We start from the raw sequence: 113,963 nt of genomic DNA, 5'->3' as shown, positions 1-113,963 counted from the left end.
CGATGTGCCGGTGTTCGTCCGCGGACATGCTGCCTTCGCACAGGGTGTCGGCGAGCAACTGACCCCGGTCGACCCCGCCGAACCCTGGTATGTCGTGCTGGTGCCGCAAGTGTCTGTCAGCACAGCGGAAATTTTTTCGCATCCAGAGTTGACACGTGATTCCCTCCCCCTTAAGATGCGCCCCGTTCCCGAGGGAAACAGTCGAAATGACTGCCAACCGGTAGTAGAGCAACGGTATCCTGAAGTTCGCAATGCGCTGATTTCACTGGGTAAATTCACTGAAGCTCGAATGACCGGCACTGGAAGTTGTGTGTTTGGGGCCTTCCCAAGCAAAGCCGAAGCTGATAGAGTTCTGGCCCTTCTTTCAGAGACCCAAACAGGGTTTGTGGCGAAAGGAAGCAATATTTCGATGTTGCATCGCAAGCTGCAAAGTCTGATCAAGAAGTCGAGTTCATAAGAATTCGCAGCAACAGATACAGGGGCGTCGCCAAGCGGTAAGGCAGCAGGTTTTGATCCTGCCATGCGTTGGTTCGAATCCAGCCGCCCCTGCCATTTCTTATACTCATCCAGGTTACCCTCAGCCTTCAGGTACTGCGCGTGTCCAAGATGATGGTCTTCACGGGGAATGCAAACCCCGATCTGGCTCGGCGTGTCGTACGTCAGCTGCATATTCCACTGGGTGATGTTTCTGTCGGTAAGTTCTCCGACGGCGAAATCAGTGCTGAAATCAACGAAAATGTCCGCGGTAAAGACGTCTTCATCATTCAGCCCACCTGTGCCCCTACCAACGACAATCTGATGGAACTGGTAGTGATGGCCGATGCCTTCCGCCGCTCCTCAGCGTCGCGAATCACTGCCGTGATTCCTTACTTCGGATACGCCCGCCAGGATCGCCGTCCGCGTTCGGCACGTGTAGCCATCAGCGCCAAAGTCGTCGCTGACATGCTCACTGTCGTGGGTATCGACCGTGTACTCACCGTCGACCTTCACGCTGACCAGATCCAGGGTTTCTTCGATATCCCCGTCGACAACATCTACGGCTCGCCCGTACTGGTCGACGACATCGAAGACCAGCGTTTCGAGAACCTGATGATCGTCTCCCCGGACATCGGTGGTGTGGTGCGTGCTCGCGCCGTCGCCAAGTCCCTGGGCGTCGATCTCGGGATCATCGACAAGCGCCGCGAAAAGGCTAACCACTCCGAGGTTATGCACATCATCGGCGACGTCGAAGGACGCACCTGCATCCTGGTAGACGACATGGTCGACACCGCCGGCACCCTGTGCCACGCGGCCAAGGCCCTGAAAGAACACGGCGCTGCCAAGGTTTACGCCTACTGCACGCACCCTGTCCTGTCGGGCCGCGCGATCGAGAACATCGAGAAGTCGGTACTGGACGAGCTGGTGGTGACCAACACCGTTCCGCTGTCCGCCGCTGCTCAAGCCTGTGACCGTATCCGCCAGCTGGATATCGCACCGGTTGTCGCTGAAGCGGTACGCCGCATCAGCAACGAAGAATCGATCAGCGCGATGTTCCGCTAAGCGGAACACGTGTTGGTATGAAGCGCCCCGCCCCAGCATTCGTTGGGGCGGGGCTTTTTTGCCATCCCCGTTGGCGCTGGTCGCAAACGCCCTCGGGGGGCTATTTTGGAGAAGCAAAATGACTGATTTCATCCTGAACGCCCAAGCGCGTACTGACCTGGGGAAAGGTGCGAGCCGCCGCCTGCGTCACTCCGCCAACATCCCTGCCGTTGTCTACGGTGGCGATAAAGAAGCCCAATCCCTGACCATCGTGGCCAAGGAAATCGCCAAGCTGTTCGAAAACGAAGCTGCCTTCAGCCACGTTATCGAACTGAATGTCGACGGCGCCAAGCAGAACGTCGTGGTCAAGGCCATGCAGCGTCACCCGGCCAAAGGCTTCATCATGCACGCCGACTTCGTTCGCGTCGTTGCTGGCCAGAAGCTGACCGCCAAGGTCCCGGTTCACTTCGTCGGCGAAGAAGCCCCGATCAAGAAAGGCGGCGAGATCTCGCACGTTGTTTCCGAGATCGAAGTTTCCTGCGAAGCCAAAGACCTGCCTGAGTTCATCGAAGTCGACCTAGCCAACGCCGAAGTCGGCACCATCATCCACCTGTCGGACCTGAAAGCTCCGAAAGGCGTAGAGTTCGTTGCTCTGGCCCACGGTGATGACAAAGCTGTTGCCAACGTCCACGCCCCGCGCGTTGCTGCTGAAGCTGCTGAAGGCGCTGCCGAGTAATCCACTCGCACGCCGGCGTTGATCGGGTTACAGTGCCGCGCGCACCGTAACCCACCAACTCCAAGGAAGAGCCCCTGACGTGACCGCCATCCAGTTGATCGTCGGCCTGGGTAACCCCGGCCCCGAATACGAACAGACCCGGCATAACGCAGGGGCTCTTTTCGTTGAACGCCTCGCCAGCGCCCAGCGCGTCTCGCTGTCCGCTGACAAGAAGTATTTCGGCCTGACGGCTAAGTTCAGCCATCAAGGCAACGATGTTCGTTTGCTGATCCCCACCACCTACATGAACCGTAGCGGCCAGTCCGTGGCGGCTCTGGCCAATTTCTTCCGCATCAAGCCGGAAGCGATCCTGGTGGCGCACGACGAACTCGACCTGCCCCCCGGCGTCGCCAAGCTCAAGAGAGGCGGCGGCCATGGTGGGCACAACGGCCTGCGCGACATCATCGCGCAGCTCGGCAACCAGAACGACTTCCACCGCCTGCGGCTTGGCATCGGCCACCCGGGTGACGCCAAACTGGTCTCCAACTTCGTCCTGGGCCGCGCGCCGCGCGCCGAGCAGGAGAAGCTCGACGCCAGCATCGATTTTGCCCTCGGCGTGATGCCCGACGTGCTTGCCGGCGACTTCGCCAAGGCGATGCGCGAACTGCACAGCCAGAAGGCCTGACACTTTTAGATAGGGGAATACCCATGGGTTTCAATTGCGGCATCGTCGGCCTGCCCAACGTCGGCAAGTCCACCCTGTTCAACGCCCTGACCAAGTCCGGCATCGCGGCGGAGAACTTCCCCTTCTGCACCATCGAGCCGAACAGCGGCATCGTGCCGATGCCCGACGCACGCCTGGCCGCGCTGGCCGAGATCGTCAAGCCGAACCGCATCCTGCCGACCACCATGGAATTCGTCGACATCGCCGGCCTGGTCGCTGGCGCCTCGAAAGGTGAAGGCCTGGGCAACAAGTTCCTCGCCAACATCCGCGAGACCGACGCCATCGCCCACGTGGTGCGCTGCTTCGAAGACGAGAACGTGATCCACGTTTCCAACAGCGTCGACCCCAAGCGCGACATCGAGATCATCGACCTCGAACTGATCTTTGCCGACCTCGACAGCTGCGAGAAGCAACTGCAGAAGGTCGCCCGCAACGCCAAGGGCGGCGACAAGGATGCCCTGGCACAGAAGGCCATCCTGGAAAAACTGATCCCGCACTTCACCGAAGGCAAGCCGGCACGCAGCCTGATGAAGAACATGGCTGACGACGAGAAGGCCGTCATCCGCGGTTTCCACCTGCTGACCAGCAAGCCGGTGATGTACATCGCCAACGTTGCCGAAGATGGCTTCGACAACAACCCGCACCTGGACGTGGTCAAGGCCATCGCCGAGGAAGAAGGCGCGGTCGTGGTACCGGTGTGCAACAAGATCGAAGCCGAGATCGCCGAACTCGACGACGGTGAGGAGAAGGACATGTTCCTCGAGGCCCTGGGCCTGGAAGAGCCTGGCCTGAACCGCGTGATCCGCGCCGGCTACGAGCTGCTCAACCTGCAGACCTACTTCACTGCAGGCGTGCAGGAAGTGCGTGCCTGGACCGTGCGCGTGGGCGCCACCGCGCCGCAGGCGGCCGGCGTGATCCACACCGACTTCGAGAAAGGCTTCATCCGCGCCGAAGTGGTGGCCTATGACGACTTCATCCAGTTCAAGGGTGAGAGCGGCGCCAAGGAAGCCGGTAAATGGCGCCTTGAGGGCAAGGACTACATCGTCAAGGATGGCGACGTGATGCACTTCCGCTTCAACGTCTGAGTACCGCTCGGCGCCCTCCCATCGCGGGGCAAGCCCGTTCCCACGTAGTCTGCACTGGACGCGTGGGAGCGGGCTTGCCCCGCGATGCATTTGTGCAGGGAAAAAATGAGTGTCAACGCGACTGACTGCCAGCACCTGTAGGCCGACGTGCTTCACTCACTTCCTGCAACCGGCTACACTCCCCCTTGCTTGAACCGGGATAACCGAAGCACTGCCTCGAAACCCGATGGACCTGACCCTTGCCGGTCAACCGTCGGGACAAATGGGTCCGGACCTTGGCCGGCCTGTTTATCGGAGGCAACACAATGAGCCCGCGTATCTGGCTGCTGGCCCTGGCGACATTCGTCACGGGCATGGCAGAAAACATCACGGTCGGCATCCTGCCGGCCCTGGCCGATGGCCTGCAAGTCCCGCTCGGTATCGCCGGGCAGCTGACCACGGTGTTCTCCCTGAGCTTCGCCCTCGCCGCGCCCTTCTCTCCCCTGCTGACCACACGCCTGCCCTTGCGCCGCCTGCTGTGCGCCACCCTGGCGATCTTTGCCCTGTGCAACCTGGCAGCAGCCCTGGCGCCTGGCTATACCGCGTTGCTGGTGGCGCGCATAGGCATGGCCGCGACCAGCGCCCTGACCTGCCTGACTTGCACCCTGATGGCCACGCGCATGGTGCCCGAGGCCCTGCGTGGCCGCGCCATCGGGGTGATCTTCATGGGCATCTGCAGCTCGCTGGTGCTGGGGGTGCCGGCCGGAATGCTGCTGTGCGACGTGCTGGGCTGGCGTGGCGTCTTCACCGGGCTGAGCGTGCTGGCAATGGCAGTGCTGCTGATGGCCTGGCAAGGGTTGCCGCAGTTGCAGAGCAGCGAACGCATCGCCCTGCACAGCTATGTCCGCCATCTGCGCGACAGCCGCCTGATGGCAGCCCAGGGCGTGTCGTTGCTGATGATTGCCGGGCACTTCACGGTCTTTGCCTACCTGGCCCCCTATGCCCACCAGGTCGCCGCCATTCCACTGCAATGGCTGGCGGCAGTGTTCGCCGCCTTCGGCATCGCCGGTGTTTCGGGCGGCTATTTCGGCGGCTGGATGGCGGACCGGCTCGGCGCAGGCCGCTCCATCGCGCTGGCGCCGCTGCTCTATCTCGCCAGCTTGCTGGTACTGCCGTTGAGCGTGGGCACGCCATGGTTGTTCCTGGCGACCATGATGCTCTGGGGCGGGCTGAGCTGGACCACCTCACCGGTGGTGCAGAGCTACCTGGCGACCCGTGGCCCGGATACCTTCCCGGCCGGCATGAGCCTGAACATGTCGGCCATGCACCTGGGCGTCGGGCTGGGTTCGGCCATCGGCGGCGTGGTGATCACCGGGGCGACGCTGGCGGCCACCCCCTGGGCCGGCGCCGCGCTGACCGCCTTGGCGGCGGGCCTGGCGTTCTGGTCGGCCCGCCCTCCTGCCGAGCCAGGCTTCAGCGAGCGCGAACCGGCGTAGCGGCCTGCTGCTCCTGCTCGAAGGCGTCGGCCAGGTAGTCGATCAGCTTGCGCACCGCGGGCATCAACCCTCGCCGGGAGGGGAACAGCGCCACCACCTCCCCTTCCCGTGGCGCCCAGTCGTCGAGAACATGCACCAGCCGCCCGTCAGCCAGGTCGGCGCGCACCGCCTCCTCGGGCAGCAGCACCGCGCCCACACCGGCCAGGGCGGCCTCGCGCAGTACCGCGAGGTCGTCCGACACCACACGGGGGCGATGGCGCACGGCAGCCTCGGCGCCAGCAGGCCCGATCAGCATCCAGCTGGCGTCCTGCACATTGGCGCCCCAGTTCAGGCTCGGCAGAAGCTGGAGCCCTTCCGGCGACACGGGCCGCCCGTGTTCGGCCAGCAGGCCCGGCGCAGCTATCAGGCACTGACGGCTCGGGGCCAGGCGACGCATCACCAGCTCGCTGCTTTCCAGTGGCTGGTGCTGCACGCTCAGCACCAGGTCAAAGCCCTCGCCGATCACATCCACCCGGCGGTTGTAGCTCTTGACCAACAGCTCGACCACCGGGCATTGCGCCATGAAGCGCGCCAGCATCGGCGCCAGGCGCGAATCGAGCAGCGCGGTGCTGCTGGCCAGGCGCACGATGCCACGGGGCTCGGCGCGGTTGCGCTCGACGGCATCCTCGGCGGCGACGGCCTGCTCGAGCATGCCCAGGCAATGGCGGTAATACTCCAGGCCTACCTCGGTCACCTGGAACTGCCGCGTGGAGCGCTGGATCAGGCGCACGCCCAGGCGCTCCTCGAGCTTGGCAACACGCCGGCTGAGGCGTGACTTGGGCAGGCCAAGGATGCGCCCGGCGGGCGCGAAGCCGCCGTGCTCCACCACCTTGGCATAGAGATAAAGGTCGTTCAGGTCGAACATCGGCAACACTCGTCCACGGCTCACCGCTGCATCATCCGCCATTCTCCAGGGATCGTCACAGGGGCCGTGGGCGTCACCAGGCCCGGGCCCCGGCAACGGGGCCCGGGCTGGCGGTCACTTGGCCAGCTTGCTGTAGCTGGTCATCAGGTTGCGGTAGTCGGGAATGTGGTTGGAGAACAGCGTGCCCAGCCCTTCGATGTCGTTGCGCCAGTCACGGTGCAGCTCGCAGGCCACGCCGAACCAGGTCATCAGCTGGGCGCCGGCGGCTTCCATGCGGCGCCAGGCCGAGTCGCGGGTCAGTTCGTTGAAGGTGCCGGAAGCGTCGGTGACCACGAACACCTCGAAGCCCTCCTCCAGCGCCGACAGCGCCGGGAAGGCCACGCACACCTCGGTGACCACGCCGGCGATGATCAGTTGCTTCTTGCCGGTGGCCTTCACCGCCTTGACGAAGTCCTCGTTGTCCCAGGCGTTGATGTTGCCGGGGCGGGCGACGTAGGGCGCCTCGGGGAACTGCTCCTTGAGCTCGGGTACCAGCGGGCCGTTGGGGCCGGTCTCGAAGCTGGTGGTGAGGATGGTCGGCAACTTGAAGTACTTGGCCAGGTCGGCCAGCGCCAGCACGTTGTTCTTGAACCGGTCCGGGTCGATGTCGCGCACCAGCGACAGCAGCCCGGTCTGGTGATCGACCAGCAGTACCGCGGCGTTGTTCTTGTCCAGACGCTTGTATTGGAATGCCATGGTGGATCTCCTTGCTTGGATGGGAAACAGCCAGGTTCAGTTGCGTTGCGAGTCCAGTTGCTCATGGCCGGTGACGACGGCCTGGGCCTTGGCGTAGCTCTCGATCAACAGTTGATAGTGCGGGAACACCGCGCTGTAGGCCTCGGCCCACTGCGCGGCATCCGGGCGGTTCCAGGTGCGCTGCACCTCGGAGCAGACGGCGGCGGTGTCCATCGGCACCACGCCGGCCTGGACCACCCGCGCCAAGGTCACTTCCTGGGCCATCTTGGAGTAGGTGCCTGACGCGTCGATGACCGCGAACACCTGGTAGCCGGCGGCCACCGCGCTGATGCTGGGGAAGGCCATGCACACGCTGGTGATGGTGCCGGCGATGATCAGTTGCTTGCGCCCAGTGGCCTTCACCGCAGCGACGAACTCGGGGTTGTCCCAGGCGTTGATCTCACCTTTGCGGGCCACGTATTGCGCGTGTGGCGCAGCCTCGTGGATTTCCGGGATCAACGGGCCGTTGGGACCCTGGGGTACCGAGGCGGTGGTGATGACCGGGATCTTCGCCAGACTGGCGACCTTGGCCAGGGTGATGGCGTTGGCCCGCAGTTCGGTCATGGGCATGTCCTTGACCGTCTGGAACAGGCCACTCTGGTGGTCGATCAGCAGCATCGTGGCGTTGTCGGGGTCGATGCGTGGCACTTGGCCTTCGAAGTTGGCGGCTTGCGAGAAATTGCTCATCGTTCTCTCCTCTTGGTGTGAGAACAGGCCATCCTGGCCGCTGCGGTCGGACCGCGCCCCACACATCCACAGTGGGGACTATGAGAGTAGGCAACGCAGGCTGAACGAAGCGACCGTCAGTCGGCGGGCCGTGGCAAATGCCCGTGCGGCCTGTGGCCAGGCGGGCGGCAGGGCTAACGGTAGAGAGGCGAGATGCGACCCGGTAGGCCCATGGGTGAACCCTCAGAGTTGCGCTGGGAGAACGATGATGAAATGCCAGCGCGCAATCACCGATCCGATGGATCGGCAATTTTCAGCAGCGCTTGGTCGATAACTTGGTCGGTTACTTGGTCGGTCAGCCCATTGGTTCACGATTTCCTGAACTGATTATTTGTCCACAGCGATTTTTCCCCCCGCCTGCCCCCACCAGAATCGCTTCACCAACAATCACAATAAACCGTGAGGCCACTCCCGTGGACCAGACACTCCAGGTACGGCAGGCCGCCGCCGACCTCGTCGCCGCCTTCGCCAGCAACGACACCGCCCGCTACTTCGCCTGCTTCAGCGAAGACGCCACCTTCCTCTTCCACACCTTGCCGCAACCGCTGCTGTCGCGCCGTGCCTATGAAGATCTCTGGGCCAGCTGGCAGGCGGACGGTTTCGCCGTGCTCGGCTGCGAGTCGAGCAATGCCCAGGTGAGCCTGCAGGGCGACGTGGCGATCTTCATGCACGACGTGGCCACGCGCCTGCGCGTCGCCGGCGAGACCCTCGACCTGAACGAGCGCGAGACCATCGTCTTGCGTCTGCACGGCGACCGCTGGTTGGCCTGTCACGAGCACCTGTCGGTCGTCTCGCCGGCCTGATCCCCTTTCAAGCGGCCCTGCCGCACTGCCATCGCACCCACAACAAGGCCGCCCGACGGCCGACAACATTCGCGCTGGAGCATCACCATGAGTCACTCGACCGGTATCGAGACCAATGGCGTCGAACAGATCCCCGACGATCAACGCGACGCCGCCCCGCTGGACCTGTTCCGCCTGATCTTCGGCGGTGCCAATACCTTCGCCACCGCCGTGCTGGGCAGCTTCCCGGTGCTGTTCGGGCTGTCGTTCCAGGCCGGGGCCTGGGCGATCCTGCTCGGCGTCGGCGTGGGCGCGCTGATCCTCGCGCCGATGGGCCTGTTCGGCGCGCTCAACGGCACCAACAACGCGGTATCGTCCGGTGCGCACTTCGGTGTGCACGGGCGTATCGTCGGCTCGTTCCTGTCACTGCTGACCGCCGTCGCGTTCTTCTCGCTATCGGTATGGAGCTCCGGCGATGCCCTGGTCGGCGGCGCCAAGCGCCTGGTCGGCCTGCCGGAAACCGACCTGACCCTCGGCCTGGCCTATGGCCTGTTCGCGATACTGGTGCTGGTGGTGTGCATCTTTGGTTTTCGCTTCATGCTGTGGGTCAACAAGATTGCGGTGTGGGCCTCGAGCCTGCTGTTCCTGCTGGGCATCTTCGCTTTCGCCGGGCCCTTCGATGCGGGCTACGCCGGCAGCGTCAACCTCGGCCAGGCCGGCTTCTGGGCGGCGTTCGTCGGCGCGGCGATCCTGGCCATGAGCAACCCGGTGTCGTTCGGCGCCTTCCTCGGCGACTGGTCGCGCTACATCCCGCGGCAAACGCCCAAGTCGCGCATCATGCTGGCGGTGATCCTCGCCCAGGCCGCCACGCTGATCCCGTTCCTGTTCGGCCTGTGCACCGCCACCCTGGTGGCCAGCCAGGCACCGGACTACATCGCCGCCAACAACTACGTCGGCGGCCTGCTGGCGATCTCGCCGGGCTGGTTCTTCCTGCCGGTGTGCCTGATCGCGGTGATCGGCGGCATGTCCACCGGCACCACGGCGCTGTACGGCACCGGCCTGGACATGTCCAGCGTGTTCCCGCGCCTGCTCAGCCGCGCCGCCGCTACCCTGTTGATCGGCGTGCTGGCCATCGGCTTCATCTTCGTCGGCCGTTTCACCTTCAACCTTGTGCAGAGCGTGTCGACCTTCGCCGTGCTGATCATCACCTGCACCAGCCCGTGGATGGTGATCATGATCCTCGGCCTGATCACCCGCCGCGGCTTCTACCATGCCGACGACCTGCAAGTGTTCACCCGTGGCCAGCAAGGCGGTCACTACTGGTTCGACCACGGCTGGAACTGGCGCGGCATGGGCGCGTGGATCCCCAGCGCGGTGGTTGGCCTGTGCTTCGTCAACCTGCCTGGGCAGTTCGTCGGCCCGCTGGGCGAGCTCGCCGGCGGCATCGACCTGAGCCTGCCGGTGACCCTCGGCATCGCCGCCGTGCTGTACCTGATCCTGCTCAACCTGTTCCCTGAACCTGCTGGCGTGTATGGCCCCCTGGGCCCGCGCTGGGTGCGTTGCAAAAGCACGCCGGTAACGCCCGTGACCACTGCCGAAATGGCCTGACTGGAATCCGACCATGACCACTCCTCACTACATCGACGGCCGCTGGGTCGAAGGCCAGGGCAGCGACTGTATCGTTGTCCACAACCCGTCCGACGGCCAGGCGTTCGCCGAACTGATGGCCGCCAGCAGCGCCCAGGTCGACCAAGCCGTTGCCGCCGCGCGCCGGGCCCTGGCGGCCTGGAAGACGGTCAGCGCCACCGAGCGTGCCAACTACCTGCGCGGCTTCGCCGAACAGCTGGGCCAGCGCCGCGACGAATTGATCGCCCTGCAGATGCGCAACAACGGCAAGCCGCGCCACGAGGCCGAGATCGATCTCGACGACGCCATCGCCACCTTCGCCTACTACGCCGACCTGGCCGAGCAGTTACCGGCGAAGAACCGCGACGTACCCCTGGCCGCGCCGGGCTTCACCGCCCGCACCCGCCTGGAGCCGGTGGGCGTGGTCGGCCTGATCGTGCCGTGGAACTTCCCGCTGGTGACCAGCGCCTGGAAGCTCGCCCCGGCCCTCGCGGCCGGCTGCACCGTGGTGCTCAAGCCCTCCGAAATCACCCCGCTGATCGAGCAGGCCTACGGCCAGATCGCCGAGGTGCTTGGCCTGCCGGCCGGCGTGCTGAACATCGTGGGCGGCAAGGCCGAGACCGGCGCTGCGCTGAGCGGCCACAACGGCCTGGACAAGCTGTCATTCACCGGCAGCAACGGCGTCGGCAGCCAGGTGATGCGCGCCGCCGCGGCCCAGTGCCGGCCGGTAACGCTGGAGCTGGGCGGCAAGTCGGCCATCGTGGTGTTCGACGATTGCGATGTCGACCAGGCGGTGGAGTGGATCGTCGCCGGCATCACCTGGAACGCCGGGCAGATGTGCTCGGCCACTTCGCGCCTGCTGGTGCAGGACGGCATCGCCGATGCCCTGCTGCCGCGCTTGCAGGCGGCGCTGGCGGCGTTGCGCGTGGGCAACCCGCTCACTGAAGAAGTGGACATGGGGCCGCTGACCAGCCAGGCGCAGTGGCTCAAGGTCGCCGGCTATTTCGCCACAGCCCGCGAAGAAGGCCTGAAGTGCCTGACCGGCGGCACCGCACTGGACCGCGACGGCTGGTTCGTCAGCCCGACGTTGTATGTGGATGTACCGGTAAGCAGTCGCCTGTGGGGCGAAGAAATCTTCGGCCCGGTGCTGTGCGCGCGGCGCTTCGGCAGCGAGGCCGAGGCCATCGCCCAAGCCAACGACAGCCGCTTCGGGTTGGTCGCCACCGTGTGCTCCGCCGACCTGGAGCGCGCCGAGCGCGTGGCCGATGCGCTGGAGGTGGGGCATGTATGGATCAACTCTGTGCAGGCGGTGTTTGTCGAAACTTCGTGGGGCGGCACCAAGGGCAGCGGGATCGGGCGTGAGCTCGGGCCTTGGGGGCTTTCGGGGTATCAGTCGGTGAAGCATGTGACGCGGTGCTTGGGGTGACTTTTAGGCGTCCCATTTAAGGGAATGGGTAGGCTGGCAGGTGTTCTGCGAGTTTTTCAGCGCCAATCGGCGAACACCTGCCCACCTTCACGCAATTGCATACAGAACCCCATCGCGGGGCAAGCCCGCTCCCACGCCGACATGTGCAAGCGGTAGGAGCGCGCTGGCCCCGCGATTGGCCTTATGCCGGTTCGTCGGCCTGGCGCCCGTTCTCCTGCACCAGCACCATGCTCGCCGGCGACGACAGGGCGATGCCTTCCTCACGCAAGTGCCCGAGGATAGTGAACAACAGGTCGCTGCGCGTGCCCGATACCTGTCGAGGCGAAGCGACATAGCCGCTCACCCCGATGACCATGCCACTGCTGGTCAGATCCTTGAAGGTCACCGAGGTGGCCGGCGCGTCGAGGATCGACTCATGCTCCTTGTACGCCGCCAGCAGTACCTCGCGCACTTTCGCAGGATCGGTCTCCAGCGGCAGCGTCAGGGTGATGCCCACCACCCCCAGGGCATTGGCCATGGTCACGTTGCGCACGTTCTGCGAAATGAACTGCGAATTGGGCACGATCACCGTCGAGCGGTCGGACATCTGGATTTCCGTGGCGCGCACGTTGATCCGGCGAATATCACCCTCGACACCGGCCAGGCTCACCCAGTCTCCCACTTTCACCGGGCGCTCGGTGAGCAGGATCAGGCCGGAGATGAAGTTCTGCACGATCTGCTGCAGGCCGAAACCGATACCCACCGACAGCGCACTGACTACCCAGGTCAGGCTGGTCAGGTTGATGTGCAGGGTGGACATCACCAGCATGGCCAGGAACAGGAAGCCCAGGTAGCCCACCAAGGTCACCAGCGAGGCGCGCATGCCGGCGTCCATGTCGGTTTCCGGCAGCAGGCGTTCGCTCAGCCAGCGCTTGACCACGCGAATGGCGAACCAGCCACCGAGGAAGATCGCCACGGCCAGGAAGATGTCCTGGGGCACGATGTTCAAGTTGCCCAGCACCTTGCCACCGGTGCCGTCCCAGTCCGCCAGGCTCAGCAGCAGCTCGCCCGGGCTGGTGCCCGATGGCATGAATATCAGCAACGCGGCGGCAAACAGCAGCAGTGTGCGGCCGATGCCCGCCAGCACCGTGCTGGCCTGGGCCTGGTGGCGTTGCTGCAGGCCGAGCGCCGAGGCCAGCGCCAGGCCACCTGGCTGACGCGGCGACAGCAAGGTTTCGCACAGGTCGCCGAACACGGTCACCAGCAGGTAGGCGCAGGTCACCACCACGCTGACCCACAGCAGCTTGGCGGTGAGGAAGTAGGCCAACGTCAGGTAGCCGGCGAGCAGGGTCAGCAGGATAGCCGCCACCCAGACCACGATCACGAACGGGATCAACCCGGCCAGGCCCTTGGGACGCTCAAGGTCGTGCAAGCGATGGGCACGGCGATAGCGCAGCAGGGCCACGACGAACAGCAGCGACACCACCAGCGCGGTCAGGCCATTGGTGGCCAGGGTCAGCGCCAGGCTGGTGCCGATCACGCTGTTGATGCGTTCCTGGGTCAGCAGCACCATCAGCGCCAGGGCCAGCACTTTGGGGAACCAGCCCAAGGCGCTGGCCACCTCGTCGGCGATCGGCGGCAGGCGCCAGGACGGGCGCTGCAGCATCAGCATGGCGCGGCCCAGCCCCGAGATGAAGGCACTGAAGATCACCAGCGCAAGAATATGGTTAGTCAGGCTGGCCAGGTCGGCGCCAAGCTCCGCGCTGCTCTCCAGGCCCCAGCGCAGCAACGACACGGAGCCGGAGATAGTGCCCAGCGTAGCCAGGCTGACGCTCAGGGCCAGGGCGCTGCGGCGCAGACGGCCTTCGGGCAGCCAGCGGATCATGGCATCGGCCAGCAGGCGCTCCAGCAGCCGCCGCACCAGGGTCCAGACCAGCACCGCCGCCACCAGCGCGGTGATGAACAACCAGCGGTGTTCGGCACTGAAGGCGCTGGCCATGGCGTCCGACACCTCGCCGCGCAGGTCGCGCAGGCGCGCCACGTCGTCATCGGTGGGGCGGATCAGGCTCGACCAGAACGCCGGGCTCAACGGGCTGGCGGCGCGGCTGGTGATCTGCGAGTTGAACAGGCTGCGGCGCAGGTTGACGATCTGCGTGGACAGGTCACGGGCCGACTGCGTCAGCGTGGTGGCGTCCTTCTGCTCGGCGACCACCTTGTTCTTTTCGTCAGTGAGCTGCTTGCGCTGGCGGGTCAGGCTCTCGGCCTCCTCGGCCATGGGTGGGCCGAGCACGTTGAGCTGGTCGTCCAGGCGCTGCACGTCAGCGGTGCGCTGGGTGGCCAGCACATCGGCCTGGCGCTGCACCTGCAGGGCCGACTGGCGCAACTGCGCGAGCAGATCGTCGTTGGCGTTGCTGGTAACGCCCTGGCGGATCTGGTCGAGCCGCTCGCTCAACTCGTCCAGGCTGGCGTTCTCGTCCAGCACTTGCTGCTCGGCCACAGCCAGGCGCGATGCCGGCGTGGCCGGGGCAGCCCAGGCCGGGACGGCCAGGCATAACAACAGGGCGAAAATCCCCGCACAGAATCGGTCAAGGCTGACACGCCTCATCGAATGTTCCTCTACGCAACTCGACAGGGCGTGAATTCTACTCGGTCCGCGCGCTCAGGAGAGTGCCGTCTCTCGGTCCAGCAGTTGGCGCTTGCGCTCGATACCCCAGCGGTAGCCACTGAGGTCTCCGTCACGGCGCACCACCCGGTGGCAAGGAATCGCCACGGCGATCGCGTTGGCCGCGCAGGCCTGGGCCACCGCCCGCACCGCCTTGGGCGCGCCGATGCGCTCGGCGATGTCGGTGTAGCTGATCGTGGTCCCGGGCGGCACCTCGCGCAGCGCTTGCCAGACCCGCTCCTGGAACGCCGTGCCCTGCACATCCAGGGGCAACGCCAGGCCCAGCGCCGGCGCCTCGACAAAGCCGATCACCTCGGCCACCAGCCGCTCGAAAGTGTCATCGCCGCCGATCAGCCGGGCCTTGGGGAACTTGTCCTGCAGGCCCTTGAGCAAGGGCTCGGGCTCGTCACCCAGCAGGATCGCGCAAATGCCCCGCTCGCTCTGGGCGACCAGGATCGCCCCCAGCGAGCACTGGGCCACGGCAAAGTGGATGGTGGCACCCTGGCCGCCGGCACGGTACTCCCTCGGGCGCATGCCCAGCCGTTCGGCGGCGCTCTCGTAGAAGCGGCTATTGGAGTTGTAACCCGCGTCGTAGATGGCCTCGGTGACGCTGTCGGCGGCATCCAGGCGCTCGCGTAGACGCTGGGCGCGAAAGGCCGAGGCGTAGGCCTTGGGGGTCAGGCCGGTCTCGGCCTTGAACAGCCGATGCAGATGGAAGGGGCTGACGTTCAGCTCGCTGCCGAGCTGGTCGAGGTTGGGCGCGGTTTCACTGGCCTCGATCAGGCGGCAGGCGCGGGCTACCAGGTCGGTGCGCCGACTGCCCTGCGCGGCCTTGCAGCGTTTGCAGGCGCGGTAGCCAGCTGCCTCGGCCTGGCCGGGGTCGGCAAAGAACTCGACATTCTCGCGCTTGGCCAGGCGCGACTTGCAGGCGGGCTGGCAGTAGACGCCGGTGGTGCGCACGGCATAGACGAAATGGCCGGTCGCGGCGGTGTCGCGGGACTGCACGGCGTGCCAGCGTTCAGCGTCGGTGGTGTAGGTGGTCGGGGCGTGATTCATGGCGCCTCTCCTTGGTTCGATGCGCTGAGCTTGGCGGCTTGGCCGACAGTGAACACTCCGAATCTTGCGTTATCTTCAACGAACCCGCGATAGGGCCGTGCAGGCGGATGACACTTCAAGCCCGCCACAGGTACCAGGCCGCCACGGTCCGGTACGGGCTCCACGCCCCGCCCAAAACCCGCATCTGCGCGGGCGTCGGCGCCTTGTCCAGCCCCTTCATGCGCCGATACCCCTCGCGCACGCCGAAGTCGTCCACCGGCAGGATATCCGATCGCTCCAGGCTATAGATCAACAGCATCTCCACCGTCCAACGCCCGACTCCTCGCAGCGCCACCAGGCGTTCGACCAGTGCGGCATCCGACATATGCAGCGCCTCTTCCCGGCTGGGCACCACACCCTCCACACGCGCTTGGGCAATCCCGTGAACCGTGGCGATCTTGCTCGCGGATAGCCCACAGGCGCGCATCGCCTCCGGCGTCAACGCCAGCAACTGTTTGGGCGAGGGAAACGCTCCATCCGGGAACAGCGCCAGCAGTCGCCCGAGGATCGCCTCGGCCGCCCGCGCATGCAACTGCTGGTAGGCGATGGCCCGCACCAGCGCCTCGTACGGCTCGCGCCCGGGGGTGGCCCGATGCAGGCAGGGCCCGACGGCGGCAATATGCCGCGCCCAGTGCGCATCCTGCCCGGCCAGCCAGGCAGAGGCATGGTCAAAGGCCTGCGGGGAAAGGTCTGCAAGGATCATCTTCGGCGTTCGCATGGATACGATCTCCGAGCCTAGCCCAACCGTTCATCGGTGAAACGCTCAATCTTGCTTATCTAATCGCTGGCATACCATTGATCCGCCAGTAGCGCCGCGCATAGAATTGAGAACCATTAACAATCACATTATCCGGGCAGGCTCTCCAGACGATGCAGATCGAAGACACGCTGAAACCGGCCGAGGTCGATCTGCTCTATCAGGCCCATCATCGCTGGCTGCGCGGCTGGCTCGGCGCCCGGGTGGGTTGCCGGGAGAACGCCGCGGACCTGGCCCAGGACACCTTCGTGCGCCTGCTCAAGGCGCGCCAGGCCTCGCCACTCAAAGAGCCACGCGCCTACCTGAGCAGCATCGCCCGTGGCCTGATGATCGACCAGTTCCGCCGTCGCGCCCTGGAAAAGGCCTACCTGGAAAGCCTGGCCAACCTGCCGGAACAAGAGGTACCCAGCGAGGAGCAACGCCTGTTGATCCTCGATACCCTCGAACGCCTCGACCTTGCCCTGCAACGCCTCAAGCCCCGGGCCCGCCAAGCCTTCCTGCTGGCCCAGCTCGACGGCCTCAGCCTGGCACAGATCGCCCAGCGCCTGGACGTTTCCCGGGCCACCGTGGAACGCGACCTGGCCAAGGCCCTGGGCGTCTGCTACCGGATGCGCTATGCCGACGCCTGACCAGACACCGACCCAGGCCCAGGTCGACCAGGCCATCGAATGGCTGGTCAAACTGCGCTACGACAGCCCCGGCCCACGTACCGAACAGCAGTTCCAGCGCTGGCTGGCCAGCCACCCGCAGCATGCCCAGGCCTGGCAGCGGGTCAGCAGCCTCGGTGACGAACTGGCCAGCCTGCCAGCCGAGCTGAGTCGGCAGACCCTCGCCGGTACCGAGCGCCGACGCATGAGCCGGCGCGACCATCTCAAGCTGCTGTCGGTATTGGCACTGGGCGGCGCCGCTGGCTGGGCGGCGCGTGAACCGCTGGGCCTGTCCGGCTGGATGGCCGACAGCCGCACCGCCACCGGCGAGCGCCGTGAACTGCTCGGCAGCGACGGCAGCCTGATCCGCCTGAACACCGCCAGTGCCATCGACCTGCGCTACAGCGCCGACCAACGCCGGCTGACCCTGCTGCGCGGCGAAATCAGCCTGGACAGCAACGTCAATGACAACCGTCCGTTCAGCATCGACACCCCGGTTGGCACCCTCGGCACCCAAGGCGGCCAGCTGCTGCTGCGCGAGAACGACCAGGGCCTGCTGGTGGCCGTGCGCCGAGGCGAGGTGACGTTGTTCCCCGCCTCCAGCGCCGCACATTCGGTCAAGCCTGGCGAGGTGCTGCAGGTGTTCGCCCAGGGCGACTATCGGCCCGCCACCGTGCATGGCGACCCCTGGGGCTGGACCGACGGCGTACTGAGCGTGCAGCAGATGCCCCTGGGCGAGTTCATCGACGAGCTGTCGCGCTACCGCCCCGGCTTATTGCGCTGTGCGCCGGAGGTGGCCGGGCTGAAGGTTTCCGGCACCTACCAGCTGGCCGACACCGATCAGGTCCTGCTGCTGGTCGCCCACAGCCTGCCGGTGCGCGTCGACTACCGCACACGCTATTGGGTAAGCATCGGCGCCGCCTGAACAATTGATGAAAATAAATGAGGTGGAATCTCATTCTCGTCCGGCCTGAAGGAAAACAAGCCCGAACAGTGGTCTGACAACCTTCAGGAGCGCTTCATGATTCGCCCGTGTTCCCCTCGCAATGCCACCCTGCGCCATGCCATCCACGCTGCCGCCCTCGGCCTGGGCATGGCCTGCGCAGGCGTGCTGCCGACAGTCGCCGTCGCCGCGCCCGCCAGCCAGAGCCAGCAGCGCGACTGGAACATCCCGGCCGGCCCGTTGGCTGCCGCGCTGGACCAGATGGCGCGCCAGGGTGGGCTGAACCTGTCGTTCGACGCCGGCAGCCTGCAGGGCAAGGCCACTCAAGGCGTGCAGGGCCGGCATGACAGTGCGCAGGCATTGCAGATTCTGCTGCAGGGCAGCGATGTGCAAGTCCAGCAGGAAAGCGATAAGAGCTTCCTGCTGATACCCGCCCTGGAGGTGGGCGATGCCCTGCAACTGGGCGCCACCAGCATCTCCAGCAACCGCCTGGGCGAGACCACCGAGCACAGCGGCTCCTACACCACCGGTGCGGTGACCATCGGCAAGACGCCGCAGAGCATCCGCCACACCCCGCAATCGGTGACCGTGGTCACCCGCCAGCGCATCGACGACCAGAACATCACCAACCTCACCAACCTGCTCGAGCAGACCCCTGGCGTGGTGGTCAACCTGACCGACAGCGAGCGGGTGCAGTACTACTCACGCGGCTACCAGATCGACGCCATCCAGTACGACGGCGCCACCGTGGTGCAGAGCAGCGGCGGTGGTTCGTTCATCCAGAGCGATTCGGCGATCCTCGACCGCGCCGAGGTGTTGCGCGGCGCCACCGGCATGCTGCGCGGCGCCGGCAACCCCTCCGGCACCGTCAACCTGGTGCGCAAGCGCCCCACCTATGAGTTCCAGGGCGAAGGCAGCGTCACCCTCGGCACCTGGGACGCCCAGCGCTACGTCGCCGACCTTTCCGGGCCGTTGACCGAGACCGGCAACGTGCGTGGCCGGGTGATCGCGGTGCATGACGAGAAAGACCACTTCCAGCAATCGCGCGAGGAGCGCAAGGATGTGCTGTACGGGGTCATGGCCTTCGATCTCGACGACAGCACCACCCTGACCACTGGCCTTGAGTGGACCCAGCTCGACGCCACCGGCGCCTGGGGCAACCTGCCAGCCGACTATGACGGCTCGCCATTGCCGTTCGGCCGCAGCACCTACCTGGGCGCCGACTGGAACCGCTGGAACCGCAGCAACCTGCAGACCTTCGCCGAGCTCGAGCACCGTTTCGACAATGACTGGACGCTCAAGCTGATGGCCCAGCGCACTCACTTCGAGCTGGACGACAACGGTTTCAAGCAGACCTACTTCAGCCGCGCCACCGGCACCGCCAACCCGACCCGCAACCCTTACCTGATGAGCTACCAGGTCACCGAAGGCGATGGCGGCGAGAGCCTGCAGAACAACCTCAGCGCCACCCTCAACGGCCCGTTCGATTTGCTCGGCCGCAGCCACGAGCTGATGCTGGGTGTCGAGCGCATCCGCAACGACTCCTATGCATCGGCCACCAACAATGTGCAATCGGGCGTGTTCGACATCCGCATCTGGGACCCGAAGACCAGCCTGGCCAACCCGAGCATCGACATCACCGCCCACCCGGTGCGCACCCGCACCACCCAGGAAGGCGCCTACGCCACCTGGCGCATCTCCCTGGCCGACCCGCTGACCGCGATCATCGGCGCACGCGCCAACTGGTACGACTACGAGCAGGAGAACAACACCAAGGCCAGCGGCAAGTTCAGCGTCGACAACGAGATCGTGCCGTACGCCGCGCTGATCTACGACCTGAACGAGAACTTCAGCACCTACGCCAGCTACACCGAGATCTTCAACCCGCAGACCAACACCGATGCCGCCGGCTCCGTGCTCGAGCCGGTCACCGGCGAAGCCTACGAGACCGGGATCAAGGGCGAGTTCTACGAGGGCCGGCTGAACACCTCGCTGGCGTTCTTCCGCATCTACCAGGTCGGCAACGCGCTGGACGACCTCAGCGGGCCGAACCCGTGCCTGCCCAACTACACCAGCGGCTATTGCAAGGTCGCCGCGGGCAAGAACCGCAGCCAGGGCTTCGAGCTGGAGATTTCCGGCGAAGTGCTGCCGGGCTGGAACATGACCGGCGGCTACACCTACAACACCACCGAATACCTAAAGGACACCACCGGCAACAACGGCAACCCGATCCGCACCACCGACCCCAAGCGCATGCTGCGTCTGTTCACCAGCTATCGCCTGCCGGGCGAGCTGCAGGCCTGGACCGTGGGCGGCGGCGTGCAGGCGCAGAGCGCCATCTACAACCGCAGCGGCACAGCCGAAGCTTCGCAGTCGGGGTATGCGGTGTACAACGCGATGGTGAACTACCGCTTCAACGACAACTATTCGTTGCAGTTGAACGCCAACAACCTGTTCGACAAGAAGTACTACCGCCAGGTGGCGCCAACGCCGACCGGGTACTACTGGGGCGACCCGCGCAATGTGTCGGTGACCTTGCGCGGAACGTTCTGAGCTGACCATGGCCATCGCGGGCCTGCCCCGCGATGGCTGGGGATCAGTCCGCCACTGCCTGAAGCTTGCCTGCCCGGCGATAGGCCTGGCGGGCGAAGCACACGAACAGTCCCGCCATCAGCGCCAACGCCATGGGCAAGCCATGGGGCGCCACGTCCATCGCCGCGCCGCTGACCAGCGGCCCGACCAGGCTGCCGACGCCCCACAACAGGCCGACACTGGCATTGGCGGTCACCAGGTCCTGTCCCCGGAAACGCTGACCGATCAACACCAGGGCCAGGGTGTAGATGCCCCCCGCCACCGCGCCGAGCACCACCAGCAGCGGCCATAGCAGCCAGGTCATCTGCAGCAGCCACGGCAAGGCGATGCCGATACTCATCGCCACCAGCCCGCACACCAGGTGCAGCCCGGTACGCTCAACCCGGTCGGCGAGCCAGCCCAGCGGCAGCTGGAAGAGCATGTCGCCGGCGAACACCACGGTCACCATCAGCGCCGCCACGCCCACGGCGAAACCATGGCTGGTGGCGTACACCGGCAGCAGCGACAGCACCACGGCATCGAAGAACGAGAAGAACAGCACCGCCACGCACAGGGCCGGGGCCACACGGAAGAAACCGGCCAGGCCGAAGCTCTTGGCGTCTTCCTCATGCTCGACATGATCGTTGGGCACGGTGAACAGGATGCACAGCAAGGCCAGGCCATAACAGAGGGTGACCACGCCGGTCAGCCATGGGCTATTGGCGCCCAGCAGCGCCAGCAACGCTGGGCCAAGTACCTGGAAGCCGGTGAAGCTGGTGGCATACAGCGCCATGATCTTGCCGCGGTTGTGCTCCGGGCACAGCTCGTTGACCCACGACTCGCCAAGGATGATCGCGATGCCCATGCCGATGCCCAGCCCAAGGCGCAGCAGCGCCAACCACAGCATCGAGTCGAAGGCCCACTCGAGCAAGGCGATGCTCAGGGTGCACAGGCTGAAGCTGAGCAGGTAGATGACGCGGCGGGTCAGGTACTTGCAGCAGGCATCGACCATGAACGCCGAAAGCATCATGCCCGCCGCCGGGATCGCCGAGATGATGCCGATCTCCAGCGTCCCCGCCCCCGCCTCGTGCAGGCGCAACGACACCAGCGGCAGGCTCGCCCCGAGGCTGAAACCCACCACCGACACGGCGAACAACAGGCCCGCCAGCAAACGCATGTTCATGTACCACTCCTTGCAAGCCGGCGAACAGGGGCTCTGGCCCTGGCCGACTGGAAAATCCGCTGAAAGATGTTCGAACGCAGACGCCCGCCGTCACGCCGGGAAGGCGCGCTACGCAGGGGCGCGGATCAGTTCAGGGCAAGGTGTGGCGAGAAGGTGAAGGCGAACAGCACGCTGCGTCGACGCTTGAGCACCGTGTCGCTCGGCCACGCGCGGCGCGCTGTCGGGGCGACAGGCTGGCGGTGTGGACGGGGAGTACGGGTACGGCGCATTGCATCGGCTACGCAGGAGTTGAGGAGGCGGCACTCTAGGCCAAGGTGATCCAGACCGTCAATCGCCACAGTGGCTTCGCCCTCTCTGTAGACGCCGCCGCGCTACAACGCCCGCTGAAAGTCGTAAGCGGAGAAGTGGTGATTTTTTAAGACTTTCCCCATTCCCTGTAGTCCATTTCCCAAACATACTCCCAAGCCCTTTCAAGCCATTGCGGTGCTCTGGGTTGGCCTCTAGTCTCGGGCGGTCGCTGCAAAATCAGCGACCGGCTTTGACAGGCCGACTTAGGTTTATTCCCGTGGCTTAGCCTTATATGGCGGCTGTGCGTGGGGCACTTTTGTGCGCCGGGTTTTGGGATACCTACCGGTCTGTCAACCCATGTACAGCTGCCACCTTCTTGTTTGACAGCAGGCGTGTGGTGGCCCTATCCAGGTGCCCCAAAATGCTTAAGATTGTCCCCGATCCACCCCACAACCCTCACTCCCTCGAAGACACCCTCATCCAGGCCACCGAGTACGCCCTGTGCGCGTTGACCGTGGCCCATCATGCCGTGCAGCTCAAGCCCAGGTCGCCGGCCGCCGTGTTGATGACGGCGTCGATGCATGAAATGGAGTCGCTGCGTGTGTTGCTCGAAGCGGCGTTGATCCAGGTGCAGATGCCGGCACAGGCGCCGACGCTGCATTAGGCACCGACCATTTCAGGGAGAACAACCATGACCACAGACGACATCCACACCACCGTCGGCAAGACCAAGTTCTACCAGGGCGAAGGCATGACCGAACCGCTGTTCTGCATCGAGCCCGGCATCCCTTGCCAGCACGCCCGCGATCAGGCCTCGGAGTTGATGGGCTGCGTGCGCGACCTGACCATCACCGGGATCATGGAAGAAAAGCCCCAGCTGCTCTGGGCGTCGTATTACCTGAGCGCGTTGGCCAAGGCGCTGATGGATGATGCCGAGCTAGGCATGAAGCGCTGACACCTCAAAAGCATCGCGCAGGCAAAACGCCTGAGCACAAACGTCCGGGCGCCGGCTTGTCGCGGCGGCGAAAGGGGCGCACAGCGCCCCTACCCTCTCAGCGCTTGCCGGTGGAAGGCAAGAACACCGCCAGCAACCCAAACAACGGCAGGAACGAGCAAACCCCGTACACATACTCGATCCCACGCAGGTCGGCCACATACCCCAGCAGCGCCGCGCCGATCCCGCCAAACCCGAACATCAGCCCGAAGAAGATCCCGGCGATCATCCCGACATTACCCGGTACCAGCTCCTGGGCATACACCACGATGGCCGAGAACGCCGAAGCCAGGACGAAACCGATCACCACGCTGAGCACGGTGGTCCAGAACAGGTCGGCATAGGGCAGCGCCAGGGTGAACGGTGCCACGCCGAGGATCGAGAACCAGATCACCGCCTTGCGCCCGATGCGGTCACCAATGGGCCCGCCAAAGAAGGTGCCCGCCGCCACCGCGCCTAGGAACAGGAACAGGTGCAGCTGCGAACTGGCCACCGACAGCTGGAACTTCTCGATCAGGTAGAAGGTGAAGTAGCTGGTGAAGCTGGCCATGTAGAAGTACTTGGAAAACACCAGCAGGCCCAGCACCACCAAGGCCATCATCACCCGCTGCCGCGAGATGCCGTGGGTGGCCTGCACCGCCTTGCGCGCCTTGGCCTGGTTCAGGTGCTCCTTGTACCAGCGGCGCAGCATCAGGGTCACGGCAAAGAAGAACAGCCCGGCCACGCCGAACCAGGCCACGTGGGTCTGGCCAAAGGGAATGACGATTGCCGCCGCCAACAACGGGCCAAGGGCGGAGCCGGCGTTGCCGCCAACCTGGAAACTCGACTGGGCCAGGCCGAAGCGCCCGCCCGAGGCCAGCCGGGCAATGCGCGAGGTCTCCGGGTGGAAGGTCGAGGAGCCGATGCCCACCAGCGCCGAGGCCAGCAGGATCATCGGGAAGCTGCCAACGAAGGCCAGCATCACGATTCCCACCAGGGTGCACAGGGTGCCCAGCGGCAACAGGTTCGGCGTGGGCCGCTTGTCGGTGAAGAAGCCCACCCACGGCTGCAATAACGAGGCAGTGATCTGGAAGGTCAGGGTTATCAGGCCGATCTGGGCGAAGCTCAGGTTGTAGTTGGCCTTGAGCATCGGGTAGATCGCCGGCAGAACCGCCTGGATCAGGTCGTTGATCAGGTGCGCCAGGGCGCAGAAACCAATGATGCTCATCACCAGCGGCGTGGCCGGGTTTGCCGGGCTACTCGCGCTGGAAGTCGGTGTGCTGCTGATGGCCATGGGCTGGATGTCCGTCTGCGGGTCGGGATCCGATTATCGTGAAACAAATAGATACGAAGCTACCTTTTTATTTACGCGAGCCTTCCATCCGACACGTACTTGTAAATAATTCTCAATATATTTAGCATCCTTTCTCCTCTTCCCTGTGAACGCTGGGCGAAACCGCCCGCCCTCTGCGAGCAGACCGATCCCATGAGCCCGATGCCCGCCTTGCAGCCCACGCCCGACCCCGAGCAGGAAGCCCTGGACTGGTTCTCACGCCTGCGCCAACCCGGCTGTGACGAGACCCTGCGTCAGGCGTTCGCCAGCTGGTGCCAGGACCCGCTCAACGCCAGGGCGTATGCCCAGCTCGAAGCTTACTGGCAACAGTTGCAGGTGCCGGCAGCCCGGCCACGACCACGGGTCGCCAAGGTGCGCCGCAGCCGTGCCGGGCTGTGCCTGGCGCTGCTGTTCCTGATGCTGGTGGCGGCACTCGCCTGGATTTACTGGCCGCTGATGCAGCGTCTGGGCAGCGAATTGCACACCGACAGCGGCGAACGCCGCAGCGTGCGCCTGGCCGACGGCTCGACCCTGCACCTGGACAGCGCCAGCGCGATGAATGTCGACCTGCGTGGCCGCACCCGCCAGTTGCATCTGGTACAGGGCCAGGTCTACCTGGAGGTGAGACTCGATGGCCGGGCCATGGAGGTGCAGGTCGATGACACCCGGATCCAGGTGTTCGGCACTCGCCTGCAGATCGCCCGCCATGCCGAGTACGACGAACTGGTGGTGCTCAGCGGCAAGGCCGCGGTCCTGCAGGGCGGTGACCAGCGCATGGTCAGCGCCGGCGAACGGGTGACGTTCAGTGAATCCCGCATCAATTCCGTCGAGAAGATCGACGCCAAGCTGGTCGATGCCTGGCGCAACGGTCAGTTGAAGGCCCGGAACCTGCCGCTGGGCGAAATATTGGAGCGCCTGGCCAACTACCGTGGCCAGCGTGTCTGGATGATGAACGAGCCAACGGCCTACCAGCGGGTCAGCGGTGATTTCGACCTCGACCACCCGGCGCAGAGCCTCGAGCGCCTGGCCGCCGATCAGCAATTGCGGCTGCACAACCTGTTTGGCCACTGGCTGATCGTGCGCTGAAGCGCCCCTTCTCGGCTAAGCGTTTGAAAGGTTGGAAAATTTTTTTGAAAACGTTGTTGACAGGATCGCGATTCGAGCTAATAATGCGCGCCAAGTTGGCTACATAGCTCAGTTGGTTAGAGCATAGCATTCATAATGCTGGGGTCCGGGGTTCAAGTCCCTGTGTAGCCACCACCTTCTAAAAGGGCTTATCGAAAGATAAGCCCTTTTTCTTTGCCCGCGAAAACGTTACTTCACTCCCGCCACCACCACGGCCAGCCCCAGGCCGATCAAGGCCACCCCGATTACCCGGTCAACCGTGCGCTGGCGCTCGATCATCGCCGCACGCAATCGCGCACTGGAGAAGAACACCGCCACCAGGCTGAACCAGGCCCAATGGGCGAACGACATGAACGCACCATAGGCGAAGTCCAGCGCCAGCGGGCTGCCCGGCCGCACTACCTGGGTATAGGCGCTGACCACGAACAGCATGGTCTTGGGGTTCAAGGCGTTGGTCAGAAAGCCCGTGCGCAACGCGCTCGCCACGCTGGACGCACCTTGCGACAGGCCGTCTAGCTCAATGCGCGTGGTATTGGTCAGCGACTTGTAGCCCAGGTAGAGCAGGTAGCCCGCCCCTACCACCTTCATGGCCAGGAACAGTGTGGGGGTTTGGCTGATGATCACGGCAATGCCAAGCACGGTGTACAGCACATGCACCTGCACACCCAGGGCGATGCCCGCCGCAGCGGCGAGACCGGCCGTGCGGCCTTGCGCGTAACTGCTGCGGGTAACCATGGCGAAGTCGGCACCAGGACTGATGACGGCCAGGATGGTGAACAGGGCAACGGCGATGAGTTCGTTCACAAACAGGGATCCTCGATGAAAATTCACGGAAGATGGGATTATCCTGTTACCTGGAACGAGTAAAAATCGATTTATAGTCTGGCTAATCTGCTAGTTTTACTCACCTATCTGCATTGAATCGACTGGCCTATCGCGGGGCAAGCCCGCTCCCACGCGTGGGAGTGGGCTCGCCCCGCGATAAAGCCAGAACAGGCCAGCCCATGAAACAGCCTCCCCTTACCGCCTTTCGCTACTTCGACATCGCCGCCCGCACTGAAAGCTTCGTGCGCGCCGCCGAGCACCTGCATGTCACCCACGGCGCCGTCAGTCGCCAAGTGCGCCTGCTCGAGGAAAGCCTCGGCGTGGCTTTGTTCGAACGGCGCAACCGGGCAATCTTTCTCACCCCCGCCGGTCGCGAGCTGCACAGCACCACCCAGTCGATCTTCGAGCAATTGGAGGGCGCCGTGCAGCGCCTGCAACAGCAGGCTGAAGACAACGTGCTGGTGGTCTCCTGCGAGCCGACCATCGCCATGCGCTGGCTGATCCCGCGCCTGCCGCGCTTTCACGCTGCACACCCCGACCTGCAACTGCACCTGGTGGCGGCCGGCGGGCCGGTGGACTTCGCCCGTGGCGGCATCGACCTGGCACTGCGCCGGGACGACTTCCACTGGGATCGTCAACTGCACAGCCTGAAAATCTGCGATGAGTGGATCGGGCCGGTAGCAAGGCCAGACCTCAACGGCCAACGCCTGCTCCATAGCAGCACTCGCCCCGATGCCTGGGCGACGTGGCTGCGCCTGAGCGGCCAGCACCTCCCGCACAGGACACGCAGCGACTTCGAGCACTTCTACCTGTCGCTGCAGGCCGCCAGCGCCGGCATGGGGATGGCCATCGCCTCGGCACTGATGGTGTGCGATGAGCTGAGCAACGGCCAGATGGAGGCCCCTTTCGGCTTTTTGCGCGACGGCTCCAGCTATCACCTGCTCAGCCCGCTACCACTGGACGACGGCAGCAAGCGCCAGCGCTTCGCCCAGTGGGTGGGTCAAGAATGCCGTATCTGCCTCGCTCACCTGGGCTTGCTGCAGAACGACGAACCGGCCCCGCCATCGCCGCCCCAGGTGCGATAGCCGGCCGTGTCGATATGGATGCGCCCCGAGGGGTAACGGCCAAGCCCCATGTTCCAGGCCCGGCCGTGCTGCTGCCAGAAACGACACAGCGGGTTCGGGTCGGCCCAGGGCGGCAGCAGCAGGTCGACGGCGAAGGCGCGCATGTGCGCGCTGCTCGGCGCGCCGCCGGCACAGGCATTGAGCCGGGGATCGCGGTAGGCCGACACCACTTCGAACTGACGCAGGACACCCTGCTGGTCCAGGGTCTGGATCAAGGCCAGCGTCGAGCGCACCGCCGGCCAATGGCTCGCCGGCGGCACCGCAAAGGGTGAAGCCTGGCACAGGCGCCAGTCCGAGGCCGAGCGCAGCAACTGATGGATCGGCACCACGCCATACAGCCGGGCGTCCACCAGCATTTCACGAAACCGGCGGTTCTCGTGGTCCCCGGCCCACTGGGCGAACATCCACACATCGCGTTCATCGGCCTGGACCGTACCCAGCCCGACCAGCGCGCTAGCCAATAGCCATATCCTGGCGCTTTTCATTCCCCCACCTCTTCATCCACCATGGGCGGTCCGCCGTCCTGGCGGCCACTGACAAGGAGTTAAGCATGCACAAGATTGCTGTATCGGGCTTGGCCGCCCTCGCCTTCAGCGGCCTGGCCATGGCCGACGCGCAGATCGACCTGGGCGATGCCCAGCGGGTCACCCGGTTGTTCGCCTACCCCAACAACTGCAACGTGATCTGCTACCGCGACTGGTCACTGGAGAAGACCGTCGAGCACTACCTCACCCAGAGCGTGCAGCGCGACGGCTATGCCAATGCCAAGGTCACGGTGAACCGCGACAACGACAAGCTGCACGCCAGCATCACCGACGTACCGGCGAGCTACGCCGAACCCTTGCGCAAGCTGCTCGACAGCGGCGAGCTGGCCTACCAGGGCGCCACCCGCCTCAACCAGAAAGGCGGCTGGGACTATAGCTGGTACCTGTTCCTGCCCTTGGGCATGGCCCTGGAGAATCGCCGCAGCATCGAGTTGCTGCACTTCCCGCCGGACTATTCGCTGACCCGCTACCAGGACTACCTCAAGTCCAACACCACCGACCGCTGGGCGGAGCTTCTGACCTTCAATGGTGTCGAGGCTACCCAGACCCCGGCCTACCAGACCATCGTCGACATCGCCCCGATCGCCGCGCCGGCCAGCGCCGGCAAGGACCTGGAAGGGGTCTACAGCTACTTCAACGACTACCAGGTGCGCATGGTCAAGGAAGTGGCCCTGACCCACGATGGCAAAGGCGCCTTGCCGATGGTCGCGTTCGGCGCGCCGGTACGGGCCTGGATCCAGCAACAGTATGGGCCGAAGGTGAACGTGCTCGGCCTGGTGAGCATCAGCCCCGAGGCCAACAGCGCCAAGGTGCCCGTGCTCGGCGCCAACCACCCGAGCGCGATCTGGTACGCCGCCGACCCGAAAAGCTACGACGGCGACCAGGACAAGGCCGACGCGGCCGGTTTGAAGATGATGGGCCAGGACCTCTCCGCAGCCTGCTGGCAGGCCGGCATGGGGCGCAACCCCCAGGCCGATGCCAAGCTCACCCTGGATGCCTGCACCAGCAAGTGGCAGGTCACCCAGAAGAAGCAGACCTGCGAACTGTTCTACCGCACCATTCGCGAGATGACCCCGGAGCAGGCGGCGGCCAAGTGCAATACCGGGGCGGTGACGCGCAGCTTGCGAGATCTGCGTAAACCAATCGAAGTGCAGCACCCAGAGATCTGAATCACTTGCACAAGGGGCCGCGATGCGGCCCTATCGCCGGCAAGCCGGCGCCCTCACCGGGCGCCTGACGCCATCTTTGTGCGGGCTTGCCAGCGATGGGCGCGTAGCGGCCCCACTACAAGACAGCTCGCGAAATCAATCTTCGAGCAGCGTACAGGCCATCACCAGCGCATCTTCCCGCCCACCCGCCATCGGATAGTAGTCACGGCGCCGACCGACTTCATTGAAGCCATAGCGCTCGTACAAGCGATACGCCGACTGGTTGCTGGCGCGCACTTCCAGGAAACACTCACGACCATTGAGCTGGTAGGCCCGCGCCATCAGGTGTTCGAGCAGGCGCAGGCCCAGGCCACAGCCCTGGTTTTCCGGCTTGACGGTAATGTTGAGCAGGTGCGCCTCATCGATGATCACGTTGATCACGCCGTGGCCGACCTGCTGCTGGCCGTCGAACATCAGCCACACTTCGTAGGACTTCAGTGCATCTTGAAAGATGCCGCGGGTCCAGGGATGGCTGAAGGCGGCATATTCGATCTTCAGCAGGGTATCCAGATCCGCCTCGGTCGCCGGGCGGAAACTGATCGAGTCACTCATTCAACACATTTCCAGCGCGCCATCAGCTGGCGCATGGCTTTCCAGACGTCCGCCTTGCGCTGCGGCTCGTCCATCAACAGTTCAAGGCCGGGCAAGGCCCAGGCATCGCCAAGCAGGTCGACCTTGAGTTCTCGGTAATAGGCTTCGTCGTCGGCCTGGCCGGCGAAGCGAATGGCCGGCAGGCCGATCAGCCACAGGCAGGCGCACGGCGCCTCTTCCAGGCGCGCGGCGATAAAGCCCTGGACAAAGTCCCGGGCGGCGTCCGGGCCCTGGTCCATGTTGCCGCGCATCAGCAACGGCCAGCGTACTGGCTCGCCAATGATCTGCGGGGCGTCCGGCAGGCCGGCGGCGCGTAGCATGTCCTTGAGCAGCAGGTAGGACGGGTCGCGACTCTGGAACGGCTGGCCGGTGGCCAGCTCCACCAGCAACAGGCAGTCGCCGGCACGCAGCAACTGCAGGGCGAAGCGTGGTGGTGGCACGGGCGCCGGACGCGACGCGGGAGGCTCTGCCTCGGCTTCGACCGGCTTGGCGGCGGGTTTCGGCGCACTGCCCGGGCGCGGGATCTCGATCTTCGGCCTCTCGGCACGCGCCTGAGGGGCTGCCGGGGTGGCGCTCGGCGCAGCTGCAGGAGCGGCCGGTCTCACCTCGAAGTCAACCTCATCGACCGGCGCCACCGGTAACAGCAGCTCTGGCCGCGACGGCGCGGCGAACGGCAGTTCGGCGCGCGGCAGCCAGTGCACCACTTGCATGGCGGACAGGTAGGCGCGGCGGCGGGACTCGATCAGCAAGGCGCGGGTATCCGGTGGATAGTCGAAACAGTCGGGCATTCTAACGCTGTTGACCTGGATGCGCCGCAACAGATTGTCGGCCATCGCGGGGCAAGCCCGCTCCCACGCCTGCCTTAGGACGTGGGAGCGGCTTGCCCCGCGATGAGGCCGGTGAATCCCCAAAAGGATCAGGGTTATCCCCATAACAGACCAAGGGGTGAAATCCTCCCCCCCGGATGCAGTACAATCGCCGCTTTTATTTGGCAACGAGTCGACCCGCCAATGATCGAACCCAAGCGCGTCCTGCGCGCCCTAGCCGAACACTGGGCCTTGATCGAGCCGCTGTGCGAGCGCTTCGACCAGGGCACCCTGAGCCTGGTCGAGCTGCGCCAGCAACTGGCCCGCCAGCAGGTGGAAAGCACCCCGCAGGACATCACCCAGCTGCTTGACGTGTGGATCCGCCTGGACATCCTGGTCCCGGTGGCCAAAAGCCCCAACCGTTTCGAGCTCAACGCGCAGATCCACGACTTCCTCGCCTACCTGCGCCGCGAGCACCGGCTGGGCCTGTGCCTGGAGATCGAGGCCTACCTGCGCCACCTGGAGCGCCTGGCCGGGCATATCCAGGACGCCTTCGACAACCGCGACAGCGACGACCTGGCGCGCCAGTTGCGCCTGCTCGACATGCGCGTGCGCGATGTACTGAAGAAGCTCGACAACGACGAGCAGGCGCTGGTGGCCGTGGCCGAGCGGGCCAAGACCAGCAACCGCCAGATCCCTCTGCGCCAGCGCTACGCCGAAGTGCTGGCGACCTGGGACGAATACGTCGAGCCGATGATCCAGCTGGTCAACGCCGATGGCGCCTTCGAGCAGGGCGTGCGCAAGGTCGAGACCGTGCTGCTGCGGCTGCTGGGCGAGCAGGCGCGCCTGGGGCATCTGGTCGACGACGACATGCTGCTGCGTACCCACGCGCGCATCCTCGAGATGCAGACCAGCGCCCAGCTGACCTTGCGCCACGCCCGCGAGCTGCTGCTGCCGCTGCGTGAGGAGGCGCGCCGGCACAACGCCGTGACCCGCGGCGCCGCCCTGGCCCTGTCGGTGATCCGCAAGAAGGGCATCGACGCCGTGCCGCAGGCGGCCATGCCGATGTTCACCCGCCCGCAGAGCACCTTCCTCGGCAGCGCCAGCCAGGTCGAGGCCTACGTCTACGCCCTGGCCCGCTTCGAGCCCAAGCCCGCGCGCTTCCCCAAGGCGCACAAGACGCAAAAGGGCCCGCTGCCCCGCGCCCCGCGCACGGTCAAGGAAATGCTCGAACGTTGCGAAGACGCCCTGCCGCTACCGGACCTGATGGTCTGGCTGCTGGAACAGGAGCCTGAAGGCGCCACCGACGAACTGCTGTACTGGTTCTCGCGTCTGTCGCGCGAGAAACGCTTCAGCCGCGAGCGCCTCGATCGCCAGCAATACCTCACCCGCGAACACCTGGTCAGCCTGCACTCCTACGCCCTGACCTCCAGCCGCGACAAGCCGGCGACCACGACCGAATCCACCGCGAGCCCCACCCATGCATCTTGATCTTTCCGAACTGTCCCAGCTCGCGCCGATCTTCCGCGAGCTGTTCAAGGGCTTCCACGTCAGCCGCCGCGACCCGGAGCTGTACGCCCAGCTGTCGAACTTCCAGGACCAGTACCGCACCCTGTTCAAGGCCCTGGGCTTCGAGCTGGTGTGCGATACCCGCGGTTTCTACTACTTCGTCCCCGAGCAGGCCGCCGCGCAGGTCAACAAGACCGCCCAGCGCCTGTCGCTGTTCACCTTCATCCTGGTCGAGCACCTCGCCGACCAGGGGCGCGACCCGATGGCCGTGCTCGACGGTGGCAGCATCGGCCGTGACGAACTGCCGTCACTGCTGGACAAGTACCGCGACCTGTTCCTGCAGGCCGAAGTGCAGACCGTCGACGAGCTCGAAGAAAAGATCATGCGCCGCATGAGCCAGCTCGGCTTTGCCCATGAGGAAGGCGGCATCTACCGCTTCCTGCCGCCGATGCACCGTTTCCTCGACGTCTGCCTGTCGGTCCAGCAGGACCGCGACCTGGCCGCCACCCTGCACAGCGACCTGCCACTGCCGGTACCCGTGCTGGTGGTGGAAGAGACGCCCGAAGAACTCAACCGCACCGACGACCCGCTCGACCTCACCCCGTTCGACGGCGAGGAAAGCGAAGAGGATGCCCTGGCCCGGGCGATCCGCGAAGAGCAACAGGAGATTGACGCATGAGCCAGGAACGCTACGGCATCCGCCGCTTCGCACTGCTCAACACCGCCGGCTACAGCCTCGGCCTGTTCCCCCTGGAACACCCGCTGTCGGTCTATGGCGCCAACAACCTGGGTAAATCGGCGTCGATCAACGCCCTGCAGTTCCCGATCCTGGCGCGCATGTCCGACATGAGCTTTGGCAAGTACAGCCTGGAGCAGTCGCGGCGCTTCTACTTCGCCAGCGACACCAGCTACATCCTCACCGAACTGAACCTGCCCCACGGCCCGCACGTGATCGGCGTGGTCGGCCGCGGGCCGGGTGGCGGCTTCGGCCACCAGTTCTTCGCCTACCAGGGCGAACTGGACCTGGCCCACTACCAGAAAGACGATACCTGCCTGCGCCAGAAAGAGCTGTTCACCAACCTCGAGCGCCATGGCCTGAAGGCCTACGAGCTCAAGCCGGACGAACTGCGCCGGCTGCTGGTCGGCGGCCACACCTCGGTGCCGCTGGACCTGACACTGATCCCGCTGCGCTCGACCAGCGAACAGAGCCTGAAGACCTTCCGCGCGCTGTTCATCAACCTGCTGCACATGCGCGAAATCACCGCCGCCAAGCTCAAGCAGCTGTTCCTCGACGCCTTCGAACACAGCCTGCGTTCAGGTAGCGTCGACTACATCGCCGCCTGTGAAGAGGCGTTCCGCGACGTGCGCCGCATGGAGGGCGACTACAACGCCCTGGTGGCTGCCGGCCCGCTGGTCGAGGCCCTGGCCGGCGGCGTGGCCCAGCGCGACATCCTGCGCGGCAAGCTGCACCGCATCTCGCCGCTGCTCGACAACCTGCTGGGCACCTGGCAGGAATACGCCATGGCGCGCAAGGAAGAGCTGGTAATCCAATCCGAGCACTACCGTGGCGAGCAGGACCGCCTGCAGAACGACCAGCGCGGCGGCACCCAGGAGCTGATGCGCCTGGAGCGCGAGATCACCGGTATCCAGCGCTGGCTGGGCGAGCTGTCGGTGCTCAAGCACCGCTTCGCCCTGGTCACCGACGTCAAGGTACTGGAGCAGCAGCTGCTGGCCGCCAAGGACGCCCACGATGAACTGGCCGGCGCCCTGGCCCAATCGCGGCAGTTCTCCGCCGAGGACCTCGACGAGCGCGTGCGCGACCTGGAAAAACGCGTCAAGGCGGTCAAGCAGCAGCTCGACCACGCCGACAACAACAGCTACGCCCGCCTGCGCGAAGAGTTCTCGCAGCAGGACGTGGACCGCCTGATGCGCCTGTTCAACGGCGCGCTGTTCAGCCTGCCGATGGGTGACCGCGGCATCGAGCTGGACGACAGCGACGTGTGGGTGAAAACCCTGGAAGGCGTGCTCGACCGCTTCAAGGGCGAGCGCTTCGAAGTGCCAGGCCTGTCCATCGACATCTCGCACATTGACCCACCCGCGTTGCAGGCCTTGGCCGACCGCGCCGCCCTGCGCGACCAGAAGGAACGCCTGGAGAAAGAGCTCAAGCAGCTCAAGACCCAGCAAGCCGTGGCCCTCGACCGCGCCGCCAGCAAGGCGCAGACCGAGGCGCTGTACCAACAGGTGCTGGACGCGCAGAAGGCCCTGGAGGACTTCCGCCGCACCGAAACCCTGGCCGCCGAAGAGCCGGAAAAAATGGAGCAGTTGGGCCAGCTGGAAGCGGCCCAGGACGAGCTCAAGCGCTCCAGCGACGCCTTCACCGAGCGCGTCCAGCAGCTGTCGGCCAAGTTGCAACTGGTGGGCCGACAGATCGCCGACCTGGAAGCCAAGCAGCGCACCCTGGAAGACGCCCTGCGCCGTCGCCAACTGCTGCCGGCCGACCTGCCGTTCGGCACGCCGTTCATGGAGGCGATCGACGACTCCATGGACAACCTGCTGCCGCTGCTCAACGACTACCAGGACAGCTGGCAGGCCCTGCAGCGCGTGGACAACCAGATCGAGGCGCTGTACGCCCAGGTGCGCCTGAAGGGCGTGGCCAAGTTCGACAGCGAAGACGACATGGAACGCCGCCTGCAGCTGCTGATCAACGCCTACTCGCACCGCACCGAGGAAGCGCTGACCCTGGCCAAGGCCCGCCGCGCCGCGGTCACCGACATTGCCCGGACCCTGCGCAACATCCGCAGCGACTACGACAGCCTCGAGCACCAGCTGGCGCTGTTCAACCGCGAGATCAACAAGCGCCAGGTGTCGAACCTGGAGAGCTTCCGCGTGGTGCTGGCACCGAACAAGGAAGCGCTCAAGCACATCGACCAGATCATCCACAGCGCCGGCCAGTACGAGGAAGGCGAGACCCTGTCGGTGTTCGACCTGACCCAGAGCGCCGAGCAGGATCACAAGAACGAAGAGGCCAAGGAGTACCTGGCGCGGCTGGTGGCGGCCAACCACAACCAGCTGGGCCTGAAGGACCTGTTCGAACTGGCCTTCGAGATCACCAAGATCAACAGCCAGCCGGTGATCCACGCCGACATCGATGGCGCCGCGTCCAACGGCACCACCATGACCATCAAGGCGCTGACCAACATGTATCTGTTGCTGCACCTGATGGACCGCGACCTGGCCGGGCGCATTCGCCTGCCGTACTACCTCGACGAGGCGGCGGACATCGACGAACGCAACCAGGCCGCGTTGCTGGAGACCAGCCAGCAGCTGGGCTTCGTGCCGATCCTGGCGAGCGTGAAGCCGCAGGTGTCGGCGCGGGTGGCGATCGACCTGGAAGGTGGTAGCGGGCCGAACGGCATCTACATCGACGAGGCGGACTGGAAGTACATCAGCCGTCGCGACGAGGTGAAGGCGATCGTGCGTGAGGATGAGGCCGAAGAGCTGGCCTGATCAGGAGTATTGGGGCCGCTTTGCGGCCCATCGCGGATGAATCCGCTCCTACAGACAGCGCAATGTCTGTAGGAGCGGATTCATCCGCGATGGGAGGCCGAAGGCCTCCCCAAATTCAGGAGTTCACTGCTGTGCCCAAGGCACGATCGGAATCGCCGTCACCGCATTCTGCGGGCTGCCTTCGATCACGCGGTCGCTGTACACCAGGTACACCAACGTGTTGCGCTTCTTATCGAGGAAACGCACCACCTGCATGGTCTTGAATACCAGCGAGGTGCGTTCCTTGAACACCTCCTCGCCATCCTTGAGCTCACCCTTGAACTGGATCGGCCCAACCTGACGGCAGGCAATCGACGCCTCGGCACGGTCCTCGGCCAGACCCAACCCACCTTTCAGGCCACCGGTCTTGGCTCGCGAGAGATAGCAGGTCACGCCATCGACCTTCGGGTCGTCGAACGCCTCGACCACGATGCGGTCATTCGGCCCGACGAACTTGAACACGGTGGACACCTGGCCGATTTCCTCGGCCCCGGCCAGCAGCGGCAGCGCCAGCGCGGCGGCAGCAATCAATCCTTTAAGCACTTGCATCTCCTTCAGACCAACACCAGGTTGTCGCGGTGCACCAGCTCAGGCTCGGCGCTGTAGCCCAGCAGGCTCTCGATGGCATCCGACGGCTGGCCGATGATCTTCTGCGCCTCCAGGGCGCTGTAGTTGGCCAGGCCACGGGCCACTTCCAGGCCGTCGGGACCGACGCAGACCACCATCTCGCCACGGCGGAAACTGCCCTGCACGGTCTTCACGCCAACCGGCAGCAGGCTCTTGTTCGATTCGCGCAGCGCCTTCACGGCACCGTTGTCGAGCACCAAGGTGCCACGAGTCTGCAGGTGGCCGGCCAGCCACTGCTTGCGCGCGGCGAGCATGCCACGCTCGGGCGACAGCAGGGTGCCCAGGCGCTCGCCGGCCTTCAGGCGGTCGAGCACGCGCTCGATACGACCACCGATGATGATGGTGTGCGCACCGGAACGGGCGGCCAGGCGCGCGGCGCGCAGCTTGGTCTGCATGCCGCCACGGCCCAGGGCGCCGCCGGTGCCGCCGGCCACGGCGTCCAGCGACGGGTCGTCGGCGCGGGCTTCGTAGATCAGCTGGGCTTCGGGGTTGTTACGCGGATCGGCGTCGAACATGCCGTCACGGTCAGTGAGGATCACCAGCAGGTCGGCTTCAACCAGGTTGGCCACCAGCGCCGCCAGGGTGTCGTTGTCGCCAAAGCGGATTTCGTCGGTGACCACGGTATCGTTCTCGTTGATCACCGGCACCACGCCCAGGTCGACCAGGGTACGCAGGGTGCTGCGGGCGTTGAGGTAACGCTTGCGGTCGGAAAGGTCGTCGTGGGTCAGCAGGATCTGCGCGGTGTGCTTGCCGTGCTCGCCGAAGCTCGACTCCCAGGCCTGCACCAGGCGCATCTGGCCGAGCGAGGCGGCGGCCTGCAGCTCGTTCATCGCGCTCGGTCGCGTGGTCCAGCCCAGCTGGCTCATGCCCGCCGCCACGGCCCCGGAGGAGACCAGCACCAGTTCCACGCCCGCTTCACGCAGGGCCACCATCTGCTCGACCCAAACCGCCATGGCGCCCCGGTCGAGGCCCTTGCCGTCGGCGGTCAGCAGCGCGCTGCCGATCTTCACGACCCAGCGCTTGGCGCCAGTCACCTTGCTTCGCATCTTCTCTTCCAACCTATGTCGAATCTGTAGATACCTTGGATACAAAAACGCCGCTCCAGAGAGCGGCGTTTAGTGTACTGCAACCGATCAGTCGCGCACGTAAATGATTTCCGGGCCGTCTTCGTCGTCCTCGAAATCATCCCAGTCGTCATCATCACCGATGTCGTGCACGCTCTTGACGCCGGTGCGACGCAGGGTGCGGGCGTCGTCCAGGGCCTGCAGCTGGGCACGGGCTTCGTCTTCGATACGCTGGTCGAGCTCGGCCAGCTCTGCGGCGTAGGCCGGGTCGTTGGCCAGGCGGTCGGCGCGGTCTTCGAGATAGCGCATCAGGTCATGGCTGAGCTTCTCGGTGCCCTGCTTGGCGATAGCCGAGATCACGTACACCGGGCCATCCCAGTTCAGGCGCTCGACCACTTCCTTGACGCGCTCGTCACGCTCGTCGTCCATGATCATGTCGGCCTTGTTCAGCACCAGCCAGCGCTCACGGTCGACCAGCGCCGGGCTGAACTGCGCCAGCTCGTTGATGATCACCTCGGCGGCGTCGGCCGGGCTGCTGCCATCCAGCGGCGCCAGGTCGACCAGGTGCAGCAGCACGCGAGTACGGGCCAGGTGCTTGAGGAAGCGGATACCCAGGCCCGCGCCTTCGGAGGCGCCTTCGATCAGGCCGGGGATGTCGGCGATAACGAAGCTCTTCCAACGATCGACGCTGACCACGCCCAGGTTCGGCACCAAGGTGGTGAACGGGTAGTCGGCGACCTTCGGCTTGGCAGCCGAGACCGAGCGGATGAAGGTGCTCTTGCCGGCGTTCGGCAGGCCCAGCAGACCGACGTCGGCCAGGACTTTCATTTCCATCTTCAGGTCGCGCTGGTCGCCCGGCTTGCCTGGAGTGGTCTGGCGCGGCGCACGGTTGGTGCTCGACTTGAAACGGGTGTTGCCCAGGCCGTGCCAGCCGCCTTGGGCGACCATCAGCTTCTGGCCCGGGGTGACCAGGTCACCGATCACTTCCTGGGTGGAGGCGTCGATCACGGTGGTGCCGACCGGCACGCGCAGGAACAGGTCCTCGCCTTTCTTGCCGGTGCAATCGGTGCTGCCGCCGTTCTGGCCGCGCTGGGCCTCGTGGTGGCGGGTATAGCGGTAGTCGACGAGGGTGTTGAGGTTCTCGTCGGCCACCATGTAGACCGAGCCGCCGTCACCGCCGTCGCCGCCGTTGGGGCCACCGTTCTCGATGAATTTCTCGCGGCGGAAGCTCATGCAACCGTTGCCGCCGTCACCGGCTTTTACTCGGATCGATACTTCGTCTACAAACTTCATTCAAAACCGCCTCTCGTCGGACGACGAGTCGAAAACCAGAAAACCATGAGGCTCTTGCAAAAATGAGCGCGGCGGCCCCGTACGAACCAGAAACCAACGCCGGCAGCCCAGACAAACAGCTTTGCAAGAGGCTCACCACAAACGAAAAAGCCCCGTCGCATGACGGGGCTTCTGGAGCGACGTCGCGATTAAGCGGCGACGATGCTCACGTAACGGCGCATGAACTCGCCTTTCTTCTCGAACTTGATCACGCCTTCGATCTTGGCGAACAGGGTGTGATCCTTGCCCATGCCAACGCCGTAGCCAGCGTGGAATTCGGTGCCGCGCTGACGGACGATGATGTTGCCAGGCTTGATGACCTGACCGCCATACATCTTCACGCCAAGGCGTTTCGATTCTGAGTCGCGACCGTTACGAGTACTACCACCAGCCTTCTTGTGAGCCATGGTTCAATTCTCCAATAAATTCAGGGGATCGGGGCGATTAAGCCTGGATACCGGTGATTTTGATTTCGGTGAACCACTGGCGGTGGCCCATGCGCTTCATGTGGTGCTTACGACGACGGAACTTGATGATGCGAACCTTGTCGTGGCGGCCTTGCGAAACGACTTCGGCCACTACTTTAGCACCAGCAACAACTGGAGCACCGATGGTGACTTCTTCACCGTTGGCGACCAGCAGAACGCGATCGAAGGTCACGGATTCGCCAGTAGCGACTTCCAGTTTCTCGATCTTGAGGAATTCACCTTCAGCGACTTTGTACTGCTTGCCGCCGGTAACGATTACTGCGTAAGACATGGTATTTCTCCGATAATCCTGCTCACCCAGCGCTTTATATGATGAGTATTGGCTGGCATGGCTGCACAGGGCTGGAACGGCCCGGTGCAATTGCGTAAGGCAGGTGCTGCCCAGGAAGTTAGGGTGCGCGATTGTACGCAACCCCATAAATGCTTGCAAGTACCGGCCCGGGGCCACGGCCACCGCGCCTTGACACACCGGTACCTGCGACCTAGCATGCCGCGCAACCTCAATGGAGCAGCCGATGCAACCCCAAACCTTCTACCGCGCGGTAGCTGATGACTTCAGCGCCGTCGACGAGATCATCAAGAAGCAGCTGACCTCGCGCGTGCCGCTGGTATCGAAGATCGGCGACTATATCACGTCCGCCGGCGGCAAACGCCTGCGCCCCCTGCTGGTGCTGCTGTGCGGCAAGGCCCTGGGCCGCGAGGGCGACGACCTGCGCCTGCTGGCGGCGACCATCGAGTTCCTGCACACCGCCACCCTGCTGCACGACGACGTGGTCGACATGTCCGGCATGCGCCGTGGCCGCTCCACCGCCAATGCCCTGTGGGGCAACGCGCCGAGCGTGCTGGTGGGCGACTTCCTCTATTCGCGCTCGTTCGAGATGATGGTCGAGCTGGGCTCGATGCCGGTCATGCAGATCCTCTCCAAGGCCACCCGGGTGATCGCCGAAGGTGAAGTACTGCAGCTGTCGCGCGTGCGCGACGCCAGCACTACCGAGGAAATCTACATGGACGTCATCCGCGGCAAGACCGCGATGCTGTTCGAAGCCTCGACCCACAGCGCCGCGGCCCTGGCCGGCGCCACGGACGCGCAGCGCGAAGCCCTGCGCACCTTCGGCGACCACCTGGGGGTGGCCTTCCAGCTGGTCGACGACCTGCTCGACTACAAGGGCGACTCCGAGACCCTGGGCAAGAACGTCGGTGACGACCTAGCCGAAGGCAAGCCGACCCTGCCGCTGATCTACACCATGCGCGAAGGCACCGCGGAGCAAGCCGCGCTGGTGCGCCAGGCGATCCAGAAGGGTGGCCTGGAGGACCTGGAGCAGATCCGCATCGCCGTCGAGGCGTCCGGCGCCCTGGACTACACCGCGCAGATGGCCCGCGACTACGTCGCCCGCGCCATTGCCTGCCTGGAAGTGCTGCCGGCCAGCGAGTACCGGGATGCACTGGTAGAGCTGAGCGAGTTTGCAGTAGCGCGTACGCACTGATACATCGCATCACCCCTATCGCGGGGCAAGCCCGCTCCCACGCCAGCACATCATGGCGTGGGAGCGGGCTTGCCCCGCGATGCTTTTGTGCAGGAAATCACTAAACCCTATACAATGTGCGCCTTTACCCGCCTGTACTTGAAAGGAAAAGCCGTGAGCACTCTGCCACCCTGCCCCCAATGCAACTCCGAATACACCTATGAGGATGGCACCCAACTGATCTGCCCCGAATGCGCCCACGAGTGGTCGGCCAACGGCGAAGCCGAAGCCGCCAGCGACGACGTGGTGAAAAAGGATTCGGTCGGCAACGTCCTGCAGGACGGCGACACCGTTACCGTGATCAAGGATCTCAAGGTCAAGGGTTCGTCCCTGGTGGTCAAGGTCGGCACCAAGGTCAAGAACATCCGTCTGTGCGACGGCGACCACGACATCGATTGCAAGATCGACGGTATCGGCGCGATGAAACTCAAGTCCGAGTTCGTGCGCAAGGTCTGATCGCCTGCCTTCGGGGCTGCCCAACGGGCGGCCCTGACAGATCCTGCAACAGGATCGCCGGGACCATTCGGAAGAATTCTTCCAATAGTCTCTTGCTATTTTGATAATAAGAATTATTCTCATTGGAACCGCTATCCAAGGAGAGTAGCCATGACCTATCTGATCGACGCCTGGCTCGACCGCCCCCACCCTTACCTGCGTATCCTGCATCGCGAGACTGGCGAAGTCTGCGCCGTGCTCGAGGAAGACGCGCTCGATGAACTGCGCGACCAGGGCGACCTGGACCTCATGGGGCTGAATTCGAGTGAGCCAGGAGTGCTCAAGGAGCTGGTGAGGAACCTGTTCCTGTTTTGCTATGCGCGGGCATTGCGCCCGGGGGGAACGGATTGGAACTGAATTTAGCAGGCCTGCCCCCATCGCCGGCAAGCCGGCTCCCACACTGATCGCAACGACCTAAGGTCTTGTGCTGTTCCTGTGGGAGCGGGCTTGCCCGCGAATGGGCCGCAGAGCGGCCCCGAAGGTATTACAGAACGTCGAGCAGCTCGACGTCGAACACCAGGGTGCTGTGCGGCGGGATGCTGCCGACGCCCTGGGCGCCGTAGGCCAGCTCGCTCGGCACGTACAGGCGCCATTTGCTGCCGGCATTCATCAGTTGCAGGGCCTCGGTCCAGCCGGCAATCACACCGCCAACCGGGAATTCGGCAGGCTGGCCACGATCGTAGGAGCTGTCGAACACGGTGCCGTCGATCAGGGTGCCGTGGTAGTGAGTACGCACGTTGTCTTCGCGGGACGGCTTGGCGCCGTCGCCTGCGGTCAGCACTTCGTACTGCAGGCCCGAGGCCAGGGTGACGATGCCTTCACGCTTGGCATTGTCAGCCAGGAATTCCTTGCCGGCGGCAGCGGCGGCTTCGGCCTTGGCAGCAGCTTCGGCCTGCATCACTTCACGGATGACCTTGAAGGCCGCCGACAGGTCTTCTTCGCTGACGCGGCTGTCGGCGCCGTTGAAGGCGTCGGTCAGGCCGGCGACGATGGCGTCCAGGTTGACGCCCGGTGGCGGGTTGTCGCGCAGCTGGCCACCCAGCTGACGGCCGATGCCGTAGCTGACGCGGGATTCGTCGGTGGACAGGATGAGTTCGGACATTGGCGTGCTCCGCTTGAGGGCGCACTGCATCCGCGCCCTGATGAAAAGGGCGAGCAGCCTAGCACACTGGCGCCGCGCGAAGCAGCTACCAGGCCGAACGCTGGGAAATCGGGACTTTGAGGTCTTCTTCCGGGTGCGTGCCCATGCCGCACATCTCGTCCTGCACGGACCAGTGCACCAGGTTCAGCGACAGCAGGGGGATCGATTGCAGAAGCAGGCGCGCATCCTCGACCGAATGCACGCGCAAGCGTTGACCACGCGGGTCGTCGAGTGGTTGGGCACGTCCCTTGACCCGGGCCTCGAGCAGGTAATCACCGCCTTCGATGGCGATCAGGTTGAGTTCGTCGACATGGCCAGCCCTGGCCTCGGTATTGAGCTGATGCAGGTTCATGGGCGCACCTCGCTGCGGGAACCACGCATGAGTGCTCATTTTTTGTACAGACCTGCTAAAAGTACAAGCCACCATCCGTCAGGAGCTGAAAAGCATCGCGGGACTAGCCCGCGATGAGAGCAGACGATCAGTGCTTGGTGATGCGATCCAGGTAACCCATGACGAATGCCGAAATGACGAAGGTCATGTGGATGATCACATACCACATCAGGTAGTCGGTGGAGATGTTCTGCGCATCCATGAACACCCGCAGCAGGTGGATCGAGGAAATGGCGACAATCGACGCGGCGACCTTCATCTTCAACGACGAGGAATCCATCTTGCCCAGCCAGTTGAGCTTTTCCTTGCTCTCGTCAATGTCCAGCTGCGAGACGAAGTTCTCATAGCCGGAGATCATCACCATTACCAGCAGGCCGCCAACCAGCGACATGTCGATCAGTGACAGGATCACCAGGATCAGGTCGGCTTCGGCGAGGGTGAAGACATTGGGCAGGACATGGATGATTTCCTGGAAGAACTTCAAGGCCAGTGCCAGCAGGCCCAGCGAGAGGCCGAAGTAGATCGGGGCGAGCAGCCAGCGCGAGGCATACATCGCGTTTTCGAGGATACGTTCCATGGACAGTAGGGGACTCGTGAGGTGACTGGAAAAGCGAGCGCGAGTATATCCAGCCACCTGTGACAGCAAAAGCCTGCGGTCAGTTGCCGCAGGCCCGATACATCCTCGATACCCTATCGCCGGCAAGCCGGCTCACACAGGTCAAGTGTGTGGCAGCTTGCGGGCAATGAGATCATTGGATCAGGTTTCGGGATGGAACTGATAATCCCCAAGGTTCCGGCAACGTTCACCATTGATCCGACGCAACTGCGCCTGCAGGTGCAGGCACCAGATCTGCGGATCTTCAGCGACCTGATAGCCATGAAGGGTAAGGCTGTCGACGATGGCGTTCATCACCGATTCGGCCACCATCGGCCCATGGAAAGGGCCCTGGGCCTTGATCGCCGAGGGTTGTTCACCGGCCATGCCGGCGGCGAACAGCAAGGTCCACATGCCATTGTCCCCGGCCAGCGGACGGATGCTGCATTCGATGCGGGTCACCAGGCCCAGGCACTGGCGGGTGAGGCTGAGGTTGCGCATGGCGGCGTCCCCTCTGTAAAGCCCTGTTCAGCCTGAAACCATCAGGCTGTTTCCATCCTGAACCCTGACAACGTCCTTAAGTTCCACTGTAGCCGAGCCGAGGCGAAAGTTGGAAAACTGGCGCTGAACGGTAGCACTTCGCCTCCAGCGCCAGTTTATTGACTTAAGCGGGCTTGGCCTGGGCGATAACCTCCTCCAGGCGCTCTTTCTCGGCTTCCTTGATTTCTTCTTCGCTGATCATTTCGGCAATCACCCGCAGGCGCTCGACCACTCGGGCGTTGACACTGCCCTCGGCGAACTCGCCCTTGTCATCCATCTCACCAGCCTCCTCGCCAACCAGCAGGCTCAAGGCTTCGTCGGCCTGGCTTACGGCATAGACATGGAAGCGACCGGCCTCGACCGCCTGCACCACCCGCTCATCGAGCATCAGCGTGGCGACGTTGGCACGCGGGATGATCACCCCTTGCTCACCGGTCAGGCCACGGGCTTCGCAAAGACGGAAGAAGCCTTCGATCTTCTCGTTGACCCCACCGACCGCCTGCACCTCGCCAAACTGGTTGATCGAACCGGTAATGGCGAAACACTGCTTGAGCGGGGTGCGCGACAACGCCGAGATCAGCGTGCACGCCTCCCCCAGCGAGGCGCTGTCACCATCGACGTAGCCGTAGGATTGCTCCAACGCGATGCTCGCAGAGATCGCCAGGGGGAATTCCTGGGCATAGCGGCTGCCCAGGTAGCCGGTGAGGATCATCACACCCTTGGAGTGGATCGGCTGCCCCAGGTTGACCTCGCGCTCGATGTCGACGATGCCGCTGCCGCCCGGGTAGACGGTGGCAGAGATGCGCGCCGGCATGCCGAACGCCGAATCTCCGACCTCGAGCACGGTCAAGCCGTTGCACTTGCCGATTGCCGCACCTTCGGTATCGATCAGGATGATCCCGGCGAGCATGTCGTCGAGCACCCGCTGCGACACCCGTCCGGTGCGCTGGGCCTTGGCCTTGAGCGCCCGCTCGATGTGGCCGGCGTCGGTCATGCTCTCGCTGGCCAGCTGGCGGATGAAGTCGGCCTCGCTGACCAACTGGAACAGGTCGCCAATACGCGCCGACAAGCGCGACTGGTTCTCGGCCAGGCGAGCACTGTAGGTGGCCAGGCGCGCCACCGCATCGCTGGTCAGCGGCGCCATGCCTTCCTCGTTGGTGCGGGTGCGCAGCAACTGGGCGAACTGCTCCAGGTTCTCGTCGACCATGGGCATGTCTTCATCGAAGTCCACCAGCACCCGGAACATCTCCTGGAAATCCGGGTCATGGTCCTGCAGCGCGTAGTACAGCTGGCGCGAGCCGATGATCACCAGCTTGACGCTGAGCGGGATCACCTGCGGCGTCAGGCTCACGGTGGCGACACGGCCCAGTTCACCCAGCGGCGACTCCATCTTCAGTTTGCGCGACTGCAAGGCACGCTTGAGCGCATCCCAGACAAAGGGCTCGCCGAGCATCTTCTCGGCTTCAAGAATCAGGAAGCCGCCATTGGCGCGGTGCAACGCACCGGCGCGAAGCTGGCGATAGGAGGTGTACAGCGCCCCCTGGTCGGTGCTGTATTCGATGCGACCGAACAGGTTGTCGTAGGTCGGATGCGGCTCGAACACCACCGGAGCTCCACCTTTGCCCGGGTGGCCGACCACCAGGTTGGGCGCGTACTGCTCCTCTAGCATCTTGCGCGCCACCGCGTCGGTCTTGCTGTCATCGACCAGTTGCTCGACCACGGTGCGCAGCAGGTTCAATTGCAGCGATTGCAGGTAGGCGCACACCGCGGCGTTTTCCGCGTACTTTTCCGACAGCGGCGCCAGCAGCGGCTGCAGGGCGAGGGTGATGGTCTCCTCGTTAAGCTGGCGCAACTGGTTGTTCGATTCACGTTTCCATTGCGGCAGGCTGGAGAGCTCCTCGTTCAGGCGCTCCTCGAGCTCGGCAATGTCTTCGTGGAAGCGCTCGCGCAACTCCTCAGGCAGTTGGGCGAATTCGGCTTCGTCCAGCGCCTTGCCATCGGCCATGGGGGTAAAGGCGACATTGCTGCTGTCGCGGTACAGCGCCACGTCCTTCTCCAGCGAGGCACGCTCGATCACGTCCAGCGCCCGGTCATAGCGCTGGTTGAAGGCGCGGTCGATGGCGCTCTTCTTCTGCTGGTAGGAAGGGTGCTCGAACACCGCCGGGAACGTGGCCAACAGGTTGTCGATCAGGCCGTTCATGTCGGCGAGGAACGCCTGGGCGCTGCCAGCCGGAAGTTCCAGCGCGCGTGGCTCGCGGGAGTCCTCGAAGTTGTTGACGTACAGCCAGTCAGCCGGGGTGTGCTGGCGCTTGCCCTCGGCCTTGAGGTAACGCTTGACGAAGGAGAACCGGCCTGTGCCGGGCTCGCCCATCACATACACGTTGTAACCGGGGCGCGGCATCGCCACGCCGAACTGCAGGGCCTCGACGGCACGCTCCTGGCCCAGCACACCACGAAACGGCTCCAGATCGTCGGTATTGGAAAAAGCAAACTGTTCAGCGGAGAAACGCCGGGTCAGGGCTTCTGGCGCGAGACGCAGGCGCGAGGCGACAGGATCGGGCATTGGGTTTCCTTACTTCGGCGGGGCGGATGAAAGGCATTCTGGCGCTGCCAGCGCGCAGCGGCAAGGCTCCGTGGGACTTTATGTCACAGCCCAAGCCAGGCAATCACGCAAGCAATTTTTCGCAATAAACAACGCAACCTTTGGATCGTGCCTAAACTCCAAGCTGCGCAGGGGGATGGAAATCCTCCCGCCCTGGCAACCGCGTTGCCAGAACCCTGACCATTGGTACGTCACTTGAGAAAGAGAACAACGCTATGAAACGGATTCTTCTGGGTACTCTGTTCGCCGCTGTCTCGATCAACGCCATGGCCGAAGCGCCAGGCGGCCCGAACTGCGGCTGGGGCAACCTGCTGTTCGAGGGCCAGCGCGGCACACCGGCCCACTTCCTGGCCTCCACCACCAACGGCACCTCCGGCAACGCAACCTTCGGCATGACCTCGGGCACCAACGGCTGCTCGACCAAGGCCGCACTCACCTATGGCGGCAAATCCTGGTTCGCCATGAACGGCATGATGAACGAGCTCTCCGAAGACATGGCCCAGGGCCAGGGCGAAGCCCTGACTACCTACGCCGTGGTCCTCGGTGTGGCGCCTGAAGACCGCGCGCATTTTGCCGCCGTCACCCACGAGCACTTCCAGCAGATCTTCAGCAGCGCCGACGTGACTGCCGAGACTGTCCACTCCAACACCCTGGCGGTGCTCAAGAGCGATCCGCAACTGGCCAAGTACGCCACCGAGGCCTGAGTACCACGCCTCCCGCCCCGGTACCGGGGCGGGTTTGGCGCTTCACCTTCGGCATCATCAGGATGTAGTTGCCCGACATGCTCAAACGCCTCGCTTCCCTGGCGCTGATTGTCAGCGCACCGCTTCATGCCACCCCACAGCTTGACCCGGCCCGCGTCCAGCAGTTGGCGGCCACGCCATACTGGATCGCCATCGGACACTACGAGACTGCCAAGCTTGGTGGTTGGCGCAGCTATGTGGACGACCCGCGCTTCTTTCTCGCCGAGGATGGCGCGCACCACCCGGATCAGGAGCTGCAGGCCACGGTCGCCGCGCTGTATGCCCCGGCCAGCCTGGGCGACAAGCACGCCCAGTGCGTGTTCCCCGCGCGGACCCGCTGGCTGCGCGAACAACTGGCCCTCACCGATCTGCCGAGCCCGGCCTGCCAGGAATTCGATACCTGGTACAAGTCGATCGACCCGCACAGCGCGGCGCTGATCTTCCCGGCGGCCTATCTCAACAGCCCGTCGTCGATGTTCGGCCATACGCTGCTGCGCATCGACCAGTCCAATACCCGGCGTGACGACACCACGCTGCTGAGCTACGCGATCAACTTCGGCGCCTACATCGAGGGCAGCGACAACAGCATCCTCTATGCCTGGAAAGGCCTGATGGGCGGCTATCCCGGGCTGTTCGCGATGATGCCCTACCAGGAAAAGCTGTCCGAGTACCGCAGCCTGGAAAACCGCGACCTGTGGGAGTACCAGCTGGACCTGACGCCCGAAGAGACCGGGCGCATGGTCGAGCATGTGTGGGAGCTCAAGCAGATCAAGTTCGACTATTTCTTCTTCGACGAGAACTGCTCCTATCGCCTGCTGGAGCTGTTGCAGGTGGCACGCCCCAGCCTGGACCTGACCTCGCAGTTCCCGCTGACCGCCATCCCTACCGACACCGTGAAGGCGGTGAAACAGTCCGGGCTGGTGGCGGACGTGCGCTACCGCCCGTCCCGCGAGCGTGAACTGCTGGCCCGTGCCGAGCCGCTGGACCATGAGGAAAAGCAGCAGGTGCTGGCCATCAGCGCCGACACCGCGCAGTTGCAAAGCCCCTCTTTCACCGCCCTGCCCCGCGACCGCCAGGCGCTGGTGCAGGATGCCGCCTATCGCCTGGAACGCTACCGCGCCAATGGCCAGGAACGTGATCCGGCCCAGGCCGGCCGCAGCTATGAACTGCTCAGGGCGATCAACCGCAACCCGCCGCCGCCATTGCAGATCGAGCGGCCCGGCCTGCCGGAGGACGGCCACCAGTCGCGCACCTGGCAACTGGGGGTGGGTACCCGCGAGGACCGCGCCTACGCCGAGTATGGCCTGCGCATGGCGTACCACGACCTCAACGACAACATGGACAGTTTCCCCCTCGGCGCGCAGATCGAGATCCTGCAACTCAAGCTGCGCCAATACGAGGGCAACGACTGGCAGGTACAACGCCTGGACCTGGCCACCATCCGCTCGCTGACACCGCGCAACGAACTGCTCAAGCCCTGGTCGTGGCAGGTCGCCGGTGGCCTGGAACGCGTGCCGGGCAAGCATGACGACGAGGTGCTGGTCAGCCATGTCAACGGCGGCGCCGGCGGCACCTGGCAACTGGGTGACGACTTGCTGGGCTTTGCCCTGGGCACGGTGCGGGTCGAGCATCACAACGACTTCGCCGAATTCATCTCGCCCGCCGCCGGGTTCAACGGCGGGCTGTTGTGGCGCAACCCGCTGGGCAACCTGACGCTTGAGGCAAAGGGTGACTTTTTCACCAACGGCGAAGTGCGGCGCAGCGTGAGCCTGAACCAGCAGTGGGAGATCAGCCGCGACCTGGGCTTGCGGTTGAGTGCCTCGCGACAGTTCAGCCACCTGGCCACGGCGCAGAACGAGGTGATGCTGGAGTTGAAGTGGTATCAGTACTGAGCACCTGGGCCGCTTTGCGGTCCCAGTCCCGGTGCAATCCTTCGACAGCGTTTTGACATCGTGCCAACAATTCCCGACCTAGACTTTGCGGTATCAATCCGAGGGTCCTGTGGTCATGTCGCGGTACTGGTTAGGCTTGTGCTTCTTGCTGCTGGCGGGTTGCGAAACCACCCATGAACAGATGGTCAACCAGGGCTACCCGCCCGCCTACGCCGACGGCTTTCAGGACGGTTGCAGCAGCGGTCGCCAGGCCGCCGGGCTGATGGCCGGGGACTTTCGCAAGGATGTCCCGCGCTACCTGCACAACCGCCAGTACGAAAGCGGCTGGGACGACGGCTTTCGCCAGTGCCACGCCATGCAGTCCAACGAAGACCTGCGCGAGTATCGCGAACGCTATTGGGACGAGCGTGACCGCGACTGGCAGCAAGAGAAGGATCAAGGCGCCGCACGCGCCTATCGCCGCAATTGACGTCGCAAACGGACAACTATTGAAACCCGCAGCCTGCCACCATGGTCTCCAGCACAAGGAGGCCAACCATGAGCCGAGCATTCGTCAATGAAGACCAGGCCGCCGCCCAGGCCAGCCAGCCGGTCGAGCGCCTGGTCAGCGATCAGCCCAACTACGTCACCGCCAACGGCCTGGCACAGTTGCAGCAGCGAGTGGCCGCGCTCAATGCATTGCACGCCGAGCTGCAGGCCGAGGGCGATACCGACAAGCAGCGGCTGGCCGATACCGAGCGTGACCTGCGCTATTTCACCGCCCGGGTACAGAGCGCGCAGGTGGTACCTGCTGCAACGTCCACAGAGAAAGTGCAGATCGGCAGCCTGGTGCGGTTCGTCGATGAGCATGACCAGGAGCATCAGGTGCAACTGGTGGGCGAGGATCAGGCCGATGCCGCCCAGGGGTTGGTCAACTGGGGCTCGCCGCTGGGGCGGGCGCTTCTGGGGGCCGGGCCTGGAGATGAAGTGTTGTGGCGACGGCCGGCGGGGGACCAGATGATCGAGGTGCTGGCCATTCTGGGTGAGTGCTGAAATCACCGCAGCCGCTTCGCGCCCCTTTCGGCGCGAAGCGGCCCCAAGTTATCGAATCAGACCACGCCCTGGGCCAGCATCGCGTCAGCTACCTTGACGAAGCCGGCGATGTTGGCGCCCTTGACGTAGTTGATGCTGCCATCGGCCTCTTCGCCATAGTGCACGCAGGCATGGTGAATCGACTGCATGATGTGGTGCAGCTTGCTGTCCACCTCCCCGGCCGTCCACAGCAGGCGCATGGCGTTCTGCGACATCTCCAGGCCAGACACGGCCACGCCGCCGGCATTGGACGCCTTGCCCGGCGCGTAGAGAATGCCGGCCTCGATGAAGATATCCACAGCCTCCAGGGTGGTCGGCATGTTGGCCCCTTCGGCTACGCAGATGCAGCCATTGCGCAACAGGGTACGGGCGTCTTCGGCGCCCAGTTCGTTCTGCGTCGCGCACGGCAGGGCGATATCGCATGCCAGGCTCCAGGGTGTCTGGCCTTTGCGGAACTCCAGGCCGAACTGCTCGGCCAGCTCGCTGATGCGGCCGCGCTTGACGTTCTTCAGCTCCATCACGGCCTCCCACTGGGCGTCGGTCAGGCCGGCTTCGGCGTACAGCGTGCCTTCGGAATCGGACAGCGAGATCACCTTGCCGCCCAGGTCCATGACCTTGCGCGCTGCGTACTGGGCGACGTTACCGGAACCTGAGATCGCCACGCGACGACCGTCGATGCGCTGGTCGCGGCGCTTGAGCATCTCTTCGGCGAAGTACACGCAGCCGTAGCCGGTGGCCTCCGGGCGGATCAGGCTGCCGCCATAGGTCATGCCCTTGCCGGTCAGCACCGAAGTGAACTGGTTGGCCAGGCGCTTGTACTGGCCGAACAGGAAGCCGATCTCGCGGGCACCGACGCCGATGTCACCCGCTGGCACATCCAGGTCGGCGCCAATGTGGCGGTACAGCTCGCTCATGAACGCCTGGCAGAAGCGCATCACTTCGGCGTCGCTCTTGCCCTTCGGGTCGAAGTCCGAGCCGCCTTTGCCGCCGCCCATGGGCAGCGAGGTCAGCGAGTTCTTGAACACCTGCTCGAAGGCCAGGAACTTGAGCACGCCCAGGTTGACCGACGGGTGGAAGCGCAGGCCGCCCTTGTACGGGCCGATGGCGCTGCTCATCTGGATACGGTAGCCGCGGTTGACCTGGACCTTGCCCTGGTCGTCGACCCACGACACACGGAACAGCACGGCGCGCTCGGGTTCGACCATGCGTTCGAGAATGCCTGCCTGCAGGTAGTGAGGGTTGGCTTCTAGGAAAGGCCACAGGCTGCGCAGCACCTCCTCCACGGCCTGGTGGAATTCGGGCTGGGCCGGGTCGCGTTGTTGCAGTCGGGCCAGGAAATCGTCGACAGATTCGATCATGGTAGACATCTCACCAAGAGAGGGATTGTTTTTGGTTTTTTCGGGAATGTACCAAGAACCAATCGCACTGGAACAGGGCGCAATGTCGTTTTTATGAAATTAATTGGTGCGTTTTCTATAACTGTATACAAGTTTTCCGCTGTACTCGTGAACGCGCACTTGCTCCCTGCTTTCCTGTAACGCAGCAACCGCGGGGCAAGCCCGCTCCCACGCCAGCCATCCCAGTGTCTGTACGCCGGGCACAAAAATGGGGCCCCTGAGGGCCCCATCGTTGTGCAGCGAAAACCGGCTTACTGGGCCAGTTTCTTGTGACGCACGCGGTGCGGCTGGGCAGCAGCATCGCCCAGGCGCTTCTTGCGATCGGCTTCGTACTCGGTGTAGTTGCCTTCGAAGAACACCACGCTGGAGTCATCTTCGTACGCCAGGATGTGAGTGGCCACACGGTCCAGGAACCAACGGTCGTGGGAAATCACGATGGCGGCGCCCGGGAAGTCCAGCAGGGCTTCCTCCAGCGAACGCAGGGTTTCGACGTCGAGGTCGTTGGACGGTTCGTCGAGCAGCAGGACGTTACCGCCCTCCTTCAGGGTCAGGGCCAGGTGCAGGCGGCCACGCTCACCACCGGAGAGGTCCTTGACGAACTTCTGCTGGTCGCCGCCCTTGAAGTTGAAGCGGCCGACGTAGGTGCGCGACGGGATCTCGTAGCTGCCGATGCGGATCTGGTCGGAGCCGTCGGAGATCTGCTGGAACACGGTCTTGCTGCCGTCCAGGTCCTCGCGGCTCTGGTCGACGCAGGCCAGCTGCACGGTTTCACCGATCTCGATGCTGCCCGAGTCCGGCTGCTCCTTGCCCATCAGCATGCGGAACAGGGTCGATTTACCGGCACCGTTACCACCGATCACGCCAACGATGGCGCCCTTGGGCATGGCGAACGACAGGTTGTCGATCAGCACGCGATCACCGTAGCCCTTGGTGACGTTCTTGAACTCGATGACCTTGTCGCCCAGGCGCGGACCTGCCGGGATGTAGATCTCGTTGGTCTCGCTGCGCTTCTGGAATTCCTGCGACTGCATCTCTTCGAAGCGCTGCAGACGGGCCTTTGACTTGGACTGGCGGGCCTTGGCGCCTTTGCGCACCCACTCCAGTTCCTCTTTCATGGCCTTCTCGTGGGCGCTCTGCTGCTTGGATTCCTGCGCCAGACGGTCCGACTTGGCTTCCAGCCAGCCCGAATAGTTGCCTTCGTACGGGATGCCGGCGCCGCGGTCCAGCTCGAGGATCCAGCCGGCGACGTTGTCGAGGAAGTAACGGTCGTGGGTGATCGCCACCACGGTGCCGGGGAAGTCGTGCAGGAAGCGCTCCAGCCAGGCTACCGAGTCAGCATCCAGGTGGTTGGTCGGTTCGTCCAGCAGCAGCATGTCGGGGGCCGACAGCAGCAGGCGGCACAGGGCCACGCGGCGCTTCTCGCCACCGGACAGGTGCTCGATCTTCGCCTCCCAGGCCGGCAGGCGCAGGGCATCGGCGGCGACGTCCAGCTGGCGCTCGAGGTTGTGGCCGTCGGCGGCCTGCAGGATGGCCTCGAGCTTGGCCTGTTCGGCGGCCAGCTTGTCGAAGTCGGCATCCGGGTCGGCGTAGGCGGCGTAGACCTCGTCCAGGCGAGCCTGGGCGTCCTTGATCACGCTGACCGCTTCCTCGACCACTTCACGCACGGTCTTGCTCGGGTCCAGCTGCGGCTCCTGGGGCAGGTAGCCGACGTTGATGTCGGGCATCGGACGGGCTTCGCCGTCGAATTCCTTGTCGACGCCCGCCATGATCCGCAGCAGGGTCGATTTACCCGCGCCGTTCAGGCCCAGCACGCCGATCTTGGCGCCCGGGAAGAACGACAGGGAAATGTTCTTGAGAATTTCCCGCTTCGGCGGCACGACCTTGCTCAGCCGATGCATGGTGTAGACGTATTGAGCCAAAACCAAGCCCTCTATCAGATAGGTAAAGACACGCGCCCCGGCATTGGCCAGGGGATGTGATTACGGGGTCATTGAACAAAGTGGGCCATTCTACGCCAAGTCGCGGCGTTGCACAGATGAGGTAGATGGCGGGACCGCTCGGCGGCCTTCGCGGGGCAAGCCCGCGCCCACGCCGGCACGGGTGGGGCGGGCTTGGCGCGGGCTCAGACGTGCGACTGCCTGGCCTTGCCACGTGGCAGGCGGCAACGGTCCGACTGCTCGGCCAGGCGCGCGGCCCAGGCGGACTTGACGCTGAAGCCGCCACTGCGGGCAGGTTTGCCAGCCGGCTTGCTCACGGCCTTGGCAGGCGCGGCAGTGGGCTTGGCAGTGGGTTGAGCGGCAACCTGTGCGACCGGCTCGGCGGCAGCCTTGGCCGATTTGCGCAACTCGGCCAGCGACGGCGTCTTGTTGGCACTGGCGGCAGCCGCATCCGGCTTGGCCAGCGAGCGCTGGCAGGTCTTGCAGGATACGTCCTCGGCCACGGCAGTGCTGACCAGCGTCTCACTGCTACGCCCGCAGGCGGAATCGAGGCCATTGGTGGAATAGTGGGTAACCAAAACCGTACATCTCCGATGCGTTGACTATGAAGCGGGCGGCATTCTCGCACAGGTTGCAGGGACTTGCCGAACCGGCATGACCAACTGCCGCCCGGCATCGGACATGCGGACTGGCACTTTGCCATATTTGAAGGCATGCTAGTCGGCTTCCCGCATGCGTCTTATAGTGCGCCCAGCAACCACGGCACGGGCCGTGCATGCCGCGAGAATGCAACCCCTGCCATCGTCAGCCCAATCGCAGGACCCAACGCTTGACCAATCTCACGCAACCGTCATCCCTGCGTCCTGCCGATTCCACGGCCGGCACACACCTGCGTGGCTCGCTCAAGGGGGCTTTGGCCCTGCTCGCCCTGGTTCTGCTGGGTCTGCTGCTATGGCAACTGTTCGCCCAGTTCCGCCATACCCAGGACGACCTGCGCCAGCAAAGCCTGGCCACCAGCGCCGAACTGGCCGACCACCTGAGCCTGAACATGGCGCTGAAGGCCCAGCAATCGTTGAACCTGGTCCAGCCCTACGTCAATCCTCCGGCGCCTGCCGCCCTGCCAAGCCTGCTCGCCACCTTGCAGGCCCGCCTGCCGGCCCTGCGCGACCTGGCCTGGCTTGACGCCACCGGGCAGGTGCGCAGTGACACCCTCGCTGGCTCACCCGACCGTCAGCTGATTGACGACCTGCTGCAACTGAACCAGGGCCGTGCATTTTTCTATGGCAACGATGCCGACAATCAGCGGGTCTACCTGCTGCTGCGCCAGCCGACCGAGCAAGACCGCGGCTACTGGTTGCTGCGCCTGAGCCCCGACTACTACCAGGAGCTGACCCGTCATCTTGACGGCCCCACCCATCCTTTGTGGCTGCTGGAAAACAGCCGCAGCGGCGCGGTCATCGAGCGCCATGGGGACCGGCAGACCAGCGAAGAGCCTCTGCAAAGCGTGATGCTTGCCTTCATCGACAACAGCACCTGGCAACTGCGTGGCCTGTTCGATGCCGGCCTGGCCCGCGACAGGCTGCTGCCGGCGCTGCTCGGCAAATGCGTGCTGGTGCTGTTCTGCGCACTGCTGCCGGTGCTGGCGCTGATCAACATGCGCCGCCGCCAACGCGCCTTGCAGGAAGACCGCCGGCGTTACCAGGAAATTTTCGAGGGCACCGGCGTGGCCCTGTGCGTGCTCGATCTTTCGAGCCTGCCGGGGCAACTCGACCGCTACCACCTGCGCAACCGCGCCGCGCTCAAGCAGAGCCTGGCCCTGGACACCAAGCTGCGCCGCTCGCTGCTCACGGAGCTGAAGATCACCGAGATCAACCAGGTGGCCCGCCAACTGCTCAACGTCGACTGCCACGAAGGCGCCTGGCAGCGCCTGATCGATGGCAGTGGCGACGGCCGCGACAGTGTCGGCATGCAGTTGATCGACGCGTTGATCGAAGAGCGCCCGCAGCTCGAGCTGGAGGTGCGCCTGCCGGCCCCGCTGGGCGGCGAACTGCACTTGTGGCTGATGGCCCGCCTGCCACAGCAGCGTCGCGACTACCAGGCAGTAATCCTGAGCATCAGCGACATCACCAGCCGCAAGCAGGTGGAGCTGTCGCTGCTCGAACGCGAGGGCTTCTGGTCGGACGTGGTACGCACCGTGCCCGACCAACTCTACGTGCAGGACGTTGACAGCCAGCGGATGATCTTCAGCAACCGCCACCTTGGCCAGACCCTGGGTTACGACCGCGCGGAACTGGCGCAGATGGGCGACCGCTTCTGGGAGATGCTCCTGCATCCCGGCGACGCCGAGCACTACCGCGACCTGCGCCAGCAGCAGCGTGACACCGGCTACGGCCAGTCACTGCACTGCCAGCTGCGCTTCCGCCACCGCGATGGCGGCTGGCGTTGCTACGACATCCGCGAGCAGGTGCTGACCCGCGACAGTGAAGGCCTGGTCACGCGCATCATCGGCGTGGGCAAGGATGTCACCGTGCAGATCGAGGCCAGCGAGTCCCTGCGCGACAGCGAACAGCGCTACCGCATGCTCGCCGAGAGCATCAGCGACGTGATCTTCTCCACCGACAGCCAGTTGCAGCTCAACTATGTCAGCCCTTCGGTGCAGGCGGTGCTTGGCTACCAGGCCGACTGGATCTTCGCCAACGGCTGGCAGTCGATCATTGCCAACCCGGCCCAGCTCAGCGGTGTCTACAACCTGCTCGAGCGCGTCAGCCAGGTGCTGGACGACAGCACGCAATTGGCCCAGTTACGCAGCACCCTGCCCACGCAGTTGTTCCTGTTCGACTGTCTGCGCGCCGACGGCCGCAAGATCCCCATCGAGCTGCGCCTGGTGCTGGTGTGGGACGAACACGAGCGCTTCGAGGGGGTGCTCGGCGTGGGCCGCGACATCAGCCAGCAACGCCGGGCCGAAAAAGACCTGCGCATGGCCGCGACCGTGTTCGAGCACTCCACTTCGGCGATCCTCATCACCGACCCGGCCGGCTATATCGTCCAGGCTAACGAAGCGTTCACCCGCGTCAGCGGCTATGCCGTGGCCGAGGTGCTCGACCAGCTCCCCGGCATGCTCACCGTCGAGCAGCAACAGAACGCCCAGCAAGGCTACGTGCTCAAGCAACTGAGCCAGCGCGGCAGCTGGGAAGGCGAGGTCTGGCTGAAGCGGCGCAACGGCGAGCACTATCCGGCGTGGGTAGGCATCACTGCGGTGCTCGACGATGAAGGCGACCTGGCCAGCTATGTGTGCTTCTTCACCGACATCAGCGAACGCAAGGCCAGCGAGCAGCGCATCCACCGCCTGGCCTACTACGACGCCCTCACCCACCTGCCCAACCGCACGTTGTTCCAGGACCGCCTGTACACGGCCCTGCAACAGGCCGAGCGGCAGAAGGCCTGGGTAGTGCTGATGTTCCTCGACCTCGACCGCTTCAAGCCGATCAACGACTCCCTTGGCCATGCGGCGGGCGATCGCATGCTCAAGGACATGGCCGAGCGCCTGCTGGCCTGCGTCGACGACGACGACACCGTGGCGCGCATGGGCGGCGACGAATTCACCCTGCTGCTGCAGCCCAAGGCCAGCCGCGAGCAGGCGCTCAACCGCGCCATCCATGTCGCCGAGCACATCCTCGACGGGCTGGTCACTCCGTTCGTCCTGGAAAACCGCGAATTCTTCGTCACCGCCAGTATCGGCATCGCCCTGAGCCCCCAGGATGGCAGCGAGCTCAGCCAGCTGATGAAGAACGCCGACACGGCCATGTACCACGCCAAGGAGCGCGGCAAGAACAACTTCCAGTTCTATCAGGCGGACATGAACGCCAGCGCCCTGGAGCGCCTGGAGCTGGAGAGCGACCTGCGCCATGCCCTGGAGCAGAACGAGTTCATCCTCTATTACCAGCCGCAGTTCAGCGGCGACGGCAAACGCCTGACCGGTGCCGAGGCGCTGCTGCGCTGGCGTCACCCAACCCGCGGTCTGGTGCCGCCGGGCGACTTCATCCCGGTGATCGAGGAACTGGGCCTGGTGGTCGACGTCGGTGACTGGGTGCTGCGCGAGGCCTCCCGCCAGCTCAAGGCCTGGCACCAGCAGAAAGTGCGGGTACCCAAGGTGTCGGTGAACATTTCCGCCCGGCAGTTCTCCGACGGCCAGCTGGGCACGCGCATCGCCACCATCCTCGATGAAACCGGGCTGCCGCCGGCGTGCCTGGAGCTGGAACTGACCGAAAGCATCCTGATGCGCGAGGTCAACGAGGCCATGCAGATCCTCGACAGCCTGAAGAACCTGGGCCTGAGCATCGCGGTCGACGACTTCGGCACCGGCTACTCGTCGCTCAACTACCTCAAGCAGTTCCCCATCGACGTACTGAAGATCGACCGTACCTTCGTCGATGGCCTGCCCGAAGGCGAGCAGGACGCGCAGATCGCCCGAGCGATCATTGCCATGGCCCACAGCCTCAATCTTGCGGTAATCGCCGAAGGGGTTGAGACCCACGAGCAGCTGGAGTTTCTGCGCGAGCACGGTTGCGACGAGGTGCAGGGCTATCTGTTCGGCCGGCCGATGCCGGCCAACCAGTTCGAGGCACAGTTCAGCAACGAGACGTTGTTCATGTTCCAGTAGTCGCTGCGCGGACCCTTCGCCCCCACGCAGGCCTCTTAAGAGCCTGGAAAAAACCGGACCTAGAAGTCAACTCCAGCCCAGTCGCCACGCGGCCTGCAACATGAAGCCCATTGGTCCGCGACTTGATGCCACTTCATATGCCAGCGGCGAATCAATCGGTTAGAATGCTCCCCCAATTCTGCCCGATCCTTGAGGACCGCCATGTTCAGCCGTGATTTGACCATTGCCAAGTACGACGCCGAGCTCTTCGAAGCCATGCAGCAAGAAGCCCTGCGCCAGGAAGAGCATATCGAGCTGATCGCTTCGGAAAACTACACCAGCCCGGCGGTCATGGAGGCCCAGGGTTCGGTTCTGACCAACAAGTACGCCGAAGGCTACCCAGGCAAGCGCTACTACGGTGGTTGCGAGTACGTCGACGTCGTCGAGCAGCTGGCCATCGACCGCGCCAAGGAGCTGTTCGGCGCCGACTACGCCAACGTCCAGCCGCACGCCGGTTCCCAGGCCAACGCCGCTGTCTACCTGGCCCTGCTGTCGGCCGGTGACACCATCCTGGGCATGAGCCTGGCCCACGGCGGCCACCTGACCCACGGTGCCAGCGTTTCCTCCTCGGGCAAGCTGTACAACGCCATCCAGTACGGCATCGACGCCAACGGCCTGATCGACTACGACGAAGTCGAGCGCCTGGCTGTCGAGCACAAGCCGAAGATGATCGTTGCCGGCTTCTCCGCCTACTCGCAAGTGCTGGATTTCCCACGCTTCCGCGAAATCGCCGACAAGGTCGGTGCCTACCTGTTCGTCGACATGGCCCACGTCGCCGGCCTGGTCGCCGCTGGCGTGTACCCGAACCCTGTGCCGTTCGCCGATGTGGTCACCACCACCACCCACAAGACCCTGCGCGGTCCACGTGGCGGCCTGATCCTGGCCCGCGCCAACGCCGACATCGAGAAGAAGCTGAACTCCGCCGTCTTCCCAGGCGCCCAGGGCGGCCCGCTGGAGCACGTCATCGCTGCCAAGGCGATCTGCTTCAAGGAAGCCCTGCAGCCTGAGTTCAAGGCCTACCAGCAACAAGTCGTGAAAAACGCCCAGGCCATGGCCAGCGTGTTCATCGAGCGTGGCTTCGACGTCGTCTCCGGCGGCACCGAGAACCACCTGTTCCTGCTGTCGCTGATCAAGCAGGAAATCTCCGGTAAGGACGCCGACGCCGCCCTGGGCAAGGCCTTCATCACCGTCAACAAGAACTCGGTGCCGAACGACCCACGTTCGCCGTTCGTCACTTCGGGCCTGCGTTTCGGCACCCCAGCCGTCACCACCCGTGGCTTCAAGGAAGCCGAGTGCCGCGAACTGGCCGGCTGGATCTGCGACATCCTGGCCGATCTGAACAACGAAGCGGTGATCGACGCCGTGCGTGAAAAGGTCAAGGCCATCTGCAAGAAGCTGCCGGTGTACGGCAACTGATTGGCAGACGCCTGAAATGAAGAAGCCCGGCCTTGTGCCGGGCTTTTTCATGTTTGTGCTTCATCGGGCTGGTGCGACATCCGGTACGAGACGTATTTCCACGCGCTGCCCCAAGGCCCTGGCTGCGCTGGCCAGTGTTGCCAAGGTCATGCCAGCGTCAGTCTGATCCAAGGCTCGATCGACCGCCGCCCGGCTGGTGTGCATACGCTCGGCCAAGGCCTTCTTGCTGATCTTTTGCTGCTTCATCGCCTGCGTCAGTTGCCAGGCGATCACCCGTTTCAGCGCAGCCGCCGTGACCTCTTCGAGGATGCCCTCTTCGGCGAGAAAATCATCGAAGTTCGAACCGATATGCGGGTTCATGTAGAGACCTCCGTAAGCTGGCCTTGCGTTGCCTGGCCAGAGCCAGATCGGCTGAAGGCGTTTTCTGGCTTTTCTTGATGAATCCATGGAGCATGAACATCACGCCATCCATGATCGTGAACAGTACACGGGCAACGACATGCCCCATGTCGATACGGATTTCCCAAAGCCCGTGCTCCAGCTTTCTGACCAAGGGCATGCCAAGTGGCCATCCCAACTGAACGGTCTTGACTTCCATGCCAATCAGATAGCGTTCTTCACGTGCCAAGCTCTTTAGCCACTCCCTCACGGGCTCATTACCCAACGCACTACGGAAGAACTGCACATTTAGTTTTAGATCCGACGCGGCCAAGTGTACCAAAAAAAGTACCCCTGCAAGCGGCCACCTCGACTGGCCTGATCGTTGAAACGAGGCCAAAAAAATGCCGCCTTACGGCGGCATCGAACAGTCGGCTGTATCTCAATCAGGCGTGGCTCAAAGCTTCGAAACCAGCCCGAATCCTTTCCTCCGGCCGCTCATCGGCATTGAACACCATCACGCTTTCCCGCAGCTCACCTTCCTTCCACTAGGTGTCCCAGTCGAGCCGGCTCGACTCGCGCCAGCCCCTGAACGCCATTGTTTCTTGCAGGCTGAATATTCTTGATAAATTGCATCAATAGCCAAATTAGGCGCTGCTTGAAAAAAATGCCGCCATAAGGCGGCATGAGCAAATCAGATACTTCTGCCCCCTTTAACTCAAGGCCTCAAACCCTGCCCGAATCTTTTCCTCCGGCAGTTCATCGCCGATGAACACCATGACACTTTCCCGCGGCTCGCCTTCCTTCCACTCGGCGTCCCAGTCGAAGCCGTACAGCTTGAGCACTCCCTGGAACACCAAACGGCGATCTTCACCTGCGATATTCAACACGCCCTTGTAGCGCAACAGCTGCTTGCCGTGCTGCTCCAGCAACTCGTTCATGAAGTCGCTGAGCCGATCGATATCCAACGGCGTTTCGGTGCGCAGCACCAGCGTCGAAATGCGATCCGGGGTGGCGGGTTTGAGGACCGGGCGCAAGCTGGGCCCGGGGCTGATGCCCAGGTCCGGGTTGAGGTTGAACCCCCGCACATCGAGCAGCTCGGCCAAGTCGATACGCCCATGCTCGACCACGCGGATCGCCGCCCGGCCATTGATGCGCGCCAGGCGCTCGCGCAGGGCGTCGACCACCTGCGGCTCGACCAGATCGGTCTTGCTCAGCAGCAGGCGGTCGGCAAAGCCGACCTGGGCCTGGGCGATGGCCTGGGTCAGGTGCAGTTCGGCGTGGGCGGTGTCGACCAGGGTGATGATGCCATCGAGGATATAGCGCTCGCGCAGCTCTTCGTCGATGAAGAAGGTCTGTGCCACGGGTGCAGGGTCGGCGAGACCCGTGCACTCGATCACCAGGCGATCGAAGGCGATCTCGCCGGCGTCCAGGCGTTCGAGCAGCAGGTACAGGGCACGGGTCAGGTCGCCATGGATGCTGCAGCACACACAGCCGTTGGCCAGGGTCATCACCTGCACCGGTTCATCGCCCAGCAGTTGGCTGTCGATGCCTGCCTCGCTGAACTCGTTCTCGATCACGGCGAGCCTCAGGCCGTGCTCGGCCTTGAGCATATGTTTGAGCAGGGTGGTCTTGCCGGCGCCGAGAAAGCCGGTCAGCACGGTAACGGGAATCGGCGTTTGCACGCGGTTGTCTCCTGCAGCTGAAAATGAAAGTGGGAGCCCGGTTGCCCGGGCTCCCACTGGTTCATGCGTGTCGCGGGTTCAACAGCACTTGGGCCCGGACTTGCCACCATAACGCGCTTCCTGGCGCTCGCGGAAGAACGCCTCGTAGCTCATCACCGGCTTGTCCGGGTGCTTGGTCTGCATGTGCTCGACATAGTTGTCGTAATCGGGCATGCCGACCATCAGGCGGGCGGCCTGCCCCAGATACTTGCCCAGTCGACCCAGGTCGTTGAACATCGCGGCATTCCTCTCAAGCGTCAGGCAAAGCCTGGAACGGGGTTTCCTTGTCGCTGCGCTCCTTGCGGCCCCAGGCGGCATAACCGACCTTGAGGGCGAAGAACAGGATGCTGAATACCACCACCAGGAACAGGATCGTCAGGCCGGCGTTGGTGTAGGCGTTGAAGATCACATGCTGCATCTGGCCGATGTCCTTGGCAGGCGCCAGCACCTGGCCGGCGTCCAGCGCGGTGCTGTACTTCTTGGCCAGGGCCAGGAAGCCCACAGCCGGGTTCGGGTCGAACAACTTGATCAGGCCTGCGGCGGTGGTGCAGATCAGCAGCCATACCGCAGGTACCAGGGTGACCCAGATGTAGCGTTGACGCTTCATCTTGATCAGTACCACGGTGCCAAGCATCAGGGCGATACCGGCCAGCATCTGGTTGGAGATACCGAACAGCGGCCACAAGGTGTTGATCCCCCCCAGCGGATCGATCACGCCCTGGTACAGCAGGTAGCCCCACATCGCCACGCAACCGGCGGTCGCGAGCAGGTTGGCCCCCCACGACTCGGTGCGCTTGAGCGCCGGGACGAAGCTGCCCAGCAGGTCCTGTAGCATGAAGCGCCCGGCACGGGTACCGGCGTCCACGGCGGTGAGGATGAACAGTGCCTCGAACAGAATGGCGAAGTGGTACCAGAACGCCATGGTGTTCTCACCCGGCAGCACCTGGTGAAGGATTTGCGCGATACCGACCGCCAGTGTTGGCGCACCACCGGCACGAGCCAGGATGGTGTGCTCACCGATGTCACGGGCGACCGCCTCCAGTTGCTCGGGGGTAATCAGGAAGCCCCAGCTGCTGACGGTCTGCGCCACCGAGGCGACGTCGGCACCGACCACTGCGGCCGGGCTGTTCATGGCGAAGTACACGCCAGGCTCGATCACCGAGGCGGCAACCATGGCCATGATGGCGACGAACGACTCCATCAGCATGCCGCCGTAGCCGATGTAACGGGCGTTGGTTTCGTTGTCCAGCAGCTTGGGCGTGGTCCCCGAGGAGATCAGCGCGTGGAAGCCGGACACCGCGCCGCAGGCGATGGTGATGAACAGGAACGGGAACAGGGTGCCCTTCCAGACCGGGCCGGTACCGTCGGTGAACTGGGTGAGCGCCGGCATCTTCAGCTCGGGCGCGATGATCAGGATACCGATGGCCAGGCCGACGATCGTGCCGATCTTGAGGAAGGTCGACAGGTAGTCGCGCGGCGCCAGTACCAGCCACACCGGCAGCACCGCGGCGACGAAACCGTAGCCCACGAGCATCCAGGTGATCTGCACGCCAGTGAAGGTGAACGCTGGGCCCCACACCGGATCCGCGGCGATCTGGCCCCCCAGCCAGATCGACAGCAGCAGCAGGACCACGCCGACGATGGAGATTTCACCAATGCGGCCCGGACGGATGTAGCGCATGTAGATGCCCATGAACATCGCGATCGGGATGGTCGCGATCACCGTGAACATGCCCCACGGGCTCTCGGCCAGGGCCTTGACCACGATCAGCGCCAGCACCGCGAGGATGATGATCATGATCAGGAAACAACCGAACAGGGCGATGGTGCCGGGGATGCGGCCCATCTCCTCACGGACCATGTCGCCCAGCGAGCGGCCGTTGCGACGGGTGGAGAGGAACAGGACCATGAAATCCTGCACCGCGCCGGCCAGCACCACGCCGGCGATCAGCCACAGCGTGCCGGGCAGGTAGCCCATCTGCGCGGCGAGCACCGGGCCCACGAGCGGGCCCGCGCCGGCGATGGCGGCGAAGTGGTGGCCGAAGAGGATGTGCTTGTTGGTCGGGACGTAGTCCAGGCCATCGTTGTTGAGTACAGCGGGCGTGGCCCGGCGAGGATCGAGTTGCATCACCTTGGTGGCGATGAACAGGCTGTAGTAACGGTAGGCAACCAGGTAGATGGCCACTGCCGCGACGACGATCCACAAGGCATTGATCGCCTCACCACGACGCAGGGCGACCACACCCAGCGCGCAGGCCCCTACGACTGCCAGCGCCAGCCACGGAATGTGGCGTAGCAGGCTATTATTGTTGTTCATGGTTTACTTCCAGCTGGTGGATTGGAAAGACCGCCCATCGAGTCTAGGGCCAGTCAAGACGCATTGCCACACTTGCTTTGGTCTAGAGCCTCTGCGGCCAGATTGCCGTACCTGATGCACATACCAAACTCACTATAGTCAGGATGTCACCCGGAGAAACCACCATGAACGCCCACGACGAACGCCGCCGCTTCCAGCGCATCGCCTTCGATGCCCCTACCGAACTGCGCCAGGGCGAACGTCGCTGGCTGGTGAAACTGCTGGACCTGTCGCTTAAGGGCTTGCTGGTAGAGCGCCCAAGCCCCTGGGATGCCGACCCCACCCAGGACTTCGACGCGATCATCCACCTCAACGACAAGAAAACCCAGGTCAGGATGCAGGTTGAACTGCGCCACGACGAGTCCGCCCGACTGGGTTTTATCTGCCTGTTCATAGATGTCGATTCGATGACTCATCTGCACCGTCTTGTGGAATTGAACCTGGCAGACAGCACCGAAATGATGCGTGAGCTGCGCGAACTCATCGAAGATTGATATCTCTTAGCTTGCTAATGATCTGGCTGTGACAGCTTTCTTGTCCAGCCAGACAGCTTTCCTGCCTTTACCAGCCTCTTTGTACACACCCCTCTGGAACAGCCTCCCGCACGTTGGAACGTAATGTGCATCCAGGTTTAAGGCACCTTGGACGCACCCGTTACGGCGCTACAATCAAAACTTTGTATACAATTTTAGTGGCAATTATTTGCACTAGTTGTCTACAGTAGCGACACAACAATAAACAGAGAGCCTGCTCCAATGACCACGTCCCCCAGCACGTCTCCCGCCCCGCGCCCCGAGGACGAAAACCTCGGCCTCGGCGCCAACCTGGCCTACGGGCTGCAGCATGTCCTGACCATGTATGGAGGGATCGTCGCCGTACCCCTGATCCTTGGCCAGGCCGCCGGCCTGGCCCCGGCGGAGATCGGCCTGCTGATCGCTGCCTCGTTGTTCGCCGGTGGCCTTGCGACATTGCTGCAGACCCTTGGGCTGCCGTTCTTCGGCTGCCAGCTGCCATTGGTCCAGGGCGTATCGTTCGCGGGCGTGGCGACCATGGGCGCGATTCTCGGCAGCCAGGGCGGCGGTGGCCTGCCGGCGGTGCTGGGCGCGGTAATGGCAGCCTCGTTGATCGGGTTCCTGATTACTCCGGTGTTCTCGCGTATCACCAAGTTCTTCCCGCCCCTGGTGACCGGCATCGTCATCACCACCATCGGCCTCACCCTGATGCCCGTCGCGGCCCGCTGGGTGATGGGCGGCAACAGCGCATCGCCAGAGTTCGGCAGCATGGCCAACATCGGCCTGGCGGCACTGACCTTCGCCATCGTCCTGCTGCTGAGCAAGCTGGGCAGCGCGAGCATTTCGCGCCTGTCGATCCTGCTGGCGATGGTCGCCGGCACATTGATCGCCTGGTCGCTGGGCATGGCTGATTTCAGCAAGGTCACCGAAGGCCCGATCTTCGCCTTCCCCACCCCGTTCCACTTTGGCATGCCGACCTTCCACATCGCCGCGATCCTGTCGATGTGCATCGTGATCATGGTGACCCTGGTGGAAACCTCGGCGGACATCCTTGCGGTCGGTGAGATCATCGACACCAAGGTCGACTCCAAGCGCCTGGGCAACGGCCTGCGCGCCGACATGGCATCGAGCATCCTGGCGCCGATCTTCGGTTCGTTCACCCAGAGCGCCTTCGCCCAGAACGTGGGCCTGGTGGCAGTGACCGGCGTGAAGAGCCGCTATGTGGTGGCCACCGGCGGCGTGATCCTGGTGGTGCTCGGCCTGCTGCCGATCATGGGCCGGGTGATTGCGGCAGTGCCTACCCCGGTACTCGGCGGCGCCGGTATCGTGCTGTTTGGCACCGTGGCTGCCAGCGGCATCCGCACCCTGTCGAAAGTCAGCTACAAGAACAACGTCAACCTGATCATCGTCGCCGCCTCGCTGGGCTTCGGCATGATCCCGATCGCGGCGCCGAACTTCTACCACAGCTTCCCCAGCTGGTTCGAAACCATCTTCCACTCCGGCATCAGCTCGGCGGCGATCATGGCAATCCTGCTGAACCTGATGTTCAACCACTTCACCACCGGCAACTCGGAAAACCAGTCGGTGTTCGCCGCGGCCTACGAGCGCACCATCCAGTACTCCGACATCTCGGCCCTGCGTGATGGCGACTACTTCAAGGATGGCAAGCTGTTCGACGCCGAGGGCAACGAGGTACCGGTGCTGGAACTGGACGAGCACGGCAACGAGACGCCCAGGCGCAAGGCGGTTGCCGAACACTGATCGCTGACCAGGACGGTCATCGAGGGGAGCCGACGCGCATCGTCGGCTCCCTTTTTTGTCTGGGCAGATGCGTGGAAGCAAGCCCGCTCCCACAATCGCTCTAGCCGTGCGCCACGAAGTACCGATTCAACACATTCAGGTCCCCGGCCTCCAGCACCCCCGCCAGATAGCGCAGCTGCAACCAGGCCCGCAGGTACTCATGCCGTGCCTGGGCCAGGTCGCGCCGGGCACCGAACAACTGTTGCTCGGCATCCAGTACATCGAGGTTGACCCGCTCACCGCCTTGAACACTCTTGCGCGTGGCCTGCACCAAGGCTGTGGCCGCCTTGACCGCCAGGTCGTAGGCGCGGATCTTCGCCGTGCCACTGGCGCACAGGTTGAACTGTCGACGCAACTGGTTGACCGTGTCGCGCAGTTGCGCATCCAGCTCGAAGCCCGCGGCATCCCGCTGGGCGCGGGCCTGGCGCACCGACGCGGACACGCCGCCACCGGCGAACAGCGGCACGTTCAACTGCACGCCGATGCTGTCGGTGTCGTAGCGCTGGTTATAGCTGCTCTCGGAGCTGGAGCTGGATATACCCTTGCTGGCATAGGCACTCAACGAGGGCAGATGACCGGCCCGCTGACGCTCGATGTTCTGCTCGGCGACCTCCAGCCCATGGCGCTGGCTGGCCAGCTCGGCGTTGCGGGCAACAGCCAGGTCGCGCCAGGGCTCGAAACGCGCGGGCGTCAGTGGCTGGACGCGAAAATCACCGGTCATCGGCGCCAGGTCATCGACCTCTACCGGCTCGCCGATGATCGCCTGTAACGCCCGTAACGCCGCATCGAGATTGTCGCCTGCCTCGATCTCCTGGGCCTGGGCCAACTCGTAGCGGGCCTGGGTCTCGAGCACATCGGTGCGGGTACCCTCGCCACCTTTGACCAGTTGTTCGTTGAGCGTCAGTTGTTCGGCAAAGGTACGCCGCTGGGCCTGGGCCAGGGCGATCTGTTCATTGGCGAACAGCGCTTCGCTGTAGGCGCCGAACAGCCGCACCATCAGTTCCTGGCCACGACCACGGTAGCGTTCGTCGGCCAGCGCGGCCTGGGCCACGCCACGGCGGTAGTCACTCCAGGCGGCATAGTCGAACAGCGGCTGCTCGAGGGTCAGGGTCGAGCTGTAGCTGCGGTAATCGCGTTGGGTGGTCACATCGCCGAACTGGCTGCGCTGGGTTACCTCCGAGTCGTTGCGGGCACGGTTGTACCGGTACGACAGCCTCGGCAGCAGACCAGCGCGGCCGATCGCCCGGTTTTCGAGCCCGGCCTCACGCTCGGCGATCGAACCCTGCCAGGTTGGGTCGTTGCGCAGGGCCAGGGCATAGGCATCGCCCAGGTCCAGGGCCTGCGCCGAGAGACTGGTGAGCAGCAGCAACAGGCCTGCGAAACGCAAAGATACCGGCATCACCCTTACTCCTCCGCCAGGGCAACGTGTACCCGGTCAGCCAAAGGCTTGAACAGGTAATTGAGCATCGAGCGTTCGCCGGTACGAACGAAGGCCTCCACTGGCATGCCAGGGCGAATATCCAGGCCCGCCAGTTGCCCAAGGCCCTGTTCGCTGACCTTAATACGTACCTGGTAGTAGGGCTGATGGGTCTTCTCGTCCACCAGGCGGTCTGCCGAGACCAGGGTCACCTCGCCGTCCACCCGCGGCGTGGTGCTCTGGTTGAACGCCACGAACATCAGCTCCACCGGCAAGCCGGGGCGCAGGCGGTCGATCATCTCCACCGAGGCCCGCGCATCGACCAGCAAAGGCGCATCGCGCGGCACGATCTCCATCAGTTGCTGGCCGCGGGCGATGACCCCGCCATTGGTGAACACACTGAGGCCGACCACCGTACCGGCCACCGGGGCCCGCACCTGGGCATGGGCCAGTTCGAATTCGGCGCTGCGCAAGCGGTTGCCCAGGTCCTCGGCGCTGGCCTGCAGTTCGGCGAGCTGCTGGCGCACCTCGTTCTGGTACTCCTGCTGGCGCTGGCCGATACGTAGCTTCAGCTCCAGCACCTGGCGCCGGGTGCGACCGATGTTGCCGAAGTCCTCGGCGATCGAGCCATTGACCTGGGCCAGCAGGCGCTCGCTGTCGAGCAAGCGATTGCGGGCGATATAGCCGTCCCGGGCCAGCTCGCGCAGGCCGCGCAACTGCTCGTCCAGTGCATCGCGCTGGGCCTGCTTGCTGGCCAGCGAACCCTGCAGCCCCTGCAGCGAGGCTTCGGCTCCGGCAATGCTCTCGCGCAGGCCGCCGAGCTCCATGTCCAGCGCCTGGGCCCGGCTGCCACGCAGCTGGCGCTGCCCTTCCAGCACCGTGGCCACCCAGGGGAGGTTCGCCTGGGCCTGCAGGTCTTCGGGATAGGCAAGCGTCGCCCGACCATCGCGCTCGGCCAACAGGCGCGCCTCCCCGGCGCGGGCGTTGACGTACTGCACCCGCAACGAGCCGACCTGGGCCTGGGCCTGGGTCGCGTCCATGCGCAGCAACACCTGGCCGGAGTTCACCGTGTCACCGTCACGCACCAGCAACTGCTCGATCACCCCACCCGTGGGGTGCTGCACGGCCTGGCGGCTACCGGCGACCATCACGCTGCCGCTGACCGGCACGCCCTTGTCCAAGGGCGCCAGCGCGGCCCACAGCAGAAAGCCGCCGAAACCAGCCAGCACCAGCCAGCGGCCGACACGGCCCGGCCGGTGTTCATCGAGGCTGAGCAGGCTTGCCTCGGTCTTTTGCATGGAGAGGGCGTGTACGCTCATGAAGTCAGGCTCTTGGCTGGCCGAACGTGACGTTCAGGCCGATGGGGTTGCGGGCGGTGGAGGGGGCGACGGGGGCGGGCCGAGCAGCCCGTTGGGCGTCCTGCAGTACCCTCGCGGTGGGGCCGAAGGCTTGCAGCTGGCCGCCCTTGAGCATCAACAGGTTGTCCAGACCGGCCAGCAGCGAGGACTTGTGGGTGATCAGGATCAGCGTGCGCTTGTACTCGCGCAGCCTGGCAATGGCCTCGACCAGCGCCCGCTCACCGGCCTCATCGAGGTTGGAGTTGGGTTCGTCGAGCACGATCAGCGCCGGCAGCCCGTACAGCGCACGTGCCAGACCGATGCGCTGGCGCTGGCCACCGGAAAGCCCCATGCCGCCCTCCCCCAGCAGCGTGTCGTAACCACCCGGCAGCGCGAGGATCATGTCGTGCACGCCCGCCAGCTGCGCTGCAGCGACCACTTGCTGGGCATCGACAAGGCCCAGGCGGGCGATGTTGTCGGCAATGCTGCCGGCGAACAGCTGCACATCCTGCGGCAGGTAGCCGATATGCTGGCCCAGCGCGCCACGGTCCCAGGTCCGCAGGTCGGCGCCGTCCAGGCGCACCTTGCCAGTGATCGGCGCGCCGGAGCCGACCAGCAGCCGCGCCAGGGTCGACTTGCCCGACCCCGAAGGGCCGATGATCCCCAGCGACTCGCCCGCCGGCAGTTCGAAACCCAAGTTGTTCAGGCACAGGCGACTGCTGCCCGGTTGCGTCGCACCCACCTGCTCGACGGTGAGTTTGCCCAGCGGGGCCGGCAGCGGCATGCCCGCCGGGCGCGGCGGCTGGGCCTGCAGCAACTCGCTCAGACGCTGATAGGCCAGGCGCGCACCGCTCCATTGACGCCAGGCACCGATCAACTGGTCGATCGGCGCCAGCACGCGGGCCATGAGGATGGAGCCGGCGATCATCATCCCCGGGGTGATCAATTGTTCGATGGCCAGCCAGGCGCCCAGCCCGAGCACCAGCGACTGCAAGGCCAGGCGCACGGTCTTGGTCAGCGCGGTGACCGCCGCGGTACGCTCGCTGCCCAGGTTCTGCCGGGCCAGAAACCCATGATGCAACCGTGCCCAGCGCTGGCGCACGGCGCCGAGCATGCCCATGGCCTCGATCACTTCGGCATTGCGCAGGTTGGCGCTGGCCTCCAGGCCCGCCTGCTGCGACAGTTGCCCGGCTTGTGCAAACGGCGCCTGGGTCATGCGCTCGTTGACCCACGCCAGCACCGTCAGCAACACCGCGCCCGCCAGCGCCATCAGGCCCAGCCACGGGCTGAACATGAACATCACCAGCAGGTACACCGGGAACCACGGCGCATCGAAGAAGGCGAACAACGCCTGGCCGGTGGCGAACTGGCGCAGCGCGGTCAGATCGGCGAGCATCTGCCCCGCCGCACCCTTGTGCCCGGCCAGGCTGGCCTCGTAGGCCGCCTCGAACACCCGCGGGTTGAGGTCCATGTCCATGCGCGTGCCCAGGCGGATCACCACCTGGCTGCGCAGCCACTCCAGCAGCCCCATGAAGGCGAACACCCCGAGCACCATGAGGCTGAGCATCAACAGGGTCATCTCGTTGCGCGACGACAAAACCCGGTCATAGACCTGCAGCATGTAGAGCGCCGGCGCCAGCATCAGCACATTGATCACCGCGGTGAACAACGCGACGTTGCCAAGCCCGGCACGGCAGGCCTTGAGCGCCCGCAGCACTTCATTGGCCGCGGCGGGAGCGGTTCGCATTTGTTGGAAACCTCTTGGAAGGCGCCGACAGGCGATTGCATTCGCGCCATCGTCGCCACAGAATTCGCACCGCCGCAGCCTGGGCCCGGCAAAGACACGGGCTGCGGGGTAAGTGCATCAGATCAGCGAATGGCAGGGTAACCTTCCATTCGCTTTTTCATGCCTGCGCTCAGGCCGCCAGGGCCAGGTCCTCAGGCAGCGCCTGCACGCCGACCGCTTCGGCGGAGGCCGCGTGAGCGGGGCCTGCGGCCAGGGCCGCGCCGATCTCGGCGAAGGTGCTGTTGGTGGACACGCCATAACCGGCCAGCAGGTTGTCGAGCACGCCCTCCAGGGCCGAGGTGTTGCCCTGCATCAGGCCGTAGATCACGCTCTGCACTTCGTTGCCGGCACGACCTGCGCCCTGCGCGGCATCCAGGTCGAGGCCGTTGAAGCTGACCACGTAGTTGCTCAGGGTGAAGTCGCTGCCGCTGCCGCCGCCGAGCACTTCGCCCAGGGAAACGTTGTCCAGCGAACCCCACAGGTAGTGATTGAGGTTGTCGCCCGGCGCCTTCGAAGGGTCGAACACGTAGTGCAGGCCGTTGGCGCTGTCGCTGTCGGCAACGAAGGCGTAATCCGAGCTGTTGCGACCGTGAGTGGCGTACTGGTCGCCGTCGAAGGTGCCGTTGCTGAAGCCGCCGGTGTTGCTGTAGCCGTGGCCGGCGGTGACGAAGCCGGCACTCCAGAAGGCCAGGTAATCGTCGACGGTGGAGCTGGCGAATGCGGCGTCGTAGTTAACGGAAAGGGTCATGACGGTTCCTCGTTGTTGCACAGTGATGACGAAGGCGTGTTCCGTGCCTTCGCGTCGCCCGGAATGGGCAAACCCGGTTGGATCAGAAGCGGTACTCGAGCATGCCGCTCAAGGTGCGGCCACGGGCCAGCGACAGGTTGTTGCCGTCGCCCATGGCCACGAAGTAGGCCTCATCGGTGGCGTTTTCCAGGGAAAGGGCCAGGTTCAGGCTGGAAGTCATCCAGTAGCTGGCGTACAGGTCATAGACTGTGTACTGGGGCCACTGCGCCTGATCGATCTGGTTGTAGGTATGGCTCTTGAGGTTTTCGCCATTGCCTTCGCTGTAGCGCACGCGCATGCCTACATCCAGGGTGCGATCGAGCAGGCGCATGCCCAGGGTCAGCGCGCCGCGGTCTGCAGGCATATAGGAGGCGTTGCCCATGATGTCGCCGCAACTGACGATACTGTTGGTGTCCGCCGCGCCCTCGGCGCGTGATACCCGCACCGGCAGCATGATGATGCGGCTGCCCACACGGACCGGGCGCATGACGGTGCCGGCACTGACCAGCCGCTGTGCGCCGCCCATGTAGAACTGGTTGGAGCAGAACTCGTTGCTGCCGATCATGTGGGTGTAGCTGAGCTGCCCGTAGTAGGCGCCGGCGTCGTAATCCAGGCTGTATTCCACGCCGCGAAAGCGCGTGGTCTCCAGGTTGTTCTGGTAGGCCGAGCGACCCAGCGCGATACCCGCCACGCTGCTGCCGGGCAACGAGACATTGGTGTCGAGAAACGAGAAGTTGTCGATGCGCGTGTCGAAGTAGGCGACCTTGGCGCCGAACCGATCGCCGTCGCGCAGCAGCGACTCCTTGAAAATGTTCAGCCCCAACTCCCAGTTGTGCGATTCCTCGGCCTTGAGAAACGGGTTGGGATAGACCATCTCGGCACTGCCGCCGGCATGCGGGCGGCCGCTCATGAACACCTCGGTCACCGCCGGCGGACGCCAGCCACGGCCCCAGCGGGTGTAGACCTGCAACCAGTCCGGCCCTGGCTTGACCGCAATACCGAAGGTTGGCGAGAAACGGCCTTCCTCCGTCTGCTCGTCGAAGATCATGTGGGTCTGCTGGCGCGAAAGGCTGACCTCGGTGACCCCCTCGGGGTACATCCAGGTGGTGACGCCGGTCTTGCCGCTCAGCCGGTAGCGGTCATAACGCAAACCAGCATCCAGGCTGAGCCAGTCGTCATGCTCGTAGGTGAGATTGCCGAACAGGCTGGCCATGATCCGCTTACCCTTGGGATTGGCACCTTGCACATAGGGCAGCGATTCCACTTCGTTCTGGGCGGCGACACGGTCCGTGCTGGGACGGAAACTGTCCTGGAACAGCTCGGTGCCGTAGTTGAAACTCAAGGTGTCGACTTGCCCGAAGTGCCAGCGCGAGGTGTTCTGCACCTGCAGCCCCCAGGTGTCGGTCTGGAAGCGGTCGGTATAGGCCTCGACACGGTTGCCGGTACCCACGCTGGACATGTTGTCGGCGTTCCAGCGGTCCTGGCGGGTGGTTACGTAATAAAGCTTGGCCTTGAAATCGATCAGGTCGTTGTCGGGCGAGAAGCTGTAGTCGACTGCAGCGTTCTTCGCATTGATGTCATTGGTCCCGGTGACCCGGTAGTAATAGCGGTTACTGTTGCTGTCGTTGTAGGTCCAGGCATCCTTGCTGTCGGCATCGGTCTCGAAGTAGCTGAACTGCAGGCGCTGATGCTCAGGCAGGTTGATGCCGAACTTGAACAGTTGGGAGCGGGTGATGCTGTCCATCGCCCCGACTTCACCGTGCAGCCAGCTCTTCCAGGCCTCGCGATTCTCCAGCTTGCCGCGGATCTGCGTGCCCAGGTTGTCGGCATTCTGCGTGCCGCTGCGGTAGTCGCCGAAGTGCCGCTCGCTGTAGCCGACGAGGATGTCGCCTATCTCGTTGCCGGCAGCAAACAGCGCACTGCCGTTGAAGTACGTGCCATTGCCCAGCTCGCCGATTCCATGGCCGGCGCGCAGGCGACCGCCTACTTCCTTGCCGGCGCCCAGCAGGTCACGGGCCTCGACGGTATTGAAACTGGCGATGCCACCGATCACCCCGGCGCCCCCCATGCCGGCAGAGGTGCCCTTGTCGATTTCCACGCCCTGGATGAACTCCGGGTCGATGAACATCGTGCCGTTGCGCTGCTGGTGGCCGTTGACACTGAAGTTCTGGCGCATGCCATCGATGTTCATGTTGACTCGGCCATAATCCTGCACGCCGCGGATGTTCACCGACAGCCCGGGGTCGCGCTGGTTGACCGCTGTGTACACCCCGGCAGTCTGCTCGAGCAGGTCGGCAGCGTGGCGCGGCGGGCGTTTGTCGATCTGCTCGCGGGTGATCACGCTGACCGAGCGAGGCGTCTGGTAGACCCAGTCGCCGTCACGCATCGAGTCAATATGGGTGGCGCCCAGTTCCATGACCTGGCCACCCTCCGCCAGGCGCTCCAGGCCTACTTGGCCCGGAGCACTGAAGCGATAGCGTACGGGCATGCCGCGCAGCAACCGGTGCAACCCCTCTTCTATGCTGTAGCCACCGTGCAGGCCTTCGCTTTGCAAGCCAGCCAGGGTTCGGCTGTCGAAGAACACCTGCACACCGGACTGCTCGGCATAGGCCAGGACGGCACTGTCGAGGGCCTGGGCAGGGATGTCGAACTGAATGACGGTGTGCCTGGCGCTGCTGACGGCGGTAGCAGCCTGCACCATGCCGATCCCCATCGGCAGGGTGCAGGTGCCCAGGGCCAGGCTGCCGGCAAGGGCGATGCGGCTCAGAGGCCGGAGGGGTCGAGTTGATTGCGTGCTCACTGCGCGTCTCGTCTGTTGGCGTTTTCTAGTAATGAAAATCAATCTCAACAGTCAGACGAGCAACGCGGGAAAACTCAGTAACACCAGATGAAAGTTTTTGCGAAAGACTCAGTAGATCACGGTCAAACCCGGTAACTGCAGGCGCTTGGCCTTCAACTCGCGGGTAAGGGTATCGGCGGCGACGGCCAGGTTGTCGAGGCGGAACACCCCGCTCACTTCCCGCTGCGCCAGCGTGCCATCGACCACCATCAGGCGGCCATCGCGATAACGGTTCAGGCGCTCGACCACCTCGGCCAGAGGCTGGCGCTCGAACACCAGCACACCTCGCTGCCAGTCGGTGGCGCGCTGCAGATCGTGGCCACTCCATGGCCGGATACCCTGGGCCTGGTCGTAGCGCACTGCCTGCCCCTCCTGCAGGAGCTGATGGGCGGCCCCCTGGGTCGGCGCCGTTTGCAGGCGCACGTCGACACTGTGCTCGAGCATGCCCACCCAGCCGCCATCACCCGCCTTGCCCACCACGAATCGGGTGCCCAGTGCCTGGCTGGTGGCACCGGCATATTCGACCACGAAGGGCCGCGGCTCATCCGCGCTGACCGGCGCCGCACTGAACACCGCCTCCCCCGCCAGCAGGCGCACCCGACGCTGCCGACCATCGAAGTCGAGCTGTACGGCACTGCCGCTGTCCAGATCGACCTGGCTGCCATCGGGTAGGCTGACGCGGCGCACTTCGCCAGCCGCAGCGTAGTCGGCACGCCAGTCGAGCAGTAATCGAGGGCCTTGTTCGACACCCAGTATTGCCAACAGCAGCAACGCACTGCTGGCCACCGCCCAGCGCAGCCGCGTCGGCCGACGCCGGCCACGCGGACGCTCGGCCCGGGCTACTGGCGCCCGGTGCGGCGTTGTCGGTGCCAGGCTCGCCACCTGCCCGAGATCGGCCCAGATCGCCTGGGCGAAGGCATAGGCCCGTGCATGGCGCGGATCGCTGCCGCACCATTGCGCCAACGCCAGCTGCTGCGCCGGGCTCAGGGGGCCGCCCCCTTCCAGCACCACCCACTCGGCGGCCTGCTCGCGGATGGCTTGCTCGTTCTGGCTGCTCACACGGTTCTCTCGCGATCTGGTTATGTCTGGGCTGACGTCTGAAGCGGCATTTGTCAGTAAACCGTTGGTCATTCGGTTTCCTGCAGGCACTGCATCACATAGGCCAGGGCCTTGGCCAGATGCTTTTGCACCGAGCTGTCGGAGATCCCCAGTTGCCGGGCAACCTCGGCATGGGTCATGCCTTCCAGGCGGTTGAGGCGGAAGATTTCCCGGGTGCGCTCGGGCAACTCGCCAAGGATCGTCTGCAGGCGACGCAGGTGCTGCTCGCGCACGGCTTGCTCCTCGAGCCCGGGGCCATCCTCGACGAGCGCCTCGAAAGCCTCGTGGGGCACCGTGTCGGTCTTGCGCCTTTGCTGCTGACGCACGTGATCGATCATCAGGTTGTGCGCGGTGCGATAAAGGTACGCCTGGGCGTTGTCGATGGTCTCGGTACGCTGCTGCTCGGCCAGGCGCAGGAAACTGTCCTGCACAAGGTCAGCGGCCAGCTGTGGGTCGCGCACCTTGCGCGAGAGCAGGCCTTGAAGGTTTTTCGCGTGCTTGAGAAACAGCCGCTTGAGGTCTAACTCCGCCACACGCGCTCCATGAGGTGGTCGCAAGGTGGCGGTATGCTACTCGTTATTGAGAATCACTTACAAGAAAATGACCTACTCGAATAGTGCATCCAGCGCTTGTTCCAGACGGGTCACGGCAATCACCTGCAACCCGGCGGGAGCCTCTTTCGGTGCGTTGCCCTTGGGCACGATGGCACGCTTGAAGCCATGCTTGGCCGCCTCCTTCAGACGCTCCTGGCCACTGGGCACCGGGCGCACTTCGCCCGACAGGCCGATCTCGCCGAACACCAGCAGGCCATGGGCCAACGGCCGGTTGCGCAGGCTGGACATCACCGCCGCCAGCAACGCGAGGTCGGAGGCAGTCTCGAGCACCTTCACGCCACCCACGACGTTGAGGAACACGTCCTGGTCGTGGGTGGGGATGCCACCGTGCCGGTGCAGCACCGCCAGCAGCATGGCCAGGCGATTCTGGTCCAGGCCCAGGGTTACCCGCCGTGGGTTGGCCAGGTGGCTGTCGTCGACCAGCGCCTGGACTTCCACCAACATCGGCCGGGTGCCCTCCCAGGTAGCCATGACCACGCTGCCGGGCACCTCTTCCTGGGTGCGGTTGAGGAAGATCGCCGACGGATTGGAGACTTCCTTGAGGCCGCGGTCGGTCATGCCGAACACGCCCAGTTCGTTGACCGCGCCAAAGCGGTTTTTCACTGCGCGCAGCAGGCGCAGGCGGCCATCGGACTCGCCCTCGAAATACAGCACGGTGTCGACCATGTGCTCGAGCACCCGTGGACCGGCCAACGAGCCCTCCTTGGTGACGTGGCCGACCAGGAAGATCGCCGTGCCGCTCTGCTTGGCGTAGCGCACCAGCAATGCCGTGCTCTCGCGCACCTGGGCCACGCCACCCGGCGCCGACTGCAGTTGTTCGGTGAAGATGGTCTGGATCGAGTCGATCACCATCACCCGCGGCTTTTCCTGGCGCGCGGTGGCGATGATGGTCTCGATGCAGGTTTCGGTCATGACCTTGAGCTGGTCCTGGGGCAGGCCCAGGCGCCGGGAACGCATGGCCACCTGCTGCTGCGACTCCTCGCCGGTGACATACAGCGCCGGCATCTGCATGGCGATGTTGCACAGGGTCTGCAGGAGGATGGTCGATTTGCCGATACCCGGATCGCCCCCGATCAGCACCACCGATCCATCCACCAGGCCGCCGCCCAGCACACGGTCGAGTTCGGTGCTGCTGGTGGTGAAGCGCGGGATCTCCTCGACGCTCACTTCGGCCAGGGTCTTGATCTGCGCCTGCTGCCCGGTCCAGCCGGTGCGCCCGCTCGGTGCCGCGGCGCCGCCGCTTTCGATCATGCTCTCGACCAGGGTGTTCCAGGCCCCGCACTCGCCACACTGCCCGGCCCACTTGGGGAAGGTCGCGCCGCACTCGGTGCAGCCATACAAACGCTTGGCCTTGGCCATGGGCTGGGTCTCCTAGAAAAAACCGCCATGATAGCCGAACACGGACGTGCCCCGGAGCCCTCGGCGGGCGACAAAACTATTCGCTCTATAAACAGTCTGTAGCTGCGAACGTCACGCATGAAGCGTTTTAGTGGCTTACACTGCGTTTACCTCTCCATTCGTAACAAAGGAATACAGCATGGGCATGCTCAGTGAATTCAAGGCCTTCGCGGTCAAGGGAAATGTCGTCGACATGGCGGTGGGTATCATCATCGGCGCGGCATTCGGCAAGATCGTTTCGTCCTTCGTCGGTGACGTGATCATGCCCCCCATCGGCCTGCTGATCGGCGGTGTCGACTTCAGCGACCTGGCCATCACGCTCAAGGCTGCCGAAGGCGATGTGCCGGCCGTAATGCTGGCCTACGGCAAATTCATCCAGACCGTGCTCGACTTCATCATCGTCGCCTTCGCCATCTTCATGGGTGTGAAAGTGATCAACCGCCTCAAGCGCGAAGAGGCAGTGGCACCGACCGCTCCGCCGGTGCCCAGCGCCGAGGAAACCCTGCTGACCGAGATTCGTGACCTGCTCAAGGCGCAGAATCGCCAGCCCTGAAGCACAAAACGACTGGGGCCGCTTTGCAGCGGCCCCAGTGACGGCGATCCAAAAGGCGCCATTGTTCCTTACCAGTAGTTCTCCACCGCCACCTGCCCCGGCCGCTTGCTCAGGCTCAGTTGCAAGTCCCGCGCCTTGAGCACCTTGCGCGTCTCGTCGATCATCTCCGGGTTGCCACACAGCATGATCCGTGAATGCTCCGGCGAAAGCGCCAACCCCGCCGCCTTCTCCAGTTCACCGTTCTCGATCAACGTGGTGATCCGCGCATTCAACGCACCCGGATGCTGCTCTCGGGTGACCACCGGAATGAACTGCAGCTTGCCCGCGTACTCCGCCAGGTAGTCGCGCTGTTCCAGCGCGGCGATTTCATCGACATACGCCAGCTCCTTCGCCTCGCGCACCGAATACACCAGCTTGATGTTGTCGAAGCGCTCCCAGGCCTCGAAGTCCTGCAGGATCGACATGAACGGTGCGATGCCGGTGCCAGTGGCCAGCAGCCACAGGTCACGACCGCCAACGAAGCGGTCAAGGGTCAGGTAACCGAAGGCCTGGCGGTCGATCAGCAGGGTGTCGCCTTCGCCGAAGCGGCTCAGCTCACTGGTGAACTCCCCACCGGGCACCACGATGGAAAAGAAGTCGAGATGTTCGTCATGGGGCGCGCTCACCATGGAATAGGCGCGCCAGACGACGCTGCCATCTGCCTTGCTCACGCCCAGCCGGGCGAACTGCCCCGCACGGAAGCGAAAGCCTGCATCGCGGGTGACGCGCAGGGAAAACAGGTTGGGGGTCAGGGGCTGGACGCCGAGCAGGGTCTGGCGGGTGAATTTGTCGGCGCTGGCGGTCATGACGGGCTCCACGAATCAAGTGCGCACAGTGTCGCGCAAAGTAGCGGAGATAAACACCGTCGATTTGTAGGGCATGCCATGGCACCAAGCGCAAACAACTAAGGATGCGTGGCAGCTATAACAAAAAAACCCAGCACACCGTTAGGAGATTTCCTACACTACGGACCGTGCAATGCTGACTTTGGATCCACAGAGACGCAAAGGGAGCTTCATCGATGCCACATTGGAAGAGTGAGCAACTCCAGCAGCTGCTGGAGGAACAGGAACCGCAACTGTTGTTCGGCCAGGCCGTGCAACTGGCCCAGGCACTGGACATGGAGTTCGTCGGCCTGACGCTGCACCTGCATGTGGCTGCTCGTGGTCCCCAGGTGATCCTCTACAACAACTACCCAAGCGCCTGGAATGCGCGCTACCAGGCTGAAGACTTCATCAAGATAGACCCATCAGTATCAAAATGCCACCATATGACGCTGCCACTGGTCTGGAACGACGAACTGTTCCACGAGGTGCCTCAGCTGCGGGAGGCCGCCACTGCCTACGGCATGACCCATGGCTGGAGCCAGTCAGTGCACGACCAGCAGCACAACGAAAGCCAGTTGAGCGTCTCCAGGGCCAAAGGCGCAGTCTCTCGTGACGAACTGTTCGAGAAGAGCGCCCAGGTAATGTGGCTGTGCAACACCTTGCACGCCGCCCTCAGCACGCACCACCTGGCGAAGTACAGCCCACTGCCGCAATTGAGCGAACGCGAGCTTGAAGTGCTCAAGTGGTCCGCCGCCGGCAAGACCGCCGCCGACGTGGCGATGATTCTCTCGCTGTCGACCAGTACCGTGAATTTTCATATCCGCAGTGTGATAAGCAAGACCAACGCCTCCAACAAAGCCGGCGCCATCGCCATCGCCGCCCTGCGAGGCCTGCTCTGACAGCCCGCCCCCCGCACAGACGTAAAGCCCTGTAGAATCACCCGCCGCAAGCCCGCGCACAGCGCGCCGGGCAGGATTCGCAGCAGAGCCCCACGCCATGCCCCTGTTCAACAGCCCCTTCGCCGACCTCGACCTGATCCGCCAGCCGGAGCAAGCCAACGACCCGCTGCTGGCGTTCGATGCCGCCGACCAGTACCTGCTGGAACACATGGCCGCCCAGGCACCAGGCGCAGGCTGCAAGGTGCTGGTGCTCAACGACAGCTTCGGCGCCCTGGCCGCCAGCCTGGCCGGGCACCTGGACGTGACTAGCAGCGGCGACTCGCACCTGGCGCACCTGGCCCTGGAGAAAAACCTGGCGGGTAACGGCAAGCCGTTCGACAGCGTACCCTTCATCCCGGCCAATGAGCCCTTCCAGGGCCCGTTCGACCGCGTGCTGGTGCGCGTGCCCAAGACCCTGGCCCTGCTCGAGGAGCAACTGATCCGCCTGCAGGGCCAATTGGCGCCTGGCGCCCAGGTGATCGCCGGGGCGATGATCAAGTACCTGCCCAGAGCCGCCGGCGATCTTATGGAGAAGTACATCGGCCCGGTGCAGGCGTCGCTGGCGCAGAAGAAAGCGCGCCTGCTGATTGCCACTGTGACGCAACAGCCTCTCGCACATTCCCCCTACCCCAGTCGCTATCGTCTGGAGACGCCGCCCCTGGAGCTGGTCAACCACGCCAACGTGTTCTGCCGCGAAGGCCTGGACATCGGCACTCGTGCCTTCCTGCCGCATCTGCCGCGTGACCTGGGTCGCGCCCGCGTAGCCGATCTTGGCTGTGGCAATGGCGTGCTGGCGATTGCCAGCGCCCTGGCCAATCCGGATGCGCATTTCACCTTGGTCGACGAGTCGTACATGGCGGTGCAGTCGGCGCGGGAGAACTGGCGGGCGGCATTGGGCGAACGCGAAGTGACGATCAAGGCTGCGGACGGCCTGGCGGGGCAGGAGAAACAATCGCTGGACGTGGTGCTGTGCAACCCGCCGTTCCACCAGCAGCAGGTGGTCGGCGACTTCCTCGCCTGGCGCATGTTCCAGCAGGCCCGCGAGGCACTGGAAGTCGGTGGCGCGCTGTACATCGTCGGCAATCGCCACCTGGGCTACCACAGCAAGCTGGCGCGCTTGTTCCGGGGTGTCGAGCAGGTCGCGGCGACGCCGAAGTTCGTGGTGCTCAAGGCCCGGAAATAAAAGCATCGCGGGGCAAGTCGCAGCGGTGCACCGCTGCGACTTGCCCCGCGATCACTCAATGGCTCAGTGAGTACTCAGGCCTGCCGCGCTCATGAACATGCGCATGCCATAAGCCACCACCCCAAGCGCTGCCACGCTCACCCCCCAGATCAGCACCAGCCAACCCAGGCGTTGCCACAGCGGTTTCTTCTCTTCGACATTCATCACCCGACGCTCCTAGTGATAGCCGTCTTCATGGGTCACCTTGCCGCGGAACACGTAGTAGCTCCAATAGGTGTACCCGAGGATGAACGGCAGGATGAACAGCGTGCCCACCAGCATGAAGCCCTGGCTCTGTGGCGGCGCCGCGGCATCCCAGATGCTGATCGACGGCGGGATGATGTTCGGCCACAAGCTGATGCCCAACCCACTGTAGCCAAGGAAGATCAGCACCAGCGTCAGCAGGAACGGGGTGTAGTGGGCGTTACGCGCCACCGCCCGCAGCAACCCGTAGAAGGTCACCAGCACCAGAATCGGCACCGGCATGAACCAGATCAGGTTGGGCATGCTGAACCAGCGCTCGGCGATTTGCGGGTAGGCGATCGGCGTCCACAGGCTGACGATACCGATGACCACCAGCAGCACCAGCGCCAGGGGGCGGGCCATGTCATGCATTTTTTGCTGCAAGGGCCCTTCGGTCTTCATGATCAACCAGGTGCAGCCCAGCAGCGTGTAGGCGACGATCAGGCCCAGGCCCGAAAACACGGTGAACGGGGTCAGCCAATCCAGGGTGCCGCCGGTGAATTTACGGTCGACCACCTTGAAGCCTTCGATGAACGCGCCCAGCGCCACCCCCTGGAAGAAAGTCGCCACCAGTGAGCCCCAGATGAAGGCCTTGTCCCAGATATGACGCCTGTGGGCCCTGGCCTTGAAGCGGAACTCGAACGCCACGCCACGGAAGATCAGGCCCACCAGCATCAGGATCAATGGCAGGTACAGTGCCTCGAGCACCACCGAGTAGGCCAGCGGGAAAGCCCCGAACAGCGCTGCCCCGCCCAGCACCAGCCAGGTCTCGTTGCCGTCCCATACCGGGGCGACCGTGTTCATCATCACATCGCGGTCACGCTCATCCTGGACGAAGGGGAAGAGCATGCCGATGCCCAGGTCGAAACCATCCATTACCACATACATCATGACGCCGAAGATGATGATCACGGCCCAGATCAGCGGAAGATCGATACCCATCTCAGTTCCCCTTGCTCAGGCTGCTGGAGTCGGCCTCATGGCCTTCATCGGCGGCGGACAGCGGCCGCGCCGGCGTGCGTTTCTGGCCAGGGCCACCGGGGGTGTGCTCATCGCCTTCACCAGTCTTGGGCCCTTTGCGCACCAGGCGCATCATGTAGCCCAGACCGGTGCCGAACAACGCGAAGTAGACCACCACGAACATCACCAGGGTGAACCCCAACTGCGCGTAGCTATGGTTGGACACCCCATCGGCGGTGCGCATCAGCCCGTAGACCACCCACGGCTGGCGGCCGATCTCGGTGGTGAACCAGCCGGCGAGGATCGCAATCAACCCCGACGGGCCCATCCACAGGGTCAGGTAGAGGAACGGGCGCGAGCTGTACAGGGTGCCGCGCTTGCGCAGCCACAGGCTCCACAGGCCGACAAAAATCATCAACATGCCCAAACCGACCATGACTCGGAACGACCAGAACACGATGGTCGAGTTGGGTCGGTCCTCAGGTGGGAACTCCTTCATCGCCGGCACTTGCTTGTCCAGGCTGTGGGTCAGGATCAAGCTGCCCAAGGCTGGGATCTCGACCTTGAAGCGCGTGGTTTCGGCCTGCATGTCGGGAATGCCGAACAGGATCAGCGGCGTCGGTTCACCGGGTTTGTTCTCCCAGTGGCCCTCGATGGCGGCGATCTTCACCGGCTGATGCTTGAGCGTGTTCAAGCCATGGAAGTCGCCGATCACGGCCTGGATCGGCGCCACCACCAGGGCCATCCACATGGCCATCGACAGCATCTTGCGCACCGCCGGATTGTCACGCCCGCGCAGCAGGTGCCAGGCTGCCGAGGCGCCGACGAAGAACGCGGTGGCGACGAAGGCCGCGGTGGCCATGTGCATCAGGCGATAGGGGAAGGACGGGTTGAAGATCACCGCGAACCAGTCCACCGGAATCACCTGGCCATTGACGATCTCGTAGCCCTGGGGGGTTTGCATCCAGCTGTTGGAGGCGAGGATCCAGAAGGTCGACACCAGCGTGCCAAGCGCCACCATGCAGGTGGCGAAGAAGTGCAACCCCCGGCCGACACGGTGCCAGCCGAACAGCATGACGCCGAGGAAACCGGCCTCGAGGAAGAATGCCGTGAGCACCTCGTAGGTCAGCAGGGGGCCGGTGATGGAACCGGCAAAATCGGAGAACTGGCTCCAGTTGGTACCGAACTGGTAGGCCATGACCAGGCCCGAGACCACCCCCATGCCGAAGTTCACGGCGAAGATCTTCGACCAGAAGTGATAGAGGTCACGGTAGGTGTTGTCGCCGGTCTTCAGCCAAAGGCCTTCGAGGACCGCCAGGTAGCTCGCCAGGCCAATGGTGATGGCCGGGAACAGGATGTGAAAGGACACGGTAAAGGCAAACTGGATTCGGGCGAGCTCTAGGGCTTCCAATCCGAACATGGTGCTTCCTCTTCAGGTAATCTGGCGACCGGGCTCATGGCCTGTCGCCCACTGCCCCCACGGGTATCGAGTGCGGCGCGTTGGAATTGTTCTGTTCGATCGCGGGGATTCCGGCCCAAGGGCCAAGATCGTTGCATCTGGAACGATTGATCCAGATCAACGACTGAATGGAAGCATAGTCCTGAATGACCCATCCGGATGTGTGGTTGATTGCCGCGTGACCCGTTGCCTCACCCTCTTTTGCGAAGTCGCGATGGTTGATCCACGCGACTTTCAGCAACTATTTGTTACAAACAGATGTTACCCTGCAGGCCCCTCTATCTCGAGGCTGCAGCCCCCCGATGTCCGATTCCGCCCCGCAATTGCTGCGTCATCACCGCCCGTTCCTGGCCTTCTGGCTGGCCCGCGTGTTCACCGCCAGCGGCTTCCAGATGCTCACCGTGGCCATTGGCTGGCACCTCTACCAACTGACCGGGAATGTCCTCGACCTGGGCCTGGTCGGGCTGGTCGAGTTCGCGCCCCGGGTGCTGTTCATGCTGCACACAGGCCACGTCGCCGACCGCTACGACCGACGCAAGGTGGCCGCCCTGTGCCAGACCCTGCAGGCGCTGATCGCCCTGGCGCTGGCCCTGGGCAGCGTCAGCGACAACGTCAGCCGCGAGCTGATATTCATCCTGGCCTTCCTGCTCGGCGCCACCCGTTCGTTCGAGATGCCGGCGACCCAGGCGCTGCTACCCAACGTGGTACCGCCAGGGCTGTTCCCACGGGCCGTGGCGGCGTCGGCATCGGCCACCCAGTCGGCGACCATCGTCGCCCCGGCGGTCGGCGGCTTTCTCTACGCCTTCGGCAGTACCTGGGTGTACGGCCCGACCGTGGCCCTCTACCTCATCGCCTGCCTGCTGACCCTGAGCCTCGACGCGCGCCAGCAACTGCCCCAGCGCGGTCGGGCCAACCTGGAATCGCTGCTGGCCGGGGTGCGCTTCATCCGCAGCCGCCCGGACATCTTCGGCGCCATCTCCCTGGACCTGTTCGCCGTGCTGCTGGGCGGCGCCACCGCGCTGCTGCCAGTGTTCGCCAAGGACATCCTGCTCACCGGCGCCTGGGGCCTGGGCCTGCTGCGCTCGGCGCCGGCGGTGGGCGCGCTGCTGATGTCGCTGTGGCTGGCGCGCTTCCCGGTGGAGCGCAAGGTAGGCCTGATCATGTTCGCCTCGGTCGGCGTGTTCGGCGTGGCGACCATCGCCTTCGGCCTCTCGACCTCGTTCTGGTTCTCCCTGGCGGTGCTGGTGGTGCTCGGCGCGGCGGACATGATCAGCATGGTCATCCGCGGCGCCTTCGTGCAGCTGGAGACGCCAGACGAGATGCGCGGCCGGGTAAGCGCGGTGAACGGGCTGTTCATCGGTGCCTCGAACCAGCTCGGCGAGTTCGAGTCGGGGCTGACCGCGCACTGGTTTGGCACAGTCCCGGCGGTGGTGCTCGGCGGCGTGGGCACGCTGCTGGTGACCGGGGTATGGATGAAGCTGTTCCCGACGTTGACCCATCGCGACCGTATGCATAACGGTTGATCGACCTGCTGGCACCCAGAGATTAGGCAATCTCGCGCGGGAGCAGCATGCTGGTTTGTCCTGCACCGGCCTCTCGCCGGCAAGCCGGCTCCCACACCGACCGTGCCGCCTTCAAGCCAAGCGCCATCCCTGTGGGAGCTGGCTTGCCAACGATGAGGCCAGTGCAGGAAGACGACACCGTTGCCCGATTGCCTTCCCCAATGGCCATAGGCCCCCGCCATCCTTGCTGGTATGATGCGCGGCTTTTTTCCACCTCGCACAAAACCACGGCACCCGGTACGGTCTGTGCTTTGCTGTTGGGGTCGATACATTCACGGCGCGAGGGCGCCCGGGGAGCAGGCATGCTGGAAAGGCTGTTTCAACTAAAAGCACACAACACCAACGTGCGCACCGAGATTCTCGCGGGCGTCACCACCTTCCTGGCCATGGCCTACATCCTGTTCGTCAACCCGAGCATCCTCGGCGAGACCGGCATGGACAAGGGCGCGCTCTTCGTCGCGACCTGCCTGGCCGCGGCCATCGGCTCGGTGACCATGGGCATCATCGCCAACTACCCGATCGCCCTGGCGCCGGGCATGGGCCTGAACGCCTTCTTCACCTACACCGTGGTCCTGCACATGGGCCATACCTGGCAAGTGGCGCTGGGGGCGGTGTTTCTCTCCGCGGTGCTGTTCTTCCTGCTGTCGATCTTCCGCATCCGCGAATGGATCGTGAACAGCATCCCGCTGCCGCTGCGCTCGGCCATTGCCGCCGGCATCGGCCTGTTTCTGGCGCTGATCGCCCTGCATAACGCCGGCATCGTCGTCGATAACCCAGCCACTCTGGTAGGCCTGGGCGATCTCAGCAAGCCCGCGCCGATCCTCGCCACCCTGGGCTTCTTCCTGATCGTCGCCCTCGAGTCGCTGAAGGTTCGCGGCGCCGTGCTGATCGGTATCCTGGCAGTGACCGTGGCCGCGATCGCGCTGGGCGTCACACCGTTCGGCGGGGTGGTCTCGATGCCGCCGTCGCTGGCCCCGACCTTCCTGCAACTGGACATCGCCGGCGCCCTGGACGTCGGCCTGATCAGCGTGATCTTCGCCTTCCTGTTCGTCGACCTGTTCGACAACTCCGGCACCCTGATCGGCGTGGCCAAGCGCGCCGGCCTGATGGGCAAGGACGGCCACATGCCGAAGATGGGCCGCGCCCTGATCGCCGACAGCACCGCCGCCATGGCCGGTTCGCTGCTGGGCACCTCGACCACCACCAGCTACATCGAGTCGGCGGCGGGCGTGAGTGCGGGCGGGCGCACCGGCCTGACCGCCATCGTGGTCGCCATCCTGTTCCTGCTGGCGCTGTTCTTCGCCCCGCTGGCCGGCAGCGTGCCGGCCTTCGCCACCGCCCCGGCGCTGCTGTTCGTCGCCGTGCTGATGGCTTCGGGCCTGGCCGAGATCAATTGGGACGACGTTACCGAAGCCGCGCCGGTGGTGGTGACCGCCCTGGCCATGCCGCTGACCTACTCGATCGCCAACGGCATCGCCTTCGGCTTTATCGCCTGGACCGCCATCAAGCTGATCTCCGGCCGTCGCCACGACCTGAACCCGGCGCTGGTGATCCTGTCCATTCTGTTCGTCATCAAGCTGGGTTGGTTCCCCGCATGAGTGCTGCCTACGATCCCGCGCAATACGACACGCAACTGGCGGCCAAGGCCGCCCGCCTGCGCGAACTGCTGGCGCCCTTCGACGCGCCGGAGCCGGCCGTGTTCGACTCGCCGCGCGGGCAGTACCGCCTGCGCGCCGAGTTCCGCCTGTGGCGCGAAGGCGGCCAACGCCACTATGCGATGTTCGCCCCGGGCGAGAAGCACAAGGCCATCCTGATCGACGACTTCCCGATCGCCAGCGAGCGCATCAATGCGTTGATGCCGCGTCTGAAAGCCGCCTGGCAGGCCAATGAAGACCTCGACAACCGGCTGTTCCAGGTGGAGTTCCTCACCACCCTGGCCGGTGATGCGATGATCACCCTGTGCTACCACCGCCCGCTGGACGAGGCCTGGGAGGCCGCCGCGCAGCAGTTGGCCGCAGATCTCGGTGTCAGCGTGGTCGGCCGCTCGAAAGGCAAGCGCGTGGTGATCGGCCGCGACTACGCGGTGGAGAAGCTCGACATCGCCGGGCGCGCCTTCAGCTATCGCCAACCCGAAGGCGCCTTCACCCAACCCAACGGCGCGGTGAACCAGAAGATGCTCGGTTGGGCCTTCGAGGCCATGGGCGAACGCCAGGACGACCTGCTCGAGCTGTATTGCGGCAACGGCAACTTCACCTTGCCGCTGGCCACCCGCGCCCGCCAGGTGCTGGCCACCGAGATCAGCAAGACCTCGGTCAACGCCGCCCTGCACAACCTCGACGAGAACGGCGTGGACAACGTGCGCCTGGTGCGTCTGTCGGCCGAAGAGCTGACCCAGGCCCTGAACGAGGTCCGCCCATTCCGCCGCCTGGAAGGCATCGACCTGAAGAGCTACGACTTCGGCACGGTGTTCGTCGACCCGCCGCGTGCCGGCATGGACCCGGACACCTGTGAGCTGACCCGTCGCTTCGAGCGCATCCTGTACATCTCCTGCAACCCGGAAACCCTGGCGCAGAACATCGCCCAGCTGCACGATACCCACCGTATCGAACGCTGCGCGCTGTTCGACCAGTTCCCCTACACCCACCATATGGAAAGCGGGGTGCTGCTGGTTCGGCGCTGACCCGCGACGACGCGGGGCCACCAGGGCCCCGCCGTTCGCTGCAAGGAGTGATGTGCCATTGGACCAGTTGAGCGCCATGCAAACCTTCCGCCGGGTCGTCGACCTCGGCAGCTTCAGCGCCGCCGCCCACCAGGCGGGCGTTTCCCATACCGTGCTGTCGCGCCAGGTGAAGCACCTCGAACGCCATCTCGGCACGCAACTGCTCAACCGCACCACCCGTCGCCTGCAAGTGACCGAAGCCGGCGCGCTGTTCTATCGCCACTGCACGCGGATTCTCGAGCAGATGCAGGCCATGAACCTTGAACTGTCCGAGCATCAACAACAGCCCAGCGGCACGCTGCGCCTGGGTGTGGCCACTGCCTTTGGCGAGCTGGAACTGGGACACTGGCTGCCGGAATTCGTCGGACGTCACGAGCGATTGCAGGTGGAACTGCATTGCAGCGACCGCTTCATCGACCTGCTGGAAGAAGACATCGATGTCTGCCTGAGGGTCACCGACCACCTGCCCGACTCCAGCCTGGTGGCCCGCAGGCTGGCGGACAGCGAAGTGGTGCTGGTGGCCGCGCCCGATTACCTGGAGCGCCACGGCACGCCGACCACGCCCGACGCCCTGGCTGCCCACCCATTGCTCGGCTACAGCCGCTTGCCGCACCCGCAGCGCCTGCAACTGACCGGCCCCGCCGGCGAGCGCCGGGAACTGCTGATGCCCCAGCGCCTGAGCGCCAATTCGCCGATGGCCCTGCGCGCGGCAGCGATCGGCGGGTTGGGTATTGCCAGCTTCGACCGCTTCATTGCCCACGATGCCTTGCGCGACGGGCGCCTGGTGCCGGTGCTGGCGGACTGGTCGCTGCCCTCGCGCACCTTGTACGCGGTCTATCCGCAGAGCCGCTATGTGGCGCCCAAGGTACGGGCACTCCTCGACTACGTGCAGGCGTACTACGCAGAGCCGCGATGGCAAAATTGATTTGTGCTTAGAACGCACAAGACATGGTAAATTGAAGATGTATTTGTGCGCATATTGATTGTTTAACCTTCGTCCATTGTCACTTGGCGAAGGAGCCTCCCCATGAAAGCACTGCACACCCTGTTCGCCGGCCTTTCCCTGGCCGCGATTGCCATCACCGCCAGCGCCGCTGGCGACACCCTGAGCTCGGTCCCTGACAGCACCTCGCTGAAATGGCAGCAGGTGCCCGGCACCCAAGGCGCTGTCAGCTACGCCAATGTCGAAGGCGACCTCTTCGGCAAGGGGCCGTATTCGGCCTACGTGAAGTTCCGCAAAGGCACCGACAATGGACTGCATACTCACAGCCAGACCCTGCCGACCGTGGTGTTGAGCGGAACCTTCTATGCGGTGATCGATGGCAAGCGGGTGGAGTACCCGGCAGGCGCCTACTACAAGCTGCCCGCCAACCTCGTGCATGAAAGTGGTTGCACCGCGGCTGCGGATTGCCTGCTCTTCCAGTACCAGACCAATGCCTTCGACCAGAACCCAGTCAAAGGCTGAGCCTGGGCAACGGGCTCACTCGCTGACCTGGAACTGCACCCGCGCCGTTTCACCGCTTTCATCCAAAGCACTCAACTCGATGCTCCCGGCCTGCTCGAACCTTACCGGCAAGCTGTCCTGCCCTTGGGTCTCGCCCATGGGCTGTCCATTGAGGAACCACCAGCGCCGCCCTGCCCCGCCCAATGCCGACACCCGCAACTGCAACGGCTCGTGGCTGGTGGCCGGGCGGCGCAGGTTGTCGCCACTGCGCACACCGACGATCGACAGCGGTGGCGCGCTGCTCAGCACCTGCGGTGGACAGGCGGGGTCAACGGCCGGCAGCCGCGCCGCTCGACGTTCGACCCGGGGCAACCACGGCTCGAGCGGGGCCGGCCACAGCGCGACGTCATGGGCCTTGGCACCGGGACAGGAGGCATCGACACGCAAGCCGCGCTCGTTGAGCCACACCGTTTCGCGCAAACCCAGCCCCAGCGGCTGGTCGGCAGCCTGCAAGGTCGGTGGCGTGGTGGCGTCTAGGGTCCAGGCGAAACGTTGCCGACGGCAGTTCGGGTCCTGACGGTTCATTGGCTGGCCCAGCGGCCAACAGATCGCGGCGACACCGACCGAATCGGGCACCGGCTCGACCGGCACTTCGATGCCTCGTTGGCTGTCGCGGTTGCTTAGCAGGTCATGCACCTGCAGCATTAATGGCGCCGCCGAGGCCAGGCCAAACTGGCCCGGCACCGGGGTGCCGTCGGGTCGGCCGATCCACACACCAATCAGGTAGCGCGGGCCGACGCCCACCGACCAGGCATCGCGAAAGCCGTAGCTGGTGCCGGTTTTCCAGGCCAATTGCGGGCGCTGCACCAATTCAGCGTGGGGGTCACGGTCCGGCCGGGCCAGGCCGCTGAGAATGCGCCGGGTGATCCAGGCCGAACCCGGCGACAGCAAGCGGCGTTCCACCAGCGGGTCCTGGGGTTGCAGGCGTACCTGCGCGCTCAACCCTCCACGGGCCAGCGCGGCATAGCCACCGACCAGGTCCTCCAGGCGACTGCCTGCGCCACCGAGGATCAGCGACAGGTTCGGCTCGGCCAGCGGCGGCAGCACCAGCGGCATCCCCCCCATGCGCATCTGCGCGGCGAAGCGTTTCGGGCCGTAGGCCTCGAGCAGTTGCACCGCCGGCAGGTTGAGCGACAGCGCCAGCGCCGAACTGGCCGACACCGGGCCACTGAAACCCATGGAGAAGTTGCCGGGGCGGTAGTCGCCGTAGCGTCGTGGCACATCCTGCAACAGCGATTCGGAGTGGATCAGGCCGTCGTCCATGGCCATGGCGTAGAGGAACGGCTTGAGGGTCGAACCGGGCGAACGCAGGGCGTGGACCATATCCACGTGACCGAAACGGCGCTCATCGTTCAAGTCGATGGAGCCGAGATACGCGCGCACGGCCATGCTCTGGGTCTCGACCACCAGCAACGCCGCCGAGGTGCGCTCGGGCAGGCGGGCACGCCAGCCCATCAGCAAGTCTTCGAGGCGGCGCTGCAAGGCGGCATCCAGGGTGGTACGGATCAGTGGCGGGCTGTTCGGTGTATTCAGGCGCCGGGCCAGCAGCGGCGCCAGCGCCGGCTCCTGGCGTGGCGCCAGCAACAGCGGCTCTTCACGCGCCTCATCGATGCGCTGGGCTGGCCATACCTGGTACTCGGCCAGGCGCTGCAGCACCTTGTCCCGGGCGCGCTGGGCGCGTTCAGGGTGGCGGTCCGGACGCAGCCGGCTCGGCGCCTGGGGCAGCACGGCGAGCAACGCGGCTTCGGCCGGCGTGAGGTGTTTCGGCGACTTGCCCAGGTACGCCCAACTGGCCGCTGCCACGCCCTGCAAGGTGCCGCCGAACGGTGCCCGGTTGAGGTACAGCTGCAAGATCTCGTCCTTGGACAGGTACCATTCCAGCTGCGCCGTGCGCCATAACTGACGCAGCTTGCCGGGCAGGGTGCGGTCGTGCGGGTCGAGCAGGCGCGCCACCTGCATCGACAGCGTGCTGCCACCAGACACCACCCGCCCGCCACGCAGGTTGAGCCAGGCAGCCCGGGCCAGGGCCATGGGGTTGACGCCGGGGTGATGATAGAACCAGCGGTCCTCGTAGGCGAGCAGGGCTTCAAGGTACAGCGGCGAGACTTCCTGCGGGCTGACCGGATAGCGCCACACGCCGTCGGCGTCGGCGAAGCGCCACAGCGGTGTGCCGTCCTCGGCCAGCACCACCCGCGCCAGGTCGTCGCCTGGCATGGGCAATGGCCAGATACGGTCGGCCAACCACAGCAGGGCCATGCCCAGCAGCACGCTGACGGCGAAACGCCGCAGCAGCCTGGTCAGGCGCGGGCGCGCTAAGCTTGGCATCGGGAACCGACCGGGCCAGGTGATGGCCAAAGGCTGGGAATCGCCGATTCGTTGATCAGGAAGCGACTATGCATGTAGAAGGTTTTTTCGAATGGCTGGGCCAGGCACTGGGTTCGGTGATCCGGTTCATCGTCGATGGCTTGAGCGGGTTGTTCAACCTGCTGGCCAACGCCGGTGGCAATTTCATCGATGGCCTGGCGCGCACGCTTGGAATGGACACCTCGCTGGTGAGCATCCTGGCGCTTATCGTCGGCCTGATGTTGCTGTACTCGGCGGTCCGCGCATTCATGCGCGCATCGATCATCCTCGGGATCATCTGGGCGTTGCTGGGGCTGTGGGTGTTGAGCTGGGTGGTGCATTGAAAGCAGCTGCAAGCTTGGAGCTACAAGCGACAAGTTGAAAGCAGCCTGCGTCGACTGCTTTCTCTTGTAGCTTGCAGCTCACAGCTTGAGGGTCAGCGAGCTCTTACAATCATCTCGCCCTGGCTATCACCTACCGCCTGCAAGTTGGGCCGGTACATCGACTCCACCTGCGGTGGCGGAATGCGGTAGCTGCCCGGCGTCACCGCACGGGCCAGGTACAGCAGGTGGGTGGTGCCGTAGCTGTCGAGCTTGAGCGCGGCCACATAGCGGTCGTCGCGGTACTCCTGGTGCACCACGCTGGCGTTCTGCATCGACTCGCGCCATTGCTTCACCGCGCTGCTGGCATTGTCCAGGCTGGCGGCGCTCTGCGCCAGGTTCTGGTTCTCCAGCTCCAGGCCTGCCGGCAGCAGGTCCACCACCAGGGCGTCGGGCACCTGGTCCTGGGCCTTGAGCGCCAGGTGCACCAGCACCAGGTCACCGCTGCGCAAGTTGCGCACATCCAGCGCCTGGCCATTCATGCCCAGGTACTCGCGGCGGATTTCCATGCCATTGCCGCTGGCGGCCGGCGCCTGGCGCGGGTAGCCGGACAGGGTCAGCTGCTGGTACAGGGTCTCGCCACCCTGGTTCTGCACGGTCAATGGCGAGGCCAGCAGCGGGCCCTCAAGCTTCATCCCCGAGTCATTGTTGTCGAACTCGCGGACCTCACCGGCGCTGTCCAGGCGGGCCTTCCAGTTGCCTTCCGGCTTGCCCAGCAGGCCACGCCCGGCGAGGAACAGCGCGTTGCGCTCCTGGGTGGAGAGCCAACGGTTGGCGGCCAGCTCGTCGGACAGGCCAAACAGGCGCTGATCGACCTGATTGGCGGCCAGGTTGTTCTCCTGCAGCAGGGCCAGGATCAACGCCTGGTCACGCAGGGCGCTGCCGTAGTCGGCCAGCCAGCCTTTGCCGCGGGTGACCGCCAGGCCCGCCTGCAGCGCCTGCTGCGAACGCTGCTTGTCGCCCATCTTGTCCAGCGCCACCGCCAGTTGCACCAATGGCAAACCGGAGCGGGCGTCAGCGCGGCGCTCGAACAGGCTGCGCAAGGCGCCCAGCGGCGCTTGCTGGCTGCGCGCCAGCACCAGGCCAGCGTAGGCCTGCACGGCGAAGCGGGTGTGGTCGGCGTTCTGGCTGTAGTCGACTTCGATCAGGTTGCGCTCCTGCACATAGCGCAGCAGGCGCTCGCTGGCTTTCTTCAGCGCCTCGGCCGGTACGCCGTAGCCTTGCTCGCGGGCGCGCAGCAGGAAGTCGGTGACGTAGGCGGTCAGCCAGTACTCCTCCTCGCTGTCCGAGCTCCACAGGCCGAAGCTGCCGTTGTAGCGCTGCATGCCCAGCAGGTGCTCGATGCCCATCTCGATCTTGCGCTTGCGCACATCGGCCGGCTCACCCTTGATGCCCAGGCGCTTGAGGCTGTCGGCATCGGCATACAGCGACGGGTACAGGCCACTGGTGGTCTGCTCCAGGCAGCCGTAGGGGTAGGCTTCCAGGGCGCGGATCTGCTCGGCAAGGTTCAGCGGTGGGCGGCTCGACAACGCCAGGCTGGCCTCCAGGCCCGCAGGCTCGAACTCGGCCAGGTCGCTGTCGGGCAGGCTCCAGGGCTGGTCCTTGAGGGCCACGCGGTAGTGCTTGAGCATCGCCGGGTAGGCCGGGCGAATACCCAGGGTCCATTCACGCTCGAAGGTACTGGCCGGCTCACCCGGCAGCTGCAGGCCGTTGACCTGCACGCGAACCTTGCCCTGGCCCAAGCCACCCTGGGCCTGCACCGGGATCATCAGGGTGGTGCGCTGACCTTCGGCGAGGCTGAAGTTCTGCTGCGCGCCACCGACCAGGCTCAGTTGACCTTCGCTGGACACCTGCACGCTCAGTTGCTGGTCACGGCCGGAGAGGTTGGCCAGGTCCAGCGCCAGGCGGGTCTGGTCGCCACCGGCGAGGAAGCGCGGCGCGGACAGTTCGGCGATCAGCGGCGCGGCGACCACGGTCTTGCCTTCAGCCATGCCGAAGTGTTCCTCGGTCCAGGCCTGGGCCATCAGGCGCAGCTCACCGTTGAAATCGGGAATATCGACGCTGGCCTGGCCCTCGCCTTTTTCATCGAGGGTGACCGGCAGGCTCTGCTGGGCAACGATGGTCACCGTGGTGTTCGGGCGCTTGCCGCCCTTGGCCATGGCGGCGTCACCGCCGAAGGCCAGGCTGGCCAGGCGGCCCTGGCCGGCTTCGATCAACTGGCCATAGATGTCCAGCTGGTCGGCGCCGTAGGCCTTGCGGCCGAACAGGCTGGCGAACGGATCGGGGGTCTTGAAGTCGGTGATGTTGAGGATGCCCACGTCCACCGCCGACAACAACACATGCACCTGCTTGGGCACGCTGCCATCGGCGTTGACCGCCTTGACCTTGACGGTCAGCGGTTGCTTGGGCCGCATTTTCTCCGGTGCCTGCAGCGATACGGCCAGCTTACGCTCGGCGCGGTCCAGCGGTAGGTGCAGCACGCCCACGGCACGTTTCGGCGTGGCGTTGGCCTTGCGCTCACCCGGGCGGATCACCAGGGCGCTGATGTACAGGTCGTGGCGCGCCCACTTCTTGTCCAGTTCGACATCGAATGTCTTGCCCTCGGCCGGCACCTCGATTTCCTGCCACCACAGCGGGCCGTCGGCGGACTCGATCATCAGGTAGCCGCTGCCGGCGGCCGGCGGGGTGACGGTGACCTTGGCGGTGCCGCCTTCCTTGTAGGCTGGCTTGTCCAGGGCGATCTTCACCTGGTCAGGGCGCACGGCGCCGCCCTCGGCGTTGTCCTGGGCGCGGTAGCCGGCCCAGAAGCGGGCGCTGGAGACCAGGCCGGTCTGCGGGTCTTCCACCTCGACGCGGTACGGGCCCCACTCCACCTGGAAGTTCAGCTTGGCGGTGGAACCTGCCTTCACGCTGACGGTTTCTTCAGCCTGGGTGAGGAACTTCTCGTTGTAGTTGTAGCTCCAGCCATCACTCTGCGAGTAGTTCCAGTAGTAGTCGCGGCGCTCGCGGATCAGTCGTACCTTCAGGTTGTCGGCGGCCAGTTTCTTGCCGTCGCGATCAGCCACCAGGAACTCGAACTCCACCGGGCCGTCGCCGTCGGTTTCTTCGCCGTCGAACAGGCCGCGCAGGCCCGGCAGGCGCTCGGCAGGCCAGATCGGCTGCTCCAGGCGCCGGGTGATCGGCCGACCACCGGACTCCTGCAGGCTGGCCTGCACGGTCAGTTGCAGCGGCGAGCGGGCTTCAGCCCAGCGACTTTCGATGTCGATGCGGGCCTTGCCGTTCTGGTCGAGGGTGACTTCGTCCAGCTCCAGGTCCTGGTTCAGTTCGGTCTCGGTGACCGCGCCGAACTGATAGCCCGGCAGCGCCTTCACCGCTTCACGCAACGGGCGCACGTAGGCCTGGCCACTGAGGCGGTTGCCGGCGGCGGGCGCACCATAGAGATAGCGACCATTGACCTGGATCGTGGCGGTTTGGTCCGGCGCCAGCGGCGCGGCACTGCCTTTGAGCTCCAGCGCCAGGCGCTCGGGGAGGAAGTCCTCGACAAGGAATTCGTAGACCTGCTTGCGTCCACCGCCCATGTCGAGCAGCAACTGCCAGCGGCCGGTCGGCGCTTCGCTGGCCAGTTGCAGCTGGTACTGGAACAGGCCGTTCTGGTCGGCCTCCCAGACGAACTTGCGGCTGACCTGCTCATCGGGGCGGCGTACTTCCACGTTCACCGGCTGGGCCTTGACCGGCTTGCCGTCCTGGTCGCGCAGCAGGCCGTTGAGCAGCACGGTCTCGCCTGGTCGGTACAGGTCGCGCGGGCCAAAGATGAAGAACTGCAGCGGGTTGGCCTGGGGGCCGGCGATGTCGAACTCGGCCAAGTCCAGCGCCGCGGTGTTAAGGCGCAGCAGGGTGGTGTGCACCCCTTGGGTGGCGATCAGCGTATCGGCCTTGGCGGTGATCGGCAGCTGGGCATGGCCGTCGCCGTCGGTCTTGGCCTGGGCCAGCAGCTTGCCCTTGTCGTCGTGCAGCTCGAGGGTGACGTCCTTGAGCGCCTTGCCGCCCTCCAGGGCCTGGGTGAACACGTCCAGGCGATCGCGATAGCGGTGCGCCGAGACGCCGATGTCACTCAGGGTGAACAGGGTCGCCGGCTGCGAGTAGTCATAGGTGCCCGAGGCACGCATCACCGCCAGGTACACGCCTGGCTCCTGCAGCGGCTTGATCCCGGCGATCGGCAACAGCACGGTTTCGCGGGTATTGCGCGCCGGGTTGAGGTCGAAACGGCCGCTGTAGACCAGCTCGGCCATCTCCAGGGTTTCCTTGGACTGGTAGTAGTAAAGGCTGCTGTTGCGCCCCCAGTTGACCAGGAAGCTCGAGAGCATGTCCGGCTTGATGCGGAAGAACTCGACATCGACCTTGTCGACGTTCAGGGCAATCACCGGCAGGCCTTCGGCCAGGCGCGTGGGCAGCAGCGAACCGCGGCTGGCGAAGCCCACCGTGGCCTGCATGTCGCGGGTCTCGAAGCGGCTGACCGATTCGGCCTGCAGCTGGTTGCCGTTGACCGAGAGCAGACCCTTGTCGATGGTCAGGACCATCTTGCGCTGCGGCTCCAGGTGGCGCAGGCGCAGTTCCATCTGGTTGTCCGAGAGTTCCCAGGCGCCGTCGACCTTGCCCTTGACGGTATCGACCAGGTGCAGCTTGCCGGCAAAGTCCTGGTTGGCGTCCAGTGGCGCGGAGACGCTGACCGACAGGGTACTGGCGCCGTCGAGCTGCACTTCCGAGACGTCCAGCACGGTCAGCTCGCGGCCGGCGTAGCGCTTGGCGAGCACCGCCGGATCTTCGCGCTTGGCCGTCCTGGTTTCGACGGGCGCGACGGCAGTGGCGGCATCGGCAGGCACCGAAGGCTTGTCCGGGGTGGAGGAATCACAGGCACTGAGCAGGGCCAGCGCGCAGGCCAGCAACAATCCTTTGTTGAGCATTTGAGAGAGAACTCTTCGGCAGCGTGTACATGAGGGGGGCAACTATAGCGCAACGGCTCGAAGCTTACCTGGCGATGCGCGGCAAGTGAGACTGTGTTCGCGCCAATAGGTTGCCAGGCCGGTACAATGAGCGCATTTGATCTTGCAAGGGGCCGCTTCGCGCCCCATCGCCGGCAAGCCAGCTCCCACAGGGACCGAGGCCGCCTTGTGGGAACCGGCTTCCCGGCGATGGGGCGCGAAGCGGCCCTGATATGAAGGATGTGCATGTCTTCACTGTCCACCGCCTGGCGCAACCGCCCCACCCACCACAAGGTCTGGGCCCTGGCCGCGCCGATGATCCTGTCCAACATCTCGGTGCCGCTGGTGGCGCTGGTCGACAGCACGGTGATCGGCCACCTGCCCCATGCCCATCAGTTGGGCGCGGTGGCCGTCGGCGCCACGCTGTTCACCTTCATGGTCGGCCTGCTGGGCTTCCTGCGAATGGGCTCCACCGGCTTCGCCGCCCAGGCCGCCGGCCGCGCCGACGGCGCCGCGCTGCGCCAGGTGCTGGTGCAGGGGTTGCTGCTGGCGCTGGCTTTCGCCGTGCTGATCGGCCTGTTGGCCCTGCCCTTCAGCCAGCTGGCGCTGCAGGCGATGCAGCCCAGCGAGGCGCTGCATGCCTCGACCGAAGCCTTCTTCCACACCCGCCTGCTCGGCCTGCCGGCAGCACTGGCCAGCTATGCCCTGGTCGGCTGGTTCCTCGGCACCCAGAACGCCCGGGCGCCGCTGGCGATCCTGCTGACCACCAACCTGCTCAACATCGCCCTGAACCTGTGGTTCGTGCTTGGCCTTGACTGGGGGGTGGTCGGCTCGGCGCGGGCCTCGGTGATCGCCGAATGGAGCGCCGCCCTGCTCGGCCTGGCCCTCACCCGCCCGGCCTTGCGCGCCTACCCCGGGCAGGTCGTCTGGGCCGCGTTGAAACGCTGGCAGAGCTGGCGGCCGCTGCTGGCGGTCAACCGCGACATCTTCCTGCGCAGCCTGGCGCTGCAACTGGTGTTCCTGCTGCTCACCGTGCAGGGTGCGCGCCTGGGCGAGGCGACGGTGGCGGCCAATGCCCTGCTGCTCAATGGCCTGATGCTCACCGCCTATGCCCTCGATGGCCTGGCCCATGCGGTCGAGGCCCTGTGCGGCCATGCCATCGGCGCCCGTGACCGCAGTGCCCTGAACCAGGCACTGGTGGTGGCCTGCGGCTGGTCACTGATCGTCAGCCTGGTGTTCGCCGTGCTGTTTTTGCTGGGCGGGCACCTGTTCATCGACCTGCAAACCGACATCGCCAGCGTGCGCGACGCGGCATATCCCTACCTGCCTTACCTGGCGGTGCTGCCATTGGTAGCCGTGTGGAGCTACCTGCTCGACGGCCTGTTCATCGGCGCGACGCGGGCCCGCGAGATGCGCAATGCGATGCTGCTGTCGGTGGCAGTTGCGCTGCCCCTGGCGCTTGCCATGCGCGGGTTCGGCAACCATGGGCTGTGGTGGGCGTTCCTCGGCTTCATGGTGCTGCGGGCAGTAACGCTGGGGTGGCTGGGGTGGCGTTTGCAGCAGCGCGACCGCTGGATTCGCTGAGAGCGGCGCCGCTTTGCAGCACGGCGTCACGAAACCAGGAGAAAGCCCTCACCTGCCCCCTTGCCTGCGCCCGGCCTGATTCCCCACAATCGCGCCCATGCCGCACCATGACAGGGAATTCGCCGTGCCATCCATCTACCAGCTCAAACCCCGCTTCCAGGCGCTGCTGCGCCCTTCGGTGCAGCGCCTGTACGACCGTGGCGTCACCGCCAACCAAGTCACAGTCGCCGCCGCCGCGGTCTCCATCCTCCTTGGCTTGCTGCTCGCCTGGCAGCACCAGGTCTCCTGGCTGTTCATCCTGATACCGCTGTGGATGCTGCTGCGCATGGCGCTGAACGCGGTCGACGGCATGCTCGCCCGCGAGTTCGGCCAGCAGTCCAGGCTCGGCGCCTACCTCAATGAACTGTGCGACGTGATCGCCGACACCGCGCTGTACCTGCCGTTTGCCCTGTTGCCGGGCGTTTCGCCGACACTGGTGGTGCTGGTGGTGGTGTTCGCCGTGATCAGCGAATACGCCGGGGTAATGGGCCCGCTGGCCGGCGCGTCACGCCGCTACGACGGGCCGATGGGCAAGAGCGACCGGGCCTTCGCCTTCGGCGTGCTGGGCATCGGCGTGGCATTCGGGCTGCTGGCCGCGAGCTGGATCAATGGCCTGCTGCTGGTGATCCTGCTGCTCTCGCTCTATACCCTGTACAACCGGGTTCGCCACGGCCTGGCCGAAACCCGCTGAGCCCCTCGCTGCCGGACAAGGATATTCGCCATGCGCCAAGCGCAATCGCTGCATTTCTGCACCCATGACGGCGTCGAGCTGCACTATCGCCACTGGCCCGCCACGCGCAACGAGCATCAACCACGCCGCGCCGTGGTAATGTTCCACCGCGGCCACGAGCACGGCGGGCGCATGGCCCACCTGGCCGACGAACTGAACATGCCCGGTTATGATTTCTTCGCCTGGGACGCCCGTGGTCATGGCCAATCGCCGGGCGCTCGCGGCGACAGTCCGGGCTTCGCCACCAGCGTGCGCGACGTGCAGACCTTCATCGAGCATCTTCAGGCCCGGCACGGCATCGCCGAGGCGGACATGGTAGTGCTGGCGCAAAGCGTCGGCGCGGTACTGATCGCCACCTGGGCCCACGACTATGCGCCCAGGGTGCGCTGCCTGGTGCTCGCCTCGCCGGCGTTCAAGGTCAAGCTCTACGTGCCCTTCGCCCGCCCCGGGCTGAAGCTGCTCAAGGCCCTGCGCGGCAACTTCTTCGTCAACAGCTACGTCAAGCCGCGCCTGTTGACCCATGACCCGGAGCGGGTCATGTCGTATGTCGCCGACCCGCTGATCAGCCGGCCCATTTCGGTCACCATGCTGCTGGGCCTGTATGACGCCGCCGACCGCGTGGTGGCCGACGCCCAGGCGATCCAGGTGCCGACGCAACTGCTGATCTCCGGCGCGGACCTGGTGGTCGAGCGCAAGCCGCAGGAGCAGTTCTTCGATCGCCTGGGCAGCGCACGCAAGGAAAAGCACATCCTGCCCGGCTTCTTCCACGATACCCTCGGCGAGCGCGACCGCGCCCACGCCCTGGCGCGGATCGAGCGTTTCATAGCGCACTGCTTCGACGCGCCGCCGCTGCGGCCGGCGTTGCTCGACGCCGACCGCAGCGGCGCCAGCTGCGCCGAGGCCGAGAGCCTGGCTGCGCCGTTGCCACGCCATTCGCCACGCGACCTCTACTGGCGCGCCACCCGTGCCGGCCTGCGGCTGGGCAAAGGCCTTTCCGAGGGGGTGAAACTGGGCTTCGACACCGGCTTCGACTCCGGCTCCACCCTCGACTACGTCTACCGCAATACGCCGACCGGCAAAGGCCGGTTGGGCGAGCTGGTCGACCGGAACTACCTGGACGCCATCGGCTGGCGCGGTATCCGCCAGCGCAAGCTGAACGTCGAGGAGCTGTTGCGCCTGGCCATCGCCCAGCTGCGCGAGCAACAGCGCCCGGTCCACATCGTCGATATCGCCGCCGGCCATGGCCGCTATATCCTCGAGGCCTTGCAAGGCCTGCAGCAACTGCCCGACTCGATCCTGCTGCGCGACTACAGCGAGCTGAACGTGCAACAGGGCAACGCACTGATCAGCGAAAAAGGCCTCGCCGAGATCGCCCGCTTCGTCCAGGGTGATGCCTTCGATCGGCAAAGCCTGGCCAGCCTCACCCCACGCCCCACCCTCGCGGTGGTCTCGGGCCTCTACGAGCTGTTCGCCAGCAACGAGCTGGTCGGCAATTCCCTGGCGGGCCTGGCCGATGCCGTCGAGGACGGCGGCTACCTGGTCTACACCGGCCAGCCCTGGCATCCGCAGTTGGAGATGATCGCCCGCGCCCTGACCAGCCACCGCGGCGGCCAGGCCTGGGTGATGCGCCGACGCAGCCAGGCGGAGATGGATCAGTTGGTCGAGGCCGCGGGGTTTCGCAAGATCACCCAGCGCATCGATGAATGGGGCATCTTCAGTGTCAGCCTGGCGCAGCGGGTGCGTTGATGGCCCGTGAAGCAGGGCTGATCCGCCGCGGCGTGCTCTGGCTGCTGTTGCTCGGGCCGTTGTTTTTCCTCAGCTACGGCCTGGCCAACACCTACACGGCCGGACGCGACGATATCGGCAGCCTGGTGTTCGCCTGGGAACGGCACATGCCGCTGTGGCCGTGGACGATCATCCCGTACTGGTCGATCGACCTGCTGTACGGGTTGTCGTTCCTGCTGCCGCGTACACGTCGCGAGATGGACCGACATGCCCTGGCATTGCTCACGGCACAGGTGATCTGCGTGGCCTGCTTCCTGCTCTGGCCGCTGCGCTTCACCTTCGAGCGCCCCGAGCTGTCGGGGTTGTTCGGCTGGCTGTTCGATGTGCTGATGGGCTTCGACAAGCCCTACAACCAGGCGCCTTCGCTGCATATCGCGCTGTTGGTGATCATCTGGACGATGTTCGCCCGCCATACGCGGCATCCAGCCTGGCGCTGGCTGGTGCACGGCTGGATGGGGCTGATCGGGCTGTCGGTCCTGGGCACCTGGCAGCATCACTTCATCGATGTACCGACCGGGGCGTTGGCCGGGTTCGTCTGCCTGTGGCTGTGGCCGCAACAAGGGCCGCTGCCCTGGCAGCAGGCGTGCCTGGCACGCGATCCCAAACGCTGGCGGCTGGCGTTGCGTTATGGACTGGGCGCGCTGCTGCTGGCCGTGCTCGGCTTCAAGCTGGGGCACACCGCCTTGTGGCTGCTCTGGCCTGGGTTTTCACTGCTGTTGGTAGCGTTGAACTATGCGCTGTTCGGGCCGCAAGGTTTCCAGAAAGGCAGCGATGGCCGGCTGTCGGTCGCGGCGACGGCATTGCTGGCGCCTTACCTGATTGGGGCCTGGATCAATTCAAGGCTGTGGACCTGGCGCCACCCGCAGGCGGATGAGGTGTGCGAGGGGGTGTACCTCGGGCGTGTGCCGGGCGTGGCTGACGCGGTGCAGTTCCCGGCGGTGATCGACCTCAGCGCGGAGCTGGCCTGCAGGGTCCTCATCGCGGGGCAAGCGCGCTCCCACGAGCAGACGTCACAGGCTTCGCAGTCCTACCTGAATCTGCCGTCACTGGACCTGGTCGCCCCTGACACGCAGACCTTGCAGCAAGCTGCCGAGGCTATCGAACACCTGCGCCGGCACGGCCCGGTACTGGTCTGCTGCGCACTCGGCTACTCACGCAGCGCCAGCGCGGTCGCCGCCTGGCTGGTGGTCAGCGGCCGCTGCAAGGCAATCGCGCATGCCGAAACACTGATCCGCCAGGCGCGCCCCGGCGTGGTATTGCATCCAGCCCACCGCCAGGCCCTGCAGCCGTTGGAGACCCGGCCATGAACCTGCTCGTCGTCGCCAGCCTGCTCGCCCGTGGTCGCCAACTGGAGCGCTGGTCGGACGGCATCACCTTGCTGGCCCTGGCCTGCAGCCTGGCGCCCATGCTGGGCGCGCCGTTGCCAGCGCTGCCCCGGGTGTTCTGCGCAGCGTTGCTGGCGCTTGGCCTGGCACACAAGTACTGGGCCATACGCGTTGCCCTGGATGCCGAGCTGTTCGCCCGGCTCGCCACCCGCGACGACCTGCCCGCCGATACCCTGGCCCTGGACCGCGCCCTGTTCGAACTGCGCCTGAAACCGACCGCCGACGATCCACGCGGCTGGCCTGCACGCAGCGAGGCCGCCCTGGCCCTGCTGCGCCGTCAGGCCTTGTGCCTGGCCGCGCAGGTGCTGCTCGCTGTCACCCTCCCCTTCACCGGATAACCCCGATGCTCGCCAGCCTGACTGCCTTCGTCATCACCTCCGCCGCCCGCCTGATCACCGGTGCCCGCGCCCTGTGGCTGGGCTGCACGCCGCAACCGGTGCAGCGCCTGTACTTCGCCAACCACAGCAGCCACGGCGACTTCGTGCTGCTCTGGGCCGCGCTGCCCGAGCCGCTGCGCCGCCGCACCCGGCCAGTGGCCGGCGCCGACTACTGGTGCAAGCCGGGTATCCGCGATTTCCTGATTCGCCAGGTGTTCAACGGCGTACTGATCGATCGCCAGCAGGCCGGCGAGGGCAACCCGCTGCAACCGGTGCTCGACGCCTTCGCCCAGGGTGACTCGCTGATCTTCTTCCCGGAAGGCACGCGCAACCTCACCGACGACCCGCTGCTGTCTTTCAAGAGCGGCCTGTTCCACCTGGCCTCGGCCAACCCGCAGGTGGAGCTGGTGCCGGTGTGGATCGCCAACCTCAACCGGGTCATGCCCAAAGGACGCGCCCTACCCCTGCCGCTGCTGTGCACCCTGAGTTTCGGCGAGCCGCTGCACCTGCAGCCGGACGAAGCCAAGCACGCCTTTCTCGAGCGGGCCCGCCAGGCCCTGCTGAACCTGGCCCCGAAGGAAGCCTGAGATGGATCAGAACACCCTGTCGCTGTTCGCCGGTATCGGCGCCCTGCTGCTGCTCGCCAGCCTCGTCGGCCGCCTGCTCAAGTGGCGTGCCGGCCCCGCGCCGCATGCGGTGATCGACAACCTCAACGCGCGCATCAATGCCTGGTGGGTGATGGTGCTGGTGATCGGCATCGCCTTCCTGTTCGGCAAGTACGGCGTCATCGTGCTGTTCTACGGCGTCTCGTTCTACGCCCTGCGCGAGTTCATGACCCTCACCCCGACCCGACGCAGCGACTACCCCGCCCTGGTGGCGGCGTTCTACGTGGCGTTGCCGGTGCAGTACCTGCTGATCGCCATGGACTGGTACGGCCTGTTCAGCATCTTCATCCCGGTGTACCTGTTCCTGCTGCTGCCGATCCTCGCCAGCTTCGGCGGCGACACCACGCGCTTCCTCGAGCGCGCCTCGAAGGTGCAGTGGGGCCTGATGATCGCGGTGTACTGCGTGTCCTCGGTGCCGGCGCTGATGACCCTGGACATCCCCGGCTACGAAGGCCGCAACCTGCTGCTGATCGCCTGGCTGATCCTGGTGGTGCAGATCAGCGACGTACTGCAGTACGTCTGCGGCAAGCTGTTCGGCAAACGCAAAGTGGCGCCCAACCTGTCGCCGTCGAAGACCGTCGAAGGCCTGGCCGGCGGCGTGGCCTTGGCTACCCTGGTCGGCGCCCTGCTGTGCTGGATCACCCCGTTTACCTTCTGGCAGGCGGCGCTGATGGCGCTGACGGTCAATGCCATGGGCTTCTTCGGCGGGCTGGTGATGTCGGCGATCAAGCGCGACCGTGGAGTGAAGGACTGGGGCCACATGATCGAAGGCCACGGCGGCATGCTCGACCGCATGGACTCGGTGTGCTTCGCCGCGCCGGTGTTCTTCCACTTCGTGCGTTACTGGTGGGCGTGAGGTACTGGGGTTTGGCGAAAGCCTTGCAGTGTCGGTGAGATCGAGCGCCGCCCGCGCGGCGCATCGCGGATGAATCCGCTCCTACATCTGTTGCAACGTGGCCATGCCTGATTGGCCACGGTTGTAAGCCTTGTGCGCTCGACGCGATTTTTCGGTGGGCATTGCCGCCGCTCCACCTATCTCAAGCCCTGCGCCAAGGCTGGCAACCATGGCCTGACAGGTTCGGTACGTTGCAACAAATGTAGGAGCGGATTCATCCGCGATGCGCCGCGCGGGCGGCGCTCGATCTCATAGGCGCTGCAAGGCATCCGGCAAACACCTGAGCATAGCGCGCTCTGACAGCTGGACGTCGAGCCCAGGCAACTGCCCGTACGTCGATGGCCCTATGGTGACGCGTCATCTCACCTGTTACCTGGAGCCACGCCATGTCCGATTTCATCACCGTCCTGCGCGAAACCTGCCCGACCCCGGTGGTCGACGCGACCAAATGGAAGCGCATCGGCGGCGACCCGCACACCGTCAACCTCAATGCCTACCTGTCCGCCGACGGCAGCAAGATCATGGGCACCTGGATCTGCACGCCGGGCAAGTTCGAGGTCAACTACGAGAAGTGGGAGTTCTGCCATTTCCTCGATGGCTACTGCATCGTCACCCCGGAAGGCGAGGAGCCGAAGCATCTGAAGGCGGGGGATGTGTTCGTGATCGAGCCGGGGATGAAAGGGACCTGGGAAGTGGTCGAGACGGTGCGCAAGTACTTCGTGTTTGCCTGATCGTTCGGCAAAAACGCACATCCTGTGGGAGCCGGCTTGCCGGGCAAAGCCGGTGCCCAAAACCGCGCTGCCTGCATCGCTGGCAAGCCAGCTCCCACAGGGGCTTCATTGCCTGGAAGATCGCGGGCAAAAAAAAAATCGCGAATCGCATGCCCCTCCCCCAAGGTGCGCAGTTACAAGGGGGAAGGCCATGCGATCCGCGATCAAGTCCACTCGCGGGTCAATCCTTCTTGCGGTACCCCTCGACGATCGCCGAGAAATCCTTGCCACCCTCGCCGCGCAGGCTCATGGCCTGGTACAGCTGCTGGGCCACGGCCCCCAGGATCACCGGCTGGTGCGCCTGGCGCGCGGCCTCGGTGGCCAGCCCCAGGTCCTTGAGCATCAGTTCGGCGCCGAAGCCGCCGGTATAACCCCGTGAAGCCGGGGCAGTCTCGATGATGCCGGGCCACGGGTTGTAGGTGTCCGAACTCCAGCAACGTCCGGTCGAGCTGTTGATGATCCCGGCCAGCACCTTGGTGTCGATGCCCAACGCATTGCCCAGGGCCATGGCCTCGGACACGCCGATCATCGAGATACCCAGCAGCAGGTTGTTGCAGATCTTGGCGATCTGCCCGGTGCCGACTTCGCCGCAATGCACGATATTGCGGCCCATCTGCTCCAGCACCGGTTTGAGCGTGGCGAACAGCTCGGCGCTGGCGCCGACCATGAAGGTCAGGGTGCCGGCCGCCGCGCCACCGGTGCCGCCGGAGACCGGCGCATCACCCATGTCGATGCCCTTGGCCGCTGCGGCCTTGGAGACCTCACGGGCGGTCTGCGGATCGATGGTGCTGCAGTCCACGGTCGGAGTGCCGGGGCGAATGCCGGCCAGCACGCCGGTTTCTTCGTCCAGGTACACGCCACGCACATGAGCGGCGGCCGGCAGCATGGTGATCACCAGCTCGCTGTTGGCGGCGGCGTCCTTGGGCGAGGTGCTGACCTGCCCGCCCAGCTCGGCGAGTTCGGCCAGCACGGTCTTGTTCAGGTCGAACAGGTTGAGCTGGTGCCCGGCCTTGATCAGGTTGCGGGCCATGGGCGCGCCCATGTTGCCCAGGCCAATGAATGCGATACGCATGACGAGCTCCTTAGCGCAGGCTGATGGTGGTGTTCACACCGTCATTGACGCTGTCATCGTCGAACCAGCGGGCGGTGACGGTCTTGGTCTGAGTGTAGAACTGCACCACCTGCTTGCCGTACGGGCCGAGGTCGCCGAGCTTGGAACCGCGGGAACCTGTGAAGCTGAAGAACGGCACCGGTACCGGGATCGGGATGTTGATGCCGACCTGGCCGATGTCGATCTCGCTCTGGAACTTGCGCGCCGCCGCGCCGCTCTGGGTGAACAGACCGGTGCCGTTGCCGAACGGGTTGGCGTTGACCAGGGCGATGGCCTCGTCGAGGGTGTCGACCTCCAGGGTCACCAGCACCGGGCCGAAGATTTCCTGGGTGTAGACCTGCATGTCGGTCTTCACCCCGGAAAACAGGGTCGGGCCGACGAAGTTGCCTTGCTCGTATCCCGGCACCTTGACGTCGCGGCCGTCGAGCTCGAGCTTGGCGCCTTCCTTGATGCCGCTCTCGATCAGGCCCAGCACGCGCTCCTTGGCGCGCTTGGAGACCACCGGGCCGACATCGGTGCCCGGCTCGTTGCCGGCGTTGACCTTGAGCTTGCTCGCCGCTTCCTTGATATCCGGCAGCCATTCGCGGGCCTTGCCCACCAGCACCGCCACCGAGGTGGCCATGCAGCGCTGGCCGGCTGCGCCGAAGGCGGCGCCGACCAGGGCGTTGATGGTCTGGGTACGGTTGGCGTCGGGCAGCACCACGGCGTGGTTCTTGGCGCCCATCATCGACTGCACGCGCTTGCCGTGCTGGCTGCCCAGGTTGTAGACGTGGGTGCCGACCTCGGTCGAGCCAACGAACGAGATCGCCTTGATATCCGGGTGGGTGCAGATGCCATCGACCACTTGCTTGCCGCCATGCACCACGTTGAGCACGCCGGCCGGCACGCCAGCCTCCAGCGCCAGCTCGACCAGCATCATGGTCGACAGCGGGTCCTGCTCGGACGGTTTGAGCACGAAGGTGTTGCCGCAGACGATGGCCATCGGGAACATCCACAGCGGGATCATCGCCGGGAAGTTGAACGGGGTGATGCCGGCGCACACGCCGATCGGCTGGCGCAGGGTATAGGTATCGACGCCGCCGGCGACGTTTTCGGCGAACTCACCCATCTGCAGGGTGCCGATGGAGGCGGCGTGCTCGACCACTTCCAGGCCGCGGAAGATATCGCCCTCGGCGTCGGCAATGGTCTTGCCCTGTTCGGCGCTGAGGGTCACGGCGATGCGCTTGCTGTGTTCGCGGATCAGTGCCTGCAGCTTGAGCATGATGCGCATGCGCGCGCCGATCGGAGTGTCGCGCCAGGTCTTGAAGGCACGCTCGGCAGCGGCCACCGCGGCGTTCACTTCCTCGACGGTGGCGAACGGCACCCGCGCCAGCACTTGCTGGGTCGCCGGGTTGACGATGTCACGCCATTCGGTGGTCTTCGACTCGACCCATTGGCCGTCGATCAGCAGCTTGACCTGCTCGACCTTGGTCTGGTCGGGCGTCTGGGGTGCGTTCATCTGCGCTCTCCTAGGAATTATTGTCGGAACGAGGACGCCTACGCCGGAGCGAACACGGGGTGGCGCTTAGGGGCTGAGTTCGAGTATAGATGTGCAAACATCCAACAAGAATGCACAAAAAAACCGGATCATCATGCAAAAAGACCTCACCTCCCTGAGCGCGCTGAACTGGGACGACCTCAAGTTCTTTCTTGAGGTAGCGCGCACCCGCAAGGCCAGCAGTGCGGCCAAGCGCCTGGCCGTGGACTACACCACGGTGTCGCGGCGCATCGGTTCACTGGAAGGGGCGCTGGGCACTTTGCTGTTCGAAAAATCGCGGACCAACGGCTTCGTCCTCACCGCCGAGGGCCAGCGTCTGCTGGGCTATGCCGAGTCGATCGAGAGCACCCTGCACATGGCTTGCGAGCAAGTCTCGGGCTCGGGCGTGGCATTGTCGGGGCATGTACGCATGGGCTGCACCGAAGGCTTTGGCAGCTTCTTCGTCACCCCGCAGCTGAGCCACTTCGTCGATGCCTGGCCGGCGATCTCGGTGGACATCCTGCCGCTGCCGCACTTCATCAGCCTGTCCAAGCGCGAAGCCGATATCGTCATCGCCCTGGAGCGCCCGGAACACGGCCCCTATGTGTGCTGCAAGCTGTGCGATTACCGCCTGCGCCTGTATGCCACCCAGGACTACCTGGATCGCCACGAGCCGATTCGCGAGATCGCCGACCTGGGGCGCCACCCGTTCATCAGCTACGTGGACGACCTGGCCTTCAGCTCGGAGCTGCTGTACCTGGCCAACCTGATCCCCAACGCCAACGCGCACCTGCGCAGCACCAGCGTGATCGCCCAGTACACAGCAGCGTTGCAGGGGCGTGGGCTGGCGATCCTGCCGTGCTTCCTGGCGGCGCAGGATCCACGCCTGGTGACGGTGCTGCCGGAGCAGATCGAGGTGACGCGGCAGTTCTGGATGTACTGCCGGGAGGACCTGCGCAAGTTGAAGCGGATCACCCTGCTGTGGGATTACATCCGTGAGGTGACCGAGGCCAATGCGCCGTTGTTGATGGGGGAGACGCGGGAGATGAAGTTCGCTCGGGATTGAGGGTAGGCATCATCGCGGGGCTTGCCCCGCGATGTCGGTATCACTCCGACCCCACCACGATCGACACGCGGCGATTCTCCATGCGCCCTGCGGCGGTACGGTTGTCCGCCACCGGCTGGCTGCTGCCCATGCCGCGGGTCTGGATGTTCTGCGGCTGCATGCCGATGCCGGCCAAAGCCTTGGCCACGCTCTGCGCGCGGCGCTCGGACAACTGCTGGTTGTAGGCGGCCTTGCCCGAGGCGTCGGCGTGGCCGTCGATGCGCACGCGCTGGATATCCACCGACAGCAATGCCTTGCCGATGCGCTCGACGATCGACTCGCTCTGGCTGTTAAGGCTGTCCAGGTCGCTGCCGAACAGCACCTTGCCGGACAGGTCGAACGCCCAGCCGTCATCGGTCGGGGCGAAGCCCTCGCGCTTGAGCACGGCGACCTGCTCGGGTGTCAGCCCCTTGGGCGGCACGCTCTGGCAGCCGGCCAGGGCGAACAGCGCCAGCAGCAGGGTGAATAACGGGAAACGCAGTAGGGAAAAACGCTTGGTCACGGTTCAGCTCCTGTTCTTTGCATCGTTGGCACAGCGTTCCGTCTGTGCCACTTGCCAATGGCCGCGGCGATTGCGCTTGGCCTGGTACATCGCCGCATCGGCGGCATTGAGCAGACTGGCCGGGTCGCGGCCGTCGTCCGGGTAATAGGCGATGCCGACACTCAGCGAGGTGGTCAGACTGGTACCATCCTCCAGCTGCACCGGCAGCTTCATGCTGGCGACGATTTTCTCGGCGATGCGCTTGGCATCCTCACGCGAGTGCAGCGGCGTCAGCAGCACGGCGAACTCGTCACCGCCCAGGCGCGCCACCAGGTCATGCTCGCGCAATTGCGCACGCACCCGGCTGGCCACGCTGATCAGCACTTCGTCACCCACCGCATGGCCGAGGCTGTCGTTGATCTGCTTGAAATGGTCGCTGTCGAGGAACAACAGGGCCAGGTGATCTTCAGTGCGTGCGGCGTTGCGCAGGCTGCGACTCAGCCGTCCTTCGAAGAAGGCACGGTTGGGCAGGCCGGTCAGGCTGTCGTGGCTCGCCTGGTGGGCGAGGGTTTCGTTCTCGCTTTGCAGGTGGCTCTGCCACACCTCCAGCTCATCGAGCAGGGCATTGAAGTCGTTGCCCAGCTCGTTGAGCTCGGCGATCTGGGTTTCCGGCACGCGGCGATCGAAACTGCGCTCGCGCCGCGCCGCATGGGCGACGCTGGCGAGGTTGCGCAGGGGCCGGATGATGTCGCCGAACAGGCGTCGTGACAGGTACAGCGCCAGCACCGCACTGAGCACCGTGCACACCAGGATCCCGACCAGGCCGCTGAGCAGGAAGCGCACCAGGCTGCCACCCTGCCCGGTCAACTCGATATGCCCGACGCGCTGGCCCATGTGTTGCACCGGCATGTTGATCGGCTCTTCCAGCAGGCTGCGCGCCACCTGAGTCTGCAACTGCGCCATCACGCCGGGCGTATCACGCTGCCAATGGGCGAGCAGTTCGCCGTCGTTGTCATAGACCTTGGCGTCGGCGACTTCCTCGGTGGAGGCGATCAATGCCAGCGCTTCGTTGGCCGCGGCACTGTCGTCGAACACCACGGCGGCCTCGACGGTGTAGTTGATGGAGCGAGCGATCAGGTGCAGGTTGTGATTGGCATAGACGCGCAACGCCGCCACGCCGAGCAGGGTCACCAGCACACCGGCCAGGCCCGCGGCGAGCAGCGCCACGCTCAGGTGACGACGGCTGAGCACGGCACGCAGGGTCGGCCGGCTGAAGCGCTTGGCTGAACGTTTCATGGCTGCCCTGCCCGCCGTCGCGACAACTGCAGCACGCTGGGGTGGATGCGCACACCGCTGCGCGCCACCGAGTCGAGGTTGACGTCGAACGCCACCTGCTGGTCGCTGACCCGCAGGCAGAACAGGCTACCCACGGTGCACGGATCATCGGCTTCGCTGATGCTCAGCAAAGGGTGGCCATTGACCCGCTGGAACAGTCGCTCACGTTCCAGCTTGTCGAGCTTGCCGATATAGATGGCATCGCAGGCATTGGCCACGCTCGGGTCGTCGGCCAGCAGACGGCGCACCTGCAGGGGTTGCCCGGAGTTCTGCACGTTGCCCTTGATCAGGTCGTCGGCGTACTCGGTAGGGCCGACCAGGCACAGGCGCAAGGGGTTGGGGTCGGCAGGCCAGCGTGCGTAGCTGAGGATCCCCAGTACCACCTGGGTTACGGCCTTGGCCCGTTGCTGCGCCTGCGCGTCCGACGCGGCAGTGCCCGCCCAGGCGGGAGCGCCGGTCGACAACAGCGTGGCCATCAGCAGCGAGAGCGCACAACCCGTCACTCGTCTCAAGACCGAGACAGCCACAGTCATGGGGGAAAATCTCACAAAATGTTTGCGGATAATGCCGCAACGATAGCATATCGGCGGCGAACTCCAGAGTCAGACTTGCTCCAGCATCAGCCCCGAGACACGCCTGACCTTGCGCTCCACCGCTTCCTCGAACACCCCGGCGCGCGGCTCAATCAGGCTAAAGCATTGCTTGGCGCGGGTGATGCCGGTGTACACCAGTTCCTTGGTCAGCACCGGGTTCAAGGCATCGGGTAGCACCAGCGCGGTATGGCTGAATTCCGAGCCCTGGGACTTGTGCACGGTCATGGCGAACACGGTTTCCACTTCGCTGAGCCGGCTGGGCAGAACGAAGCGCACCCCACCGCTGCCATCGTTGCGCGGGAAGGCCACGCGCAGCAGCGCCTCGCCCTGCTCGTCCGGCAGGCGCAGGGCAATGCCGATATCACCGTTCATCAGGCCGAGACCGTAGTCATTGCGGGTGACCAGTACCGGGCGGCCCTCGTACCAGGGTTGCTGGCTATCGATCAGCCCGGCATTGTGCAGCACCCGGGCCACGCGTTCGTTCAGGCCTTCGACGCCCCAGGCGCCCCTGCGCACGGCGCAAAGCAACTGGAAGGCTTCGAAGCTCTGCAGTACCTCGGCCGCCCAGCGCTCCCAGCGCGGATCGTCGCCCGGCGTGCCAGGCGGCGGGCGCAAGCGGCCGATGGTGCGCAGGTAGCCACGGTAACCCTGCGGCCCTTCGCCGCCCTGGCCAAGGCCGTCTAGCAACAGGCGATCGAAGCGCTTGTCGTGTTCGCCGCCCAGGGTCAGGCAATGAACGTCCGCAGGCCGGGTCGCCAGCAGCGCCCGCGCCTCCAGCGCCTGCTGGCGATTGACCAGGCGCGCCAGCTGGCCGATGCCGCTGCCTTCGCCGAAACGCCGCGAATGACGCAGCATCACGATCTGCTGGGCCAGCGGATTGCGCTGGCCATCGCCCGGTTTCAGGCCGATGCCCGCCAGCGACTGCCCGCCCACCTGCTCCAGCCAGGCCAGGGTCTGCGGCCAGTAGCAGCCTTCCTCGGCGTCGCGACACAGGTCGCCCAGCACCGCCCCGGCTTCCACCGAGGCCAGCTGGTCCTTGTCGCCCAGCAGCACCAGCCGTGCAGTGGACGGCAGGGCATCGAGCAGGTTGGCCATCATCTCCAGGTCGATCATCGAGGCTTCATCGATCACCAATACGTCAAGCGGCAACGGGTTGCCGGCATGATGGCGGAAATGCCGCGAGCCTGGGCGGCTGCCCAGCAGGCGGTGCACGGTGCTGACCTCGGTGGGGATCTGTGCCCGTACCTCAACGTCCACCTGCAGGCGCTCGACCTGCTGGCCGATGGACTCGGTCAGGCGCGCCGCGGCCTTGCCGGTCGGTGCCGCCAGGCGGATACGCAGCGGCCGGCCTTGCTCGACCGCCGGTCCCTGCAGCAACGCCAGCAGGCGTACCACGGTGGTGGTCTTGCCGGTGCCGGGGCCGCCGGTGATCACACTGAAACCCGCTCGGGTGGCCAGCGCGCAGGCCAGTTTCTGCCAGTCCACCTCGCCGGCCGCCGAGCCGCCGTCGAACAGTTGCGCCAGGCGCTGGGCCAGATCGGCGGGCTGAGGCTGACGGCGTGCCAGGCGCTCATGCAGGGCGTCGTCGATCCGCCGCTCGTAGGCCCAGTAGCGGCGCAGGTACAGGCGCTCGGCGCTGAGCACCAGTGGCCGGGCGCGCTGTTCGACGCTATCGCCCGCCGCGACCAGCGGGCTCTCGGCAATCCGTTGCAGCCAGGTACCCAGGTCAAGGCTGGCCAGCAGTTGCGAAGGCAGCAGCAGCGGCCCGGCCAGGACATCGCCTTCCGGTGGCAGCGACAGGGCGAAGTCTGGTTCAGCGAGGGTCTGGCGCAGATCCAGGCAGACATGCCCATGCCCCAGCTGGTGGCTGGCCAGCGCCGCGGCGAGCAGGACCAAAGGGTCACTGCCTGGCGCCCGCTCCTCGAGAAAACTCACGAAGGCCCGGTCCAGGGCACGCAACCACCCGCGCTCAACCCAGCGATCGAGCAACGCCAGCAGGTCATGGCTGGCGCTCAGCGGCGCCAGGGCGCTCAGATGCTCCGCCTGCAATGGCGTGGGCAGCAGGTCATCGAGGTTGCGGCTCATGGCGCGGCTCCGGCAAACAGGTCCTGTTGTTCAGGTTCTAGCTCACCCCGGAACATCGCGTCGAGCTGCTCGATCAGCGCCCGGGGTGGCCGCGCATGATACAGCCCGTGGCCCGCCGACGTGACGCCGCGCAGGAAGATGAACACGGCGCCGCCGACATGCCGATCGTAGTCGTAGTCAGGCAGGCGGGCGCGCAACTGGCGATGCAGGGCCAGCAGGTAGAGCACGTACTGCAGGTCGTAGCGGTGCTCGAGGATCGCCTGCTCCATCGCCAGGTCGCCATAGGCTTCGGCGTCGGGGCCAAGCCAGTTGGAC

100 protein-coding genes, 2 tRNA genes and 2 pseudogenes (2 of these 104 only partly in view) are annotated in these 113,963 nt (G+C 64.9%); 51 read left to right on the top strand and 53 right to left on the bottom strand.

Going from position 1 to position 113,963, the window contains the following annotated elements; translation table 11 throughout:
* The 7 genes from ispE to ACZ9C1_RS22445 form a co-directional block, all read left to right on the top strand.
* Nucleotides 1-457 carry the 3' portion of a 4-(cytidine 5'-diphospho)-2-C-methyl-D-erythritol kinase gene (gene ispE / locus ACZ9C1_RS22475; protein ID WP_434728857.1) on the top strand. Its footprint begins 404 nt before the window's first position, so only the last 457 of its 861 coding nucleotides appear in the window; the start codon falls outside the window, past its left edge; its stop codon occupies nt 455-457.
* A 20-nt stretch (nt 458-477) separates the two neighbouring features.
* A tRNA-Gln gene (locus ACZ9C1_RS22470) sits at nt 478-552 on the top strand.
* 45 nt (nt 553-597) lie between these two features.
* Complete coding sequence (locus ACZ9C1_RS22465) at nt 598-1,539, top strand: ribose-phosphate pyrophosphokinase (protein ID WP_016391678.1); 942 nt, start codon at nt 598-600, stop codon at nt 1,537-1,539.
* A 118-nt stretch (nt 1,540-1,657) separates the two neighbouring features.
* Complete coding sequence (locus ACZ9C1_RS22460; protein ID WP_046857141.1) at nt 1,658-2,254, top strand: 50S ribosomal protein L25/general stress protein Ctc; 597 nt, start codon at nt 1,658-1,660, stop codon at nt 2,252-2,254.
* A 79-nt stretch (nt 2,255-2,333) separates the two neighbouring features.
* Nucleotides 2,334-2,918, top strand: coding sequence for an aminoacyl-tRNA hydrolase (gene pth, locus ACZ9C1_RS22455; RefSeq protein ID WP_023629555.1), 585 nt, complete (start codon nt 2,334-2,336; stop codon nt 2,916-2,918).
* A 23-nt stretch (nt 2,919-2,941) separates the two neighbouring features.
* On the top strand, nt 2,942-4,042 hold the full coding sequence (ychF, locus tag ACZ9C1_RS22450; protein ID WP_023629554.1) for a redox-regulated ATPase YchF: 1,101 nt from the start codon (nt 2,942-2,944) through the stop codon (nt 4,040-4,042).
* Nucleotides 4,043-4,347: 305 nt separating this feature from the next.
* Entirely contained in the window at nt 4,348-5,517 is a 1,170-nt protein-coding gene (locus ACZ9C1_RS22445; RefSeq protein ID WP_457378653.1) for an MFS transporter, read from the top strand.
* Here ACZ9C1_RS22445 and ACZ9C1_RS22440 read toward each other — a convergent pair.
* The 3 genes from ACZ9C1_RS22440 to ACZ9C1_RS22430 all read right to left on the bottom strand — a co-directional run bounded on the left by ACZ9C1_RS22440 (nt 5,495) and on the right by ACZ9C1_RS22430 (nt 7,882).
* On the bottom strand, nt 5,495-6,421 hold the full coding sequence (locus ACZ9C1_RS22440; protein WP_457378654.1) for a LysR substrate-binding domain-containing protein: 927 nt from the start codon (nt 6,419-6,421) through the stop codon (nt 5,495-5,497). The two genes, ACZ9C1_RS22445 and ACZ9C1_RS22440, sit on opposite strands and share 23 nt — an antisense overlap.
* 114 nt (nt 6,422-6,535) lie before the next feature.
* On the bottom strand, nt 6,536-7,156 hold the full coding sequence (ycaC, locus tag ACZ9C1_RS22435; protein ID WP_023632674.1) for an isochorismate family cysteine hydrolase YcaC: 621 nt from the start codon (nt 7,154-7,156) through the stop codon (nt 6,536-6,538).
* A gap of 36 nt (nt 7,157-7,192) precedes the next feature.
* Nucleotides 7,193-7,882, bottom strand: coding sequence for a hydrolase (locus ACZ9C1_RS22430; RefSeq protein WP_102683840.1), 690 nt, complete (start codon nt 7,880-7,882; stop codon nt 7,193-7,195).
* A gap of 452 nt (nt 7,883-8,334) precedes the next feature.
* Here ACZ9C1_RS22430 and ACZ9C1_RS22425 point away from each other — a divergent pair, with 452 nt between their 5' ends.
* The 3 genes from ACZ9C1_RS22425 to ACZ9C1_RS22415 all read left to right on the top strand — a co-directional run bounded on the left by ACZ9C1_RS22425 (nt 8,335) and on the right by ACZ9C1_RS22415 (nt 11,755).
* Complete coding sequence (locus ACZ9C1_RS22425) at nt 8,335-8,724, top strand: YybH family protein (protein WP_102683841.1); 390 nt, start codon at nt 8,335-8,337, stop codon at nt 8,722-8,724.
* Between the two features lie 87 nt (nt 8,725-8,811).
* Complete coding sequence (locus ACZ9C1_RS22420) at nt 8,812-10,311, top strand: purine-cytosine permease family protein (protein WP_277502869.1); 1,500 nt, start codon at nt 8,812-8,814, stop codon at nt 10,309-10,311.
* Between the two features lie 13 nt (nt 10,312-10,324).
* Nucleotides 10,325-11,755, top strand: coding sequence for an aldehyde dehydrogenase family protein (locus tag ACZ9C1_RS22415; protein ID WP_277502868.1), 1,431 nt, complete (start codon nt 10,325-10,327; stop codon nt 11,753-11,755).
* A gap of 181 nt (nt 11,756-11,936) precedes the next feature.
* On the opposite strand, the gene ACZ9C1_RS22410 is transcribed toward ACZ9C1_RS22415, so the two are convergent.
* From ACZ9C1_RS22410 to ACZ9C1_RS22400, 3 genes are all read right to left on the bottom strand, one after another.
* Complete coding sequence (locus ACZ9C1_RS22410; RefSeq protein ID WP_476254396.1) at nt 11,937-14,339, bottom strand: DUF3772 domain-containing protein; 2,403 nt, start codon at nt 14,337-14,339, stop codon at nt 11,937-11,939.
* 54 nt (nt 14,340-14,393) lie between these two features.
* Entirely contained in the window at nt 14,394-15,452 is a 1,059-nt protein-coding gene (gene ada, locus ACZ9C1_RS22405; RefSeq protein WP_476254395.1) for a bifunctional DNA-binding transcriptional regulator/O6-methylguanine-DNA methyltransferase Ada, read from the bottom strand.
* 115 nt (nt 15,453-15,567) lie between these two features.
* Nucleotides 15,568-16,194 (bottom strand): DNA-3-methyladenine glycosylase family protein, encoded by a 627-nt coding sequence (locus ACZ9C1_RS22400; protein WP_139668846.1) that lies wholly within the window; start codon nt 16,192-16,194, stop codon nt 15,568-15,570.
* A gap of 167 nt (nt 16,195-16,361) precedes the next feature.
* On the opposite strand from ACZ9C1_RS22400, the gene ACZ9C1_RS22395 reads away from it, so the two are divergent.
* From ACZ9C1_RS22395 to ACZ9C1_RS22385, 3 genes are all read left to right on the top strand, one after another.
* On the top strand, nt 16,362-16,877 hold the full coding sequence (locus ACZ9C1_RS22395) for a sigma-70 family RNA polymerase sigma factor (protein ID WP_277502867.1): 516 nt from the start codon (nt 16,362-16,364) through the stop codon (nt 16,875-16,877).
* The gene (locus ACZ9C1_RS22390) at nt 16,864-17,820 is read left to right on the top strand and encodes a FecR domain-containing protein (protein ID WP_476254394.1); all 957 of its coding nucleotides are present in this window, start codon (nt 16,864-16,866) and stop codon (nt 17,818-17,820) included. The genes ACZ9C1_RS22395 and ACZ9C1_RS22390 overlap by 14 nt, the downstream gene beginning before the upstream one ends.
* A 96-nt stretch (nt 17,821-17,916) precedes the next feature.
* Nucleotides 17,917-20,391, top strand: a complete 2,475-nt coding sequence (locus ACZ9C1_RS22385) for a TonB-dependent siderophore receptor (protein WP_476254393.1) — start codon at nt 17,917-17,919, stop codon at nt 20,389-20,391.
* 43 nt (nt 20,392-20,434) lie between these two features.
* Here ACZ9C1_RS22385 and ACZ9C1_RS22380 read toward each other — a convergent pair whose 3' ends face one another.
* Together ACZ9C1_RS22380 and ACZ9C1_RS22375 are read right to left on the bottom strand one after the other, a co-directional pair.
* Nucleotides 20,435-21,592, bottom strand: a complete 1,158-nt coding sequence (locus ACZ9C1_RS22380; RefSeq protein WP_277502864.1) for an MFS transporter — start codon at nt 21,590-21,592, stop codon at nt 20,435-20,437.
* 125 nt (nt 21,593-21,717) lie between these two features.
* Nucleotides 21,718-21,861, bottom strand: a complete 144-nt coding sequence (locus ACZ9C1_RS22375) for a hypothetical protein (protein ID WP_476254392.1) — start codon at nt 21,859-21,861, stop codon at nt 21,718-21,720.
* Nucleotides 21,862-22,301: 440 nt separating this feature from the next.
* Between ACZ9C1_RS22375 and ACZ9C1_RS22370 the strand changes: the two genes are divergently transcribed.
* Nucleotides 22,302-22,544, top strand: coding sequence for a hypothetical protein (locus ACZ9C1_RS22370; protein WP_277502862.1), 243 nt, complete (start codon nt 22,302-22,304; stop codon nt 22,542-22,544).
* 27 nt (nt 22,545-22,571) lie between these two features.
* The gene (locus tag ACZ9C1_RS22365; RefSeq protein WP_102683851.1) at nt 22,572-22,835 is read left to right on the top strand and encodes a DUF3077 domain-containing protein; all 264 of its coding nucleotides are present in this window, start codon (nt 22,572-22,574) and stop codon (nt 22,833-22,835) included.
* A gap of 97 nt (nt 22,836-22,932) precedes the next feature.
* Here the strand turns inward: ACZ9C1_RS22365 and ACZ9C1_RS22360 are convergent, their stop codons facing one another.
* Nucleotides 22,933-24,147: an MFS transporter gene (locus ACZ9C1_RS22360; RefSeq protein ID WP_258701143.1), complete on the bottom strand. Its 1,215-nt coding sequence runs from the start codon at nt 24,145-24,147 to the stop codon at nt 22,933-22,935.
* A gap of 201 nt (nt 24,148-24,348) precedes the next feature.
* Here ACZ9C1_RS22360 and ACZ9C1_RS22355 point away from each other — a divergent pair, with 201 nt between their 5' ends.
* Together ACZ9C1_RS22355 and ACZ9C1_RS22350 are read left to right on the top strand one after the other, a co-directional pair.
* Entirely contained in the window at nt 24,349-25,272 is a 924-nt protein-coding gene (locus tag ACZ9C1_RS22355; RefSeq protein ID WP_431197018.1) for a FecR family protein, read from the top strand.
* Between the two features lie 97 nt (nt 25,273-25,369).
* A tRNA-Met gene (locus ACZ9C1_RS22350) sits at nt 25,370-25,446 on the top strand.
* Between the two features lie 54 nt (nt 25,447-25,500).
* On the opposite strand, the gene ACZ9C1_RS22345 is transcribed toward ACZ9C1_RS22350, so the two are convergent.
* Entirely contained in the window at nt 25,501-26,115 is a 615-nt protein-coding gene (locus tag ACZ9C1_RS22345) for a LysE family translocator (RefSeq protein ID WP_139668546.1), read from the bottom strand.
* Between the two features lie 200 nt (nt 26,116-26,315).
* Here ACZ9C1_RS22345 and ACZ9C1_RS22340 point away from each other — a divergent pair, with 200 nt between their 5' ends.
* On the top strand, nt 26,316-27,221 hold the full coding sequence (locus tag ACZ9C1_RS22340) for a LysR substrate-binding domain-containing protein (protein WP_277502853.1): 906 nt from the start codon (nt 26,316-26,318) through the stop codon (nt 27,219-27,221).
* Here the strand turns inward: ACZ9C1_RS22340 and ACZ9C1_RS22335 are convergent.
* A complete protein-coding gene (locus tag ACZ9C1_RS22335) occupies nt 27,161-27,745 on the bottom strand; it encodes a YcbK family protein (RefSeq protein WP_177485985.1) in 585 nt (194 codons plus the stop codon). The two genes, ACZ9C1_RS22340 and ACZ9C1_RS22335, sit on opposite strands and share 61 nt — an antisense overlap.
* Nucleotides 27,746-27,810: 65 nt before the next feature.
* On the opposite strand from ACZ9C1_RS22335, the gene ACZ9C1_RS22330 reads away from it, so the two are divergent.
* Nucleotides 27,811-28,974 carry a hypothetical protein gene (locus ACZ9C1_RS22330; RefSeq protein ID WP_102683856.1) on the top strand — a complete coding sequence of 388 codons (1,164 nt, stop codon included), beginning with the start codon at nt 27,811-27,813 and terminating at the stop codon, nt 28,972-28,974.
* Nucleotides 28,975-29,109: 135 nt separating this feature from the next.
* Here ACZ9C1_RS22330 and rimI read toward each other — a convergent pair whose 3' ends face one another.
* Both rimI and ACZ9C1_RS22320 read right to left on the bottom strand, forming a co-directional pair.
* Entirely contained in the window at nt 29,110-29,565 is a 456-nt protein-coding gene (gene rimI / locus ACZ9C1_RS22325) for a ribosomal protein S18-alanine N-acetyltransferase (RefSeq protein WP_046857177.1), read from the bottom strand.
* Nucleotides 29,562-30,353 carry an energy transducer TonB gene (locus ACZ9C1_RS22320; protein WP_198755564.1) on the bottom strand — a complete coding sequence of 264 codons (792 nt, stop codon included), beginning with the start codon at nt 30,351-30,353 and terminating at the stop codon, nt 29,562-29,564. Before ACZ9C1_RS22320 ends, rimI begins: the two co-directional genes overlap by 4 nt.
* 261 nt (nt 30,354-30,614) lie before the next feature.
* Here ACZ9C1_RS22320 and mksB point away from each other — a divergent pair, with 261 nt between their 5' ends.
* The 3 genes from mksB to mksF are packed head-to-tail and all read left to right on the top strand — an operon-like array spanning nt 30,615 to nt 35,426.
* Complete coding sequence (gene mksB, locus ACZ9C1_RS22315; RefSeq protein WP_277502847.1) at nt 30,615-31,901, top strand: Mks condensin complex protein MksB; 1,287 nt, start codon at nt 30,615-30,617, stop codon at nt 31,899-31,901.
* Nucleotides 31,891-32,598: an Mks condensin complex protein MksE gene (gene mksE / locus ACZ9C1_RS22310; RefSeq protein ID WP_046857180.1), complete on the top strand. Its 708-nt coding sequence runs from the start codon at nt 31,891-31,893 to the stop codon at nt 32,596-32,598. The genes mksB and mksE overlap by 11 nt, the downstream gene beginning before the upstream one ends.
* On the top strand, nt 32,595-35,426 hold the full coding sequence (gene mksF, locus ACZ9C1_RS22305) for an Mks condensin complex protein MksF (protein WP_102683858.1): 2,832 nt from the start codon (nt 32,595-32,597) through the stop codon (nt 35,424-35,426). The genes mksE and mksF overlap by 4 nt, the downstream gene beginning before the upstream one ends.
* Nucleotides 35,427-35,549: 123 nt before the next feature.
* Here mksF and ACZ9C1_RS22300 read toward each other — a convergent pair whose 3' ends face one another.
* The 5 genes from ACZ9C1_RS22300 to rplU form a co-directional block, all read right to left on the bottom strand.
* Nucleotides 35,550-36,014: a CreA family protein gene (locus ACZ9C1_RS22300; protein ID WP_110702513.1), complete on the bottom strand. Its 465-nt coding sequence runs from the start codon at nt 36,012-36,014 to the stop codon at nt 35,550-35,552.
* Nucleotides 36,015-36,019: 5 nt separating this feature from the next.
* Nucleotides 36,020-37,138, bottom strand: a complete 1,119-nt coding sequence (proB, locus tag ACZ9C1_RS22295) for a glutamate 5-kinase (RefSeq protein WP_110702511.1) — start codon at nt 37,136-37,138, stop codon at nt 36,020-36,022.
* An 87-nt stretch (nt 37,139-37,225) separates the two neighbouring features.
* Complete coding sequence (cgtA, locus tag ACZ9C1_RS22290) at nt 37,226-38,449, bottom strand: Obg family GTPase CgtA (protein ID WP_023631407.1); 1,224 nt, start codon at nt 38,447-38,449, stop codon at nt 37,226-37,228.
* Nucleotides 38,450-38,637: 188 nt separating this feature from the next.
* Nucleotides 38,638-38,895 carry a 50S ribosomal protein L27 gene (gene rpmA / locus ACZ9C1_RS22285; protein WP_003247464.1) on the bottom strand — a complete coding sequence of 86 codons (258 nt, stop codon included), beginning with the start codon at nt 38,893-38,895 and terminating at the stop codon, nt 38,638-38,640.
* A 37-nt stretch (nt 38,896-38,932) separates the two neighbouring features.
* On the bottom strand, nt 38,933-39,247 hold the full coding sequence (gene rplU / locus ACZ9C1_RS22280; RefSeq protein WP_003247466.1) for a 50S ribosomal protein L21: 315 nt from the start codon (nt 39,245-39,247) through the stop codon (nt 38,933-38,935).
* Nucleotides 39,248-39,491: 244 nt separating this feature from the next.
* On the opposite strand from rplU, the gene ACZ9C1_RS22275 reads away from it, so the two are divergent.
* From ACZ9C1_RS22275 to ACZ9C1_RS22265, 3 genes are all read left to right on the top strand, one after another.
* Nucleotides 39,492-40,460 (top strand): polyprenyl synthetase family protein, encoded by a 969-nt coding sequence (locus ACZ9C1_RS22275; RefSeq protein WP_102683861.1) that lies wholly within the window; start codon nt 39,492-39,494, stop codon nt 40,458-40,460.
* A 153-nt stretch (nt 40,461-40,613) separates the two neighbouring features.
* A complete protein-coding gene (locus tag ACZ9C1_RS22270) occupies nt 40,614-40,955 on the top strand; it encodes a zinc ribbon domain-containing protein YjdM (RefSeq protein ID WP_046857186.1) in 342 nt (113 codons plus the stop codon).
* Nucleotides 40,956-41,105: 150 nt separating this feature from the next.
* Nucleotides 41,106-41,351, top strand: coding sequence for a PA4570 family protein (locus ACZ9C1_RS22265; protein WP_038707330.1), 246 nt, complete (start codon nt 41,106-41,108; stop codon nt 41,349-41,351).
* 127 nt (nt 41,352-41,478) lie between these two features.
* On the opposite strand, the gene ACZ9C1_RS22260 is transcribed toward ACZ9C1_RS22265, so the two are convergent.
* The 5 genes from ACZ9C1_RS22260 to ACZ9C1_RS22240 all read right to left on the bottom strand — a co-directional run bounded on the left by ACZ9C1_RS22260 (nt 41,479) and on the right by ACZ9C1_RS22240 (nt 46,224).
* Nucleotides 41,479-42,096, bottom strand: coding sequence for an FKBP-type peptidyl-prolyl cis-trans isomerase (locus tag ACZ9C1_RS22260; protein WP_110702505.1), 618 nt, complete (start codon nt 42,094-42,096; stop codon nt 41,479-41,481).
* An 85-nt stretch (nt 42,097-42,181) separates the two neighbouring features.
* Nucleotides 42,182-42,487 carry a DUF6482 family protein gene (locus tag ACZ9C1_RS22255; RefSeq protein WP_476254391.1) on the bottom strand — a complete coding sequence of 102 codons (306 nt, stop codon included), beginning with the start codon at nt 42,485-42,487 and terminating at the stop codon, nt 42,182-42,184.
* Between the two features lie 127 nt (nt 42,488-42,614).
* Nucleotides 42,615-43,103 carry a TIGR00645 family protein gene (locus ACZ9C1_RS22250; protein ID WP_023631146.1) on the bottom strand — a complete coding sequence of 163 codons (489 nt, stop codon included), beginning with the start codon at nt 43,101-43,103 and terminating at the stop codon, nt 42,615-42,617.
* Between the two features lie 180 nt (nt 43,104-43,283).
* Nucleotides 43,284-43,622, bottom strand: coding sequence for a PA4575 family protein (locus tag ACZ9C1_RS22245; RefSeq protein WP_023631147.1), 339 nt, complete (start codon nt 43,620-43,622; stop codon nt 43,284-43,286).
* Nucleotides 43,623-43,785: 163 nt separating this feature from the next.
* Nucleotides 43,786-46,224, bottom strand: coding sequence for a Lon protease family protein (locus ACZ9C1_RS22240; RefSeq protein WP_102683864.1), 2,439 nt, complete (start codon nt 46,222-46,224; stop codon nt 43,786-43,788).
* A 254-nt stretch (nt 46,225-46,478) separates the two neighbouring features.
* On the opposite strand from ACZ9C1_RS22240, the gene ACZ9C1_RS22235 reads away from it, so the two are divergent.
* The 4 genes from ACZ9C1_RS22235 (at nt 46,479) to ACZ9C1_RS22220 (ending at nt 49,930) form a co-directional block, all read left to right on the top strand.
* Nucleotides 46,479-46,967 (top strand): DUF3015 domain-containing protein, encoded by a 489-nt coding sequence (locus tag ACZ9C1_RS22235; RefSeq protein ID WP_023630569.1) that lies wholly within the window; start codon nt 46,479-46,481, stop codon nt 46,965-46,967.
* Between the two features lie 77 nt (nt 46,968-47,044).
* Nucleotides 47,045-48,898: an Lnb N-terminal periplasmic domain-containing protein gene (locus ACZ9C1_RS22230; protein ID WP_476254390.1), complete on the top strand. Its 1,854-nt coding sequence runs from the start codon at nt 47,045-47,047 to the stop codon at nt 48,896-48,898.
* 115 nt (nt 48,899-49,013) lie between these two features.
* Entirely contained in the window at nt 49,014-49,367 is a 354-nt protein-coding gene (locus ACZ9C1_RS22225) for a hypothetical protein (protein ID WP_102683867.1), read from the top strand.
* A 68-nt stretch (nt 49,368-49,435) separates the two neighbouring features.
* Nucleotides 49,436-49,930, top strand: coding sequence for a GreA/GreB family elongation factor (locus ACZ9C1_RS22220; RefSeq protein ID WP_102683868.1), 495 nt, complete (start codon nt 49,436-49,438; stop codon nt 49,928-49,930).
* A 56-nt stretch (nt 49,931-49,986) separates the two neighbouring features.
* Here ACZ9C1_RS22220 and gdhA read toward each other — a convergent pair whose 3' ends face one another.
* From gdhA to ACZ9C1_RS22205, 3 genes are all read right to left on the bottom strand, one after another.
* Nucleotides 49,987-51,327, bottom strand: coding sequence for an NADP-specific glutamate dehydrogenase (gene gdhA, locus ACZ9C1_RS22215; protein WP_102683869.1), 1,341 nt, complete (start codon nt 51,325-51,327; stop codon nt 49,987-49,989).
* A 290-nt stretch (nt 51,328-51,617) separates the two neighbouring features.
* Nucleotides 51,618-53,285, bottom strand: a complete 1,668-nt coding sequence (gene ettA, locus ACZ9C1_RS22210; protein WP_038707327.1) for an energy-dependent translational throttle protein EttA — start codon at nt 53,283-53,285, stop codon at nt 51,618-51,620.
* Between the two features lie 203 nt (nt 53,286-53,488).
* Complete coding sequence (locus ACZ9C1_RS22205) at nt 53,489-53,881, bottom strand: hypothetical protein (RefSeq protein ID WP_102683870.1); 393 nt, start codon at nt 53,879-53,881, stop codon at nt 53,489-53,491.
* Between the two features lie 950 nt (nt 53,882-54,831).
* Between ACZ9C1_RS22205 and ACZ9C1_RS22200 the strand changes: the two are divergent.
* Both ACZ9C1_RS22200 and glyA read left to right on the top strand, forming a co-directional pair.
* A pseudogene (locus ACZ9C1_RS22200) lies at nt 54,832-57,963 on the top strand (sensor domain-containing protein); the annotation flags it as partial.
* 201 nt (nt 57,964-58,164) lie between these two features.
* Entirely contained in the window at nt 58,165-59,418 is a 1,254-nt protein-coding gene (gene glyA, locus ACZ9C1_RS22195; protein WP_094010328.1) for a serine hydroxymethyltransferase, read from the top strand.
* Nucleotides 59,419-59,478: 60 nt separating this feature from the next.
* On the opposite strand, the gene ACZ9C1_RS22190 is transcribed toward glyA, so the two are convergent.
* From ACZ9C1_RS22190 to ACZ9C1_RS22165, 6 genes and pseudogenes are all read right to left on the bottom strand, one after another.
* Nucleotides 59,479-59,778 (bottom strand): helix-turn-helix domain-containing protein, encoded by a 300-nt coding sequence (locus tag ACZ9C1_RS22190; protein ID WP_094010329.1) that lies wholly within the window; start codon nt 59,776-59,778, stop codon nt 59,479-59,481.
* A complete protein-coding gene (locus tag ACZ9C1_RS22185; protein WP_476254589.1) occupies nt 59,747-60,130 on the bottom strand; it encodes a type II toxin-antitoxin system RelE/ParE family toxin in 384 nt (127 codons plus the stop codon). The genes ACZ9C1_RS22190 and ACZ9C1_RS22185 overlap by 32 nt, the downstream gene beginning before the upstream one ends.
* A 112-nt stretch (nt 60,131-60,242) precedes the next feature.
* Nucleotides 60,243-60,362: pseudogene (locus tag ACZ9C1_RS22180) on the bottom strand (GTP-binding protein); the annotation flags it as partial.
* Between the two features lie 147 nt (nt 60,363-60,509).
* A complete protein-coding gene (gene yjiA / locus ACZ9C1_RS22175; RefSeq protein ID WP_139668525.1) occupies nt 60,510-61,481 on the bottom strand; it encodes a GTPase in 972 nt (323 codons plus the stop codon).
* Between the two features lie 78 nt (nt 61,482-61,559).
* The gene (locus ACZ9C1_RS22170) at nt 61,560-61,757 is read right to left on the bottom strand and encodes a YbdD/YjiX family protein (protein ID WP_008094130.1); all 198 of its coding nucleotides are present in this window, start codon (nt 61,755-61,757) and stop codon (nt 61,560-61,562) included.
* 13 nt (nt 61,758-61,770) lie between these two features.
* Entirely contained in the window at nt 61,771-63,837 is a 2,067-nt protein-coding gene (locus tag ACZ9C1_RS22165; protein WP_102683875.1) for a carbon starvation CstA family protein, read from the bottom strand.
* 164 nt (nt 63,838-64,001) lie between these two features.
* Here ACZ9C1_RS22165 and ACZ9C1_RS22160 point away from each other — a divergent pair, with 164 nt between their 5' ends.
* Together ACZ9C1_RS22160 and ACZ9C1_RS22155 are read left to right on the top strand one after the other, a co-directional pair.
* The gene (locus tag ACZ9C1_RS22160; RefSeq protein WP_102683876.1) at nt 64,002-64,370 is read left to right on the top strand and encodes a PilZ domain-containing protein; all 369 of its coding nucleotides are present in this window, start codon (nt 64,002-64,004) and stop codon (nt 64,368-64,370) included.
* A gap of 261 nt (nt 64,371-64,631) precedes the next feature.
* Entirely contained in the window at nt 64,632-66,149 is a 1,518-nt protein-coding gene (locus tag ACZ9C1_RS22155; RefSeq protein WP_023630301.1) for a nucleobase:cation symporter-2 family protein, read from the top strand.
* 100 nt (nt 66,150-66,249) lie between these two features.
* Here ACZ9C1_RS22155 and ACZ9C1_RS22150 read toward each other — a convergent pair whose 3' ends face one another.
* The 8 genes from ACZ9C1_RS22150 to radA form a co-directional block, all read right to left on the bottom strand.
* A complete protein-coding gene (locus ACZ9C1_RS22150) occupies nt 66,250-67,587 on the bottom strand; it encodes a TolC family outer membrane protein (protein WP_102683878.1) in 1,338 nt (445 codons plus the stop codon).
* Nucleotides 67,588-67,592: 5 nt separating this feature from the next.
* Entirely contained in the window at nt 67,593-68,924 is a 1,332-nt protein-coding gene (locus ACZ9C1_RS22145) for an HlyD family type I secretion periplasmic adaptor subunit (RefSeq protein WP_476254389.1), read from the bottom strand.
* Between the two features lie 4 nt (nt 68,925-68,928).
* Complete coding sequence (locus tag ACZ9C1_RS22140) at nt 68,929-70,689, bottom strand: type I secretion system permease/ATPase (protein WP_277502774.1); 1,761 nt, start codon at nt 70,687-70,689, stop codon at nt 68,929-68,931.
* Nucleotides 70,690-70,858: 169 nt separating this feature from the next.
* Complete coding sequence (locus ACZ9C1_RS22135; protein WP_367857170.1) at nt 70,859-71,476, bottom strand: heme acquisition protein HasA; 618 nt, start codon at nt 71,474-71,476, stop codon at nt 70,859-70,861.
* A gap of 82 nt (nt 71,477-71,558) precedes the next feature.
* Nucleotides 71,559-74,228: a TonB-dependent receptor gene (locus ACZ9C1_RS22130; protein WP_476254588.1), complete on the bottom strand. Its 2,670-nt coding sequence runs from the start codon at nt 74,226-74,228 to the stop codon at nt 71,559-71,561.
* Between the two features lie 195 nt (nt 74,229-74,423).
* On the bottom strand, nt 74,424-75,413 hold the full coding sequence (locus ACZ9C1_RS22125; RefSeq protein WP_102684546.1) for a FecR family protein: 990 nt from the start codon (nt 75,411-75,413) through the stop codon (nt 74,424-74,426).
* A gap of 68 nt (nt 75,414-75,481) precedes the next feature.
* A complete protein-coding gene (locus ACZ9C1_RS22120) occupies nt 75,482-75,985 on the bottom strand; it encodes an RNA polymerase sigma factor (RefSeq protein WP_102684547.1) in 504 nt (167 codons plus the stop codon).
* Nucleotides 75,986-76,057: 72 nt separating this feature from the next.
* Complete coding sequence (radA, locus tag ACZ9C1_RS22115) at nt 76,058-77,425, bottom strand: DNA repair protein RadA (RefSeq protein ID WP_476254388.1); 1,368 nt, start codon at nt 77,423-77,425, stop codon at nt 76,058-76,060.
* Nucleotides 77,426-77,603: 178 nt separating this feature from the next.
* On the opposite strand from radA, the gene mscL reads away from it, so the two are divergent.
* On the top strand, nt 77,604-78,017 hold the full coding sequence (mscL, locus tag ACZ9C1_RS22110; protein WP_046857209.1) for a large-conductance mechanosensitive channel protein MscL: 414 nt from the start codon (nt 77,604-77,606) through the stop codon (nt 78,015-78,017).
* 68 nt (nt 78,018-78,085) lie between these two features.
* On the opposite strand, the gene ACZ9C1_RS22105 is transcribed toward mscL, so the two are convergent.
* A complete protein-coding gene (locus tag ACZ9C1_RS22105) occupies nt 78,086-78,862 on the bottom strand; it encodes a ferredoxin--NADP reductase (protein WP_102684548.1) in 777 nt (258 codons plus the stop codon).
* A 215-nt stretch (nt 78,863-79,077) separates the two neighbouring features.
* Here ACZ9C1_RS22105 and ACZ9C1_RS22100 point away from each other — a divergent pair, with 215 nt between their 5' ends.
* On the top strand, nt 79,078-79,782 hold the full coding sequence (locus ACZ9C1_RS22100; protein WP_476254387.1) for an autoinducer binding domain-containing protein: 705 nt from the start codon (nt 79,078-79,080) through the stop codon (nt 79,780-79,782).
* Between the two features lie 97 nt (nt 79,783-79,879).
* Complete coding sequence (locus ACZ9C1_RS22095; protein WP_277502765.1) at nt 79,880-81,004, top strand: methyltransferase; 1,125 nt, start codon at nt 79,880-79,882, stop codon at nt 81,002-81,004.
* Between the two features lie 63 nt (nt 81,005-81,067).
* Here the strand turns inward: ACZ9C1_RS22095 and ACZ9C1_RS22090 are convergent, their stop codons facing one another.
* The 3 genes from ACZ9C1_RS22090 to ACZ9C1_RS22080 are packed head-to-tail and all read right to left on the bottom strand — an operon-like array spanning nt 81,068 to nt 83,666.
* Nucleotides 81,068-81,208: a DUF2474 domain-containing protein gene (locus ACZ9C1_RS22090; RefSeq protein WP_102684551.1), complete on the bottom strand. Its 141-nt coding sequence runs from the start codon at nt 81,206-81,208 to the stop codon at nt 81,068-81,070.
* Nucleotides 81,209-81,220: 12 nt separating this feature from the next.
* Complete coding sequence (gene cydB, locus ACZ9C1_RS22085) at nt 81,221-82,228, bottom strand: cytochrome d ubiquinol oxidase subunit II (RefSeq protein ID WP_102684552.1); 1,008 nt, start codon at nt 82,226-82,228, stop codon at nt 81,221-81,223.
* Between the two features lies 1 nt (nt 82,229).
* Nucleotides 82,230-83,666: a cytochrome ubiquinol oxidase subunit I gene (locus tag ACZ9C1_RS22080; RefSeq protein WP_110704083.1), complete on the bottom strand. Its 1,437-nt coding sequence runs from the start codon at nt 83,664-83,666 to the stop codon at nt 82,230-82,232.
* A 341-nt stretch (nt 83,667-84,007) separates the two neighbouring features.
* Here ACZ9C1_RS22080 and ACZ9C1_RS22075 point away from each other — a divergent pair, with 341 nt between their 5' ends.
* The 5 genes from ACZ9C1_RS22075 (at nt 84,008) to ACZ9C1_RS22055 (ending at nt 89,451) form a co-directional block, all read left to right on the top strand.
* Nucleotides 84,008-85,228 carry an MFS transporter gene (locus ACZ9C1_RS22075; protein ID WP_102684554.1) on the top strand — a complete coding sequence of 407 codons (1,221 nt, stop codon included), beginning with the start codon at nt 84,008-84,010 and terminating at the stop codon, nt 85,226-85,228.
* Between the two features lie 341 nt (nt 85,229-85,569).
* Nucleotides 85,570-86,865: an NCS2 family permease gene (locus ACZ9C1_RS22070; RefSeq protein WP_038707321.1), complete on the top strand. Its 1,296-nt coding sequence runs from the start codon at nt 85,570-85,572 to the stop codon at nt 86,863-86,865.
* The gene (gene trmA, locus ACZ9C1_RS22065; protein ID WP_277502757.1) at nt 86,862-87,947 is read left to right on the top strand and encodes a tRNA (uridine(54)-C5)-methyltransferase TrmA; all 1,086 of its coding nucleotides are present in this window, start codon (nt 86,862-86,864) and stop codon (nt 87,945-87,947) included. The genes ACZ9C1_RS22070 and trmA overlap by 4 nt, the downstream gene beginning before the upstream one ends.
* A gap of 58 nt (nt 87,948-88,005) precedes the next feature.
* Nucleotides 88,006-88,911, top strand: coding sequence for a LysR family transcriptional regulator (locus tag ACZ9C1_RS22060; protein WP_277502756.1), 906 nt, complete (start codon nt 88,006-88,008; stop codon nt 88,909-88,911).
* A 102-nt stretch (nt 88,912-89,013) separates the two neighbouring features.
* Complete coding sequence (locus tag ACZ9C1_RS22055; RefSeq protein ID WP_476254386.1) at nt 89,014-89,451, top strand: cupin domain-containing protein; 438 nt, start codon at nt 89,014-89,016, stop codon at nt 89,449-89,451.
* 15 nt (nt 89,452-89,466) lie between these two features.
* Here the strand turns inward: ACZ9C1_RS22055 and pbpC are convergent, their stop codons facing one another.
* Complete coding sequence (gene pbpC, locus ACZ9C1_RS22050; RefSeq protein WP_476254385.1) at nt 89,467-91,815, bottom strand: peptidoglycan glycosyltransferase PbpC; 2,349 nt, start codon at nt 91,813-91,815, stop codon at nt 89,467-89,469.
* A gap of 68 nt (nt 91,816-91,883) precedes the next feature.
* On the opposite strand from pbpC, the gene ACZ9C1_RS22045 reads away from it, so the two are divergent.
* Nucleotides 91,884-92,177 (top strand): hypothetical protein, encoded by a 294-nt coding sequence (locus tag ACZ9C1_RS22045; RefSeq protein ID WP_023631497.1) that lies wholly within the window; start codon nt 91,884-91,886, stop codon nt 92,175-92,177.
* A gap of 92 nt (nt 92,178-92,269) precedes the next feature.
* Here ACZ9C1_RS22045 and ACZ9C1_RS22040 read toward each other — a convergent pair whose 3' ends face one another.
* Nucleotides 92,270-97,174, bottom strand: coding sequence for an alpha-2-macroglobulin family protein (locus ACZ9C1_RS22040; protein WP_476254384.1), 4,905 nt, complete (start codon nt 97,172-97,174; stop codon nt 92,270-92,272).
* 264 nt (nt 97,175-97,438) lie between these two features.
* Between ACZ9C1_RS22040 and ACZ9C1_RS22035 the strand changes: the two genes are divergently transcribed.
* The 8 genes from ACZ9C1_RS22035 to ACZ9C1_RS22000 all read left to right on the top strand — a co-directional run bounded on the left by ACZ9C1_RS22035 (nt 97,439) and on the right by ACZ9C1_RS22000 (nt 105,383).
* Complete coding sequence (locus ACZ9C1_RS22035; protein ID WP_476254383.1) at nt 97,439-98,776, top strand: MATE family efflux transporter; 1,338 nt, start codon at nt 97,439-97,441, stop codon at nt 98,774-98,776.
* Nucleotides 98,777-98,900: 124 nt separating this feature from the next.
* Nucleotides 98,901-99,506, top strand: coding sequence for a CDP-alcohol phosphatidyltransferase family protein (locus ACZ9C1_RS22030; protein WP_277502743.1), 606 nt, complete (start codon nt 98,901-98,903; stop codon nt 99,504-99,506).
* Nucleotides 99,507-99,536: 30 nt separating this feature from the next.
* Nucleotides 99,537-101,291, top strand: a complete 1,755-nt coding sequence (locus ACZ9C1_RS22025; protein WP_476254382.1) for a bifunctional alpha/beta hydrolase/class I SAM-dependent methyltransferase — start codon at nt 99,537-99,539, stop codon at nt 101,289-101,291.
* Nucleotides 101,291-102,637, top strand: coding sequence for a phosphatase PAP2/dual specificity phosphatase family protein (locus ACZ9C1_RS22020; protein ID WP_476254381.1), 1,347 nt, complete (start codon nt 101,291-101,293; stop codon nt 102,635-102,637). Before ACZ9C1_RS22025 ends, ACZ9C1_RS22020 begins: the two co-directional genes overlap by 1 nt.
* Nucleotides 102,634-103,053: a hypothetical protein gene (locus tag ACZ9C1_RS22015; RefSeq protein WP_476254380.1), complete on the top strand. Its 420-nt coding sequence runs from the start codon at nt 102,634-102,636 to the stop codon at nt 103,051-103,053. Before ACZ9C1_RS22020 ends, ACZ9C1_RS22015 begins: the two co-directional genes overlap by 4 nt.
* 5 nt (nt 103,054-103,058) lie before the next feature.
* Nucleotides 103,059-103,679 carry a lysophospholipid acyltransferase family protein gene (locus ACZ9C1_RS22010; RefSeq protein WP_277502736.1) on the top strand — a complete coding sequence of 207 codons (621 nt, stop codon included), beginning with the start codon at nt 103,059-103,061 and terminating at the stop codon, nt 103,677-103,679.
* Nucleotide 103,680: 1 nt separating this feature from the next.
* On the top strand, nt 103,681-104,613 hold the full coding sequence (locus ACZ9C1_RS22005) for a phosphatidate cytidylyltransferase (protein ID WP_102684564.1): 933 nt from the start codon (nt 103,681-103,683) through the stop codon (nt 104,611-104,613).
* A gap of 425 nt (nt 104,614-105,038) precedes the next feature.
* Complete coding sequence (locus ACZ9C1_RS22000; RefSeq protein ID WP_125465629.1) at nt 105,039-105,383, top strand: cupin domain-containing protein; 345 nt, start codon at nt 105,039-105,041, stop codon at nt 105,381-105,383.
* 220 nt (nt 105,384-105,603) lie between these two features.
* On the opposite strand, the gene mmsB is transcribed toward ACZ9C1_RS22000, so the two are convergent.
* Together mmsB and ACZ9C1_RS21990 are read right to left on the bottom strand one after the other, a co-directional pair.
* Entirely contained in the window at nt 105,604-106,494 is an 891-nt protein-coding gene (mmsB, locus tag ACZ9C1_RS21995) for a 3-hydroxyisobutyrate dehydrogenase (RefSeq protein WP_028691313.1), read from the bottom strand.
* Between the two features lie 10 nt (nt 106,495-106,504).
* Nucleotides 106,505-108,031, bottom strand: a complete 1,527-nt coding sequence (locus ACZ9C1_RS21990; protein ID WP_476254379.1) for a CoA-acylating methylmalonate-semialdehyde dehydrogenase — start codon at nt 108,029-108,031, stop codon at nt 106,505-106,507.
* Nucleotides 108,032-108,164: 133 nt separating this feature from the next.
* Between ACZ9C1_RS21990 and ACZ9C1_RS21985 the strand changes: the two genes are divergently transcribed.
* A complete protein-coding gene (locus ACZ9C1_RS21985) occupies nt 108,165-109,115 on the top strand; it encodes a LysR family transcriptional regulator (RefSeq protein ID WP_102684573.1) in 951 nt (316 codons plus the stop codon).
* A 40-nt stretch (nt 109,116-109,155) separates the two neighbouring features.
* On the opposite strand, the gene yfiB is transcribed toward ACZ9C1_RS21985, so the two are convergent.
* From yfiB to recB, 5 genes are all read right to left on the bottom strand, one after another.
* A complete protein-coding gene (yfiB, locus tag ACZ9C1_RS21980) occupies nt 109,156-109,656 on the bottom strand; it encodes an outer membrane lipoprotein YfiB (protein ID WP_256591634.1) in 501 nt (166 codons plus the stop codon).
* A gap of 3 nt (nt 109,657-109,659) precedes the next feature.
* Nucleotides 109,660-110,931, bottom strand: coding sequence for a diguanylate cyclase DgcN/YfiN (gene dgcN / locus ACZ9C1_RS21975; protein WP_476254378.1), 1,272 nt, complete (start codon nt 110,929-110,931; stop codon nt 109,660-109,662).
* Nucleotides 110,928-111,503: a regulatory sequestration protein YfiR gene (gene yfiR, locus ACZ9C1_RS21970; protein WP_031316726.1), complete on the bottom strand. Its 576-nt coding sequence runs from the start codon at nt 111,501-111,503 to the stop codon at nt 110,928-110,930. The genes dgcN and yfiR overlap by 4 nt, the downstream gene beginning before the upstream one ends.
* Before the next feature lie 69 nt (nt 111,504-111,572).
* On the bottom strand, nt 111,573-113,648 hold the full coding sequence (gene recD, locus ACZ9C1_RS21965; protein WP_277502725.1) for an exodeoxyribonuclease V subunit alpha: 2,076 nt from the start codon (nt 113,646-113,648) through the stop codon (nt 111,573-111,575).
* Nucleotides 113,645-113,963 carry the 3' end of an exodeoxyribonuclease V subunit beta gene (gene recB / locus ACZ9C1_RS21960; RefSeq protein ID WP_476254377.1) on the bottom strand. The gene runs 3,353 nt beyond the window's last position, so the window shows 319 of its 3,672 coding nt (coding positions 3,354-3,672); its start codon lies off the right edge, out of view; its stop codon occupies nt 113,645-113,647. Before recB ends, recD begins: the two co-directional genes overlap by 4 nt.

The organism is Pseudomonas sp. TE21435, assembly GCF_056279265.1.
Note: the sequence above shows the minus strand (reverse complement) of the source record. Positions and strands in the feature narration are given on the sequence as shown.

Bases quoted from the DNA above. Each gene is read 5' to 3' on its own strand.
- ACZ9C1_RS22460 (WP_046857141.1), top strand. From the start codon at position 1,658: ATGACTGATTTCATCCTGAACGCCCAAGCGCGTACTGACCTGGGGAAA.
- ychF (WP_023629554.1), top strand. From the start codon at position 2,942: ATGGGTTTCAATTGCGGCATCGTCGGCCTGCCCAACGTCGGCAAGTCC.
- ACZ9C1_RS22445 (WP_457378653.1), top strand. From the start codon at position 4,348: ATGAGCCCGCGTATCTGGCTGCTGGCCCTGGCGACATTCGTCACGGGC.
- ACZ9C1_RS22440 (WP_457378654.1), bottom strand. From the start codon at position 6,421: ATGTTCGACCTGAACGACCTTTATCTCTATGCCAAGGTGGTGGAGCAC.
- ycaC (WP_023632674.1), bottom strand. From the start codon at position 7,156: ATGGCATTCCAATACAAGCGTCTGGACAAGAACAACGCCGCGGTACTG.
- ACZ9C1_RS22430 (WP_102683840.1), bottom strand. From the start codon at position 7,882: ATGAGCAATTTCTCGCAAGCCGCCAACTTCGAAGGCCAAGTGCCACGC.
- ACZ9C1_RS22420 (WP_277502869.1), top strand. From the start codon at position 8,812: ATGAGTCACTCGACCGGTATCGAGACCAATGGCGTCGAACAGATCCCC.
- ACZ9C1_RS22415 (WP_277502868.1), top strand. From the start codon at position 10,325: ATGACCACTCCTCACTACATCGACGGCCGCTGGGTCGAAGGCCAGGGC.
- ACZ9C1_RS22410 (WP_476254396.1), bottom strand. From the start codon at position 14,339: ATGAGGCGTGTCAGCCTTGACCGATTCTGTGCGGGGATTTTCGCCCTG.
- ada (WP_476254395.1), bottom strand. From the start codon at position 15,452: ATGAATCACGCCCCGACCACCTACACCACCGACGCTGAACGCTGGCAC.
- ACZ9C1_RS22400 (WP_139668846.1), bottom strand. From the start codon at position 16,194: ATGATCCTTGCAGACCTTTCCCCGCAGGCCTTTGACCATGCCTCTGCC.
- ACZ9C1_RS22395 (WP_277502867.1), top strand. From the start codon at position 16,362: ATGCAGATCGAAGACACGCTGAAACCGGCCGAGGTCGATCTGCTCTAT.
- ACZ9C1_RS22390 (WP_476254394.1), top strand. From the start codon at position 16,864: ATGCCGACGCCTGACCAGACACCGACCCAGGCCCAGGTCGACCAGGCC.
- ACZ9C1_RS22385 (WP_476254393.1), top strand. From the start codon at position 17,917: ATGATTCGCCCGTGTTCCCCTCGCAATGCCACCCTGCGCCATGCCATC.
- ACZ9C1_RS22380 (WP_277502864.1), bottom strand. From the start codon at position 21,592: ATGAACATGCGTTTGCTGGCGGGCCTGTTGTTCGCCGTGTCGGTGGTG.
- ACZ9C1_RS22375 (WP_476254392.1), bottom strand. From the start codon at position 21,861: ATGCGCCGTACCCGTACTCCCCGTCCACACCGCCAGCCTGTCGCCCCG.
- ACZ9C1_RS22370 (WP_277502862.1), top strand. From the start codon at position 22,302: ATGCTTAAGATTGTCCCCGATCCACCCCACAACCCTCACTCCCTCGAA.
- ACZ9C1_RS22365 (WP_102683851.1), top strand. From the start codon at position 22,572: ATGACCACAGACGACATCCACACCACCGTCGGCAAGACCAAGTTCTAC.
- ACZ9C1_RS22360 (WP_258701143.1), bottom strand. From the start codon at position 24,147: ATGGCCATCAGCAGCACACCGACTTCCAGCGCGAGTAGCCCGGCAAAC.
- ACZ9C1_RS22355 (WP_431197018.1), top strand. From the start codon at position 24,349: ATGCCCGCCTTGCAGCCCACGCCCGACCCCGAGCAGGAAGCCCTGGAC.
- ACZ9C1_RS22340 (WP_277502853.1), top strand. From the start codon at position 26,316: ATGAAACAGCCTCCCCTTACCGCCTTTCGCTACTTCGACATCGCCGCC.
- ACZ9C1_RS22335 (WP_177485985.1), bottom strand. From the start codon at position 27,745: ATGAAAAGCGCCAGGATATGGCTATTGGCTAGCGCGCTGGTCGGGCTG.
- ACZ9C1_RS22330 (WP_102683856.1), top strand. From the start codon at position 27,811: ATGCACAAGATTGCTGTATCGGGCTTGGCCGCCCTCGCCTTCAGCGGC.
- rimI (WP_046857177.1), bottom strand. From the start codon at position 29,565: ATGAGTGACTCGATCAGTTTCCGCCCGGCGACCGAGGCGGATCTGGAT.
- mksB (WP_277502847.1), top strand. From the start codon at position 30,615: ATGATCGAACCCAAGCGCGTCCTGCGCGCCCTAGCCGAACACTGGGCC.
- mksE (WP_046857180.1), top strand. From the start codon at position 31,891: ATGCATCTTGATCTTTCCGAACTGTCCCAGCTCGCGCCGATCTTCCGC.
- mksF (WP_102683858.1), top strand. From the start codon at position 32,595: ATGAGCCAGGAACGCTACGGCATCCGCCGCTTCGCACTGCTCAACACC.
- ACZ9C1_RS22300 (WP_110702513.1), bottom strand. From the start codon at position 36,014: ATGCAAGTGCTTAAAGGATTGATTGCTGCCGCCGCGCTGGCGCTGCCG.
- proB (WP_110702511.1), bottom strand. From the start codon at position 37,138: ATGCGAAGCAAGGTGACTGGCGCCAAGCGCTGGGTCGTGAAGATCGGC.
- cgtA (WP_023631407.1), bottom strand. From the start codon at position 38,449: ATGAAGTTTGTAGACGAAGTATCGATCCGAGTAAAAGCCGGTGACGGC.
- rpmA (WP_003247464.1), bottom strand. From the start codon at position 38,895: ATGGCTCACAAGAAGGCTGGTGGTAGTACTCGTAACGGTCGCGACTCA.
- rplU (WP_003247466.1), bottom strand. From the start codon at position 39,247: ATGTCTTACGCAGTAATCGTTACCGGCGGCAAGCAGTACAAAGTCGCT.
- ACZ9C1_RS22275 (WP_102683861.1), top strand. From the start codon at position 39,492: ATGCAACCCCAAACCTTCTACCGCGCGGTAGCTGATGACTTCAGCGCC.
- ACZ9C1_RS22265 (WP_038707330.1), top strand. From the start codon at position 41,106: ATGACCTATCTGATCGACGCCTGGCTCGACCGCCCCCACCCTTACCTG.
- ACZ9C1_RS22260 (WP_110702505.1), bottom strand. From the start codon at position 42,096: ATGTCCGAACTCATCCTGTCCACCGACGAATCCCGCGTCAGCTACGGC.
- ACZ9C1_RS22255 (WP_476254391.1), bottom strand. From the start codon at position 42,487: ATGAACCTGCATCAGCTCAATACCGAGGCCAGGGCTGGCCATGTCGAC.
- ACZ9C1_RS22250 (WP_023631146.1), bottom strand. From the start codon at position 43,103: ATGGAACGTATCCTCGAAAACGCGATGTATGCCTCGCGCTGGCTGCTC.
- ACZ9C1_RS22245 (WP_023631147.1), bottom strand. From the start codon at position 43,622: ATGCGCAACCTCAGCCTCACCCGCCAGTGCCTGGGCCTGGTGACCCGC.
- ACZ9C1_RS22240 (WP_102683864.1), bottom strand. From the start codon at position 46,224: ATGCCCGATCCTGTCGCCTCGCGCCTGCGTCTCGCGCCAGAAGCCCTG.
- ACZ9C1_RS22235 (WP_023630569.1), top strand. From the start codon at position 46,479: ATGAAACGGATTCTTCTGGGTACTCTGTTCGCCGCTGTCTCGATCAAC.
- ACZ9C1_RS22230 (WP_476254390.1), top strand. From the start codon at position 47,045: ATGCTCAAACGCCTCGCTTCCCTGGCGCTGATTGTCAGCGCACCGCTT.
- ACZ9C1_RS22225 (WP_102683867.1), top strand. From the start codon at position 49,014: ATGTCGCGGTACTGGTTAGGCTTGTGCTTCTTGCTGCTGGCGGGTTGC.
- ACZ9C1_RS22220 (WP_102683868.1), top strand. From the start codon at position 49,436: ATGAGCCGAGCATTCGTCAATGAAGACCAGGCCGCCGCCCAGGCCAGC.
- gdhA (WP_102683869.1), bottom strand. From the start codon at position 51,327: ATGATCGAATCTGTCGACGATTTCCTGGCCCGACTGCAACAACGCGAC.
- glyA (WP_094010328.1), top strand. From the start codon at position 58,165: ATGTTCAGCCGTGATTTGACCATTGCCAAGTACGACGCCGAGCTCTTC.
- ACZ9C1_RS22190 (WP_094010329.1), bottom strand. From the start codon at position 59,778: ATGAACCCGCATATCGGTTCGAACTTCGATGATTTTCTCGCCGAAGAG.
- ACZ9C1_RS22170 (WP_008094130.1), bottom strand. From the start codon at position 61,757: ATGTTCAACGACCTGGGTCGACTGGGCAAGTATCTGGGGCAGGCCGCC.
- ACZ9C1_RS22165 (WP_102683875.1), bottom strand. From the start codon at position 63,837: ATGAACAACAATAATAGCCTGCTACGCCACATTCCGTGGCTGGCGCTG.
- ACZ9C1_RS22160 (WP_102683876.1), top strand. From the start codon at position 64,002: ATGAACGCCCACGACGAACGCCGCCGCTTCCAGCGCATCGCCTTCGAT.
- ACZ9C1_RS22155 (WP_023630301.1), top strand. From the start codon at position 64,632: ATGACCACGTCCCCCAGCACGTCTCCCGCCCCGCGCCCCGAGGACGAA.
- ACZ9C1_RS22150 (WP_102683878.1), bottom strand. From the start codon at position 67,587: ATGCCGGTATCTTTGCGTTTCGCAGGCCTGTTGCTGCTGCTCACCAGT.
- ACZ9C1_RS22145 (WP_476254389.1), bottom strand. From the start codon at position 68,924: ATGAGCGTACACGCCCTCTCCATGCAAAAGACCGAGGCAAGCCTGCTC.
- ACZ9C1_RS22140 (WP_277502774.1), bottom strand. From the start codon at position 70,689: ATGCGAACCGCTCCCGCCGCGGCCAATGAAGTGCTGCGGGCGCTCAAG.
- ACZ9C1_RS22135 (WP_367857170.1), bottom strand. From the start codon at position 71,476: ATGACCCTTTCCGTTAACTACGACGCCGCATTCGCCAGCTCCACCGTC.
- ACZ9C1_RS22130 (WP_476254588.1), bottom strand. From the start codon at position 74,228: ATGGGGATCGGCATGGTGCAGGCTGCTACCGCCGTCAGCAGCGCCAGG.
- radA (WP_476254388.1), bottom strand. From the start codon at position 77,425: ATGGCCAAGGCCAAGCGTTTGTATGGCTGCACCGAGTGCGGCGCGACC.
- mscL (WP_046857209.1), top strand. From the start codon at position 77,604: ATGGGCATGCTCAGTGAATTCAAGGCCTTCGCGGTCAAGGGAAATGTC.
- ACZ9C1_RS22105 (WP_102684548.1), bottom strand. From the start codon at position 78,862: ATGACCGCCAGCGCCGACAAATTCACCCGCCAGACCCTGCTCGGCGTC.
- ACZ9C1_RS22100 (WP_476254387.1), top strand. From the start codon at position 79,078: ATGCCACATTGGAAGAGTGAGCAACTCCAGCAGCTGCTGGAGGAACAG.
- ACZ9C1_RS22095 (WP_277502765.1), top strand. From the start codon at position 79,880: ATGCCCCTGTTCAACAGCCCCTTCGCCGACCTCGACCTGATCCGCCAG.
- ACZ9C1_RS22090 (WP_102684551.1), bottom strand. From the start codon at position 81,208: ATGAATGTCGAAGAGAAGAAACCGCTGTGGCAACGCCTGGGTTGGCTG.
- cydB (WP_102684552.1), bottom strand. From the start codon at position 82,228: ATGGGTATCGATCTTCCGCTGATCTGGGCCGTGATCATCATCTTCGGC.
- ACZ9C1_RS22080 (WP_110704083.1), bottom strand. From the start codon at position 83,666: ATGTTCGGATTGGAAGCCCTAGAGCTCGCCCGAATCCAGTTTGCCTTT.
- ACZ9C1_RS22075 (WP_102684554.1), top strand. From the start codon at position 84,008: ATGTCCGATTCCGCCCCGCAATTGCTGCGTCATCACCGCCCGTTCCTG.
- ACZ9C1_RS22070 (WP_038707321.1), top strand. From the start codon at position 85,570: ATGCTGGAAAGGCTGTTTCAACTAAAAGCACACAACACCAACGTGCGC.
- trmA (WP_277502757.1), top strand. From the start codon at position 86,862: ATGAGTGCTGCCTACGATCCCGCGCAATACGACACGCAACTGGCGGCC.
- ACZ9C1_RS22055 (WP_476254386.1), top strand. From the start codon at position 89,014: ATGAAAGCACTGCACACCCTGTTCGCCGGCCTTTCCCTGGCCGCGATT.
- pbpC (WP_476254385.1), bottom strand. From the start codon at position 91,815: ATGCCAAGCTTAGCGCGCCCGCGCCTGACCAGGCTGCTGCGGCGTTTC.
- ACZ9C1_RS22045 (WP_023631497.1), top strand. From the start codon at position 91,884: ATGCATGTAGAAGGTTTTTTCGAATGGCTGGGCCAGGCACTGGGTTCG.
- ACZ9C1_RS22040 (WP_476254384.1), bottom strand. From the start codon at position 97,174: ATGCTCAACAAAGGATTGTTGCTGGCCTGCGCGCTGGCCCTGCTCAGT.
- ACZ9C1_RS22035 (WP_476254383.1), top strand. From the start codon at position 97,439: ATGTCTTCACTGTCCACCGCCTGGCGCAACCGCCCCACCCACCACAAG.
- ACZ9C1_RS22025 (WP_476254382.1), top strand. From the start codon at position 99,537: ATGCGCCAAGCGCAATCGCTGCATTTCTGCACCCATGACGGCGTCGAG.
- ACZ9C1_RS22020 (WP_476254381.1), top strand. From the start codon at position 101,291: ATGGCCCGTGAAGCAGGGCTGATCCGCCGCGGCGTGCTCTGGCTGCTG.
- ACZ9C1_RS22015 (WP_476254380.1), top strand. From the start codon at position 102,634: ATGAACCTGCTCGTCGTCGCCAGCCTGCTCGCCCGTGGTCGCCAACTG.
- ACZ9C1_RS22010 (WP_277502736.1), top strand. From the start codon at position 103,059: ATGCTCGCCAGCCTGACTGCCTTCGTCATCACCTCCGCCGCCCGCCTG.
- ACZ9C1_RS22005 (WP_102684564.1), top strand. From the start codon at position 103,681: ATGGATCAGAACACCCTGTCGCTGTTCGCCGGTATCGGCGCCCTGCTG.
- ACZ9C1_RS22000 (WP_125465629.1), top strand. From the start codon at position 105,039: ATGTCCGATTTCATCACCGTCCTGCGCGAAACCTGCCCGACCCCGGTG.
- mmsB (WP_028691313.1), bottom strand. From the start codon at position 106,494: ATGCGTATCGCATTCATTGGCCTGGGCAACATGGGCGCGCCCATGGCC.
- ACZ9C1_RS21990 (WP_476254379.1), bottom strand. From the start codon at position 108,031: ATGAACGCACCCCAGACGCCCGACCAGACCAAGGTCGAGCAGGTCAAG.
- ACZ9C1_RS21985 (WP_102684573.1), top strand. From the start codon at position 108,165: ATGCAAAAAGACCTCACCTCCCTGAGCGCGCTGAACTGGGACGACCTC.
- dgcN (WP_476254378.1), bottom strand. From the start codon at position 110,931: ATGAAACGTTCAGCCAAGCGCTTCAGCCGGCCGACCCTGCGTGCCGTG.
- yfiR (WP_031316726.1), bottom strand. From the start codon at position 111,503: ATGACTGTGGCTGTCTCGGTCTTGAGACGAGTGACGGGTTGTGCGCTC.
- recD (WP_277502725.1), bottom strand. From the start codon at position 113,648: ATGAGCCGCAACCTCGATGACCTGCTGCCCACGCCATTGCAGGCGGAG.